Source organism: Desulfovibrio desulfopostgatei (assembly GCF_053570645.1).
This window is the reverse complement of sequence record NZ_JBRBQS010000002.1, coordinates 83731-197097: the sequence shown is the minus strand read 5'-3', so window position 1 is coordinate 197097 and position 113367 is coordinate 83731. Positions and strand designations below refer to the sequence as shown.

Sequence of the window (113367 nt, the reverse complement as noted above, 5' to 3'; positions counted from 1 at the left end):
AAAGGGCTTATGGCGGTTAGCCATAAGCCCTTGAAATATATGGTGGGTCGTGCGGGGATCGAACCTGCGACTCTCTGCTTAAAAGGCAGATACTCTACCTACTGAGTTAACGACCCGTAGAGACGCGGAATATAGCGACAGCCTTAGCAACTGTCAAGCGCGTCTTGCAACAAAATGCCGATCAAACCCATATTTGCTCAAAAAGCCGCTATGCGCCCTTCTTTTCCAGCTTGGCCCATGTGTCGCGCAGCGTGGTTGTGCGGTTGAACACGGGCTTGGCATCAGTGCTGTCCTTGTCCTTGCAGTAGTAGCCAAGGCGCTCGAACTGCATCTTGTCCCCTGCCTTGAAAGTAGCCAGGGCCGGTTCCAGCAGGGCCTCCACCTTTGTGAGCGATTCGGGATTAAGGTTATCCAGAAACGTCTTGCCCTCGGGCGCGGCATTGGGGTTTTCCACCGCGAAAAGCTGGTCGTACAGGCGTACTTCTGCGGGGATGGCGTGTGCCGCCGACACCCAATGGATGGTTCCCTTCACCTTGCGGCCATCGGGGCTTTGCCCGCCCTTGCTTTCCGGGTCGTACACGCAGCGCAGTTCAACCACATTGCCCGCATCGTCCAGCACGGCCTCGCGGCAGGTGATAAAGTAGGCATAGCGCAGGCGCACTTCCGCACCTGGGGCCAGCCGGTGGAACTTCTTGGGCGGCTCAAGGCGGAAGTCGTCCCGCTCAATATACAGCTCGCGCGAGAACGGCACCTTGCGGCTGCCATAGGAGGCATCTTCCGGGTGGTAGGGCATGTCAAACTCTTCCACCTGACCTACGGGATAGTTCTCAATAACCACTTTCACCGGGTCGAGCACAGCCATAACGCGCGGGGTATGCTCGTTGAGATATTCGCGCACGCAGAACTCGAGCATGGAATATTCCACGGTGGAATCGGCGCGGGCCAGACCAATACGGGAGCAGAATTCGCGCAGGGCCTCGGGCGGAATGCCCCGGCGACGCATACCGCTCAGGGTGGGCATGCGGGGATCGTCCCAGCCAGTAACGTGGCCTTCCTTTACAAGCTGGATGAGCTTGCGCTTGGAGAGCACCGTATAGGTGACATTGAGCCGCGCAAATTCGATCTGCTGCGGGCGGTACGCGCCAAGGGTTTCGAGCACCCAGTCGTACAGTTCGCGGTTATTGATGAATTCCAGCGTGCAGAGCGAGTGGGTAATGCCCTCGATGGAGTCGGACAGGCAGTGGGTGTAGTCGTACATGGGGTAGATGCACCACTTGTTGCCCGTGCGATGGTGTTCCGCATGGCGGATGCGGTACAGCGTGGGATCGCGCATGACCACGTTGGGCGAGGTCATGTCGATCTTGGCGCGCAGCACTTTTTGACCATCGCCAAATTCGCCCGCGCGCATACGGCGGAACAGATCAAGGTTTTCATCGACGCTGCGGTTGCGCCAGGGGCTTTCGCGTCCGGGTTCGGTCAGCGTGCCGCGGTATTCGCGGATTTCCTCCGCCGAAAGGTCGTCCACATAGGCCTTGCCCATCTTGATGAGCTGCTCGGCGTAGTCATAGAGCTTCTCGAAGTAGTCGGAAGCGTAAAATTCGCGGTCGTCCCACACGCCGCCAAGCCAGCGCACATCCTCACGGATGGAATCAACGTATTCCGTTTCTTCCTTGGTGGGGTTGGTGTCGTCAAAGCGCAGGTTGCACAGCCCGCCAAACTCCCTGGCAACGCCAAAGTTAAGGCAGATGGACTTGGCATGCCCCAGATGCAGATACCCGTTCGGCTCGGGAGGAAAACGCGTGTGCACGCGATTGCCGAACCGGCCCGAAGCGTTGTCTTCAGTTATACGGGTGCGGATGAAATCCAGGCCGACTTTTGCGGTATCGCCAGCGGCGGTGCCTTCAGCAACAGTGGCGGGTGTCGTATCATTTTCGGGGGCCATAATGCGCTCCAATAGTTCCATTTAATGGGAAGTCCATAAAATTACGCCAAGCTGCGCCCCCGGTCAATGCGTGGCTGTGCTGTCCGTGCACCCTCATGTTATGCGCTTTTATTCATAGATGGCAGAACATTCTTGACAGGTGCCGCCGTCTAGGCTAGCTTGCTTTTCTGCATTCTGGTTCGCTTAATTGTTGGCCTGATGCATGCGGAGAGGTGTCCGAGCCGGCCGAAGGAGCTCGCCTGCTAAGCGAGTATACGGGCTTAAACCTGTATCGAGAGTTCAAATCTCTCCCTCTCCGCCACATAAGCAAGTAAAACGGCGAGTTACTGTCAAAGGTAACTCGCCGTTTTTGCGTTCTTGCGGGGTAGGAATTGGGGTGGTGCGGGGTGGCGTACATACCGCCGTACATACTTTTGGGGGATCTGCGGAGAAATCGCTGCTTGCAAGAGGTGCTTTTATGAACAATTCTAGGTGATTTTGAAGTGCCTTGCATGTAGTGAGATGTATTATACGTTTTTTGTGGGATGCCACTGAGCGTTTTAGCAACACACTAAAACTTGATCCCCTTGAACACTCCGGCGGCGCGCCCCCCCAAGCCTTGATAGATTGCTCAATATTGTCTAAATTTTGAATGGGCATCCTCGAAAGTGGAGGTGCGTGGTTGAAAATGCACAATCCCAAAAAAGATAGCTATCATGATATGGGAATCATATTATTGGAAACGTGACTTGCTTAATACGGTCTTTTGGTTAAAGCGTACTAAGGAGAAATTTACAACTATTGAAGGTGAGATAGATGAAAAATTATCTGTAAAACTAGAACAAAAAATATTTATAGGATTTTATTCTATACGGAAATTGCTTGAAACCAAAAAATTCTCTAAACAAATACACTCATGCAAAATTCCTATTCAATATTTCAGTAATGTAAAAAATGTTAATCATCTCAACTGGCATAAAATTGAAGAGCTTTTTGATCTTGACTCGCTTCATAATGAGAAAATTAAATTAGTAGTATTGGCCAACTACTTTATTCACAGCTATATTTTTCTTCCTTCTTTTGAAAATGACCAGCTTTCAGGTATTTTTATAAGTTCAGACAAAATAAGAAATAAAAAAGTCTACTTTCTAAATTTGGAACAATTGTATTTTGTGTTCAATATGGTTGGCAATGACAATCCAACGAAAATAGAAGTGTGGAGAGATAGTGATAATGATTTTGATATAAAACTGGAGTAATCTCTTTTATGATTACATACTACAAGAAAAAAATATTTTCATTGAAAGATTCACTCAATGCTATGCCTGATAATTTAAAGTTTAGAGGGAATAGTCTGATTGATTCTATCCGCATATATGACTACCAAATTGATGTGCTCAATAGCATAAAATCTGCAGAAAAGAAGTTATCTAAAGAAAAAAGCTTTATTGGAAAATTAAGACAAACATTGCGAAGCAGTGGATTAGCTAAGGATGAATCAAGTAAAATAAAATCTAAAATTGACCATTCTTTATATAAAATAGATGGTTATAGTAATATAATTTATATTTTTAAATGCTTTTGTGACGCCTTAGTATTTAAGTACACACCCAAGTGGAATATTCACCATTTTCAAATCAATCAACACAGGTTTGCACTTAAAGAAACTCCTGGTTTTATTACAGAAAAATCGGGGTTTTGGAAAGAGCGGAAAAGAGCCATAGAGCTAGCCCGAAAAGGCTTTGTTCCCTTGCTTAACGATTTAACAAACGTGATGCGACACGGTGATATTAGCCTCCTTGGGAATGAAATTCCTTTGCCCATTGAGGTAAAATCAAGCAAAAATCGCAATCGTAGAACAGAGAGGCAGTTTCAATCACTGAAAATAATTAAAAATTTCTACCGTAATGACGGTGGCGACATAAGTGGTTTTCAAGGAATTAAGAGAGTTTTTCTGCGCGGCACAGAGAAAAACTATACAGAGTTGATGAATAGTACAGTCCAAGAAGCACTCAAGACCGGGTCCTGCATTTCTACTCCCGAAGCAGGAGTTCGGTATCTTGCTGCCACTGGTGATGCTAGTCGCATAATTAATGAGAGTTGTGACGAGATGCAGGAGCCAGTGGCATGCTATGTCAATTCATTTAAAAGCATAGAAAAATGGCGAGATTACACTCCGTTTACTCTTTCTTTTCAAAAACCAGATACATTGTATGCGTTCCTTTCTGGAAATCTCATTCTTATTGTTTTTGTGGATTTGAGTGTATTAAGAGAAAAGGCAGAAGCCATTGGCGTTAATGTCACTAGATCAGAGGATAATGACTATATTTTTAAATTGAATATAAAAAACAAAACCGTTGAAAATTTCGATTATATATATGTATCACGTCACTTTTTTGGCAGGGTTTTTCTGGAATTTATGCCTATTGATATAATACTCGACAATATACATTCCACCTAGAACATATTTACAACACACAATAATTCTTTGAATATCACTAACAACAGTATTTTTGTTGTGAGTCGAGTTTAAGTAAATGTTACTACACAACATACTAATGGTTATGAACGAACACCGCACACCTAACCATTTTTCCATTTTAAACCGTCTTTCTATCTGTACAATTTACCACAAGCAAACCATACAGATGTTGCAACGGCGAGCCACCGCAAAGCAACCCGCTCTTTCTACTGGTACAGCCAAGCCTACCCTTCTGCCTCAGCCTCATCCCCATGAACAGCTATCGATTGAACCGCTCCTTCAATGACCCCGGCCAGACGGTCAAGGTTAGGGGCAACGCTCCTCAGGTAAATATCCGTTGTGGTGGGCCTCTGGTGGCCCAAAAGCTGCTGAATGCCGCCAACTCCGCCTACTGCGATTTGACCAGACTAACGGCAAAATAGTGGCGTATGGCGTGGAACCCGAATGGGGTTACCCCTGCCTTCTCGCAAAGCCGCTTCAGCATCAGCTTCATTGATGGCTGCCGCATGGAGTATGGGCCTGAGTAACCGGGTTAATGAACACAAACCCCATATTGCCCGTTACTGGCCTCTGTTCAGCCACTAAGACATGCGGCCCGACGAAAAGGAACATCTAGCGCCATTACATAGCTGCCTATTTTTCGGCGGAATAGGGAGGCGTACATAGCGTTGGAATATCTGCACGGGATTTTTCTTAAACCTACGGCGGGCCTTACCGACAAATATTTGAGCTACCACGCAGCAACAGTTCTGGGGGGCGCAACCGGCAAACGTACTCGGGCGGGAGCATGAAAACTCCATGGCATCCATTTCAACCGTTGAACGTGTTTTAGTGCAGCTTCAGACATAGTTCTGCCCCACCCAAACCACGCAAGGGAGACATCCGGTCGAAATAAAGGCAACGCCATACAGCTCCGTTGACATCTTGGTTCTTGGCATATAGTGAATTTCGCCAATATACCAGGAGGCAACCTTGAACTTTCGCGCAATTAAAGAATGGATTCCATTCTTTTTCCTGGTATCTCTCACGGCAGCCATAAGTACTTTTTGCCAAATCTGGAGCATCCATCCATCTGCCCCGATCATAGGCATCAACTTTCTGGCAAGCCTTGCTGTCCTCTCTTTTGCAAATAAAAAAACTTGTGTGATTATTTTTTTATTGCAATGCATATCGAGCATCATACTAACGTCTGCTTCTTCTGCCCTAAAAGAGCCGCTTACCCTAACGGCAATTCTGAATGGGATGGATTATGCCCTTGATTTTGGGCTGTCTATTTACATCTATATTCAAGTATATATGGCATTATTTTTTGTAATATGCCTAATCCTTCAATTAATTTGTGTTTACAAGATCAACCTGAATGTTAAAAGAACAAAAATTGGCATCATTTCTCTAATTGCACTGCTTTTAGTTTATGCTATCAGCTTTACTTCTCTGCCATTGTCTGCATTCTGGCCAAATGATAAAATTCAGCCTGGCGAAATTGTAAACTGGAACCCGCCGGAAAGGCGTTCTTTACACAAACGTGGTTATCTAGCCACATATCTTATAGAACTTTTCACAGGATACAGCTCAAGGGTCAAGCAACTTCAGCCAATTATGGATACACCCAGCGGCATTGAAGAAATACCTGCTTTAAAAGCAACAGGGAAAATTATCTTTATCCAGGTTGAAAGTCTTGACTACGACCTGCTCAACGCTGCCGTAGGGGATGAATATGTGATGCCTTTTTTGCACGACCTGCAAAAAGCCGCGATAATCATCCCCATTGACGGAGCAAAAAAACTTGGATCTGCAAACTCTGACTTCGAAATTTTTACAGGAAATATTGCATCATCAAATTATATACACTATACATTCACCAAAACATTCCCAAACTCCCTTTTGTCAGAGATATCAAAGAAAATTTCGCCTTCATTTGCTTTTCATGGAATGCCCTATTTTTATATGAATCAGGGGCCAGCATATACAGCTCAGGGCGTTGAGCACGTCTTATGCCTTGAAGAAATGCAACGGGAGGGAATTACACCGCGCCACATGTGGGGAGACGGAGTAATTGCCGATCAGGATATGTTTCCGCTCGCTTTAAGCAAAATTCCTCAAAGCGGAAACTTCTTTCAATTTATAATTACCATGAATATGCACACCTTTGAGAATCCACGCGATGTGTGCCCACAAATGTATTTTACTACCGGAGATGATCACGCTTTTTATTCGTGCAGCAGATCGACGGATGATGCCATACGAAACTATATCACGCAGGTCCCTGATGGCACGTTAGTGGTAATATGGGGGGATCATCGCTCGTACTCCAGAGATAACTCTGGAAAAATTCCGTTCATTGCCTTCGTCAAAGGTGAAGAGCACCCCTTTGATGGCTCTCATCTTCAGGGCCTGACTCGCAGCAAAATGCATTTCTATCTTGAAAAAATCATTCGACCTCTTCTATAGTCAACAACAAGACGTATTAAATACAGGTTTTAATCCTATGAAAAACTTTATTGAATTAGTACGCCGGCGGCTTGTCTCCGCTACAAAATATTCCATCGACGGATTTGCTGACGCCTTTCGCCATGAGGAAGCCTTTCGACTAGAACTTCTTATATTACTTGTTTTAATAATTGTTCTTTTTTTTGTTCCATGGCCATTATGGAAAAAAATATTACTGCCAACAGGCTTTACACTCGTGCTTTTGGCTGAACTGCTAAATTCTGCAATTGAAAACATTTGCGACATAATTCATCCGCAGGAGTCAAAACTTGTAAAAGCCGCAAAAGACAAAGGTTCCATGGCGGTATTGATTGCTTTAATTGCCAATCTTTTTCTTCTTCTTGCTTTAATAATTGCTTAGTTGCACTCCATTATTGATGAACATGATTGCAAACCAAATGGCTGGCCAATTTAATCATCAATGGCCTTTGACAGATGAAAAATAATGAGAGAACGGATCAATCCTCTCTCACCGCCACATGCGCTAATAAAACGGCGAGTTACTATTAAAGGTAACTCGCCGTTTTTTGCGCCTGAAAGGGATGGAATGCGGCGCGGCATATATACTGTCATATTGCCCCAGCTGAACAAAAATCAGGCAGCTTATTCCCCCGCACCAGCCCTGCCCTCTTGGAAGGACAGCCGCAGAGGCGCTGTGTAGCAAGCATGCCCGCCTCCCAGAGTTATCGATGCTGCGCACGTTACTTAGCTGTAGTCCCAATCCCATTTAGAAAAGCGAAGTATTTGCCGTCTTCCTTAACCATGTGGTTCAACACGAGGTCGTGTATTATGCATTGCAGCATTTGCACTGGGGACACAGAAGTTTCCGCATCCTGTTTGAGCAGACCCGCGCACTTTTGCAGCAATTCCTTGTGCCGGGCCGCATGTTCGTCAACCTCCGGGTATCCACTGCTGCGCAGCACTGCTTCTTCGTCATTAAAATGCTTTTCTACAACATGGTACACATCGTTAAACCGGGAATTAAGGTCAAGAGCATCTCCCTCTGCGAGCACACGTTCAAGCAGACTGTTCACAATGGAAACCAGCTCCATGTGCTGCCCGTCCAGATCCGCGTTGCCGGAAGCATACTCGCTGTTCCATAGCACTTTCAGTCCCCAGATGTTCCCGTTGTGCATCTGGGCATACATCCCGTCATCATCTGACCGGGATTTAACGCAGTTACGTCCCTCATGCTTTGCCAGATAGAGCTGTTCATCCGCGCGCTGCACAATCAGCTCTGGAGTAATGGATTCCTGGCAGATGCACGACACTACCCCAACACTGACCGTCACCACGCTGGCTACCTGTGATGCCGCATGGGGAATCCCGCACTGCATGACAGCCTTGCGTATGCGTTCGGCCAGGCTCACTGCGCCAAGGATACCGGTATCGGGCAACAGGCAGACAAATTCCTCTCCGCCGTACCGCGCGGCCATATCTGTGGGGCGGTTAAGGCATTGCGCCACGGTCTGGGCAACAGCCTGAAGACATTCATCGCCCTTCACATGGCCGTACGTGTCATTGTAATTTTTGAAAAAGTCTATGTCCAACATGATGAGCGAAAGCGTTGCCCCAGAGCGGATGTGGCGGTTGCGCTCATAGGCGAGCATGGCGTCAAAATGCCGCCTGTTGGAAATTTTTGTCAGGCCGTCCTCGTTGGTCATCAGCTCGAGTTTGTGGTTGGATTCAGCGAGGGCGATCTCTGCAAGCTTTCGTTCCGTAATGTCTTCGTGCGCTACAACAACCATGCGCGGGCCATCTCCGCAAAAAGGATTGACCCTGCCCAAAAACCAGCGCTTTTGCTCTGGCGAATGGCAGCCATATTCCATGGAGAACGTCTCAAGCTTGTCGTCAAGAACATCCCTTATGCCCTGAGCAAATGAATTGGCTTCCAGGGCATTATCAGCGCACACGCCTTCGCAGACACGCAGATAATTTACCCCTTCGGAAACAAAATCCTGCGACATGCCATTTGCAGCAGCAAAGTTGCGCCAGGCCTGATTGACCAGCACAATCTCACCTTCGGCGTTGATGAGGGCGATATTGGCGGAAAGGCCGTTGAGCGTGGACTCCAGAAACTGCTTGGAAGAACGCAACTGGTCGGACAACTTCTGGCTCACCAGCATGATGAGCCCTATGGTCCAAAAGGTGCTGGTGGTCATAAGGAGAAAATACGTTGCCGCCAAAGGGGAAGGGCTTGTAAACAGGGCTATCCCCGGCCCACCCCACCATGGAAGAACCGCGAAAGCAAAAAGCCATAGCGTATTAAAAATAAATACGTATTTTAAAAATTTGGCAGGCAGCGTATGCTTACAGTTGCCGCCAGCGACTGTTACGGCTGAAAACAGCGAAAGTATGGAACAGGAGAAAGAAAGGAGTGTTCGCCGTAAAAATATACTGCCTTCAATAAACGCCAAATAGCTCAACACAACCAGCGACACGCCCACTATAATCAGCACAGGTCGCAACAGTTTTTTATTTTCCACAAATTCCGCAAGCCCAATGTATATGCACAAAAAACAAAGCAAAAACGAAGCCGTATAAATAAATATTGCAATACTGGCTAGTAACTCGACATCTCTGAACGAGTTCATAAAAAATCCAAAAACCATCAGCACGCTGCCCACTATCCACCACTGAATCCCCTGCCCGCCCTTGTTGATCCGATACTGGAGTATAAAGGCAACAAGCTGGGTACAGCAGCACAAACCATAGCAAACAACTAATGTTTTTATATCAATAAAATCAGTCATCTTGCTGACGCTCGCAGTTGAGGGATCTCCCATTTCGACGTGCTTACATCAACACAGGGCTGGCTGATTGTAAACAGCATTGTGTGACACGCGGCTGTAACATCAACGCCAAGGAACTTCACTAACCGCGTGCGGCTGGCGGTATTGGGGCAAGGGTTTGCCGTGGGGTAATCCTCACGACTGCCAGCCTCTTGTGCGCCTCAACACACTTCATATAGTGACTTTCAGGCTTCTTCGTGTTTCTGTGAAAGGAGAATCACCGTTACAATCAGCAGTTGGCCGCCCTCCTGTACCGCTTGTTTTTCAGACAGTATTGGCGGGTTTTGATGATAATCAATGAACAGCTATGGCAAAATATGATAAAAGCTGTCGCGTTCTATCTGCCGCAGTTTCATGTCATTCCAGAAAATGACATCTACGGCAAAAATTTTACAGAGTGGTGCAACGTCCGGAGGGCCGTTCCTCTGTATGATGGGCATGCCCAGCCGCATATTCCTCACGGCATTCTGGGCTACTATGATCTTACTGACGAAAAAATCCTGACAATACAGCATCACATCGCCTGTGATAACAACATTACGGCATTCTGCTATTATTACTACAATATGGCCGGCCGTACGCTTTTGGATGCGCCGCTGCACATCATCAACAAAAGCCGCCTGATACGGAACGAATTTTGCCTCTGCTGGGCGCACGAATGCTGGTACGACAATACCCAGCCCCAAAGGATAAAACCGTTCATCGCGCAGGAATATTCGCCGGAAAACGCCAGAAAGATTATCCGTGATCTCGCGCAGTATTTTGATAATCCGCGCCATATCAGAATAGACGGCAAACCCCTGTTGCTGGTCTTTGCACCGGAGCGCAATCCCCTGATGTCCGTGTACAGCCAGATATGGCGCGAAGAAGCGTGGGCCATGGGGCACACAGAACTTTGTCTGGCTGGCGTGGAATGTCACGTGGGGCAGCATCCCGCCAATCTCGGGTTTGACGTGATGGTGGAATTTGCCCCGAACCTGAACCCCATGAACATGCTCTCCATCGAAGGGGAAGAACCCCGCCGTTTTGATTATGTTGCCACCGTGCAAGACATGCTGCTGAAAGAAACCCCCGACTACACGCGGCTGCGTTGCGCCTTTCCCGGTTGGGACAACACACCCCGGCGCGGCAGACACGGATTATCTTTTGAGCGCACTTCAGTGGATGTGTTCAGCGCCGCCCTGCGCGCCATGGCGCAGCATACCCGCGCGCATCTGCCAGAAAACTTGCAATATGTTTTTATCAACGCCTGGAACGAATGGGGCGAGGGCTGCCATCTGGAGCCGGATCAAAAAGACGGCTTTGCGTATCTGCACGCGGTGCGCAACGTCATGAACGAATTCAACACCTAGGCTGCATCCCCATTGAGGAGGCGTTCTTACGACAGCAAGGGGGATATTGGACAGCCAAAAGGGAGGATTGCCACGTCGCTCCGCCCTTTCTATTGCAACACAAGCCTCACTTTCACCCCTTGGTTCATCCCTGTGCAATGAATACGCCAAATAGTGTATAGATCGCCTTGCTTTCTAATAAAGCGCCCACCTGCGAGCCGACACGGAACCATCTTTTATCAGAGCCATACTTTACAAATATTCGCACTCTGGGCAAATTAAAGCCTGTTGAGACGCCTAACTATTCTTTATATATGGGACACATCATGGACACTTACACGCCGCTACGTTATGCCGCGACTATTTCAGTTTTACTTGCTGTTCTCGCGTTACAAGGCTGCGGCGTCAGGTCCATTTCTGATTCCGGGTATCAGGCGGAAGCTGGCAGATTGCAGCACGCAAACCATTCCCTTTATAAAGGCGAGTTGACTGAATTCGAGGTCTTGGGGATCAATCCTACAGCTTCAGTTTCGCAGGAAGAAATCCAGCGCGCGCTGGAAAACAGGCAGCAGTTTTCCCTGCCCAAAGGCTCCTCTGTCATGCTTATCCAATCAGGGGCCATCATGCCGGATGACAGCATGATCCAGGCATTGGAAGCGCATTATCGGGTTGCGGCCTTTTCCGGCATTCCTGCGGGCCAGGGCGATACCAGCCATGCAGCAGCTTTACGGTTGGCTGCGGCAAGAGGCAATTGCGCAAAAATACTGGTCTATTGGGGAATTCTGGAAACAGCGCAAAAAGATATGAGCACGAAAGCGGTTTCCTGGGTTCCCATAGTTGGCAGCATTATTCCAGATGAATCGCAGGAAATGCGAATCCGCCTGAAAATGGCTCTCATCGATGTTGCGACGGGTCAGTGGGATGCTTTTTCACCCAAGCCGATTCAGGATACATCTGCCAGTGCGCGCTACACACGCGCATCTTCAGACCAGCAACAAGTGGCTGCCCTTAAAGCCCAGGCATATGCGGAGCTGGCTCGCGACATCGTAAAAAAATACGCTGAATAGCCTGAAAGCAATGCAGAGCCGAGCGGCCCGGCGCAGTATACTGGCACAATGCCAGCTAACTGACCGTCTCTGGTCTGTATTGTTTTCTGATGTTCTGCTGACACTGCAACACAATAGTATTTATTTCATCCTTGTGTCCTTCTATGGCGTCAAACATTTGATCAGAAATCTTTGCAGAGATACTTTTTCTGATTATCTCAAAGGCCGTATCAATAGGCAGGCTCTTGCGATATGGGCGGTCTTCCATCAAGGCTGCAATCACATCTGAAAACGCCAGTATTTTTGAACCCGCATCCAGATTTTCATCTTGCAGGGAATACGGATACCCGGACCCATCGGCCTTCTCGTGATGGTTCTTGGCCCAGAGCACAATTTCATAAAACCACTCAGAAATGCTGAGGCTGCTCAGTATCTGCCCCGTATAGTACGTATGCAGCTTGACCTGATCGAACTCATCATCAGTGAGCGGGCCTCCCTTTTCAATAAGGCCGGGGTCGATTCCGATTTTACCTATATCGTGCAGATAGCCGCTGATCTTCAGTTTCAGGCAGCGCTCGCGGGAAAAACCAAATATTTTGCCTAGTTCGCAGGCAAGATTGGCTACCGTGTAGGAATGTGAGGCAGTAAAATGGCTTCTGAAATCAATGATGCGCGAAATGGTCAAGGCAAAATCGAGAACATTTTCAAGTGTAAGATCAAAATTCATCGACGAATCGACCAGCCTGAAAAGCTGATCAAGCTCGAGATTATTGATTTCAATCCAGAAGATATCCGGGGCTGATGCCTGCACGAAGGCAGCGAAAACATCCGGATGAAACGTGGTGGAAACGTTGGCCCTGATTTTTTCTGTAACCGAGGCTTTTTGCTTGAGCACAAAAACATCTGGATTGATCAGCACGTCAACCCGGTCCGCGAGGTGAAGTATGTGACTGTCCAGCAGCACCTCGCCTTCTTCCATATCCAGCGATGCATCATAGTGGATATGATGATGTCTGATGATCCTGGCAACGTCCTTGAACGGGCCGAATGACGACAGCATTCTGTATCCCATTTCACAGTGCGGCCTGGGATTATGCACATCAGCCTGAATGAGCGCATCGCGCTCCTGAACAGACAAGGCTCCAACATCATGAACCGCAGCTGCAATGATCAGCCTGAAGAGCTGATCACAGTCAAGATTCATTTTCTTGCCAATATGGTAGGCAATGACGGCTGTACGCCTATGGTGCGACTTTAAAAGATAATTGCAGCTATCGATGGATTTGATGATAGGGACAGCCAATTCTTTCAGAGAGATAGCTTCCATGACAGGCACCCTTGTGCTAGAGTAAAGCAAAGATAGCTTTTTTTACTAAACCATGCAGGCTATAGCAAGAGTTTTGACATTAAATGCAAAAACAATTCAATCATTATAACGTATCAACAAATAATATTTATAGAATATCATACTGTCACAAACAGGAAACGCTCTTGGCAACACAAAAAACATATACTTCATAATATCAATGACACGGCATTTACAGATACTGACAATCAATAGCCATGTGCCAGACCGCGACAGCATGCCTTTTACATCCCCCGGTTTCTGAAGCCTCAAGTCTGAAAAATCTGAAGTGACAGCAGTACGGCATTGATAGTGCCGAACGCATGGCATACATATCGGATACCTCCCCAAGAATTCACGAGCCGCGGCCTTGCACCGCAGCTAGTGCTGGCATGCCTTTTTGGCCTTTCCACTCTCCATATACCGCTTCAGGAGACGCCATGTTCCGCTATGTGCACACAAATATCATTGCAAAGGATGCAGCCAGACTCATTGCCTTTTACAAGCAGGCGCTGCATTGCAAGAGCATAGGACAAACGCGTGATCTGCGAGGGCCGTGGCTTGACCGGCTCACCGGCTTGCCCAAGGCCCACATTACTGGCGAACATCTGCTGCTGCCCGGCTATGACGACAGCCATCCAACGCTTGAAATTTTTTCTTACGACAGCCTGCGCGACGCTCTGCCGCCGGAGGTCAACCGCCCCGGCTTTGCGCACATTGCTTTTGAAGTGGATGACGTGGAAACAACCCTGGCAGAGATCGTTGCCGCTGGCGGCGGGCAGGTTGGCGAGATTGTCACAGCAGCTTACCCCAACGCCATGGAAGCGGTTTTTGTGTACGCGCGCGACCCAGAGGGCAACATCATTGAGCTGCAAAGCTGGCGCAAGATGCAGACAAATTCATAATCAGCTTTTCCACTGCTCGCCCAGACAGACAACAGCCCCTGCTGCCCGGTTATTTCGGGCAGCAGGGGCTGTTGCAAAAACACGATAGCAGGTGCTAACTGGAGCGCAAGGCCGCTATAAGCTGTTCAAGCTTTTGGGTCTGAGCCACAAGGGCTTCGACCGCCTCGGTTGACTGAGCCATGGCATCATCCGTTTCAGTTGCGATAACGCTGATGGAACTGACGGCACGGTTAATCTCTTCAGATGTGGCGGACTGCTGCTCGGCGGCAGTGGCAATGGAACGCACCTGATCCCCCGCAGATTCAACCATTTTCACAATTTCAGCCAAAGCCTCGCCAGAGCGCTGGGCCAGCCCTGTGGCCTGGGTTACGCGCTCCACGGCGGCATCCATCTGTGCGGCAGCGGTATTGGTGCCGCTTTGTATGCCGCCAATGGCCGTGCGCACCTCGGTGGTAGCGTGGGCGGTTTTTTCCGCCAGCTTGCGCACTTCGTCCGCCACAACGGCAAAACCACGCCCGGCCTCGCCAGCACGCGCCGCTTCAATGGCTGCATTGAGCGCCAGAAGGTTGGTCTGATCGGCGATATCTGAAATAACGCCCATGATGGCTCCGATGCCTTGCGCCTGCTCGCCCAGGCTGCGCATGCTGTCGGTCATCTGCCCTGCTTCATTGCGGATGCTCTGCACAGCGGCGCTGACTTCCTCCACCAGCCGGGCGCCATCCTGCGCCTTCAGCTTGGCCTTTTCGGCATTTTCCGATGTGGCAGAGGCGCTTCTGGCTACCTCAAGAATTGTGGCGTTCATCTCTTCCACGGCATTGGCGGTGTCGCTCACGCGGCCACTCTGCTCGCGCGCGCCCTCGCTTGAATGCGCGATCTGCTGCGAAAGCTGTTGCGAGGCAGTGGCGATGGTTTCCGCCACTTGCGAAACCTCAACGGCAGTCTGGGCAATGGCCGCATTCTGCGCTTCAATGCGCGTTTTCTGGCCGTAAATCTCCGTCAGATCCGTCCAGAATGTAATGGAACCCAGCATGCCGCCGTCCAGATCAAAAAATGGCGTTGTCTGCACGGAAACGCGCAATTGCTTTCCAGACTGCGCCGTATAGTCAAATTCACGGTTCAGAGCCTTGCGTTCCTTGATGGCCCGGTCAGACAGCGTCTCATGGTTGGCATCCCCCCTCGAGAAAAGCCCCGAGCGCTGCCCCAGATATGTATCCTTGGGATCAGGCTTGCCCAGCAAACTGCACACCTGCTCATTCAGCCAGGTCACCTTGAAATCGCTGTCCACGATGTAGCATGGAGTGGGAATGCCGTTGAGCACGCCCTGGGCAAAACCAAGGCGTTTTTTCAGCTCGTCCACCATGGTGCAGAGGTGCCCGGCAAAGCGTTTCATCTCTGCACGGTATTTACCTGCAAGCACGGCCTTGAAATCGCCCCGCGCCACGGCTTCTGTAAAGTCTGTGAGCTGTTGCAGGGGAGCGAACACAAGCTTGCGGTTCACAACGCGTATCACCAGCGTCAGCAGAACAACCGCGCCCAAGCCCACCATGTACAGCACAGACCGCTGATCCGCCGCTGGCGCTGTAAGTTCGGAATCATAGGCGCTCATGCACACAAGCCAGCCTGTAGCCGGAATTTTGGCCACAGACATGAACTTGTCCTCGCCTTTCCATTCATAGCTGAAGGTTCCACTGCCCTTTGCGAGCGCGTCCTGAATGAATTTTTCCTTGGAATAATCCTGAAGCAGCAGCTTTTTGTCCATGCTGTGGGAAATAAAACGGCCGCTCTGGTCGATGGTAAAGCCGTATCCGCGCCGCCCCAACCGGATGGGATCAATGGTCTTTTCCGTAAAGTCCGTCCAGCGGGGGCACACGGCCACAGCGCCGAGCACCGCGCCGTCCTTGCCGCGCACAGCTTTGGCCGCCACATAGATCAGCACATCGCCCGATGCGGCTTTCATGACGCTTTCGCTCAGGGCTACATCCTTGCCGCTGAATATCTGGCGGGCATAATCCCGATCAGCCCTGTTGCCCCCGGTCAGGTCGCCCATATCAGAATTGACCCCGGCAACTATACGCCCCTTGAGGTCAAAAAGCAGAAATGACCAATACCCCGGCAATGATTTGACATAGCTTGTCAACAATTCCTGCGCTTCCTGGGGCTGACCGGCAAATGCTTTCAGCACTGGCTCCTGCCGGGAAAGGATGGTGGCCACATCCACAGACTGCTGGATGTATATTTCAGCCGAACGCGCCACGGTTTTGCTGGCTTCGTTAAGGGCTTCGGTCTGCACGCCGGCAACCATGCGGTAGGACGAGGTGGACACGTAGATGACAAGCACGGTAATCACGGCAACAATCGCTGCCGTTACAGACAATGTGCAGATAGTATTGATGCTGATCTGGCGCATGGTAAACTCCGAAAAGCAGAGGTGGCCGTGGTTCCTTACAGGGGGTTCGGGGCTGTACGCTGACAGACATTTTCACATTAATTTCTATCAGTATTGCTTCTTAACGACAATACCTGCTAAAACATTAGAACAACACCCGGCTCCCGGTATCAGCAGAACACCTCCTTGGTGCTGCAGATAAACACATTGACACCGAAAGATATTTACTAATAGATACCAGCTACAGAAACGCATCTCGGGCTTTCAGCCCTTTTCCCTGACAGCATGGGCCAGGACTTTTACGAAATGCAACACACAGAATTAAATTCCGCCGCACAGGCGGCTCAAAAATCCACACACTTACGTCGCAATCGCCTTATTTTCACAGGCCTGCTTATTATAACCATCATGTCATGGTTCTGCGCCATGACGCCGTGGGTCAGCGATGATCATGCCTTTTCGAGCATTTATCCTGGCTGCACCGGCCTGTGGGACATGCAGGTGCTCGAATACCACGAATGGAGCGGAAAATTTATCGGGCATTTCATGTCTCGCGTGCTGCTGCGCGGGCCTGCCTGGCTGCACCCCCTGCTCACTCCCGCCATGTTTCTGCTGCTTGTTGCCAGCGGCTCGCTGCTGGCCTTGGGCGCACAGTGGCGTGAACGCCTGAGCGCCTGGCACCTCGCTGTCATGGCCGGGCTTGTATGGATTGCACTGCCCGCCTTTGGAACCGTTTTTTTCTGGCGCACCGGCACGGGTGATTACGGCTACAGCCTCGTGTGGGGCGTTCTTTTTTTGGTGCCGTACCGCATCTGGGCCGACAAAGCAGACTTCCGCATACAGGGCGGCCTGCTTTATGCGCTTGTGGGTGTTCTTGCAGGCTGGAGCAACGAGAATGTCGGCATGCTGGTTCTGCTTGCAGCCCTGGGCGTGACGCTGTTTCGCTGGCGCACATCTCGCAGCGTACCTGCATGGGCACTATCGGGCATTGCGGGGGCAGCCTTTGGCTGGGGCATGATGATGGCCGCGCCGGGCAATGCCGTGCGCCTGGCAGCCGTTGGCGGCGCGGAAAAAATCCCGCTGCTGTCCGTGCCTGCCTTTTTGCGCTTTATGGAATTCTGGGGCACGCAACAAATCGAGATGCTGCCTTATTTTCTTGCAGCCCTGGCCCTTGCATGGCTGTTGCGCCGCCGGGGTCTTTTGAAGCCTGCCGCCTGGATCCCTCCGGTGATTTTCTTTCTCATGGCCCAGGCCAGCCTTGCTGCCTTTATTGCCAGCCCCTCAACACCCTACCGGGCCATGAGCGCCACATTCTTTTTCACTGCGCTCTGCCCTTTTTCTCTGCTTGCAGCCCTGAACCCCTCAAGCATCAAGGCCAAGGCTCTTTTTATCATATTCTGCACCCTGCTGCTCTCAAGCGTGCTGATTGAGGCGCGCGTTTTCCTTATGGCACAGCCGGTCATTGCCACGCACCACCAAAACACCCTGTGCAGCCTGGACTACCCGGAAACAGACAAGTATTTCTTTCCCGGCTACGACATCCGCGAAGTAAACCTTTTCTCCACCAGTTGGCGCGATCTTGTGCCGTGGAATGAGTCGCTGGAGTTGAACCTTTTTGAAGCGCCCGGTGCCCGGGCGCTGGTTGCGTGCAACATCGCGTTTTTCGACAACCTGCCTCAGGGCAAGATTCATGTGGCCGCCAGGGTGCGCACCGCCACCACTGCAAGCCTGCTGCAACAGGCAGCAAGGGCCTTGTTTGAAAGGCCTGATGAAGGGATCATTTCAGCCCAAACAGCTGCTTTGCGGTATTTTCCCGCATCCGCCATGGTTACGGACGATGGCAAGGCCGCGGTGTTTGTTCCCGGCATCAAATCTGTGGACGACATCGCCTATATCGCTGTAGAACAGCCTGGCGCGCCCCTTGTATGGCGCAGAGCAAGTGCGTCCCATTCGCAAGACTGACCGCACCCAACGTACTCTCCGCATGGAGGAATAAGCCTTGTTCCGCACCGCCCCATTGTTGGCACTGGTTGTACCCTGCTATAATGAAGAGGAAACCCTGCCCCGCACCCTTGATGCCCTGGCCGGTCTGTTGACCGACCTCAAAAAACAGGGCCGTGTGCATGCGGAGAGTTTTGCCCTCTATGTGAACGATGGCAGCCGTGACCGCACATGGGAACTGCTTGAAGAACGGCACGCGATCGACCCCTTTTGCCGGGGTGCAAGCTTTGCCGCCAATGCAGGCCACCAGAACGCCGTATGGGCGGGCATGGTCACAGCGCGCGATATGGGCGTGGACTGCATCATCAGCCTGGATGCAGACTTGCAGGACGACATTGCCGCCATCCCCGAAATGATCGACCGCTATATGGAAGGCAACGAGATCGTCTACGGCGTGCGCAACGACCGCAGCACAGATACGCCTTTTAAACGGCGCACTGCGCACATGTTTTACGGATTCATGCGCTGGCTCAAGGTGCCGTTGATCCCCGACCATGCCGACTACCGCCTTGTGGCCCGCCCAGTGCTGGAAGCGCTGGACGAAATTCACGAGCATTCACTTTTTCTGCGCGGAATTTTTCCGGCTCTTGGCTTTAAAAGCGCGCAGGTCTTCTACATGCGCCAGTGCCGCATGGCCGGAGAAAGCAAATATCCTTTCTGGAAGATGGTGTCTTTTGCCTGGAAGGGCATTACAGCATGCAGCGTTGCGCCCCTGCGCATCGCGGGCCTCATGAGCATGCTCTGCATGCTGGCGGCGCTGGCCTTCAGCGGCGTTTCCCTGCTCAAATACGCCATGGGCGAGACTATTCAGGGCTGGACATCACTGATTATTGTGGTCTTGCTGCTGGGTTCTGTGCAGCTGTTCTGCCTAGCGCTGGTTGGTGAATACCTTGCAAAAATCTTTACCGAAGTGCGCCACAGGCCCCGCTACATCATCGCCAAAAAGCTGTAGGCGAAGCGGTAAGGGAGTACGTGCCCCCTCGGCCAAAAGCTTTGAGAAAGAGGCCTAGCCTTCACCGCGAAACTGCGTTGCCGAACTGCCATGAGCACTCTGGCAACATCTGTGATAAGATCACATCTACTAAAAAAACAGCCTAATGCTGGTGCATTGGGCTGTTTTTATTTCCGCATAGACGATGGCCGCGTCAGGAATAATACTTGCCAGTGATTTCCTGAATCTTAATCTCAATCACTGCCGTCATTTTAAGCATATTTTCAGGGTAAGCCGCACCTGCGTGCTGGGGCGTGTGCTTGGCCACAATGGCGTCCAGGGCGGCGATTTTTACGGCCCGGTCATTCACCACAGCGGCGTTGCCTGTAATGATGACGCTTTGATAGGCGGTATTGGTGTCGCAGGGGACATCTGCCTGAATAAATGAATGCTGCCCTTCAACTTCAAAACAGACTCTGGAGTCGGCACGCAAATTTTTCAGCTTTTGCCCCGCTGCCAACCCGTGAAAGTAGACATGCCCGTTCATAAACACAAAATGTACTGGTGTTACGTAGGGGAAACCATTTTCGCCCAAAGTGGCCAGATGCCCAACCGGGACAGAACCCAACAGGGAATCTATCTGTTCCGTGGTCAAGGGGTGTTCTTTCATACGTGCCTGCATGGTTCCTCCAAGGTAAACAGATACAGAAAGCGCAGTGTGAGAGATCTTGCCTGCATCGTGCTGCGCGTGCTGGAAAGATACACTTGCTCAGTGTTGGATCAAAAAAAAATTTGCTCCCTCGCTCTCTCCAAAAAATCATCATATTTCAGTTCTGTTTCCTTTCAAAGTAAAATTACTGCGCACCAGGCAAGTATCTTTATTCACGCACAGGATTATCACAGGCAAAATCATGAAGGTGCGCTGCTTGCACGATACGCATCGGTCTGTCGCGCGGCCTCAGACCTATACGCCGTACTCCCTGAGTTTGCGCCACAGGGATGACCGGCTGATGCCCAGCATGTCGGCGGCCAAAGTACGGTTGTCGCCCGCCAGTTCAAGGGCGTGCAGGATATGCTGCTTTTCCATTTCCGCCAGCGGAACAAGCGGTGTTGATGCGTCCGGTGCTGGCGCGGCTGGCACCGATGCACATGGCGCGGCGGCCTGCGGGCAAACCGGGGTTGCAGAGGTAGCATCATCCTGCCGGGCGGCAACAGCAGAAGAAGAACCGGGATCGCTAACGGACAGGTGAACGGCAGACTCGGAGACTTCCGGGGGCAAATGCGCCAGCCCTATGCTGCCTCCCGGCGGACAAAACACCGCCGCCCGCTCGAGAATATTGGCAAGTTCGCGCACGTTGCCGGGGAAGGGATACTGCCACAGCGCATCAAGGGCGTCATCTTCAATATCCAGCGGTACGGCCCCGCCCTGCTCCGCCAGCCGCGCAAGAAAATATCGGGCCAGAAGGGGAATGTCCTCAGCTCTGCTGCGCAGGGGCGGCAGTTCCTGCGTTACCACGGCCACGCGGTAATACAGGTCGCGCCGGAAGCGCCCGGCCTCCACCTCTTCCTTGAGGTTGCGGTTGGTGGCGGCGATAATGCGCACGTCCACGGGTATGTCTACAGTGCCCCCCACACGGCGCAGATTCTGCTCCTGCAAGACGCGCAGCAGCTTGACCTGCATGCCCGGCGGCATTTCACCTATTTCGTCCAGAAACAGCGTGCCGCCGCTGGCAGCTTCAAACAGGCCTTCCTTGCGCCGCACCGCGCCTGAAAACGCCCCCTGCTCATGCCCGAAAAGCTCGCTTTCGAGCAATTCCGGCGAGAGAGCGCCGCAGTTGATAGCCAAAAAACGCCGACGCGCCCGCTGGCTCTGGGCATGCATGGTGCGGGCAGCCAACTCCTTGCCGGTGCCTGTTTCACCTTGCAGCAGCACCGCCACATCTGTGGGGGCCAGACGCATGAGCGCCTGCCGCAGGCCGCACATGGCTGGCGACATGCCAACCATTTCCGGCACAGAGCCGCTTGCCTCAAGCTGGGCGCGCATCTGGGCGACCTGCTGCCGCAGACGGCGCTTTTCCAGCGCCCGCGCAACCAGCATACGCGCTTCTTCCAGCGAGTAGGGCTTTGCCAGATAATGAAAAGCCCCCAGCCGCATGGCCTCCACGGCGCTTTCAATCATGGGGTAGCCAGTGACCATGATGACTTCCACATCCGGCTTGCTGGAGCGTACCGCCTTGAGCACTTCCATGCCGTTCATGCCCGCCATGGCTATATCGGTAATGACCACGTCAAAATCCTGCTCGGCCAGCAGTTTCAGGCCTTCTTCGCCACTGCCCGCCTGAGCCGATTCATGCCCGCCGCGCTCCAGGGCGCGCGCGAGGTTGGCGCGGGCCATGCGCTCATCGTCAATGATCAGCAAACGGCCACCGCCGCCAGCCCGCTGCGCGGCGTCAAGCCCGTGACCGCTGTGCCGACGTTCGCCGGGGGTAGCCGGTGCGGGTGATTGTTCCGAAAGCCGGAACCGTTCCGTAGTCATGCCTCTGCTCCTGAACCGTCTGCGTCATGCCGTTCCGCAAGGGGCAGCCGTACGGTAAAACAGGCCCCTTGCCCCGGTTGGCTCTGCACTTCGAGCGTTCCATTGTGCTTGCCCACAATGCCAAAAGCTATGGACAAACCAAGGCCCGTCCCTTCGCCCACGGGCTTGAGGCTGAAAAAGGGATCAAACACCCGGCCAAGGTTCTCGGGTTCAATGCCCTTGCCAGAATCGCGCACGCGCAGCTCCGCCATCCCCGCCGGTTCATCCGCACAGGCGGTGATGTGCACTTCGCCCTTGCCGTTCATGGCCTGTGCCGCATTGAGCAGCAGGTTGATAAGCACTTCCTGCATGCGCTGGGCGTCCACGGGCAGTTGCAGCCCTTCTGGCACGTCCACCGTTATGTGCACTGCAGCGCCCATGTCGTGCCGCACAAGGCCAACGGCCCTGCGTACAATGCCGGATAGATCATGCAGGGCAACGGTAAAGGGCCGGTCACGCGCAAAATCCAGCAGTCCGCGCACAATATCGCGGGCGCGAACAACTTCGGCCTGAATTTCATCCAGCTGTGCCGTCACGTCTTCTGCTGTGGGCATGGGGCGCAGACCCTGCCGGGCATCGTTGACATCCTCGCCGAGAAGCTGACAGCCAACGGAAATATTGTTGAGGGGATTATTCAGCTGGTGGGCCACGCCGGAGGTCAGCACACCAAGAGAAGCCAGCTTCTTTTCCTGCAACAGCAGGGCGTGGCGGTTTTCCAGCTCCGCCGCCATGCCGTCAAGCGTCTGGAGGACATGGCGCGCTTCTTCCTCAAGCTGCGGCGGGGGCGGCGGCAGGGGCATGCCCGCGCCAACACTGCGCGCGGCGCTTTCGATGGCCCCAAGGGCGCGCATGATGTGTCTGCCAATAAGCCATGCAAAAGCCACCCCGCAGGCCAGCAGGGCCGCAATGGCCCCCAGCAGCTGGGTGCGCAGATCCCCCACGGCAGTAAAAATTCCCTGACGCATGCGGCGCACCGCCGAATCCGCCAGCTCGCTCAGGCGCTGCCCCTGATCGGTGAGAGCGGCGCCGTCTGTGGGCTGATCCTCGAGCAGGGCCTCATAGGTGCCGATGCCTTCCAGCAGCAGGTCGAGATTATGGTGCGCGCCGTCGCCCACCCGGCGGCCCATGGCGGCGTTATAATCCTGCCCCACGGATGTGGCCCGCTCCCGCGCCAGTTCCACAAAACTGCGCAGGGCAAGCAGGTCACCCTTTCTGCCGGGAAAAAGTTGCAGATTTTTTTCGTACCTGCGCATTTCGAGCACGTCGCTGCGCAGGTCGTCCACCATGTCGATCAGACGGGCCGCCCTGTCGATGCGCCCCAGATCATAACAGGCAATGCCGCCCAAAAGCAGCAGCATGACCAGAAACAGGCCCGTGCCCACGGCAATCTTGCCGCGAATGGTATGCCAGACAGAAAAATGCGGAAGCATCCCTCACCCCCGCAGGCGCAAGAGTTTACACCTGCGCCCGACGCCGTTTCAATTTGCAACAGCGTATAAAAATAAAACAAAGCTGACAAGCCTTAGCCTGCAACAAATTGCGGCCCTTGCTCACTTGAGCATGTCACAATGAAACAGTAACGGCGCAGCGCACCACACAGCCAAAAACAAATAACTCCATACAAATTCAGCATGTTACAGATTGAACTTTTTGGCACAATAGTTGTAATTGCCAGCGCAGGAGGCCGACATGAACACCCTGCAAAAAACGATGGAAAACTGGTTTACCGCTGTGGCATATGCCGATGCCGGGCAATCCGGCTGGACAGACGATTTGTGGACTCTGAACGGCAAGCGCGAAAGCACGGCGCTGAAGCAGACCCTGCTTTACGGCGCGGGCAGCATTGTCATTTACGTGCTGGCTTTTGCCAATGCCGATGCCTTTGCCGCCCTGTGCGCCAAGGGTGGTCTTTGGACAGCCCTGCCCATCGCCTCGGTGCTGCTGCTCTCTTACGTGCACGGTCACTTTGCCGGAGCCCTCTGGGAACTGTGCGGCATTACCGGTGTGCAAAAGAAGAGCGCGCAAACCACCGCAAAGGCTGTGGCCCGTCAGAGCGCCACACCTGCCCCCCGGCTGGACACCACGGCCGTGGTTCACGGCTAACCGAGCTTTTTTCACAGGTCCGGGCCGCGCCGCCCGGCTCAAATTTTTTGTTCAGCTGCGGCATGTCTGGCATTGCGCCAGCGCACAACAGTACGCCCAGGCAGCCTGCCAGTCGGAGGTAACATGGATCTGCTCAGTCTTGACCCGTCCCAGTTTATCGTGCTCACGCCCGTTTCCGTGGCCTTTCTGCTGGCCGTGGGATTTGTGGGCGGGCTTGTGAGCGGCTTTATCGGTTCCGGCGGGGCCTTTATTCTTACGCCGGGCATGATGGGCCTGGGTGTGCCCGGCGCTGTGGCTGTTGCCAGCAATATGTGCCACAAATTTCCCAAGGCCATGGTGGGCGCCATCAAACGCTACCGCTTCGGTCAGGTGGATGTAAAACTGGGCATGGTTATCGCTGCCACAGCGGGCATAGGCGTGCAGATTGGCATCCGTATTCAGCGTTTTATTCTGGAAAAGTGGGGGCAGGCCGGGTCTGATCTCTACGTCAGCGTTTCCTTTGTGGTGGTGCTCGTTGTGGTGGGCAGCTATATCCTCAAGGATGCCCTGCACTCCAGCCACTCCGGCACGGAAGATGACGAAAGCACGCCGCCTCTTGCCAAAAAGTTGCAGGCCATCAACCTGCCGCCCATGATGTCCTTTCCCAAATCCGGCTTGCGCATTTCGCTGTGGTTTACCCTGCCCGTGGGCATCGCCACCGGCATGCTGGCCGCAACCATTGCCGTGGGCGGATTCGTGGGCGTGCCGGGGCTTATCTATGTGATCGGCGTACCCGGACTCATTGCATCCGGCACGGAACTGGTCACGGCCTTTGTCATGGGCCTGTGCGGCTCGGTCAACTGGGCCATGCACGGCATGATAGACATCCGCCTGGTCTTTATCATTCTGGCGGGTTCGCTGCTTGGCGTGCAGCTTGGGGCCATCGGCACCACCTACGTCAAACCAATCATGATCAAGTACGTCATGGCCGCCATCATGCTTATTGTTGCCGCAAGCCGCATTGTAGCCCTTCCGGGCTACCTCAGCGCGCTGGGGCTTATCCAGATGGGGCCGGGGATTCTCTATCTGCTCAAGGTCGTGAGCTTCATAACCATGTGCGCCGGATTGCTCGTTGGCGCGGGCATGATCCTTGGCGGCATGTGGCGCGGGCAAAAGCGCAACCGCAAAGAAGCGGCGCTGAGCAGCGCGGCCTGAAGCATCTCTCATAAACAAACCCCAATAACATCTTCTCCTCAAACCCTATAGCAAAAGGGGGGTGCATTGCGTCTGCACCCCCCTTTTATTTTCCTGTCAAAGGCAGAGCGCGGACAATTGGGCCATTGCCTATTTCCTGATTTTCTGTATGCTTTCATAATCACCAGCATACCTTGTCAGCTTTTCTGCCATCCCTTCGCAGGAGGAGCCATGCGCATATTCACGCGCAGCCTCAAGACGCAGTTTATTGAGGCATTCACGCTGCTTATCCTGCTTTCATCGTGCTTTCTTGCGGCCATAACCGGGCGCGAAGCCAGCAGCGAGGCCCGCTACGAACGCGGCCTGCTGCTGACCAACCGCGTGCAATCCCTTGCCAAGGCCCTTGATCAGTCCATGTGGTTCTGGATCAAGGAGGTGGACACCCTGCGCCATACTGTGGGGCTGATCGGCGGAGATATGAAAAAACTATCCATCGCCGTGAACCGATTACAGGACACCATGCCCGCCTTTGCCTGGATCGGGCTCATGAATCCCCAGGGCAAGGTTTTTGTCGCCACTGATGGCGTCCTGGAAGGAACAGACCTTTCCATCTGCGCCATCTTCCGCCAGGGCAAAAACGGCCTCTTTGTGGGCGATGTACGCAAGGCATCCCTGCTTGCCCAACTGTTGCCCCAGCCGGAAAACGGCCCGCTGAAATTTGTGGACATCAGCATGCCCATTGGCGAGGGCGAACTGAAAGACTGGGTTCTGGTAGCCCATCTGAGCTGGGCATGGGCCAGAGAGGTGGAGGAATTCATCCTTTCGGGCGAAGGCTCGGATACCAACACCAAGATCATGGTTCTCAGTGCAGACGGCAGTGTCATCCTGGGCGGCGACAACAATGAAAAACCGCTGGCCTTGCCACTGCTGCAAGAACTTGAACACTCCACTTCGGCCTGGGCCGTGGAAACATGGCCCGATGGCATTGCCTACCTCACTGCGGCAGTAAGCTGCACGGGATTTAAAGACTACGATGGCTTGCAGTGGAGCGTGGTGGCGCGGCAATCGCTGGATGCCGCATACGAACCCGTGCGTCGTCTTGTGGCGCGCATTCTTGTGGCTGGCCTCTTGCTTGCGGTGCTGTTTGCGCTGGTTGCCGGATACATCGCCCAGCGCACCATTGCCCCCCTCAAGGCGCTTACCGCAGCGGCCGACAGACTCAGCCGGGGCGAGCGCGTCACCATTCCGCGCAACCGGGGCATACGCGAAATTGAAGTGCTTTCAGCCTCTTTGTCCACTCTGGTCGAAAACCTCACCCGCACAGAAAAAGACCGGAACCGCATCCAGCATGCCGCAGAACGCGATGCCCTCACAGGCCTGCTGAACAGGCACGGTCTGGCTGCGCGCATTGACGAGGCCATGCCCAGCCTGACGCAAAACCAGGGGTTGGTCGAGCTGTTGTATATGGATCTGGACGGCTTCAAACCAATCAACGACGCGCACGGGCACCATGTGGGCGATGCCGTGTTGACCATTCTGGGGCAGCGCCTTACGCGCTGCCTGCGCAAGGATGATGTGCTGGTGCGGCTGGGGGGCGATGAATTTCTGGCCCTGCTTGGCCATACCAGGGGCACGCCAGACATACTGCGCACCATAAACCGCATCCGTGAGGATGTGGGAGCGCCCATTTCCGTTGACGGCCTCATGCTGCGCATCGGCATCAGCATAGGGCACGCCACATGGCACTGCGCAAATGAATCTGTTGAAGATGCCCTGAAACGGGCAGACAGCGAACTCTACATGGCCAAACGGACGTCAAAAGCCTCGCAGGAAGTGTTGTAGCTCTTTGCTGTCAGCAGGTTCCAGCCTGCGGCAGAGCCTCCCGCTGAAATCCCGGCACCCCGCTTTTCCCTCAGTCCATATCCTTGCACAGACGCCACAGCGTACTGCGGCTGATGCCCAGCTGGGCCGCTGCCCGAACCTTTGAATTGCCGCACCTGTGCAGGGCCTCGCGCACACTCTCGGGGGTGAGGGATTTGCGCTGCATGGCGACGGCTTTTGAGGCCTGCGGGAAACCGGGATGGCGCAGTTCTTCAAGCAGGCGTTCTCCAACAGCGGCATCATAGCCATGCGGTGAAACAACCGTCAGCCTTTCAGCCACTGTGCGCAGCTGGCGCACATTGCCCGGCCAGGGCAGGGCCTGCAAGGCCTGAACAAAGGTTTCGGGCAGTTGCAGGCGCGGCCTTTGCTCCGCTTCGTTCTGCGCGTAAAATTCCTGCAAAAAAGCCTCTGCAAGCAGGGGAATATCTTCCTTCCGCTCCCGTAGCGGGGGAATGTGCAACGGCAGCACATGCAGCCGGTAGTACAGATCTTCTCGCAGCCTTCCTTCGGCAACATCCAGCCACAGATCGCTGTTGGCGGCGGCAATGATACGCACATCCGCCGGAACAACCACGTTGCTGCCAAGGCGCATGATTTCTTTTTCCTGCAGCACGCGCAGCAGGCGTGTCTGAAACGAAAGCGAAATGGTTCCCACCTCGTCCAGAAACAGGGTGCCACCCTGCGCCAGCTCAAAAATACCGATCTTTCCGCCTCTGCGCCCGCCGGTAAACGTGCCTTCGGCGTAGCCAAAAAGTTCGCTTTCCAGCAGGGATTCCGGCATGGCCGCGCAGTTCAGCGACACAAAGGGGCCGAGCCTGCGGGGGGATGCATTGTGTATACCCTGCGCCAGAATTTCCTTGCCCGTGCCGCTTTCGCCGGTAATGCACACGCCTGCTTCCGAGGCGGCATACAGCCGGGCCTGCTCCAGAAGCGACTCCACGGCGCTGCTGGTGTGCAAAAAATCCTCAAGTGTATAACGCGCCCTGAATCCCCGATTGTAGGCCTGTCGGACCCTCTCCTCCGCCTGAAGGATGCGCGAAGCAGGCTGCATGCTGAAGACCGCACCGGCAGGTTTTTTACCCACGCGGATGGGGATGGTGTTGACGATAAACTGCTCGCGATGCTTGCTGGCCGCCGTCACATTATGCAGGGGTTCGTGCCGTTCATGGGCGCTGGCAAGGGGCAAAGCGGGGAATACGCTGCTGACGGGCGTGCCAATGACGTTGAGTTCATTGACCTGGAGCATGCTGCAGGCCTGGGGATTGATTTCCTCAATGGCGCCGCGCTCGTCCACGGCCAGAATGCCTTCAGAAATCCCGTCAAGAATGCTGCGGTAGCGCTCTTTTTCCTTAAGGGTCTTGCGCCTTGTCTGCACCACGTTAACGATGCTGTCAAAAAAACTGGCAGGTATTTCGGGCTGCTCATGCAGATCAACAAAGGGCAGACCGCATTTTTGGGCCGCCCTGCGGGTAATATCGCCGCCAATAATAACTTCAAGCCCCCGTTGCTGGGCTTGCAGCACGCCTTTTTCAAGACTGGGCTTGTCGCTGTACAGGATTATCTCCGGCTGAAACCCCAGTAATTCCTCGCACAGAGCCAGGTTGCACTCTCCGGTGCGTATCTGGGTAATGCCAATACGCCGCCCCATGGTTGAAGCTTTTTTGAGCGCCCGCAGCTGATTGGCCGTGGTATCCGGCAAGGCCACCACGGGCACGGAAAGCTGACGCAGAATATAGGCCGTCCCCCTGCGGGACAGGATGACTTCAACCCCCTGCTCCTCAATGATCTGCCGCACTGGTTCAACGGCATCCTCAAGATCGAAGACCGCCTCCACAAGCCGACAGGGCTTGTCCTCCAGCACCTTGCGAACAGTGTTCACATTGCGTTGCGATGAAAAAACCAGACCGATCACTGGGGGAGTGTTCATGCGTGCTCCTTGCTGCTCCGAAGCATAGGCTGCAAGCTGGGCGGACGCAAGTTTCAGTGCGTTTTAAAAAAACACATGAAACGTTTCTGAAACGTTTTTACTACTCCGCAGGGGCTGGAGAAGCGGCATAGCGCACACCGGCGAAAAAATATTCATACTAATCTGTTTTTATTGATAAAATATAAAAGTCCCAACTCATTGTTTGCACAGTCTGTACGAGCTTGCGCTTTTTGGCACAAAACTTGTTAAAGGCGGGCACTTGTAAATTCCCGCTTTGTTTACTGCATCTGGAGGAAACAATGTCAGACAAAAAACTGTTCATGAACCGACGCACCTTCATCAAGGCCTCGGTGGTCACGGCAGGCGCCCTGACCTTCACCTTCGGCCTGGGTGGGCTTGGTTCCTCCCTTTGGGCCGCCAACAACAAACCTATGCTGGATTTTGACATCATTGTCGTTGGCTCCGGCGGCGCTGGCCTGCGCGCTGCGGTTTCCGCCATGGAGGCCAACCCCAAGGCCCGGGTTTGCGTGGTCGCCAAAACCATGCCCACCCGCTGCGCTACAGCCATGGCCGAGGGCGGCATCAACGGCGTCATTGATTTCAGCAAGGGCGATTCTTACGACCTGCACGCCTTTGATACCGTCAAAGGCGGCGACTACCTTGTGGATCAGGACGCGGTGCTGGATTTCTGCGAAGAGGCCAGCCGCACCATCCACGCTCTTGATTACCTTGGCATGCCTTTTTCGCGCGACGATGCCGGCGCGCCCAAGGCGCGCTATGCTGGCGGCGCGTCCAAAGTCCGGTGTATCTACTCCGCCGACAAAACAGGCCACATTGTCATCCAGACCCTGTTTGCCGAGGCCCTTACGCGCGGAGTCAAGTTCCTCATGGATTACCAGTTGCTCGACATTGGCAAGGGCAATGGCGCACTGGAGGGCGTTGTGCTGCGCAACATCCGCACTGGCGAGATCATGCCCGTGCGGGCCAAGGCTGTTATTATGGCAAGCGGCGGCTATAGCCGGGTATACTGGAACCGTTCGTCAACGCCCTACGTGGCGACAGGCGACGGGCCTGCGGCAGCCTTGCGCGCGGGGGTTCCCATGAAAGACCCCGAAATGACGCAGTTTCACCCCACAGGCGTTGTGCACGGCGGCGTGCTCATTACAGAAGCAGCCCGAGGCGAAGGCGGTTATCTGGTCAACCGCCTGGGCGAACGTTTTATGTCCCGCTACGCCAAGGATCGCATGGAGCTGGCCCCCCGCGACATCGTATCCCGCTCCATCGAATCGGAAATTCTCGCTGGCCGGGCCTTTGGCGAGGGCATGGAGGCCTATGTCTACCTTGATCTGCGCCACCTGGGCGAAGCCAAGATCGACAAGGATCTGCCGCTGATCCGCCACATCGGCAAGCTTTTTGAAGGCATCGATCTCGCCAAGGAACCCATGATCATCAGGCCCACGGCCCACTACTGCATGGGCGGCATTGACGTGCTGAACTATCGCCAGATGAACACGCTCCTGCCGGGGCTTTACGCCGCCGGAGAGGCGTCCAATGTGTCCATTCACGGGGCCAACCGCCTTGGCGGCAATTCACTGGCCGAGGCTTCCGCCACCGGCAACTGGGCCGGGCAGGGGGCCGCCGCCTACGCCAAGGGGGCATCGCCCGCAGCCGAGGGCAAAAATCTGCTCGAACTCTGCAGCAAGTGGACGGACCATTACGCCAAGGTTACGGCCCGCACTGCCAAGACAGACATTTTTGCCATCCGCGAACGCCTTGGCGAAGTCATGTGGGACAACATGGGCATCTTCCGTACCGAAGACAATATGCGCCAGGCCGCCAACGAGCTGGATTCCCTGTCCAGAGCCTATGAAGACGCCAGCGTACCTTGCACCAATCCTGGCTACAACACGCTTTACACGCAGTACGTGGAGCTGGGCAATCTGCTCACCTGCGCCAAGGCGGCCACCTTTGCCGCAAGGGCCAGACAGGAATCACGCGGGGCGCACTGCCGTACAGATTTTCCCAAGCGCGATGACGAGCGCTTTCTCAAGCACTCGCTCGTTACCCTGGCGGATGGCGGCATGAAGCTGGACTGGCGGGATGTGAGCATTACCAAATTCAAGCCTCAGGAGCGTAAGTACTGATGAGCGACGCAGTATTCATAGTTATTGAGCGTTTTGATGGAAAAAAACGGTACTCGCAGGAGTACACGCTGGCCCGCGCGGACGTTCACAATAAAACAGTGCTCAGCACCCTGATTTTTATCAAGGAGCATCTGGACCCGACGCTGAACTTTACCGCGGCCTGCCGCATGGCCATTTGCGGCGCTTGCGGCGTCAGGCTTAACGGGCAGCCCATCATCGCCTGCGACACCAGCATGGAAGATCAATTGGCCCTGTATGCCACCAACAGGGTTACCATTGCGCCGCTTGCCAATTTCAAGGTTATTTCAGACCTGGTGGTGGATTGGGAACCCGCGCTTGAAAACCTGCGCAAGGTTCACCCTTCGCTTATGGCCCGCAAAGAGTTTTCCAAGGAAAAAGGCTGCCGGCAAAGCGCTGGCGACATGGAAAAAATTGCAGACATGTGGGACTGCATTCTTTGTGGATGCTGCGCATCGTCCTGCAACAAACTTTCCGTCAACCGGGCAGACTATCTGGAGCCCTTTGTCTTCAACATCGCCGCCCGCATGTCGGTGGATTCGCGCAGCAAAGACCCCATGATTCATGCCAAGCCAGCTTTTGACAACGGCCTGTGGAAATGCGTGCACTGTCAGGAATGCGCCAACGTATGCCCCAAACATATCAAGCCGGTGGAAGGCATAAGCATGATGCGCAATATCACCGTGAACCGGGGGCTCAATCAGGGCAAAGGGCCGGAGCATGCCGAAGCCTTCTTGACCGACATGCGCGACACGGGCCGCCTTAACGAAATGAAAATGGCCCTGCGTACAGAAGGCGTAACCGCCATGACCAGAGTTGGCCTTGCCGTCAACCTGCTGCGTCGCGGCAAGGTTCACCCCACAGAACTTTTGGGCAATGACCCCATCAAGGGGCAGGCCGATTTTGTCCGCATTCTTGATCTGGCAAAAGCTGATGCCAAGGGTAAGGAGTAAAACATGCTGAAGCGTTATGCTTTTTTTCCCGGCTGTGTGCTGAATGCTGCTGCCAGCGAAGCACGTACAGCCCTGGAGGCCAGCGCCAAGCTGCTGGACGTGGAGCTGGTGGAAATACCAGGCTGGAGCTGTTGCGGCGCGTCACATGTGCAGGACATAGCTCCTAATGAAGCTCTGGCGGCCAATGCCCGCAATCTGGCGCTGGGTGAACAGATCGGCGCACCGGTGATCACCGCGTGCAGCACCTGCGCCCTCATGCTGCGCACTGCCAAGGCCGAGCTTGACCATGGCAAAAAAGATCAGGCAAACCACTGGCTTTCGGCTGCCAATCTTGAATACAAAGGCACAGTTGAGGTCACGACCCTTCTGTGGGAGCTCGCCAAAGACCTGCCAGCCCTCAAGGCAAAGGTCAAAAAGCCCCTCACGGGACTGAACGTGGCCTGCTTTTATGGCTGCCACAGCGTGCGGCCCGAACCAATCATGAGCTTTGAAAGCTCGCGCACGCCGCACAGCCTGGAAGATATCGTTACCGCTCTTGGCGCTACGCCGGTGCCCTATGCCCACCGCCTCGACTGCTGCGGCTTCCATGCGGTGTACCCGGCAGAACATGATGCCATGGTGATGGTCTCGTCACTGGTTACAGACGCCGCCAAAGCCAGGGCCCACTGCGTTGTATCGCCCTGCCCCCTGTGCCAGATGCAACTGGACATGTATCAGGGCAATGCCGCTGACGTGACAGGCAGCAATGCCTCGGTGCCCGCGCTGCACCTGCCGCAATTGCTGGCTATTGCACTGGGAGCCGCGCCTGATTCTCTGGGCCTGGACAGGCTCATTGTGGCCCCCGATGGGCTGAAAAAAGTTCTTTCGCTGTAGCAGACAGCGCCATCAATCATAATCGTACCAAGGGGAAGCATGATGAAAATGATACTCAGGTCTGTATGTCTGACTGTATGCGGCACGGTTTTACTGGCCCTTGCGAGCCTTGCCAGCGCTGCTGAAATCAGCGTTGTCAGCTCCGGCGGCTTTGCAGCCGCCTACAAGGCGCTTTGCCCGGAGTTTGAAAAAGCCACGGGCGATACCCTCAAATCCGCGTGGGGACCGTCCATGGGCGATACCCACAACGCCATACCCCAGCGTCTGGAACGCGGGGAATCCATTGACGTGGTCATCATGGTGGGCAATTCGCTCGACAAGCTGGTCAAGGAAGGCAAGGTCGATCCGTCAAGTACGGTACTGCTGGCGCGCTCCAAAGTTGCGTTGGCTGTAAAGGCCGGAGCCCCCACCCCTGATATCTCGACCGTAGAAGCCCTGAAGCAGACCATGCTCAACGCCAAAAGCATTGCCTATTCCGACAGCGCCAGCGGCAAGTACATCTCCAACGTTTTGATTCCCAAGCTGGGCCTTGCGGATGCCCTCAAGGACAAGGCCCGCATGATCCCTGCGGAGCCTGTGGGCAAGGTGGTGGCCCGTGGCGAAGCCGAGATCGGTTTTCAGCAACTCAGCGAACTCAAGCCCATTGAAGGTATCCATATTGTGGGCCTGATCCCCGAAGCCGTTCAGGAAGTAACGCTGTTCTCCGCCGGCATGGTCAAGGGGGCCAAAAATCCGGAAGGCGCAAAGGCCCTGCTGAAGTACCTCGCTTCACCCCAATCTTCCAAGATTATTGACGACACAGGTCTGGAAGCGGCCAATCGCTAAACATTGGTCCATAATGCAAAAGGCCCCTGTCCGTCATGCGAGCAGGGGCCTTTTGCATAGGGCACATGTTTTTTTTGCATGCTGTTCAGGCCCCCTCCTGCTCCTGCAAATGCCGCAGACACTTGCCCGCTGTGGCAAAATTCTTGCGCAGATCGGCATAATCCGGCACCGTGCGCGCGCCGCCCCGGTCATAGAGCACAAGCCCGCCCGCAAAAGTATCCACATCGTCCGGGTCATGACTGATGATCACGGCGGGAATGGTCAGATCGGCCATCAGTTCGAGCAGTTCTTCGCGCAGGCGCTCGCGCAGCAAAGGATCAAGCGCGGAAAAAGGTTCGTCAAGCAGCAGAAGCAAGGGGTCGGCATTGAGCGCCCGCGCCAGAGCCGCGCGCTGCCGCTGCCCGCCGGATATCTGCGAGGGCAGGTGGGCAGCCAGATGCCCGATGCCCAAACGTTCCAGCATGGCCTGCGCCTTGTCGCGCTCCTCGCCGCGCACCTTCCAGGGCCAGCAGCCAGTGCGCGGATAGGCCACGTTCTGCAACAGGCTCAGGTGTGGAAACAGGGCGTAATCCTGAAACATGTAGCCGATACGCCGCTTCTGCACAGAAACAAACACGCCCTGTGCATCATCGTACAAGGTGCAGTCGCCAATGCGGATATGGCCTGCGTCAGGCCTTGTCAGCCCCGCCAGACACTGCATGGTCAGCGACTTGCCGGAACCGGAAGGGCCAAAAAGCACCGCGCACTTGTGCTCGTCGCCGATATCGTAGCGCACGTCCAGATTGAAGGGCGTAACCCCGTTCCTGAAACTTTTTACCAGCCGCAACGAGATCATCAGCGCCGCCTCTTGAGTTTCACAAGCAGTTCCGCCGCCATCAGCAGGGTCACGCACACGGCGGAGGTAACAAACACAAGCCAGGAGGCCTGGAGGTCATTGCCCGCCTGAAAGGCATCGTAGATGGCGAGGGCCAGGGTCTGGGTCTTGCCGGGAATATTACCCGCAATCATCAGGGTTGCGCCAAATTCTCCCATGCCGCGCGCAAAGGCCAGCATGATGCCCGCAAAAATGCCCTTCCAGGCCAATGGCAGCGATACGCTGATAAACACCCGCCATTCCGAGGCCCCAAGGGTGCGGGCCGCGTCTTCCAGATGTTTGTCCACCTGCTCCAGCGCCGCGCGGGCTGACTTGTAGATAAGCGGAAAAACCACAACAGTGGCTGCAACCACAGCCCCCTGCCAGGAAAAAATCAGGTTGATGCCCAGTTCCGCCAGTCCATGTCCAAAAACGCCGCGCCGCCCCACCAGCAAGATGAGGTAATAGCCCAGCACCGTTGGGGGCAGCACCAGCGGCAGCGAACACAGGGCGTCCAGCAGGGCGGGCATGGGGCCTTTTTTGCGGGCCAGCCGCCAGGCCGCCAGCGTTGCCATAACAAAGGAAACAGCCGTAGCCGCTCCCGCCACGCGCAACGAAAGCTCCAGCGGGCTCCAGATAAACCCCAGGTCAAAATCCATTTCCAACTCTGCCCCCTGCCGCCGACCATATCCGTCGTAAAAAATAATAAAGGCGGCTGCCGATTCTGCCAAAACGGCAACCGCCAGTAAGCACAATCCATCATTGCAGGCCGGCGCGCAAGGGCACGGGCCGCGCCTTCATGTGCTATGGTTTGGAAAAGCCATATTTGGCAAGCACTGCCTGGCCTTCAGGCGAAAGCACAAAATTCAGAAATTCCTGGCCCATCTTGGCATCCTTGCCGGTGGTGGCAACGGCAATGGGGTAGCTCACGGGGTCGTGGCCTTCCACAATCATGACCACTTCAACCTTGTCCGCCAGCTGCTTGGCATCGGTGCGGTAAACAAAACCGGCATCAACCTCGCCGCGGGCCACATAGTCCAGCACCTGACGCACGCTGTTGCCCATGATAAGCTGGGGCTGCACGGCTTCCCACAATTTGGCGGTGTTCAGCGCGTCCTTGGTGTAGCGCCCGGCAGGCACGGAATCGGGATTGCCAATGGCAACGCGCTTGAAGGCCTTGATATCTTCAAGCTTGGCGGGCTTTTTGGAGCCAGCAGGCACGATAAGCACCAGGTCGTTGAGCGCAAAATTCTTGCGCGTAGCGGGGTCGACAACCTTGGCGGCCACGGCCTTGTCCATGGTGCCCTGATCGGCAGAGGCAAAAACATCTACAGGCGCGCCTTCCTGAATCTGTTTGAGCAGCGGATTGGAGGCGGCGTAATTGGTGTGCACCTGCAAGCCGGTGTGCTTCTTTTCAAACACGCCCTTGATTTCGTTAAAGGCATTGGTAAGGCTGGCAGCGGCAGAAACGGTCATTTCCGCAGCCTGAACGGGAAGGCTGAGCAGGGCCACGCAACCCAGCGCCAAAGCTATGCGGCAAAAGGCCCCACGAGCGTATGCAGTCTTTTTCATGAAATTCCTCCGTGCGCCAGAAGCGCGGTTTATACGCCAACAGTACAGAACCCTTGAAGGCGAGCAATACAGTCACGTTTTTTGATTAAAGCGTGAACACTGTACAACAAAAGGGTTTTACTTGTATAAGGCAGGAAAACTGACGGGAATCAGCATGGAAAAAAACAAAAACCGTGAGGAAATGGCCGCGCTTTTGCGCTCCCTCTCTTCCGCAGACAGGGCATGGCTGCGCCAACGCCTTATGCGGCGGGACTCTGCCGCTCTGCTGCAGGATACAGGACGCATCAGCCCGCGCGAGCTGCTGGCCGTGGAAACATGGCTGTGGGAACGGGCCAGCGCCGCCCGTGGCCCGCGCGAAAAACGCCCCCGCCTGCGCATGTGGCTGATTTTCATGCTGCTGCGCTACGCGGCCCTGCGGCTTGTGGAAATTTTTGAGATCATGCCTGCGCACCTTGATTTTCAGGACGGCGTTATCCATGTGCCGGGCAGCAATGAGGCCCCAGGGCGCGAGGTTCCCCTGCCGCTTACCATCAGCCGCCGCCTCAAGCGCGTGCTGGAAGACCCGGCGCTGTTTCCTGAAACCCGCGAGCTCATGCGCTGCGACGCCAGTTATGTGCGCCGCTGCCTGCAACAGTGCGGTGCGGCCTGCGGCCTGCCCAAGGGCCTTTTGAGCGCCCGCGCCCTGCGCCATACCCGCGCCCTTGAGCTGGGCAGGCAAGGCCTGCCCCTGCCCGTGGTGGATATTTTTCTTGGCCGGCGATCCGCGCCCGGCCAGAGCGGCATTGTCCGCTGCGACCCGCAGGAGGCCAAACGTCTGCTGCGCGAACAACTGCAAAGGGAGCGACCCATGAAAACCAGTGCGCGCAACGTCTTTCAGGGGCGCATAACCTCATTGCGCCAGAGCGGGCTGCTGGTAGAAGTGGTGCTGCGCACCGCAGGCGGTCTGCGCGTGGCCTCGCTCATTACGGACGAAAGCGCCAAGACCCTGGCCCTCAATGAGGGCAAGCTGGTCAATGCCAGCATCAAGGCCCCCTGGGTGCTGGTGCAGGGTGGAGAACTCTCGCCCAAAAGCTCCCCTCCGGCGGAGAACTGCTTTACAGGCGTGGTGGAACGGGTACGGGAAGATGAAATGGTGGCCGAAATTCTGGTGGCGCTTGGCGAAGGCAGTCAGGTCTGCGCCCTGCGCAACTGTGGGCCGGAAAACCCCATCAATCTTGTGGCCGGGCAGACTGTAACGGTATTTTTCAAGGCTTTTTCCGTCATTCTCACCGTAGATTAGCCAGCAAACTCGCAAACAAAGCCGCGCCGACAGTCGTTATGACCATCGGCGCGGCTTTGTTGTTTATTTCAGCGGCAGTTTACTGGCAGGTCTTACTTCCACAGGGCGCGGTTTTCTTCCATAAAGCGCTCAAAGGCCTCAATGGCTCGCGCCATATCCTGACGCCCCACGCCACTGTAGGTTGTCAGCCGCAGGTGATCCTTGCCCATGCCCTTTGCCAGCAGCCCCAGAGGCGCAAGCTGTTGCTCGAACCATTCTGAAGACCTGCCGGAAGCGCTTATATCCAGCATCACAATATTGCTCTGCACAGGCGTGAGCACAAACTCGTCATAGGCCGCCAGCGCCGCGCCGAGATGGCGGGCGTTTTCGTGGTCTTCCGCAAGGCGCTCAATACCCGTGCGCAGGGCCACCAGCCCGGCAGCCGCCATAATGCCCGCCTGCCGCATGCCGCCGCCAAGCAGCTTGCGCGTCTGACGCGCCTTGGCGATAAACTCGCGCGTTCCGCACAGCACAGAACCGAAGGGCGCGCCCAGCCCCTTGGAAAGACAGAACATCACGCTGTCCGCGCAGGCGGCCAGATGAGCGGCATCCACCCCGAGGGCCACGGCAGCGTTGAACAGCCTCGCGCCGTCCATATGCACGGGAATCCCCGCCTTACGGGCCGTAACGGCGAGCGCCTGCTGCCGTGCCAGCGACACGCAGATGCCGCCGCCGAAGTTGTGGCTGTTTTCCACACAGGCCAGCTTGACGTCCGGCGTCGCGCAGGCGGATGCAAAGGACGCGACTTCGGGCATGCCCTCCGCATCCCGCGTGTAAAACACTGGCTGAACGCCCAGGAACTTTTCCATGAAGGGCGACTTTTCGGTGCGGAACACATGCAGGTCCGGCTCCAGAGCCGCAGCATCCCCACGCTCGCACCACGTAGCCAGCGCAACAAGATTGGCCATGGTTCCCGACGGGCAAAAAAGCGCGGCTTCCTTGCCCAGCAGTTCGGCGGCATGATCTTCCAGCCGATTAACTGTGGGGTCGCCGCCGCGCCCTTCCGCGTCAACACGGCCGTCATCGCCCACTTCGGCCTCGCGCATGGCGGAGCGCATGGCCTCGGTGGGAACGGTCAGGGTATCACTGCGCAGATCGACTACAGGCATGAATGTCACCTTTTAGACTTCAGCGGTTTCTTCCACCGGTTCGTAGGCAATGCCCGCCCAGCGCATGACAAGCTTCACCGCGACGGTGTTGCTGACCACGTTGACGGCTGTACGGCCCATGTCCAGAAAAGCGTCCACACCCGCGATGATGGCCAGGGCTTCCACAGGAATGCCGATGGTGGTCAGCACCATGGCAATGGCCACAAGACCGCCGGAGGGCACGTTGGCGCTGCCCTTGCTGGCAAGCGTGGTCACCACGATGATGGAAAGCAGGGTGCTGGGGTCCAGGGGAATGTTATAGGCATCCGCCAGAAAACCCACGGCCAGCGCAAAATACATGATGGAGCCGTCGCGGTTGAAGGCGTAGCCCAGGGGCAGCACCACCGAGGCCACGGCCTTGGGAACGCCCATTTCCACCAGCTTTTCCATATGCAGGGGCAGTGTCGCCTCTGACGAACGTGTGGCAAAAGCCAGAATAACTGGTTCGCTCACGGCCTTGGCGGTCTTGAGGGGCTGCTCGCCAATGCAGAGCATCAAAATGGCAAACAGCACCAGCAGTACGCCAAGCCCCAGATACATGACCAATACCAGTTTGAGCAGGGCCAAAATGGTGTGCATGCCCTGCGTGGAAAACAGCCAGGCAATGATGGCAAAAATGGCGATGGGGGACAGGGCGATGATCCAGCCCGTGAGTTTGAAAACAGCTCCCATCAGGGCATCCAGCACATCAACCAGAGGCTTTGCCCTGCTGCCGGTGGAGGCCAGCGCAAGGCCCAGCAGCACTGCAAACACCAGCACTGGCAGAAGGTTGGTGCCGGACATGGCCGCGAACACGTTGGAGGGGATCATGTCGAGGAAAAACTTTGTCCAGTTGACCGTGGTATTGATGTTCTTGGGCAGTTCTGCGGTGTGCGACAAGTTGACGCCCACACCGGGGTGGAACATGCCGTTGAGGGCAAGGCCAATGATGATCGCAACCACCGTGGCAATGAAAAAATAGAGCAGGCTGATAACGGAAACCTTACCCAACTGCTTGGCGCTGTTGCCCATCTGGTAGATGCCAAGGGTGATGGCCGTGAACACCAGCGGCACCACGATCATCTTGATGGCCTGCACAAAGGCCGTACCCACCGGGGCCAGGGCCTGGGAAAAGTGCGGCGCGAGAAAGCCGAACACAATGCCCAGAACAAGGCCGAGCACCATCTGAATTGGCAGCGGAATGGGCCGCTTTTTGCTGGTTTTTGTCATTTCCATCGCCTCTCTTCCCCCTCTGTTCCTTGCACGTAAAACGTCTTGTGATGCTCAGCGGTCAGGATTAGCCGAGAACTGCAAGCAGTGAGCGCAGTTTCGTTTCCATGGCCTTTTGCAGATGATCCCAGACAAGCTGGTGAGCCAGTGTTTGATTGCGATCCAGAATGGCATTACCAATGGCGATATGTTCCTTGATCACCACGCGTGTCCGTTCTGCATCGTAATTTTTGACGCGCTGCATGGCCAAGGAGTTCTGTACGCGCACGTCTGCATAGAGTTTTGCCAGCCGCGTGTTGCCAGCGGCCTGAAATATGGCTTTGTGGAAGTCCCAGCCGATACGCTGCGCTTCAAAGGTATCAAGCTCCGGCCCATCGGGCAGGGCCTGAAGCTCGGCAAGGCAGGCGCGCAGCTCAGGGCTGCCGCCTTTTTCTGCGGCCAGCTTGGCGGCCATGCCTTCGAGCGCCAGGCGCACCTCGTGGATTTCTTTCAGGTCTTCCACAGACAGGCGCTGCACAAAGGTGCCCCGCAGAGGAACGCTCATGAGAACGCCCTCCCTGCACAGATCCTTGATGGCCTCGCGTACTGGCGTGCGCCCAAGTTGCAGGCTTTCAGCCAGGCTGCGTTCCGACAGTTCTTCGCCGGGGCTGAGCTGCCCCTGCGCGATCATGGAACGGATGGCCTCATACGCTGTGGAAGATGCCTTGGTGTTTGTCTGCTTCATAACTGGTATACCAGCATAAAGCCAAATAAATGTCCATACGCCGCAGGACGGCTCCAGCATGTTAACCCTATAATATTACAAAGGGGTGGAGTTTTTTTGACCAGAAAAAAACGAGTAGATTTGCGGCAACACCAAGTGAAACCAACAGGAGGTCCTGTGGAACCAGCTAAGCAAAGCCGTTAATGACGCAACAAGCCCCCCAGAGGCAACTTATGGTGTCCGGCGAAGATTTTTAGGCGCTGGCAAGGAAGTAGTTATTTTTGCGAGGGGAGTGTACTCGCTTTAGCCGTTGCGACAAAGGAAGCTACGGATAAAGACAGCAGCGCTGACCGTACTCGACCCGGGCAAAATCACTCCTGAAGCAGAAGACACACCAACCCAAGATACCAATGTGTCCAGCGAGGATTTTTGGGCACTGGCAAGGAAGTGTGGCTTTTTGTGAGGGGAGTATACTCCAATGGTACTCGACCCGATCAAAAATCCACACTGACGCCGCCAACGCTCAAAAAGACCGCCGGACACACCTCGGGGGAGTCGCAGAACTTCCCTTGCCACAACTCCCTCGTCCCCAGCGCCCGCCGCAAATCTCCCAGAAGGCCGCGTTTGTCCGTGGCCCAGGCCGGGGCCAGCAGTTCACCGGGGGCCGGGTCGCTCTGGAGGCGATGAATGACGATGTGCGAAGGGATGCGCGGCAGGGCGGCGCAGAGAAGATCGACATATTCATCGCGCCAGAGGGGGTGGTACTGGCCTGCGGTGTACTGGCGGGCAAGTTCCGTCCCCTTGGGCACGTAAACGTTGTGCAGTTTGAGACCGCTTATCGGCAGGGAGAGCGCCCATTCCAGACTTTGCAGAAAATGTCCTTCATCTTCGCCGGGCAGACCGGCCATGAGGTGAGCGCATACGGCAATACCGCGCGCAGCGGCCATGCGCACGGCATTTTCAGCGCTGGCTGCGGAATGGCCCCGGTTAATGCGGGCAAGGGTCTGGTCATGGGCCGTTTGCAGGCCCAATTCCAGCCAGAGGTCGCAATCAAGGGCTGCGAGCAGGTCGAGCTTTTCGTCATCAAGACAGTCGGGGCGGGTTCCCACGGCTATTCCAAAACAGCCGGGCAGTTGCCGAACGGTTTGGAGCAGTTGTTGCAGGCGTTCTGATGGCCCATACGTGTTGGAGAAGGATTGCAGATATGCAATAAAGCGCGTATTGGGGTCGTCCCGCAGATATATGGAGCGCCAGTAATTCCACTGTTGCAGTAGGGAATCGCCCTGTTTTGCACGGCCAGAGCCGGATCCATTGGCATTGCAAAACATGCAGCCGGAAAACGAAAGCGTACCGTCGCGGTTGGGGCAGGAGGCCCCGGCGTCAAGTGGAATTTTTTGCACCCGGCTGCCGTAGCGTTGATTATAATAAGCGGCCAGAGTATGCCAGCGCTGCATGTTTGCGTCCCTTGAAGGCTTATTTCCGCGCCTTCCGGCGGGACAAATATTTTAACCCTGCGTCCACCGTCTTGACTTCATGCCAGTTTTAGCAGAACAGTTTTCAGCCTGACGTTACCAATTCCAACAGCGCCCCCACTCCAGGCCTCTTCGCCTCGCCGGGTGCGGGAGTTGTTTCAACATGACGGTAAGGTAGCACACCAGCACAGCGAGGCAAGTTAGAGTAATGTCCAAAATTCTGGATTTCGCACTAGGATTGTTTTCCAATGACCTGGCCATTGACCTTGGCACAGCCAACACCTGCGTTTATGTCAAGGGGCAGGGAATTGTGTTGCGCGAGCCCTCTGTGGTTGCGGTCAAAAAAGACCCGCGCGGCAACAATGTAGTTCTTGCCGTTGGGCACGATGCCAAGCGCATGCTGGGCAGAACCCCTGGCAACATCTGGGCTATCCGCCCCATGAAGGACGGCGTTATCGCCGACTTTGAAGTTACCGAGGCCATGCTGCGCCACTTTATCGCCAAGGTTCACAATTCGCGGCGTCTTGTGCGCCCGCGCATCATGATTTGCGTACCTACGGGCATCACCCAGGTGGAAAAGCGCGCCGTGAAAGAGTCGGCCCAGTCCGCTGGCGCACGTGAAGTGTACCTCATCGAAGAACCCATGGCAGCGGCCATCGGCGCGGATCTGCCCATTCAGGAACCCACCTCCAACATGGTGGTGGATATCGGCGGCGGCACCACTGAAGTGGCGGTCATCTCCCTTTCGGGCATTGTGTACTCGCGCTCTGTGCGCGTGGGCGGCGACAAGATGGACGAAGCCATCATGACCCACGTCAAGCGCAAGTATAACATGCTCATCGGCGAATCTTCCGCTGAAGAAATCAAGATCAAGATCGCATCCGCCTATCCGCTCGATCCGGAACAGCAGATCGAAGTCAAGGGACGCGACCTTGTGACGGGTATTCCGCAGAATATTATCATCACCTCTGAAGAAGTGCGCAAAGCCATTTCTGAACAGGTGGACAGTATTGTTCAGGCTGTGCGCATCGCCCTGGAACAGACCCCGCCTGAACTGGCGGCGGATATTGTGGACAGAGGCATTGTGCTCACGGGCGGCGGCGCGCTGCTCAAGGGCCTTGACCAACTGCTGCGCGAAGAAACCTCGTTGCCCATTACTGTTGTGGACGATCCCTTGTCCACGGTTGTGGTGGGTACCGGCAAAGCGCTGGACAACCTGCACATTCTTAAAGAAGTGTGCATCGACTAGAACCGACCTTGTCCTCGCGCCCCTGTGCGGCTGACGCAATGCCGGAACACGAGCTTCCGGTTCTGCGTCTCCGGTACAGGGGCGCGATTTATTCCGCACCGGCTTTCAGGAGCTTCCGCCTGTGACACTGCGGCGTCTTCTCCTCCTCGCGGGCATTTTGCTCATCCTGTTTCTGGGCATGTATTCCTGGAATCAGCGCACGCGCGTTCTGGACGACCTGGCCGCGAAACTGGGGCTTGAAATCACCGGCGCGGTGCTCACGCCCGTTCGTTCGGCGCAGGACGCTGCGGAAAACATGTGGGATCGCTATTTTGACCTTGTGGGCGTGCGCGAAGAAAACGAAGCCCTCAAGCAAAAGGTGGACGAACTCGAAGCGCGCCTGCTTGCCAATGGCGAAGATCTGGCCGAGCTCAAACGCCTGCGCGCGCTGGTGCAACTGCCGGTAGACCAGACATGGCGTCCCCTTGGAGCCCGCGTTCTTTCCGGCCGCATGGGCCCCAACGCCGTTCTGGACAGCATCACCATCAGCCGGGGTTACAGCACGGGCGGGCGTCCGGGCACGCCGCTGGTCACGCACCTTGGCCTGGTTGGCCGCGTTCTCAAGGCCAGCGCCCACAGTTCCATTGTGTTGCTGCTCACTGATCCCAGCAGCCGCATAGCCGTTTTTTCGCAGGAAAGCCGGGCTCCCGGCATCCTCATGGGCATGGGCACGGGCCAAAAGCTTGAAGTCAACTTTGTGCAGCGCGATGCCAAGGTCAAGCCCGGCGAAATAATCATCACCTCCGGTCTGGACGGCAAGTACCCCAAGGGCATACCTGTGGCGCGCGTACTGCGCGTGGCTCCTTCGGACTACACCCAGTTCATGGCCATCAAGGCAGAACCGCTGGTTGACCTGCAACACCTTGAAGAAGTGCTGCTGCTCGAATCCACCGGCGCGCCCCGCCCGCTGGAACCCAGCGAAGCTCCCAAAGAATTCGTGGGCCCGCCCGCGCCCAAAAGCGCCACGCCATGAGGACGCTCCGCAGCATTGCATGGTGGGCCTTTTTCATGGCCTGCGCCATTGTTTTGCAGGCGGCGGTACCGGGGCTTGATGTGCTCACGGTTGGCCTGATCATCCTGTTGCAGGAACGGGATTATAAAAATATGCTCTGGCTGCTGCCCGTGTTCATCCTGTTGCAGGAAGGCATGGGCACGCGCCCCTTCGGGGCCGTCATTGTCTGGTATGCCGCAGTCATCTTGCTGTTCAAGATGGGCCGCTGGCTGTTTGAAGTGGAAAATTTCATTTTTGTCTTTTTGCTGTCAGCCTGCCTGGGCGCCGCATACTACGCCATTGCGTGGCTCATGGCCCCTTTGCAGAACCTGCCTTTCGATGTGCAGGGAACCCTGGACACAAGCCTGATTCAGGCCATCTTTGTGCCCTTCGCCTGGCGGCTGTTGGTGGCCACCCGCCACTGGAACCCCGATGATCAGGAAAACTGACAATACCTCGCTGCTGGCGCACAAAGACAAGGCGCAGCATAAGGGCATTCGCTCCTGGCTCAAGATTCAGGTCGAGAGCGAGGGCTATCAGCCGCCGCGCGCGGGCGCAATCCTGCTTCAGGTTCTGGTGGGTCTGATGTTTTTTGTGCTTGTGGTGCGCTTCTGGTATTTGCAGGTGCACAGGGGTGAAGAGTTTGCGCGTCAGGCGCAGGACAACCGCCTGCGCATTGAGCGCATCTTTGCCCCGCGCGGGCGCATCATGGACGACAAGGGCAAGGTGCTGGCCGACAACCGCACCGCCTACGGCCTTTCCATCGTACGCGAAGACTGCCACGACATCCCGGCCACCCTGGCCCAGATAAGCGAATGGTCGGGCATTCCCCTCCAGCAGGTCTGGGACAAGTTCCGTCAGGACCGCTTCAAGGTCAAACCCTTTGAGCCTCTGCTGCTCATCACCGATATCGACTTTGACCTTGTGGCCCGCATTGAATCCGAGATTCACGAATGGCCGGGGCTTGAAATTGTGGTGCGCACCAAGCGCAGCTACCCCGAGAAAGAACTTTTCGCCCATATTCTTGGCTACGTTGCAGAAGCCAACGAGCAGGAAATGGCCGCGGACAGCGCCCTTGCCATGGGCGATCTGGTGGGCAAGCAAGGGCTGGAACTGGAGCTGGAAAAGCAGTTGCGGGGCCGCAAGGGATTGTACGATGTCGAGGTTGACGCCCACGCCCGGGTGCTTGGCAAGACCCTGCGCGATGAACCGCGCGGCGGGCACGAAATACATCTTTCGCTCGATGCGGGCCTGCAAAAGGCCGCCTGGGACGCCCTCGGCGGCGAGGCTGGCTGCATCGTGGTCATGGAGCCGGACAGCGGCAAACTGCGCGCGCTGGTGACATCCCCGGCCTACGACAACAATCTTTTTGCTGCGGGCATTTCGCAACGCGACTGGGACGCCCTGCGCACCAACAACCGCTTTCCCTTGCAGAACCGCGTTATCCAGAGCGTGTACCCCCCAGGTTCCGTATGGAAGCTGGTTATGGCCACCATGCTGCTTGAAAAGGGCGTTAACCCGCGCGAAAGCGTGTTCTGCCCCGGTCAGGTCAAGCTGGGCAACCAGATTTTCCGCTGCTGGAAGCGTGGCGGGCACGGCTCGGAAGACCTCGTGCACGCGCTCATCGACTCCTGCGACGTCTATTTCTACCAGATGGGCGACCGCCTGGGCATTGACAAGTTGGAAGAATTCGCCAAGGCTTGTGGATTCGGGCGGCCTACAGGCATTGATCTGCCGCACGAAAAATCGGGTCTTGTGCCTTCGCGCGACTGGAAACGGCGGCGTTTTGGTCGCCCGTGGACACGCGGTGAAACCTACAACGTGTCCATCGGCCAGGGCTACACCCTGGTGACACCGGTGCAGGTAGCAGTATTTGTTTCGGCCCTGCTCAACGGCGGCGATCTGCTCAAGCCCCAGCTTGTGGATGACGCCACCCGCGAAGTGCGCGGGCGCGTACCCGCCAAGCCTGAAACGCTCAAGTTTGTGGTGGAGGCCATGCGCCGCACTGCCAACGGCGGCACAGCCAAGGTTGTGGGCCGCAAGGATGCCGACATGGGCGGTAAAACAGGCACGGCGCAGGTGGTCAAACTCAAGATGGCCGCGGGCGACCGCCGCCTGAAAATGTCAGAAATGGAATACGCCCAGCGTGACCACGCCTGGATTGCCACCTGGGGTGTTAAAGACGGCAAAACCTACGTGGTTATTGTCATGGTAGAACACGGCGGCGGCGGTTCAAGTGTGGCTGGCCCTGTGGCCCGCAAGGTTTACGACTATCTTTTCGGGCCTGACCCCAACGCGCCCATGATCGTGTTGCCCGCCCCAACCGCAGCCGTAGACCCCACGGACTAGGCAACATGCGCAAAGAGCCGGCACCGCGCACAGGCGCAAACAATGTTTGCTCCAATGGCAAGAGCGCAGCCAACAATCGCAGCAAGGCCCGCCACGGGCAAGGAGTGTTGCGGTGCGCGGCACATGGACAAGCCTTTTCAGACCACCCTGCAACCACGCATTCCTGACAAGCGGACAAGCGGCATGGATAATCGCCTTTTCAGCTATATCAACTGGGGCCTTCTGGCCTGTATGCTGCTGCTCTATCTTGTGGGCGTGGGCAACCTGTATTCCGCCAGCGGTACGCGCGTGGAATCTGGCCTGGCATTCAATTCCTTTTATCAGCGCCAGCTGATCTGGGGCCTGTGCGGCGTGGTATGCATGCTGCTGGCAATGGTTTTTGACTACCGCCAGTTGCGCAACCTTGCCTGGCCTTTCTTTCTCATAACCGTCTTTCTTCTGCTGCTGGTGCCCATTGCGGGCAAAACAGTCTACGGTGCCAAGCGCTGGATTTCGCTGGGTTTCATGAGCTTGCAGCCTTCAGAAATGGCCAAGCTTTCCGTGCTGGTTCTGGTGGCGCGCCTGCTGGCGCGCGACAGCCGCCCCCTGGGCTGGAAAAATTTTTGCAGCGTGCTTTGCGTGGGCCTTATTCCTTGCGGGCTTATCATCGTTCAGCCCGATCTGGGCACTACCCTGCTCATATTGCTGATCATGGGCGGCATGATCCTGTTCCACGGGCTTAAGGGCTACGTGCTCAAAACATGCCTGCTGGTAGCGCCAGCCGCTGTGGCCTTCATGTGGTTTGTGGGTATGCACGATTACCAGCGCCAGCGCATCCTGACGTTTCTGGACCCCGGCAACGACCCGCGCGGCACAGGGTATCACATCATCCAGTCGCGCATTGCCATTGGATCGGGCGAATTGTGGGGCAAGGGTTTTCGCGAAGGCACGCAGAGCCAGTTGCGCTTTCTGCCCGAACGCCACTCCGACTTTGCCGTGGCTGTTTTTGGCGAGGAATGGGGTTTTGTGGGCTGCGTGGCTCTGGTCACGCTGTTCTGCCTGTTTTTGCTTTCCATCTTCTCAACCGCAGTTCAGGCCAAGGATCGCTTTGGCAGTACCCTGGTGGTTGGGGTGTTTTTTTACTTTTTCTGGCAGATTTTTATCAACATGGGCATGGTCATAGGCCTCATGCCGGTGGTGGGCATTCCCTTGCCCTTCATCAGCTACGGCGGCAGCGCCACGGTGGTCAACTTCACACTGCTTGGCATTGTACTCAACGTGTCCATGCGACGTTTCATGTTTAAAAGCTAACTGTAAAGCCAAAGGGGATAAACGTGGCAAAGGACGAAATAGCGTACCTCGGCTCCGATACCGTCTATGAAGGCAAGCTCAACTTCAAGGGCACTGTGCGCATTGAAGGCCGCTATACTGGCGAAATTGTCAGTGACGGTACGCTCAACGTGGGCAAGGATGCTCAGGTGCAGGGCACCCTTGATGTGGGTGAACTGCTGCTTTCCGGCCACTTCACCGGCGATGTGACGGCCAAACGCCGCATCGTGGTTTACAGCTCCGGGGTGCTCGAAGGTCAGGTTGTCACGCCCAATCTGCTTACGGAAGAAGGCGGCATTATTGAAGGCCAGATCAGCATGAAGGCCCCGGTCAAGCCCAAGGCTTAAGGGCCCAAGGCTTAGGGGGCAAAGCAAGAACGCCTGAGGGTGCGCCAAGCCGCGTTTTCTCAACGTTCGGCTTCCCTGCGCGGACAGATCGATAAGAGCCTGCGGCAATTTTGCTGCGCTGCCCAGAAAGGATCCTGCCAATGCAAGTATCCCGGCCAGCAGCCTCCTGAAATAGCGCTGCATTGGTGCACTCTTGCCTGTTTATGGCATATTCGCCGGGCCATGCCACACCACATTTGCCTGATGCAGAAAAATAGCGCATAGTTGGAACTGGAAAACGTGTTACAAACCAGATCAACAATTCATGCGCGGCAGGCTTTAATGCCTGTCGAAACGCTTTCCTCAGGAGGCACCTATGGCACACGATTATTTCCGTGCGCTCAGGGATGTGGCGCTGGTTATCAACTCCAGCCTTGAGCCCCGCGAAGTTCTGCACAAAATCACCGAGCAAACCGCCGTTACCATGGGCTGCAAAGCAAGCACCATCCGTCTGCTGGACAGCACCGGACGCTTCTTGCTGCCCAGCGCCGCCCACGGTCTTTCCTCCACCTACATGCGTAAAGGCCCGGTGGAAGTGAAACGCAGCGGCCTTGACGGCGAAGTGCTTTCCGGCAAGACCATTCACCTTAAGGACGCCACCGCCGACGGGCGTTTTCAGTACCCGGAATCGGCCAAGGCCGAAGGCCTTGTTTCCGTGCTGTCCTCCCCCCTCATGGCTGACGGCAAAGCCATTGGCCTCATCCGCGTGTACTCCGACGTGGAGCGCGAATTCAGCGCCGACGAGGAAACCTTCATGGAAGCCGTGGCTGCCATTTCGGCGCTGGCCATTGAAAACTCCCGCCTGCATGAAGCCCTGCGCAACAATTACGAGCTGATGGCCAAACACGCCTACTCTCTCTACGAAGACTAGGCCGCGCACAGGCGATTTTGTCCCGGCTGCCTGGCAGGTTTTCAACAGCCCGTGCAGCAAAGGCATTGCCTAAAAGTGGCAGGGCTTTCGTCCGGGGCCAGAACAGTCGGGCGCAGGGCATGCGCTTTGCAAATTTGAGCCGTTGAATTCCGGCGGCAGCGCACGACAACGATTTTTCCCTCTACGCTATGAGGAACTTGCATATGAGCAGAATCAAAGTAGGCATCAACGGCTTTGGCCGTATTGGGCGGCAGGTTTTCCGCGCCCTGCACCAGAGCTACCGCGACAAAGTGGAAGTGGTCGCCATCAACGACCTGTTTGACGCGGAATCCAATTTCCACCTGCTGGAATACGATTCCGTCTATGGACGTGCCAACCTTGACGCCAAGGTCAACGGTCAGGACGCCACAGTAGGCGACTGGAACATCCACTGCTTTGCAGAGCGCGACCCCAAGCAGCTTACCTGGGGCGCGCATGATGTTGACATCGTGGTGGAAAGCACGGGCATCTTCCGCTCTGCCACCCAGGCGGCCGTGCATATTGAAAACGGCGCAAAAAAGGTCATCATCACCGCCCCCGCCAAGGACGAAGACATCACCATCGTCATGGGCGTGAACCACGAGCAGTACGACCCGGCCAAGCACCACGTCGTGTCCAACGCCTCGTGCACCACCAACTGCCTTGCCCCGGTGGCTCTTGTGTTGCAGCGCAAATTCGGCATCCAGATGGGCAACATGACCACCATCCATGCCTATACCAACGACCAGCGAATTCTCGACATGGCCCACAAGGACCCGCGTCGCGCCCGCGCCGCCGCCTGCAACATCATCCCCACCTCCACCGGCGCGGCTCAGGCAGTAGCCAAGGTTATTCCCGAACTCAAGGGCAAGTTCACGGGCTATTCGCTGCGTGTGCCCACGCCCACGGTTTCGGTTGTGGACTTTTCGGGCATTCTGGAAAAATCCACCGACACCGAAAGCCTGCTCGGCGAACTCAAGGAAGCTTCGGAAACCTACCTCAAGGGCATTCTGGCTTACAACGAAAAACCCCTGGTCTCCATGGACTTCAAGGGCGACCCGCATTCTTCCATTCTTGAAGCCCCCTACACCACCGTGCAGGAAGGCCGCCTTGTCAAGATTGTGGCCTGGTACGACAACGAATGGGGCTATTCCAACCGCGTGTGCGACCTCGCCTGCCTCATGGGGGCCAAGGGCTTCTAGCACAGCACCGTATAACGGCACAGAACGGCCCCCGGTCAGCCGCTTCGCAAGGAGCGGGCCGGGGGCCGTTGTTCGTGCAGGGAGGAGCGCGCCGTGAGCAGTACAGCACAAAAGGAACCCTCTGTTCTTGATCTTCCTGTGGGCATAGACGCCGCTGGAGAACGCGAAGAGTTTGACAGCATGGGCCAGGTCATGGTGCCTGCCAACCGTTACTGGGGTGCGCAGACGCAGCGCTCGCTCGAACATTTTTCCATTGGCGACGACAAGATGCCGCTGGAAATCTGCCGCGCCCTCTGCCTGATCAAAAAGGCCAGCGCACAGGTCAACGCCCGCATGGGGCGGCTGCCCGGCTGGAAGACACAGGCCATTGACCGCGCCGCGCAGGAAGGCATGGACGGCCTGCTGGACGAACATTTTCCGCTCTACGTGTGGCAGACTGGTTCCGGCACCCAGACCAACATGAATGTGAACGAGGTGCTGTCCAACCGCGCCATCCAGTTGCTCGGCGGCGTCATGGGCAGTCAGAAACCCGTTGGCCCCAATGATGATGTGAACATGAGCCAGTCGTCCAACGACGCCTTTCCTACGGCCATGCATCTGGCTGCTGTGCAGAGCTGCGATGCGCGTCTGCTGCCGGAGGTGGAAGCCCTGGCCGATGCAGTGGAACGCAAGGCCGTGCAGTGGATGGACGTGGTCAAGATTGGCCGCACCCACTTGCAGGATGCAGTGCCCCTCAGCGTGGGGCAGGAATGGTCTGGCTATGCCGCCCAACTGCGGGCCTGCGTTGCGGACATCCAGACCGCCCGCGAGGGACTCTACCCCCTGGCTCTGGGCGGCACCGCCGTGGGCACCGGGCTGAACGCGCCAAAGGGCTTCAGCATGGCAGTTGCGGAAGAACTGGCGAGCATCACGGGCAAGCCCTTTGTCACAGCGCCCAACAAGTTCATGGCCCTTGCCTCCCAGGACGCCATTGTGCGCTTCAGCGCCGCCCTGCGGGGGCTGGCCGTGGCTCTGGTCAAAATAGCCAACGACATGCGCTGGCTGGCGGCTGGCCCGCGCTGCGGGCTGGGCGAACTGCAATTGCCGGAAAACGAACCCGGCTCGTCCATCATGCCCGGCAAGATCAACCCCACCCAGTGCGAGGCCCTGATCATGATCGCCATACAGGTCATGGGCAACGACAGCGCCGTGGCCATTGCGGGCAGCCAGGGCAATTTTGAACTCAATGTCATGCGCCCCGTAGCCATCAAAAACGTGCTGCAATCCATAAATATTCTGGGCGACGGCTGCCGCAAGTTCAGGGAACATTCCGTTGAAGGCACAAGGCTCAACAGGGAGAAAATTGATTCGTTCGTCAATAATTCCCTGATGCTGGTCACGGCGCTTTCGCCCGTCATTGGCTACCAGCAGGCGGCAAAAATTGCAGAAAAGGCCTCGGCGGAGGGGCTCACCCTCAGGCAGGCGGCGCTGGAGCTGGGAAGCGTGACCGCGGAACAGTTTGACAACATCGTGCGGCCCGAAACCATGATCGGCAATGGGCTGGCTGGGGCGTAGGCTCTGCGGCCTGCACGCGCCCTGAAATCAAACATCCGGCAGGGAAACCCCTGCCGGATGTTGTTTTTATTCTGCAAAAGCGTCCCGCACGGGCGGGCCGCATGCTATGCGAAGTTGTAGCCCTGCTCCAGCGCCTTGGCGTTGGCGGAGATCAATTTGGCGTAGTGCGCGCTGACCACGCGGTTCAGCGCTTCCTGCATCACATTGAGGGGCAGTGCGCCCGTTGCCTTGAGCCATGCGCCCAGGGCCACCATGTTGGCCATTTTCACATTGCCCAGTTCGTGGGCCATGTCGTTCACGGGAATGTACACCGTGCGCTTTGCGGCATCGAGCAGGTTCTCCGCCACCAGCGAGGCATTGACGATCTGCACGCCGTCCGCGCTCAGCCGGGGCTGGAACTTGGAAAGCGAAGGCTCGTTGAGAATGATGGTGGACATGGGTTCACGCACCAGAGGCGAACCGATGGGGTGCTCATCAAGCACCACCGTGCAGTTGGCCGTGCCGCCGCGCATTTCTGCCCCGTAAACGGGGATAAAGCTCACCTCAAGCCCGTGCTCCATGCCAGCCTGCGCCAGCAGGTTGCCGATGAGCATGACGCCCTGACCGCCAAAACCGGCAATAATCACATCCTGATATGCGTTAGACATGATCCGCCTCCACGCTGGCCGTCACATCCTTGTACACCCCAAGGGGGAATACGGGCATCATGGCCTCGGCAATCCGCTTGTTGGCAGCAATGGGATCCAGATGCCAGTTGGTGGGGCAGCCGGAAAGCAGCTCGATAAAGCCAAAGCCAAGGCCCTGCAACTGCACTTCAAAGGCTTTGCGCATGGCCTTTTTGGATTCGCGCACATGCTTGACCGAATCCAGCGAGCAGCGGGCGGAATAGGCCACGCCGTCCAGCTGGGCCATGATTTCGGCCATACGGATGGGGCCGCCCTCGTTGCTGATGGAGCGTCCCTGCCGCGATGTGGTGGTCTTTTGTCCCACCAGGGTGGTGGGGGCCATCTGCCCGCCGGTCATGCCGTACACCGTGTTGTTGATGAAGATGCCGGTGATCTTTTCGCCACGGTTGGCGGCGTGCATGGATTCGGCCATGCCGATGGCTGCCATGTCGCCGTCGCCCTGATAGGTGAACACCACGGCGTCCGGGCGCGCGCGGCGCACACCGGTGGCCACGGCGCAGGCCCGGCCATGCGGGGCCTCAAGGCCGTCCACGTTAAAGTAATCGTAGGTAAAGGTGGCGCAGCCCACCGAGGCCACCAGAATGGTGCGTTCGGCCACGCCCAGCTCGTGCAGCACCTCGCTCACCAGCCTGTGGGCAATGCCGTGGTGGCATCCGGGGCAATAGTGGGTGGGGCGCTCGTTGAGCACGGGATTGGTATCAAAAACCAGGCTTTCGCCCTCGGCGGGACGCAATGCGTCCAGTTCCTGAGCTTGCATGATTAGTTCTCCTTGAGGGCCTGAAGCATGGGTTCGCGCAGGGCATCGGCACCAATGAACAGCCCCGGCATGACGCCGTGCCACAGCACGGATGCGGGCGCAACACCCGGCTGGCCAAAGAGGGCCAGACGGACATCTTCCACCATCTGCCCCGTGTTCTGCTCCATAACCAGAAAACGCCGGCCGGGCGCAAGCGCGCGCAGGGCTTCATCCGGGAAGGGGAACAGGGTAATGGGCCGGAACAGGCCGATTTTATGCCCCTGGGCGCGCAACTGGCGGATGGCGCTGCGCGCAATGCGGGCAATGGAGCCAAAGGCCACCACGATCAGTTCCACATCGTCAGTATCAACGCATTCAAAGGCGCAATCGGCCTTCATGGATTCGTACTTGCGCATGAGCATGCGGTTGCGCTCGGCCAATGCCCCTTCGGCCAGATAGACCGACTTGAGCAGGCGCGGCTGCGCGCCGGGGCCACGGCGGCCATAACCTTCCATGCGCCAGGGCGCGGCAAGGGCGGCCAGTTCCTCGGCGGGCACGGCGTCCTTGGGCGGCACGCGGCGCACGGGTTCCTTGATCTGGCCCACGATGGCGTCGCCCAGCACCATGACCGGGTTGGCGTATTTGAATGCCAGGGCAAAGGCCCTGAACATGAAATCATAGCATTCCTGAGCGGTGGAGGGGGCCAGCACCAGATTGCGGTGGTCGCCGTGCCCGCCGCCCTTGACGGCCTGAAAATAATCGCCCTGCGAGGGGCCGATATCGCCTAGGCCGGGGCCGCCGCGCTGCATGTTGACGATCACGCCGGGGATCTGGCTGCCCGCCATGTAGGAAATGCCTTCCTGCATGAGCGAAATGCCGCAACTGGAGGATGACGTAAGCGCAGGAATGCCGCTGGCTGCCGCACCCAGCACCATGTTGATGGCGCCGACTTCGCTTTCGGCCTGCACAAACTGGCCGCCGACTTCGGGCAAGAGGCTGGAGAGGGATTCCGGCACTTCATTCTGCGGGGTGATGGGGTAGCCGAAATAGCAGCGGCAGCCCGCATCTATGGCGCCAAAGGCCACGGCTTCGTTGCCCTTGATGAGCACACGTTCGGTTGCTGCGCTCATGCCTTGCCCCCCTTGGTTTTCGCGCTTTTGAACACGCGTATGGCCACATCGGGACACATGACCGCGCACGAGGCACAGCCCGTGCATTGGCCTTCCATTTCCATCACTTCATAACCGTGGCGGTTAAAACGGCCCGAAGGCCGGAGGATGTGCACCGGGCAGACTTCCACACACAGGCGGCAGCCCTTGCAGCGCTCTTCCATGAATACAACTCTTGACATTTCAGCTCCTTGGGATTCCACACCCGCTTCATGAAACAATCAGCGAATAAGCATGGCATCGCCATATGAGAAGAACCGATACCCCCTGCTCACGGCCTCGGCATAAGCGGCAAGCACACGCTCGCGCCCTGCCAGGGCAGAAACCAGCATAATCAGGGAGGACTCAGGCAGATGAAAGTTTGTCAGCAGGCCGTCAACCACGCGGAAGGGTCTGCCGGGGTACAAAAAGATGTCCGTCCATCCGGTAAAGGGCTGCACCCTGCCGCACAATTCGGCCACGCCCTCCATAGAGCGCAGGCTGGTGGTGCCAACGGCAATCACAGGCCGCCCTTCACGCTTGGCCTCGGCAATGGCAAGAGCCGTTGCCTCGGGTATTTCCACATATTCCCTGTGCATGCGGTGCCCGCGGATGTCGGCGCTGCGCACAGGGCTGAAGGTGCCGTACCCCACATACAGGGTTACGTCCGCCCACTGAAAGCCTCTGGCCTTCAGGGTTTCTCGCATCTCGGGGGTAAAGTGCAGGCCCGCCGTGGGCGCGGCCACAGAACCCGTCTTGTCCTCGCGGGAATAGATGGTCTGGTAGCGGCTCAGATCTTCTTCCGCATCTGTCCGCTTGATGTAGGGCGGCAGAGGAATGTGCCCGGTGGCGGCAAAGGCCTTGGAGAGGTCGCCGTCCCAGGCCAGACGCACACGCCGATGCCCGAATTCACCCGATTCCAGCACGGTCACGCTGATGCCCGCGCCAAATTCAAGCTTTTCACCGTCACGAATACTGCCTCCAGAGCGTATGAGCCCTTCAACCTCGGCGCTGGAGCCGCCAAGCTTGTCGGGCCGCGCCCTTTCAAGCACCAGCGGCAGGGGCGTGAGCAGCAGAAACTCCACCTTGCCGCCGGTGGAGCGTGTTCCTAGCAGGCGCGCCTGCAATACGCGGGAGTTGTTGGCTACCAGCAACGCGCCCTCGGGCAGGCAGTCCGGCAGATCGCTGAACTGGTGGTGCTCAAGTTCAAGCGCGCCCTGGCGCGGCATGACCAGCAGACGCGAGTTCCCGCGCTCTTCAGGCGGGAACTGGGCTATCTGCGCTTCAGGCAATGCAAAATTATAACTTTCGAGAAAAAAATCCGCTTCCTCAGTGGGCATGATACGTGGGCCTCGTTAATGAACCTCTCGCGCCGCGGGCTTGTCAGCATGCGGCTGAGGGGCTAGTGTACTTGGGTTGCTTCCGGAGCATTTCACGCCGGGAGGAGGAGATTATAGCCATGCGACGCCCGCTTGTCATCCTTGCAGTCACCCTGCTTGCCGCTCTGATGGCGGGCTGCTCGACGATGGAAATCAGCAATCCCTTTACCAATGACCCCCTTACGGGCGGTGTTGATACTGGCACAAGCCAACTTTTGGGGGTTCCCACACCTGCCGGAATGCAGCGTTTCCCCACCCACGGGTACCAGACCGCTGGGGCTGGCGGCGCGCAAGGGCTTGAAATATTTCGCGGTGATGCCGACATGGGGTTTGTAGCCCAGATCATGTTCACCGGTTTGCAGGGTCAGGGCTGGCATTTGCGCATGGCCCAGCGCAAGGGCATACGCAGCGTATACGTTTACGAACGCGGCTCAACAATGGCTACGCTGACTATTGAACGGGAAACCATGGGCACCGTACTCGCCATATGGGTTGCCGACCGCATGCCCGATGGCGCAACCCTGCCCATGCAGGAAAATACTGGCGCCAGCGGCTACGGCGGGGGCAACAGCGGCAGCGGCAGCTCGTCCGGTTACAGCGAAAGCTCTGGCGGTGGCGGCGGCATGAATTCCTCCCCCAAGCCCGGCTTCACAGAAAGCTGGGGCGGCAACAAGGGCGGTCTACAGGAGCGAAACCTATGAGCGAAAGCAAAAGTGGTCTGAACACTCCCTTTGACCAGAGCACCCGTTACGAACGCAAACGTCTGCACCTTGGCGTGTGCGGCTCCGTGGCCTGCTACAAGGCCGCCGATCTTTTGCGCGCATGGACAGGCATGGGCATGCATGTTTCGGCCACGCTCACTCCGGGCGCGCGCCGCTTTGTGGCTCCCCTGCTCTTTGAGTCGCTGGGCGCTGCCCCGGTGTACGAAGACATGTTTTCGCAGGGGCAGGATGTTTTTTCGCACCTTGAACCGGGGCAACACGCGCAGGCGCTGGTAGTGGCTCCGGCATCGGCTGACGCCCTGTTCCGTCTGGCGCACGGTGCGGCGGGCGACATGCTGGCGGCGCAGGCACTGGCCTTTGACGGGCCAATGGTGATCGCCCCGGCCATGAACCCGCGCATGTGGGCCAATCCTGCCACGCAGGCCAACATTGATATTTTGCGGCAACGCGGGGTGCGCATTGTAATCCCTGCCTGCGGCGGCACAGCCTGCGGCGAACAGGGCGAGGGACGTCTTGCCCCCCTGCACGATATTTTTCTGGCTGCCCTGCGCGCGCTTTCACCTCAGGACATGGCGGGCAAGCGCGTTATGGTCACTCTTGGCCCCACCCGCGAGGCATGGGACGGCGTGCGCTTCTGGTCAAATCCTTCCAGCGGCCTTATGGGCGCGGCGCTGGCAGTGGCGGCATGGCTGCGCGGCGCAGAGGTTACTGCCATCTGCGGCCCCGGCGTGCGCGCACGTTTGCCGCGTGAAATCGCCCGGCACGACGTTGTGAGCGCCCGCGACATGTTTCAGGCCGCCGCCGATCTCTGGCCCGGCATGGACATGGGCATGTTCACTGCTGCTGTGGCGGATTTTTCGCCCCAGCCCTTTGGCCCCCGCAAATTCAAGAAAGCGGACGCTCCGGACGGCCTCACCGTGGCCTTTACGCCCAACCCTGATATTCTGCGCACCCTTTCCGAGGGCCGCAAGCCAGGCCAAAAGGTGCTGGGCTTTGCCGCGGAAACCGCCGCTGACATGCAGGCCCTGCTGCCGCTGGCCCATGCCAAGCTCCAAGGCAAAAAGGCTGATGTGCTGGCCGCCAACCGCGTCAACGCCACAGACAGCGGCTTTGGCGCTGTCACCAATTCCATGGCTGTTGTAGACGCAACCGGGCATGAAGAAATCTGGCCCAACCAAAGCAAGGCTGATGTGGCCTGGGAACTGTGTTCATGGCTTTTGCGCTCGTAAACCCCGTCAGCGCGCTCTGGCAGCGCCGGGGGCTTACCACCCTGCTCATGCCCGAAGGCTACGATGCCTTTGCCGCCCCGCAACAGGAGGCGTCTCGTGCTGCGTCCGCCAACGCCCACGGTCAGGCGCGCACAGGCCAGCACGCGCGGGAGCGCCAGCCATGGCAACAAAGTGGTCAGCAGCAAAGTCCTCGACCAGCAAGCCCCGCGCCAAGCCGTGAAGTGCCCCCCCAACGGCGACCCCACATGCCCGCAGGGCCGGATACCGCCAATGCCGCCAGCAGAACAGCCCCCCAAGCCGAAGCCGCTCCTGCCGCAGAGCAGAGCAAGGCCGCCGCTTGGCTGCCCCTGCCTCCCCATGTGTGGCCCGGCCCCTGGCAGGCACGGCTGAAGCAGACCCGCCCCGGCCCTGTGCTCTGGACATACTGGAATCTTGGCCCCGACCTCTGCGATCCGCAAACCCCGGGCCGGATGGAACGCCGCCAGTTTTTGCAACGCCTGCTGAACGATCTGGGGCATCCCGCTGGTACGCACACCTTTTGGCCCTCGTGCCTGCCGCCTGATCCCGAAGCATTGCCGCCAACCGTACCGCCCATATCGGACAATGGCTTTGCGGCCAATGCGGACGTATTCTGGTCTGGCGCTGCCCAACTTCGCGCCAGAGGCGTGGTGGTCATGGGTTCGGCGGCAGCCAATGCCGTTGCGCTCCCCGGCGGGCTGCGACCTCCGCAGCAGATACGCCACAGGGGCAAGCTGGTATGGGTTCTCTGGGACGTGGACAACCTGCTCCAGTTCGACCAGCGCTATGCATCCATGCTGGCCCTGCTGCGCGAAGCCCTGCGCCACATTTTGCGGTAAGCCCCGCCAACAGGACGCGTGGGGGTCGCCGCGCACTTCGGACGGCCCTTCATTGTCGCTCATGGGCGACCGAGAGGAGATTTTCTTTCCATGTTTATTGCGCTTGGACTCACCTTTCTTGGCATGGCCCTTGGCTTTCTGCTGCGCGGCCAGCCCTGGATTACCTCGCTGACACGCTGCGTCACACCCGCCATCATGCTGCTGCTTTTTGCGCTGGGCATATCAGTGGGCAGCAACGAGCTGCTCATACAGTCCCTGCCCCGGCTTGGCGGCGCAGCTCTGGCCCTCACGGTAGCGGGCATTCTGGGTTCCTTAGCCTGCGCGGCGCTGATTCGCCGATTTTTCACCAAAACGCCCACGCCTGCGGGGATTTCACCCCAGCAAAAGGCAACAGATGCAGAGGCGCGCAGTCATGAAGGGTAGCCTCATCATCCTGTTTTTTTTCTGTTCCGGCGTACTGCTTGCGCGCATGGGGCTGATACCCACCTATCTGGTGGAACACGACTTCACGATATACGCCCTGTGGCTGCTCATGCTACTGGTGGGCATTTCCATCGGTTCAGACCGCAGGCTTGGCGAAATTTTGCGCACTCTGCGCCCTCGCGTACTGCTGCTGCCGCTGGCAACCACGGTGGGCACATTTGCGGGCACGGCGCTCATGGGCCTGTTTCTTGCGTACAGCGTGAGCGAGTGCATGGCTGTGGGCGCGGGCTTTGCCTATTATTCGCTGTCGTCCATCTTCATTTCGCAGTACAAGGGGCCGGAGCTGGGCACCATTGCGCTCATCAGCAACATTGCCCGCGAGCTCATCACCCTGCTGCTCACGCCACTGCTTGCGCGATATCTTGGGCCGCTGGCGCCGATCTGTTGCGGCGGCGCATCTACCATGGATACAACGCTGCCTGGTATTACCCGGTATTGCGGCAAGGACTGGCTCTTTGTTTCCATCGTACATGGCATGGTACTGGATTTTAGCGTACCATTCTGGGTGATTTTATTTTGTACATTGTAGGAAATTGAAGAGGAATTACCTCGCATGCTTGAGGGCGGGTGAACCGGCCAAGCTATCCGCGGTATTTGGATGAAACGAATATTGAACGAAGCGAAAGCGGCCTCTGGCATTTACGCGTCGCGGAGGGAGATCACCTGAGCGAGCGCAGCGAGGGAAGGAAGCTCCCGCAGCAGCAGACGCGTGCCCTCGCAAGCCCACGGTAATTGAAACCCCAAGGGGGGTAGCAGAGGGGGCCGAGGAGGGGGCGCAGCACCATACGGAGTATTGGCTTAGCCAATACGACCGGAAATCAGGAGCAGGTCGCGGCTTTGCCGCGCCGTCAGCGACTGATAGCCGTGCCTTACCGCTCGGCGGCAACGCCGCCGAAAGCGGCCCAAAAACCGCAGAGCGGGGTTTGGCATCAGAATGGCGGGGCGCAGCCCCATAGCCGGTCCCCTTTGCCCCGCGCCGGGCAGGCGTCCCAAACTTCGCCGGATGGCGAAACTTCCGCGCCCGAAGGGCGCAATCCCGCCGCACGGCGAAACACGTACCCAGATTCCTGCCTTGCCAGATCGCTCAAAAGCGCTCACTATGGATGCAAGCCTGAAAACAGACCGCGGAGGAACTGCTCATGGCCCGCATGCGATCTACAAAACAAAAGCTTAAAGAGTGCCTTGTCAGCCCGCAGTGGCGTGAACACCTAGACGAAATCGCCCAAGGCGGCCTTGAAAATATTGGGCCGCTCTTTTCCTTTCTTCTGCTCGGCCCCCAAACCATGCACCGAGCCGCTGTTGCGCTGGGGCAGGTAACAGCGCGCCTGATGCAGGAACAGCCGGAATCGGCCAAGAATATTGTCCGCCGCCTCATGTGGCACCTCAACGAAGAATCCGGCAACATCGGCTGGGGCATCCCCGAGGCCTTTGCAGAAATCCTCGCCGCCAGCGAATCCCTGGGCAAGGATTTTCACCGCATTCTTATCAGCTACATCATTGATCTTGGCCGCGACGACAACTATTGCGACAACGACACCCTGCGCCGCTCCTGCTACTGGGCCATCGGGCGTCTTGCCCAGACTCGCCCGCAATTGTGCCTGACCGCCCGCCCCTGGCTGCTGAAAGGGCTGGAAGACGTTGATCCTGTGTGCCAGGGCATGGCCGCATGGGCGCTCAGCCAACTGCCGCCTGACCTCATGGACGCCCCAGCTCTGCGCCGCCTGGCCGAAGCGGGCAACACAGCCCCGTGCGAGCTCTTTGACGGCGAAGATGTTTACGAAAAAACCGCAAGCCAGATTGCTGCCGATGCCCTTGAGGGCAAGCTGAAGTAACGTTCTTCTTGGCGCATCCCGCAAGCCATAGTTGACCTTTGCCATAAATAGAAAGCTCCCCCGGAACCGCGAGATTCCGGGGGAGCTTTGTTATGCCAGCCGCCAGCAGCGGCTTTCAGTTATTCTTCCGCTATTCTTCGGCCAGGGCGCGCACGGGTTCGCCGTAAGCGTCGTTAACCGTGCCAGTGGTGTTCATGAGTTCAATCCAGCGGCGGATGGTGCCCACAAGCACAAAGACCATCAGCACCATGACCAGGCAGGCCAGGAAAGCAAGCAGATACTTGCCGCCGGGGATGTAGGTCGTGGTGACCTGCAAATAGCCAGCCCAGAAGGTCACGGCGGTCAGGAAGATACCGGGGATGGCCGTAACAAGGCTGAGCTTGCCGCGGTTCATGCGCAGCAACATGGAGGTGCACACGATCAGGGCGCAGCCAGCAAGCAGCTGGTTGCTCAGACCGAACAGGGGCCAGATGTTGCTGATGTTGCCGGTGTACATCAGATAGCCCCACATGGACGTGAAGATGAAGCTGGTGATGTAGACGCCGGGCATCCAGTTCTTGTCGCCAAAGGGCGCGTACACCTTGCCCAGCATTTCCTGCAGGAAGAAGCGGCCCACGCGGGTACCGGCGTCAATGGCGGTCAGGATGAAGACCGCTTCAAACATGACGGCAAAGTTGTACCAGTAGGCCATCAGGTGATCCATGTAGGGGATCTTGTGGAAAATGTGGGCCATGCCCACGGCCAGAGAAACTGCGCCGCCGGGGCGGGCATGCAGGTTCAGGCCGATCTTTTCTTCAAAGAAGCCCAGATCGACAGTGTTCAGCGCGGGGTGCGCCGCAACCAGCGAGCTGAACTTGTCGGGGGTAGCGTTGATGGCAAAGTAGTCGCCGGGCATCAGGGTGCAGGCGGCGATCAAGGCCATGATGGCGACAAAGCCTTCGGTCAGCATGGCGCCGTAGCCTACAAAGAGGATGTCGCGCTCGTTGCCGATCATTTTGGGCGTTGTGCCGGTGCCGATGATGGCGTGGAAGCCGGACATGGCGCCGCAAGCGATGGTGATAAAGATAAAGGGCAATGCAGGCCCGCCGATCACGGGGCCACCGCCGTTAATAAAGGGGGTAACGGTGGGCATGAGCAGGATGGGCTGCACAAAGATGATGCCCACGGCCAGCATAAGGATGGTGCCTATCTTGAGATAGGTGGAAAGATAGTCGCGCGGCACCAGCAGGAACCACACGGGCAGAACGGAAGCGAGGAAGCCGTAACCGGCGATGGCCAGAGCCACGGTGTCGCGGTTCCAGTCAAATGCCCAGCCCAGCACGTCCTTCTGCATGAGGTCATGGCCGCTCAGAATACCCACAACCAGCAGCACCAGACCCACAAGGCTGGCAAGCAGAACGCTGTTCTGCTTGAAGCGCATGATCAGGCCCATGAGCATGGCGATAGGCATGGTGATGACAACGATAAACAGCGACCAGGGCGCGTTGTGCATGGCACTGATGCAGGCCAGCGAAAGACCGGCCAGGGTCAGAATAAGAATACACAGCACGGCGATGCCCGCCACGGTGCCTGTAACGGGGCCGACCTCGCGCTGGGCGATGGCCGAAAGGCTCTGGCCCTTGTGCCGGACGGAGGCGAACAGCACCACCATATCGTGCACCGCGCCGCCAAGTACGCAGCCAATCAGAATCCACAGCGCGCCGGGCAAATAGCCGAACTGCGCGGCGAGCACAGGGCCAACCAGCGGCCCTGCAGCCGCGATGGCGGCAAAATGGTGGCCGTAGAGAACAAATTCGTTGGTTTTGACGTAGTCGTGACCATCAGCAAAACGAACCGCTGGCGTAATGCGGCCCGCATCCAGTTTCAGAACCTTGTTTGCCAGAAAAATGCCATACACCCGGTAGGCAATGGCAAATATGCACAATGCCGCAAACACTAGCGTGATGGCATTAATGTGCTCCAAGCTTTCCATCGTGTCTCTCCCTGTTTTGTTCTTCTGGTCGCAGCCAGCAAATCATTCCAAAGCACACAGCCGCTACCCCAGAAACACGCTACTGAATCCCGCGGAACAATGCACAGTCTGCTTCCTCCTTGCCAATGCGTCGGGCATCAAAACCGCGACAAACCAGAACCCCCAGTTAACTGGTCAACATTGCTAATCATAAACTTTCCTGCTTTTCGCGTACCCCCATTAAATTGCGCTGTCCATACAAATTGTTTACGCAAGGCCAGTGCCGCACTTTCGGCCAAACGCCAATCACCATATATCTTGCGCAGTTTAATGGAAAAGGCTTCTGGCGCACACTGTTTATACAGTATTTTGCTCGGTTACCGAAGACAGATTGCCTGCATTCACAAAGGCCCCGCAGCGATGTGAAAATTTTCACTCTTTTCGTGAATCCATGCAAGCACTTTGTTGGCGGGCTTGCATGCCCCGCGCTAAACCCTCCCAATGTGGCAATAGAAATGTAGCAACGCCGGGTTGCTGCCTATCGTTGGCCGTTTTGCTTGCATTCCTCCGCGCCTGGGCCTAAACTTGAAAAACCGGCTGGGGGAGCCTCAAAGGCTGAGAAAGGGTGGTAGCGCCCTGACCCCTAGAATCGCGCAAAACAACGCGGTTCTGCACCTGACGCGGATAGTGCCGACGAAGGGAAGCTGGCCAACCTGCATGTATTTGCAGGATTGTGCTCGCCCGCAGCCGTAATGGTTTTTGCGGGCATTTCTGTTTTATGCCGTCCGGCATCAACTGCCCCGCAGAACCATTACAACCTCAACCTCGGAAGCAGCCCAGCGGCTGTTTTCCTCTGGAGGCGCGTATGGATGTCACAGTCAACGGGGAAACCGAAGCCATTGCCGAACCATGCAGCGTTGCCGGACTTCTGGCAGCACGCGGGCATGATACGGCACGGGTTGTCGTTGAACGCAACGGAGAAATCCTGCCCCGCGAACGTTTTGCCCAAACCCTGCTCTGCGGGGGCGACAGTCTGGAGATCGTGCACTTTGTGGGCGGCGGATAACAGGCCAGACCTGTTTCCGGCCCGGCACACCATCCTTTTACCAGCACATTCCAGACGGAGAGCACAATGAACGATCCCTTCATCATCGGCGGCGTCACCCTTACAAGCCGTCTTTTCATCGGTACCGGCAAATATGGAGCCGACAGCCTCATCCCTTCAGTGGCCGAAGCCAGCGGCGCGCAAGTCATCACCGTGGCCATGCGCCGTGTGGACAAACAGGGCGAAAACCAGGCTTCCAGCCAGGGCATCATGGGGCATATCCCCGCCCACATGCGCCTTTTGCCCAACACCTCGGGCGCGCGAACCGCAGAGGAAGCCGTGCGTCTGGCCCGGCTGGCCCGCGCTGCTGGTTGCGGCGACTGGATAAAAATCGAGGTCATTTCCGACACCCGCCATCTGCTGCCCGACGGCTACGAAACCGCCAAGGCAACGGAAATTCTCGCTAAAGATGGCTTTACCGTTCTGCCCTACATCAATCCAGACCTCTACGTGGCGCGGGCCTGCGCCAATGCCGGCGCGGCAGCCGTCATGCCTCTGGGTGCGCCCATCGGCACCAACCGGGGCCTGCGCACCAAGGAAATGGTGGGCATCCTGATTGAAGAAATCGACCTGCCCATTGTGGTGGACGCGGGCATTGGCCGCCCCTCTCAGGCTTGCGAGGCCATGGAAATGGGCGCGGCTGCCTGTTTGGTAAACACAGCCATTGCCTCATCCAGCGATCCAGTCAGCATGGCCCGCGCATTCGGCGCGGCAGTTCGGGCCGGGCGCGATGCATGGCTGGCTGGCCCCGGTGCCGTCAAGGCGCAGGGCCAGGGCGCGGAAGCGTCTTCACCGCTGACGGGATTTCTCCGCTAACGCTTGCAATACACACCATGTTGACCGCCAGCCAAACCGCTGGCAGCCGACCGCTTATAAGGATCACACATGGAAACTTTTCAGGAATATTTGCAGGCGTGGCCTTCAGCCCGCCGGGCAGAGGGAGCCGCACGCGCCACAGAAGCGGATGTGCTGGCCGTGCTGCAAAAGGAAATTTTGCAGCCAGCCGATCTCCTTACCCTGCTTTCGCCTGCGGCTGCTCCGCACCTTGAGGCCATGGCCCGCCGCGCACGCGAGCTGACCCTGCGTTTCTTTGGCAAGGCCGTGAACATCTTCACTCCACTCTACATCTCCGATGTCTGCACCAACCAGTGCCGCTACTGCGGATTCAATGCCAAAAACAAGCAACCACGCCGCCATTTGAGCATTGATGAGGCCGCTGCGGAGGCGGACGTTATCGCCGACAAGGGCTTTCAGCACATCCTGCTGCTGACGGGCGATGCGCGGCATTTATCCTCGCCGCAGTATATCGCGGATGCGGCCCGGCGCATCAAACCCCGCTTTGCCTCGGTGGGCGTGGAGGTCTATTCGCTCACCACCGAGGAATATGAACTGCTGGTGAACGCAGGCGTGGACAGCATGACCATGTTTCAGGAGACGTATAATCCGGAACTTTACGCATGGCTGCACCCCGTTGGCCCCAAGCATGATTACGGCTTCAGGCTCAATGCGCCGCAGCGCGCGGCAGAGGGCGGCATCCGCTCCATCGGCGTGGGCGCCTTGCTGGGGCTGGAATCTTTTGAGCAGGATGCCTTTGCCACAGGCCTGCACGCATGGTGGCTGCAAAGGCGCTATCCCGGCGTGGATGTGAGCGTTTCCATCCCGCGCATCTGCCCGCATGAGGGCAACTTTGACGTGCAGCACGCCGTGGACGACCGCCATCTTGTACAATATGTTACTGCCATGCGCTGCTTCCTGCCGCGTGCGGGCATCACCTGCTCCAGCCGCGAAAGCGCCTTTATGCGCGACCATCTGGTGCCTATCGGCGTAACCAGAGTTTCCGCCGGTGTTTCCACCGCCGTGGGCGGCCGCGCAACCGAGGACTTGCACAATCCCGGCCAGTTTGAGATCACCGACCGCCGCAGCCTTGAAGAAATGGCGGCCTCCCTGGCTGGCATAGGCTATCAGGCTGTGCTTAAAGACTGGGAAGACCCGGTGGCAGTGTAACAACACTGTTTGCAGTGATGGAGCGGCGGTCTGGTGCACACCGGGCCGCCGCGTGATACAAGCTGACACCTCCAGGCCAAATACCAACTCACGGATCTACGCCATGCACAATGCACTTCACAACGGCCTTGCCCGCTACCTCAGCCCCGACCAACTGGAGGCCCTGCGCGCCGCCCGCGTGGGCATTGCCGGGGCGGGGGGGCTTGGCTCCAACGCGGCCCTGATGCTGGCCCGTAGCGGCGTGGGCAATTTGGTGCTGGTGGATGATGACGTGGTGGACGCCTCCAATCTCAACCGCCAGCAATACTGGCCCCGGCATGTGGGCCGCCCCAAGGTCGAAGCCCTGGCAGAGCTGCTGCTGGAACTGAATCCCGAAATGGGCGTGGAAGCCCGGCGTATGCGCCTTGACCAGAGCAACATGGCTGAGGTGCTGCCCACCTGCCCCATCTGGGTGGAGGCCTTTGACGGGCCGGACGACAAAACGCTGCTGGTGGAAACTGCCCTGCTCGGCGGCTACCGCATAGCCAGCGCATCGGGCATGGGCGGCTGGGGCGGCAAAGCCATGGGCAAACGCTACCTTGGCAATCTGATGCTCGTGGGCGACTTCAGCACAGATATCCTGCTGGCCCCGCCCCTTGCCCCCCGTGTGACAGAAGCCGCCGCCCTGCTGGCTGACGCCGTGCTTGAGATGGTGCTGGGCGTGAACGAGCAAGCATAAGAACTGCCAGATATTTTTGACCACAAAAAAAGACCCGTTACAGACAGATATTGCGCGCTTATCGCTCTATCCGGCTGCAACGGGTCTTGTACTGCCTTGAGGCAAAAAACTGAGCTACACTTTCAATTGCGCGGTCAGGTCTTCCAGCTTGTCGGTCAGTTCCTGAAGCTTGTCGGTTTCCATGCTGGCCTGGCCCATGGATTGGGACGTGTCGGCCACCATATGGTTCACCTGATCAATGGTGTGGGTGATCTGCTCGCTGGCGGCTGACTGCTCTTCGCTGGCAGCGGCAATAGCCTTGACCTGCCCCACGGTGTTTTCCACCGTACCCACGATGGCGTCCAGCGCCTCGCCAGACTGCTTGGCGTAGTCTGTGGCCTGCTCCACCTGCTGCACGGCATTGTCCATGGACGACATGCTCTTGGCGGCGCTTTGCTGAATGGCCTCAATGGCACGGCCCACATCCGTGGTGGAAGCCATGGTTTTTTCTGCCAGTTTGCGCACCTCATCGGCCACCACGGCAAAACCGCGCCCGGCTTCGCCGGCACGGGCCGCTTCAATGGCTGCGTTGAGGGCCAGCAGGTTGGTCTGGTCGGCAATATCTGAAATAACGTTCATAATTTCGGTAATGGCTCTGGCATGTGATTCCAGCGTGGCCATATCCGTGCGCAGATCAAGCGTAACACGGTGCACGTTTTCAATGCCGTGCAGGGCGTTCTGCACAACTTCCGCCCCTGTGGTGGCCTTGGACATGGTGTGGCCAGAAGCTTCGGCGGCCTTATCCGCATTGCCGGCAACTTCCTGCACTCTGGCGTTCATGTGGCCCATGGAGGAGGCGGCCTCTTTAAGCTGGCCCGCGGCAATGGCGGCATTTTTGTCCGACTGCCGGATGCTGCCGGTAAGGGCCACCACGATCTCGGCCAGCTCATCCATGGTTTCTTCCAGCGCCTGCGCCACTTCGGCCATACGCTGGTTCTTTTCCGTTATCTGCCGCTGCGCCTCGTTAAGCGCGGTCATGTCCACATACACGCACATGCCGCCAATACAGGCCCCTTCGGCATTGTAGATGGGGAACACGTTGGCGAGCACGTTGACCTTGCCGCCCTTGTGCCCGCCGATGGTCACTTCAAGATTCTTGAAGCACTCGCCCGTGGCCATGCTCTTGCCCACGGCGGTTTTGCGCGTGGGATCGTTATAAAACAGATGGGCCAGGGTTTTGCCAAGGCAGGATTCAATGCTGTCGTCGATTTCCAGCATGTTCAGACATGCCCTGTTGGTGCTGAGCGCGCGCTCGTTGGTGTCCACCAGCAGGTACGGCATGGGCAGGCCACGCAGGATGCCGTCTTTGTATTCCCTGTCGTTTTTAAATGCCAGCCGCAGGTCTTCAAGGCTTGTAAACAGCGGAGCAAGAGAGGGATCAGTATTGCTCAGGCTTCGGCTTGGATTGGCCGCCACGGCGCAGACAGCTTCACCAGCCTGACGCAAAGCCCCGCCAGCAAGCGCACGCCCGGCAGCAAACGCGCCAAAAGCCGCCACAAGAGCGCTCACTATGACAGCTAAAACGGGCAGACCCGCCAGCTGAGTTACGCCAAAGCCAATACCCGCTGCCAGCAGCGCTGATGCGCAACTGTACAAAAGGAATTTACCGTTCACTGAGCCACCTCTCTTTAAAACGCAAAACTTTTTATACGTGGCAAAAACTTGCCGTCTGCATGCCATCGTTTACAAAAAGGTACAGCAGCCCCCTAATGCCGCTGTCCCGGACTATTCTCTTCTCATTCTGCATTTCGGCAGTTTTTTGAAAAAAATTAGTTTTCAGAAAAAAAAGGGGCATTTTTACCATTTGGTGGTATCCATACTTCATCAATCAAGGTACGACAACTCACCATAGTATATCTTGCCCGCATTGCACAAACATCTTGACATTTTTTTTTCACCAAGATAATGAAACTCATTCAAAGCGGCTGGCGTTCGCGCCACTGCTACATCCTGATGCGGAACGCAGTTCCTGCGGGGTGGCCTGAATGGGCCCCCTTTTTTTTGTCCTTGTGACAGGGCAAACCCGCCAGGCAAGCGCATTTTCAGCGCAAAGGAATGCTCTAAGAAACGAATGACCGACGACGTACTCAAAGAAACCATCACCAGTTTGGCCGAGCCCCTCGCAACATCGCTGGGCCTGGTTATCTGGGGAGTGGAAATCGTCCGCGCCGGGCGCACAGTGGTTCGGCTCTTTGTAGACGTGCCGTTTTCTGAAGAATCCGGCACCCAGCCCGCCCCCGCCGACACCGACGACATTGATGCGCCAGCCCTGGTCGCACTTTCTGCCACCCTTGAGCAGTGCGAGCACATCTCGCGCCACATTGGCCTCGCCCTTGAGGTGGAAGATACCATTCCCGAGGCGTACGTGCTGGAGGTTTCCACCCCCGGCCTGACGCGACTTTTCTTCAGCCTTGACCAGATGCGCCATTATATTGGCGATGTGGTGGAAGCCCGTCTGCTCAGGGCCGTTGCCATCAACGAGGATGCGCCCGAAGGGCCCAACCCCTCCCACGGCGGCCCCCGCCGCCTGTGGCGCGGCACCCTGCTTTCCGTTGAAGAGAATGCGTTCACCCTGGCGCCAGCCACCATCTCGCCCGAGGGCGAGGTGACACCCGAAAACCTGCCGCCGGTCAGCATCCCCTGGGATGCCGTGCGCAGGGCAAGCCGCATGTATATTTTCAGGCAGCCGCAAAAGCCTGGCAAGGGCCGCGCCAAAGCGCCCGCCGCCAAGACTGCGACCAAGCCCCGCAAGGAAAAGAAAACAAAATCCAGTGGTTCTGAAGAGAACCAGTAAAACTTGACGCAACTGCACACTCGCTTGGCATGGCCAGAAGCACTGGCCGCCGTGAACAGGGCAGGAACCAGAGATATTTTCGCCGCAGCGCCAGCAGCCGGAGGCACCCATGAATCTTGAACTTAAAAAGGCCATTGACCAGATCAGCAAGGACAAAGGCCTTGACCGCAACATGCTCATCGACACGCTTGAAGACGCGGTGCGCACTTCGGTGCTGCGCCGCTTCAGCGAAGATATGGACGTGGAAGTTACCTACAATGACGAAACAGGCGACATTGAGGTCTACCAGTTCAAAATCGTCATGGCCGACGACGACTTTGCCAATCCTGACACGCAGATTGAGTACTCCGAAGCGATCAAGCATGATCCTTCCGTGCAGGTGGACGATGAAATGGGCTTCCGCGTCAAGGTTGAAGACCTTGGCCGCATTGCCGCCCAGTCTGCCAAGCAGGTCATCATCCAGCGCATGCGTGATGCGGAGCAGGAAATCATCTACACCGAATACAAGGATCGCGTGGGCGAAATTGTATCCGGCATCGTGCAGCGCCGCGACAAGGGCGGCTGGGTTGTGAACCTTGGCCGCACCGAGGCCATACTGCCCCGCGAGGAACAGATCCCCCGCGAACATTACAAGCGCGGCGACCGCGTACAGGCCCTCATCATTGAGGTACGCCAGGAAGGGCGCGGCCCGCAGGTTGTTGTTTCGCGTTCGCACCGCGACTACATGGCCGCCCTGTTCCGCCGCGAAGTGCCCGAAGTTGACGATGGCGTGGTGCAGATCATGGGCGTTGCCCGCGATCCCGGCTCCCGCGCCAAGGTTGCCGTGCTTTCGCGTGAGCGCGATGTGGATCCCGTGGGCGCATGCGTTGGCGTGCGCGGTTCGCGTATCCAGAACATCGTGCAGGAACTGCACGGCGAACGCATCGACATCGTCGTCTGGAGCGCAGACATTGCCACCTATGCCCGCAACGCCCTGGCCCCGGCCCTGGTTTCGCGCATTGTGGTGGACGAAGAAGAAAATCTTCTGGAAGTCATCGTGCCTGACGATCAGCTCACCAACGCCATCGGGCGCAAGGGGCAAAACGTCAAGCTTGCCGCGCGCCTGCTGGGCTGGAAGGTCGATATATTTACCGAAACCCGCTACAACGAGGCCAATGCCATTGGGCACGGCCTTGAACAGGTTGCCAGCGTGGCGGAAGTTTCCATTGAAGCGCTTCTTGCCGCGGGCTACAGCTCGCTGGACAACCTGCGCGAGGCCACGGATCAGGAACTGTCTGACAAGCTCACTATCAGCGCGGCGCGCATTGCCGACCTGCGCTCGGCCATCAACTTCCTGGCCCCGATTGTGGAAAGCACTCCCGAATCCTCGGCAGTGGAGCTGAAAATGCCCGCCGCCACGGAAAGCGGAGATGCAAAAGAATAACGCTGCGCCCGTTGAAGTCGGGGAGCAGGCCTGTGACGGGCCGGAGCGCATGTGCGTCATCTGCCGCCGCCGCTTTCCCAAGGCCGATCTCGACCGCCACGTACTGGCGGAGCAGGGAATTTTGACTTTAGACGCAGAAAAAACCAGACCGGGCAGAGGCTGGTATGTATGTTCCGATCCTGTCTGCGCGGCCAAGTTCGCGAAATTCAGACCCGGAACACGGCGCAAGGGGGGAAAACATGTCCGATGATAAAATAAAAATTAAGGATCTCGGCGGGGATATCTCGCAAGATCCCAAGGATATACTGCGTGTCGCGCGTGAGCTCGGCCTGCCGGTAAAATCCGCTACTGGTTCCGTCACCTCAGAGGAGGCCACTCGCTTGCGCGACTACTTTGCCGAACAGAAACAGGTTGATGCGGAGCGCGCCGGTTCGCAGCGCGACGTCATCGTGCGCCGCCGCCGCAAGGACTCCCCGCAGGAAGCCGAAACCGCAGCGCAGGAAGCCCCCGTTGCCGCACCGGTTGAAACCGAAGCGCCCAAGGAAGCTGCCCCTGTGGTAGAAGCCGTGGCCGAAGCGGCCCCTGCGGCTCCCGCTGCCGAATCCGTTGCGCCCAAGGCTTCCAAGCCCGCGCAGGAATCGGCCCCCGCTGCCGAACACAAGGCCCGCGTCGTCAAGCCTGCCAAGGTTGTCTCGCCCGCCCGCGTCATCAGCCGCCCCAGCGACCAGAAAGAACCCGAGGTTGTGGAAGCTCCGGCTCCCGCCGCTGCGGAGTCTGCACCTGCACCTGAAGCAGCGCCCGCCGCGCCTGTGGTGGAAGCCGTTGCTGCAAAGGTTCAGGCTGAAAAGCCCCACGCCGACAAGACTGAAGCCCAGGACAAGGCCGCCAAGGCTCGTGTGGCGCGCCCCGATGCCTCGGCCATGCCCGAAGGCTCGTCTGCGCCTACCCTGCCCCAGCGTTCTGCCGAAGCCCGCGCCAGTGAAGATGGCGAGGAAGGCGCCGCGCCCCGTCGCGCACCCCGTGCAGAAGCTCCGGCAACACCGCAGGTTCGCATTATTTCCCGTCCTGTTCCCGGCGCGACTCCCTCGCAGGATGCCCGCCCCGCCCGCACTGGCGACAGCCGCCCCGGCGGTTATCCGCCCAGAGACGGCGCTGGCAGGCCTCCCCGTCCCGGGGGTCCCCGTCCTGGTGGCCCCGGTGGCCCCGGCGGCGCGCCGCGTTCTGCTGGCGGTCCCCGCCCCGGCGGTCCCGCAGGCGGCTTTGGACAGCAGACAGCGCCTGCCTCCCCTTCCGACACCCGCGATGGGCAGAGCAAGAAAAAGCGTCTCAAGGGTCGCCGCACTGTTGATTTTCAGCAGGGTGATTTTGGTCGCCGCAGCGATGACGACGACAGCGGTCGCCTGAACAGAGGCAAGGGCCGCCGCAAGTCGGGCCGTTCTTCTGTGGCGCCGCAGTCCACCCAGCCGCTCAAGGCCGCAAAGCGCAAGATCCGTATTACCGAAGCCATCCGCGTTGCCGATATGGCCCACCAGATGGGCCTCAAGGCCAACGAGATCATCAAGGTGCTCTTTGGTCTTGGCATCATGGCGACCATCAACCAGACGCTGGATATCGACACCGCCACCCTGGTGGCAGCCGAATTCGGCTACGAAGTTGAAAAAGTCGGCTTTTCTGAAGACGATTATCTGGTTCCCAAGGAAGTGGACGCGCCTGAAACACTCAAGCCGCGGCCCCCTGTTGTTACCATCATGGGTCACGTTGACCACGGTAAAACCTCGCTGCTCGACGCCATACGCAAGTCCAACGTCACCAGCGGCGAAGCCGGCGGCATCACCCAGCACATCGGCGCATACCATGTGAAGACCAAGCGCGGCGAAATCGTGTTCCTCGACACGCCCGGCCACGAAGCCTTCACCGCAATGCGCGCCCGTGGCGCTCAGGTCACCGACCTTGTTATTCTTGTGGTCGCCGCCGATGACGGCGTCATGGAGCAGACCCGCGAAGCCATCAACCACTCCCGCGCCGCCAATGTTCCCATTATGGTGGCCGTGAACAAGATGGACAAGCCCGGCGCCGAGCCTGACCGCGTGTTGCGTGAACTGGCCGAGCTTGGTTTGCAGGCCGAAGAATGGGGCGGCGACACCATCGTTGCCAAGGTTTCGGCCAAGAGCCGCATGGGTCTGGACGAACTGCTCGAAATGGTGGCCCTCCAGTCTGAAATCATGGAGCTCAAGGCCAACCCCGACAAGCCCGCTCGCGGTCATATCGTGGAAGCCAAGCTCGACAAGGGCCGTGGCCCCATCGCCACCGTGCTCATTCAGGAAGGCACTCTGCGCCAGGGCGACAGCTTTGTGTGCGGCACCTTCTCGGGCCGTGTGCGCGCTCTCATGAGCGACCAGGGCAAGAAGGTCAAGGACGCCGGCCCCTCGCTGCCTGTGGAAGTGCAGGGCTTTGAAGGCGTGCCGGAAGCCGGTGAAGAATTCTTTGTGGTGTCCGACGAAAAGGTCGCCCGCCGCATCGCCGATTCCCGCGCGGTCAAGCAGCGTGAACGCGATCTGGCCTCCGAATCGCGCGTCACCCTTGAAACCTTCCTGTCGCAGCGCAAGTCCGATCAGGAAACCCTGACCCTCAACCTTGTGGTCAAGGCGGACGTGCAGGGCAGCCTGGAAGCCATCACCGAAGCTCTGAACAAGCAGAGCACGGAAAAGGTGCGCATCAACGTGGTGCACGGCGGCACAGGCGCAATCACGGAATCCGACATTCTGCTGGCTTCTGCCTCGCAGGCCATCATTATCGGCTTCAACGTGCGTCCCACTTCCAAGATCAAGGATGTGGCCGACCACGAAAACGTGGATATCCGCTTCTACGAGATCATTTACAAGCTCGTGGACGATATCAAGAGCGCCATGGCTGGCATGCTCGCCCCTGTGCAGCGTGAAGTGTACCTCGGCCAGGCCGAAGTGCGCGACACCTTCAGCGTGCCCAAGGTCGGCGTCATCGCCGGTTCCTACGTGGCTGACGGCAAGATCGCCCGTAATGCCGGTGTGCGTCTGCTGCGCGACGGCGTGGTGGTCTACACGGGCAAGATCTCTTCCCTCAAGCGCTTCAAGGACGACTCCAAGGAAGTGGTTAAGGGCAACGAGTGCGGCGTGGGCCTTGAAAACTTCAACGACGTAAAGATCGGCGACATCATTGAAGCCTTTGAAACCGTCGAAGAAGCCGCCACTCTTTAAACATTGATTAATGGGAAGGGAGGCCGCAAACAGGCCTCCCTTCTTTTTTGCATACATGCCTTTGACAGCCAGCCTTTCAGGCCATATCTGTAGTTCTCGGCTGTGCCGGAAAGTGCCCGTGGGGCCAAAAGCACACCACCTACCCCTTGCCGCCACAAGGCGACAAGCCTGCAAAAAGCCTTTCGCCCGGCAGGAATCCAGCCTATGGCCATGTTTATGGCGGTTCTTACCGTAGAATTCAGCCTGGAAGGCAACGATAATCTCAAGGCCAAGCGCCGCGTTGCCAACAGCCTGAAGCAGAAGACCAGAAACAAATTCAATGTAGCCATAGCCGAAGCGGGAACAGAAGACAGCCTCTCCCGTCTGCGGCTTGCAGTGGTATCCATTTCCAACAGCGAGAGCCATCTGCGCAGCCGCATGGACAAATGCGCGCTCATGATGGAAGCGGTCTGCCCCGAGGAAATGACGGATAGCCAGGTGGAGATATATGCAGCGGACTGAACTCATTCCCCCGCAATTCCGCGAAGGTGCGGAACGCATGGCCGAAGCTTTTCGCCATGTGGATCAGGTTATTGTGGCCGCCCATGTGAACCCAGACGGCGATGCAGCAGGCGCGGTGGCGGCTGCTGGGCATATTTTGCGCTCCATGGGCAAGGAATTCATGCTCTACGCCCAGCCAGGCCTGCCGGGATATCTGGATTTTTTTTCCACGCCGGGCTTTGTGCACACAACGCTGGAGCATCCGCCCTTCAAGCCGCGCTGCGCGGTGCTGCTTGACTGCGGCGAACCCGAGCGCCTTGGCCGCGAGCTGGCGGGGCGCCTGCCGGATCTGCAAACCCTGAATATTGACCACCACCTCGGCGGCAACGGCATGGGGAACGTGGCAAACTGGGTTGAACCCCAGGCAGCGGCCACTGCCCAGCTCATGGCCTATGTGGCCCTGGCCGCAGGCCTGCCCCTTACTGGCGAGCTGGCAAACGGTCTGGCCCTTGGCATCATTACCGACACCGGCGGTTTCTGCCACGGCAATACCAGCGCCGAGGTGCTCTACCTCACGGCCCATCTGGTTGAGCATGGCTGCAATATTGCCCAGTTGCGCGAACATCTTGAAAACAGCTGGAGCCGTGGCCGCCTGACCCTCTGGGGCCAGCTTTTGCAGCGGGCGCAACTTGAGCGCAACGGCAGCGTCTGTTTTTGCCCCGTGTATCTTGAAGACCTGCGCAAATGCGGGGCGCTGAAGGAAGACCTTGAGGGCTTTGTGGAGCAACTGCGCCGTTTGCGCGGCGTTCAGGTGGCCGCAGTACTGCGGGAGGATTCCCCGGCCTGCTGCAAGTTCAGCCTGCGCTCCTACGGGGCGGTAGACGTGCGCGCGGCGGCGGCCAGACTTGGCGGCGGCGGGCACCGCAATGCCGCGGGCGGCACTGTGCGGGCAGATATGGATGCGGCAAGCGCCCAGTTGCTGGCGGCCATAGCTGAAGAACTGGATGCCGAAGAGCAGGATTCTTCCGGCGAGTAACAGTTTTCTGCTTTTTTCTCGGCTTTAGGGCCCGCCAGGGGCCTTTGCCGTCGATATTTTTTTGACTTATGCCCGCTCTGCGGCTATGGTAGCAACTTGCGTATGAGTATGACCAAAGCGGCTGCTGCCGCACCCAGCACCCCAGACCGGCAGCCGGAAAAAAGCTCCGGGGCGGCCCAGTTGCCCCAGCAGCACGGCATTCTGGTGCTGCGCAAGCCCTCCGGCCCCACCTCGGCCCGTTGTCTCACGGCTATCAAACGCCTTGGGCAAAAAAAGATCGGGCATGCGGGCACTCTTGATCCTTTGGCATCAGGGGTTCTGCTTGTTTTGCTGGGGCAGGCCACCAAACTTTCAGGGCATCTGCTGGCTGGCGGCGGCAAGGTTTACAGCGGCACGCTGCGGCTGGGCCAGACCACCGACACCTGGGATATTGAAGGCAAGGTAGTGGCCGAAGCGCCGTGGGAGCATGTGAGCGAAGCTGACGTGCGCCGCGAAGTTGCCGCGTGGCTTGAGCTTGCCGAGCAGGCCGTGCCGCCCTATTCAGCGGCCAAGCACGAAGGCCAGCCGCTCTACAAACTGGCGCGCAAGGGCGTAGAAGCCCCTGCCAAGGTCAAACGCATGAAAATTTCACAGGCGGAAACACTCACGGTGAGTCTTCCGTTTGTGAGCTTTCGGGTCGCTTGCAGTTCTGGCACCTATATACGCTCCCTGGCCCACAGCTTGGGGACGCGCTTAGGGTGTGGAGCCGTGCTCACAGAACTGACCCGGGAGTATAGTCACCCCTTCGGCCTCGATGTGGCCCACGATCCTGCGGATTTCACGGCTGATCCCACCCTGTTGCCCGGTTGCGTGCGTCCCATTGCGGAAGCGCTGCCCCACTGGCGCAAGGTGGAACTCACGCCGGATGAAGCCGCACGTGTGCGCAACGGCATAGCCGTGCCTTGCCGCCCGGAAGCACCCGCGCAAGCGGATGCCCCCGAGCAGGGCGCGACAGGTGCCGAGCCTGCGGAAGGCTTTGCGCTGCTGCTTGAACAGGGCACTGCCCTGGCTCTGGCGCAGCTCGAAACCACGCCCGCTGGCCCATGCTGGACCGTGTTGCGGGGACTTTGGAACTAACCCCGACTATCAAGGAGTACTGCTGTGGTAATGGATGCCAGCGACAAGAAAACGGTTATTGATGCTCACGCCAAACACGAAGGCGACACCGGTTCCCCGGAAGTTCAGGTGGCTCTGCTCACCGCCCGTATTGAAGACCTCACCGGTCACTTCAAAGAACACAAGAAGGACTTCCACTCCCGCACCGGTCTGCTCAAGCTGGTTGGCCGTCGTCGCAACATTCTGAACTATCTGAAGAAGAAAGACGTTCAGCGTTACCGCGCTCTTATCGAAAAGCTCGGTCTGCGCAAGTAAGACTTCTGTCGCGCAAGGGGGAGCCAGCGCTCCCCCTTGTTGCTTGAATCAACCCCCACGAGGGTACAAAACGCGAAGAAGGGGGGTCCGGGAAAATCAGGCAGAGGCCAAAGGCCGATGATCTGCCCGCTTTTGCCGGAATCCCCTTCGCACTACGCAAAGGAATTTTTATGTATCAAGATATTTTTGAACCCATCAGGGTTACAGCCATGGTCGGCGGCAAGGAAGTTATCCTTGAAACAGGCCGTATGGCCAATCAGGCCCACGGCTCTGTGTGGATTCAGTGCGGCGGTACCGTGGTGCTTGTCACCGTGTGCTCGCAGACGCTTGAATTCGACAAGGGCTTCTTCCCCCTTACCGTTGAATACTCCGAAAAAATGTACGCCGCTGGCCGCATCCCCGGCAGCTTCTTCCGCCGCGAAATCGGCCGTCCTTCCGAGCGCGAAACCCTGGTTTCCCGCCTGATCGACCGCCCGCTGCGTCCGCTCTTCCCCAAGAAGGGCCTGAACGAAGACGTGCAGGTTCTGGCCAGCGTTATCTCTGCCGATCAGGTGAACGACTCCGACGTGCTGGCCCTTACGGGCGCTTCCGCCGCTGTCATGCTTTCGCCCCTGCCCTTTGACGGCCCGGTGGCCGGTGGCCGCATTGGCCGCATCAATGGCCAGTTTGTGCTGAACCCCACCTTTGAGCAGCAGGAACAGAGCGACCTCAACATCGTGTTTGCCGCCTCTGCCGATGCGCTCACCATGGTGGAAGGCGAAGCCCGCTTTGTGCCCGAAGAAGTCATCATCGACGCTCTTGAATGGGGCCGCCAGCAGATTCAGCCTCTGGTCGAAGCCCAGCTCAAGCTGCGCGAACTGGCCGGCAAGCCCAAGATGGCCTTTACCCCCCACGCCGACGACCCGGTTCTGGTTGCCCGCGTGAAGGAACTGGCCCTTGCCGCAGGCCTGGAAGAAGCCCTGCGCGTGCCTGAAAAGATGGCCCGCAAGGACGCCCGCAAGGCCGTGAAAGAAAAGGTCATGGAAAACCTCAAGAACGATCCGGCCTGGGCCGAAAACGACGCCGCGCTCAAGAGCGTGGGCGACATGCTCTCCGACCTGGAAAAGAAGCTGGTGCGCGCCCGCATTGTTAACGAAGGCACGCGCATTGACGGCCGCGACACCAAGACCGTGCGCCCCATCCAGATCCAGACCGGCCTGCTGCCCCGCGCCCACGGCTCCGCCCTGTTCCGCCGCGGCGAAACCAAGTCCATGGTTGTGACCACCCTTGGTTCCTCCACCGATGAACAGCGTATGGATTCGCTCACCGGCGACGTGACCAAGCGCTTTATGCTGCACTACAACTTCCCGCCCTTCTCTGTGGGCGAAGTCAAGCCCGTGCGCGTTTCGCGTCGCGAAATCGGCCACGGCGCGCTGGCGGAAAAATCCCTGCGCCCCGTGCTGCCCGCTGACGCTGATTTCCCGTTTACCCTGCGCGTTGTGTCCGAGACTCTCGAATCCAACGGCTCCTCCTCCATGGCTGCCGTGTGCGGCGGTTCGCTTTCACTCATGGATGCGGGCGTGCCCATCAGCGCCCCTGTGGCCGGTGTGGCAATGGGCCTCATCAAGGAAGGCGACAAGTTCATCGTGCTCACCGATATTCTTGGTGATGAAGACGCCCTCGGCGACATGGACTTCAAGATCGCTGGCACCGCAGAAGGCGTGACCGGCGTGCAGATGGACATCAAGATCACCGGCCTCACCACCGAAATCATGCGCGCCGCCATGAAGCAGGCCCACGAAGGTCGTCATCACATTCTGGAAGAAATGGCCAAGGCCATTGGCGAACCGCGCAAGGAACTTTCGCGCTTTGCCCCCCAGCATGCCGAAGTGTTCGTGAACCCGGACATCATCCGCCTCATCATTGGCCCCGGCGGCAAGAACATCAAGGCCATCACCGCGGCTACGGGCGCGTCTGTGGATATTGAAGACTCGGGCCGCGTGTCCATCTTCGCCCCCACGGCCGAAGCCCTGGAAAAAGCCCGCGAAATGGTTTCTTACTATGACCAGCGCCCCGATCTCGGCAAGAACTATCTTGCCAAGGTGCGAAAAATCATGGAAATCGGCGCCATCGTGGAAGTGCTGCCCAATGTGGAAGCCCTTGTGCACGTGTCGCAGCTTGACGTTAACCGCGTGGAACAACCCGGCGACGTGGCTCGCCTTGGCGAAGACATGATGGTCAAGGTCATTGAAATCAACGGCGACCGCATCCGCGCCAGCCGCAAGGCCGTGCTGCTTGAAGAGCAGGGCCATCCCTGGAATCCCGAAGAAACCGCCCGTCCTCCCCGTTCCGACAGGGGCGACCGCGGCGACAGAAATGGCCGTGGTGACCGTGGCGGGCGTGACCGCCGCGACCGTGGCGACAGACGTTAAAATGTATTGCGCGCAGGCCGGATACTCTCCGGCCTGCGCCCTGACCGCGCGATGAAAGGAATATTTCATGGCCAAAAAAGCTGAAAACAAAATTCAGGCTGCCGAAACCGAAGCCGAAGAATGGGTTCGCGTTGACAGTGAAGGCAATCCTCTTGCCGATCAGGCTCCTACTGCCGAAGAGCTGGAAGCCAAGCTGGCTGCCGCCAACCGTGGGCATACAGAAACCCTGGGCGATGCCTGGGCGGTGCTGACAGGGCAAAACCCCGCCGCCATCATGGGCCAGATTGCCACCACCGTCATGCACGACGGCGGCACCCGCCCCTCCTGGCAGTGGAAGCGCGACGGCAAGGATCACATCCTGCTGGCATGGCCGCAGGATCAGCCCGTCAGGGCTGCCGTGCTTGTGGCTGGCGAGGAAGGGGAAAAGCTTGCCCCTGTTACCGCCACCCCCCTGCTTGAAGGGCTGCCCAACGACCTCACGGTTGACGACGTGCACCCCTGGCAGACCGGCGTTGAGGCCAATGTGGCCGTGACCATGCTTGAGGGCAAAAACCCCATGTGGTTTTATGACCCGCTGTATGGACGCGACAAGGACGACCTCACCCCCGGCGTCATGCACACATTTTTGCTGGCTGGCCTCGCTCTTGGCCTGCGCAAGGCCCTGCTGGACGAAATCACCATCACCCAGGGCGTGCGTTACGAGGCCTATGCCGAGGCATGGCTTGCCGAAAACCCCGGCAAAACCCGCCTGGACGTGCCGCCTCTCAAGGTGAGCGTCAGCAATCGTCACCTCATCATGCCAGGCCGCAACTTCTGCGAATACCAGATGCGCGCCACCATTGAAGAAGTGAAAGACTGCCAGCTTGAAAAAATGCCCGTAAAGCTGCTCTACCTCAGCTTTCCCTTTGAGGACAGACAGCCTATGCGTCTGGCTGTTTACGCCTCCAAGATGGTTCTGGGCGAGTACGAACCTGAAGCGGGACACGAAATCGATGCCTATGTATGGCTGCAAGGCCGTATCATTGACATTGACCAGGGACCGCAGCAATAATCTGTTGAAGGGCCGCGCCATCGGCGCGGCCCTTCAACACTCTGAGTCTGTGGCGGAGCCGCCCTGCCGCCAGCTATGAAGCGGCCCGTTTCAGAGCAATCAGCCCCACAGGGGGCACAACGACCTGGGATTGCACCATCTGCAAGCCGACAACAGGTCAGACAAGATCCCGCATCTTCCCCCCTCAGTCTGCATCAGCGCGCACCATGTGCCGCGATGCCTGATGTGCCGTTCCGTATTGCAGCAATTTTGGTTGAGATTGCTCAGGTTACTGCGTGAGCAGATGCCCGCCACCAAGGCGTAACGCAGCTATGGACAATGTTCGGCAACTTAGGAAAACAGCGCCGTACTCACGCCGCATTGAGCAGGGGACATATGCAAGAAGCCCATTTCGCCGCGCCCTTCATGGGCACAGGGCAGTGCCTCGACACCCTTAACCGGGTGTTGGCCGCCCTATCGCCGGGCCATTCCTTTCACGATTCTCTGCGGGAGCTGCTGGCGGCTCTTGCAGAAGACATGCACTTCGACAGGCCCCACATTGTGGTTCAGGACCCTGAAAGCGGCGAGCTCAAGCTCTCGCTTTCCTACGGCCCTGCGGACGCGCCCGAGGCCGCCTATGAGCCGGGATCAGGCATCACTGGTCAGGTTTTTGCCGAGGGCAGGCCCATTATTGTTTCATGCATGCAGGGTCGGCCAGACTTTCAGAACCGCCTTTTTGGCCGCAGCCAGGAAGAAATGGCGCGGCTGGCATTCATCAGCGTGCCGGTGCGCGTTGAAAATGCCGACCAGACGGAAGTTATCGGCACCCTGAGCGCCGATACCCCCACCGCCCCGGAATCAGAACTGGATCTGCGCTGCCGCTTTCTCGAAACCGTAGCCACGCTTGTGGGCCGACAGGTGGCACGTTTGCAGGAAGAAATGGCGCGCCAGCATTTCTGCATGCTGCCCGATGAACCGCTTGTCAGCGGCACGCCAGCCTCGGTCATTGCCACCTCCAAGAGCTTGCGGCACGTGCTGCGCCGCCTTACCCAGGCCGGGGCCAGCCGCGCAACCGTGCTGTTGCGCGGGGAGTCGGGCGTGGGCAAAGAACTGATGGCCCAGGCCCTGCACACAGCAAGCCCTCGGCGCACGCAGCCGCTGGTCATGCTCAACTGCGCCGCCCTGCCCTCGGAACTTATTGAAGGCGAGCTTTTTGGCTGGCGCAAGGGCGCGTTCACAGGCGCGGTGCAAAACCGTGCCGGCCTTTTCCGCCAGGCAGACAAGGGCACGCTGTTTCTGGACGAAATCGGCGACCTCTCCACCACCGCACAGGCAAAGGTGCTACGCGCGCTTCAGGAAGGCGAAATCCAGCCTCTTGGCGATGAACGCCGCTACAAGGTGGACGTGCGCCTTGTCTGCGCAACCAACCGCCCGCTGGAAGAACTGGTGGAGCAGGGGCTATTCCGCGAGGATCTGTACTACCGCATCAATGTCTTTCCCGTGTTCATTCCGCCGCTGCGCGAAAGGCCGGAGGACATTTTGCCCCTCACGGAGCATTTTTTGCGCATGTTCAGCAAGGAATACGACCGCCCGGTACGGCGCATTTCCACGCCTGCCATCGACCTTTTGCTGCAATACCACTGGCCCGGCAACGTGCGTGAACTGAAAAACGTCATGGAACGCGCCGTGCTCATCTGCGAAGATGCCGTGCTGCGCGCCCATCACCTGCCCAGCACCCTGCAAAGCGCGGAGAGCAGCAGCACCGGCCCCACGGGCGGCGGCCTCGGCTTTAACGAAACTATCGCCCGGGTGGAGCAGGAATTTATTGTGGATGCCCTCAAAAATGCCCGTGGCAATATCCATCAGGCCGCGCGCGATCTGGGCATCACCTACCGCATCATCTATTACAAGATGAAAAAGTACGGCATAGATCACCGCCGTTTTGCTCCTTCCACCCCAGCATAACGCCTCAAACCGATGCACGGCATACAGCACTTCACACCCGGCCCGGCAGACTTGTAATCTGCCGGGCCGGGTGTGTTTTTTTGCGCTGGCGCTCAGAACTGTGGCAGGGCATACAGCACCACTCTGAATGCATACAAAATTGTTTTAAAATCCCATAATTTTACAAAAATGTTTTAATTTTAGAGCACTACATAAAAATTTATCAAACAAATACAAATTATTACAAAAAATATCGTCTTGGAACGCCTCTTGCTTACCTATGTGCTGTAGCAAGCAGCGCGGCAACCATGGGGGTGCGCCGCGTCACGTACAGACATACAGACAGTTCCAAGGAGGCTCCACATGTTCAAGAAAACGTTGGCGGCGTTGGCTCTCATGCTCGTCACCCTGTGCGGTTCGCTGAACGCAAAGGCCGAGGAAGACACCATCAAGGTGGGCATTCTGCATTCGCTCTCCGGCACCATGGCCATCAGCGAAACAACGCTGAAAGACGTTATGCTCATGCTCATTGAAGAGCAGAACAAAAAAGGCGGCCTGCTGGGCAAAAAACTGGAACCAGTGGTGGTGGACCCTGCCTCCAACTGGCCCCTCTTTGCAGAAAAGGCCCGCGAGCTGCTGAGCAAGGACAAGGTCGCCGCTGTTTTCGGCTGTTGGACCTCGGTTTCGCGCAAGTCCGTGTTGCCAGTGTTTGAAGAACTCAACGGTCTCCTCTTCTACCCCGTGCAGTACGAAGGCGAAGAATCTTCGCGCAACGTCATCTACACCGGCGCGGCCCCGAACCAGCAGGCCATTCCCGCCGTGGACTACCTGATGAACGACCTCGGCGTGAAGCGCTGGGTGCTGGCCGGTACGGACTACGTGTTCCCCCGCACCGCCAACAAGATCATCGAAGCCTACCTGATCTCCAAGGGCGTGAAAAAGGAAGATATCCTCATCAACTATACGCCGTTCGGCCATTCCGACTGGCAGTCCATCGTTGCTGAAATCAAAAAGTTCGGCAATGCGGGCAAAAAGACCGCCGTGGTTTCCACCCTCAACGGCGACGCCAACGTGCCTTTCTACAAGGAACTTGCCAACCAGGGCATCACTGCCGCCGACATTCCCGTCATGGCTTTCTCCGTGGGCGAAGAAGAACTCTCCGGCATAGACACCAAGCCTCTGGTAGGCCATCTGGCCGCCTGGAACTACTTCATGAGCGTGGACAATCCCGCCAACAAGGCCTTCATCAAAAAGTGGCACGACTTTACCAAGAATCCCAAGCGCGTGACCAACGACCCCATGGAAGCCCACTACATCGGCTTCAACCTGTGGGTGAAGGCTGTTGAAAAGGCCCAGAGCACCGATGTGAACAAGGTTCTGAAGGCCATTGTGGGCCTTGAAACCCTCAACCTTACCGGCGGCGTGGCCAAGGTCCTGCCCAACCACCACATCACCAAGCCCGTGCTGATCGGCGAAATCCAGGCTGACGGCCAGTTCCAGGTGGTCTGGGAAACTCCCTCCGTGGTTCCCGGCGAAGCGTGGTCGCACTACCTGCCCGAATCCAAGGATCTGATCGGCGACTGGACCGACCCCATCAACTGCGGCAACTACAACACCAAGACCAAGAAATGCGGCGGCGCTTCCAAGTAGCCCGCGCAACCGTATGAATCTGCGGCGGGGGCCCCAGCGGCCCCCGCAATCCCCCCACGGCACGTCGGCCAGGGCCAGCACCAGCGCAGACCCGGCAGACCAGACTAAAGGATATTCCCATGCGCACGGCGCTCTTGCTCTGCTGCCTCATAATTTTCAGCCTGCCTCCCGCAGTGCTGGCGTCCGGACCGGAACCGGACGGGAATGCCGGGGGCGCGGTTTCGACTCCTTCCGCGTCCCCGGTGCAAACTTCGCCATCCATTATTCCAGCCGATCTGCTCAAGGCTCTGGTGAGCCCCAAGGTAGCGGACAGGGATGCGGCCATTGCCGCGCTGGAAAAGGATGACAGTAGCCTTGCCGCGCCACTGCGCGAAAAACTGCTGGAAGCCCTGCTGCGCAATACCCTGCTGGCCGATGCCGCCGCAGGAGCGCTCTTTGTGAGCGATGATGCAGGTCAGGCGCGGTCCCTTGACGCCAAGGGAGAACTTGGCGCGGCGCAGAGCGCCGATGCCCTGCGCAAGGTGGGCACAAGCAACCGCCAGCGCCAGCGCATTACGGATATCCTCAACGCTCAGGCCCTTACCTCCACAGACACGGCCAAGCGCCGTCAGGCTTCGGCGGCCCTTATGGACAGCGCCACTCCGCCCCTCAAGGCAGAGGCCCTGAACAAACTGCTGACAGGGGAAAAGGACGAAGCCGTGCGCGGCAACCTCAGCGCGGCCCTTGCCCTGTACGTGGCGGCTGATCCTGCCGCCGTGCGCTCAGACCAGCTTGCCGCCGTCAAGGCTCTGAACAGCAACGGCAGCCCGGCAGCCCTCAACGCCCTGCGCACGCTTGCCGCCTCATCCGACACGGCGGTGGCAAAAGCGGCGGACGATGCCCTCTATTCCCAGCGCGTTTCCGCCCAGTGGGCGCAGTTTTTTGAAATGCTCTTTTTTGGAACGAGTCTGGGATCCATTCTTGTACTAGCCGCCATTGGCCTTGCCATCACCTTTGGCGTCATGGGCGTCATCAACATGGCTCACGGCGAACTGATCATGCTTGGGGCCTATACGGCCTGGGGCATGCAGCAGCTCTTGCCGGGCCAGCCTGGTCTTGCGCTCATTCTGGCCGTGCCCGCCGCCTTTCTGGTGAGCGGCGGCACAGGCGTGCTGCTTGAAAAGACTGTTATCCGCTTTCTCTATGGTCGGCCGCTGGAAACATTGCTGGCGACATTCGGCATCAGCCTTGTGCTGCAACAGGCCGTGCGTACCATGTTTTCGCCCCTCAACCGCGCCGTGCAGAACCCGGAATTCATGAGCGGCGTGTGGCAGATAACCCAGCATTTCAGCCTGACCTGCAACCGTGTGTACATCATCCTGTTCTGCCTTGGCGTATTCGCCCTCATCCATGTGGCCATGCACCGCACCCGGCTGGGGCTTGAAGTGCGCGCCGTATCGCAAAACAGGGCCATTGCCCGCTGCATGGGCGTACGCGCCTCGCGCGTGGACGCACTGACATTCGGCCTTGGCTCCGGCGTGGCTGGCATGGCTGGCGTGGCCTTGAGCCAGGTTTCCAACGTTGGCCCCAATCTGGGCCAGACCTACATTGTGGATTCCTTCATGGTCGTGGTGTTTGGCGGCGTGGGCAACCTCTGGGGCACGCTGACGGGCGGGCTGGCCCTGGGCATTGCCAACAAGTTTCTGGAGCCTGCCAGCGGCGCCATGCTCTCCAAGATCATCATTCTGGTCTGCCTTATCCTGTTCATCCAGAAGCGCCCGCGCGGCTTGTTTCCGCAAAAGGGCCGCGCGGTGGAGGCATAAATGGCGACCGATATCTTTGAACGGGAAAGGCTGCTCAACGCGCCTACCCGCAACTTTCTGGCTGTTACCGCCCTGCTGTCGCTGGCTGTGGTTGCAGGCAGCCTGCTGCCTGCAGGCAGCGCCCTGCATGTGCCGGGCTACATGGTCACCCTGCTGGGCAAATACCTGACATATTCATTGCTGGCACTTTCCGTTGATCTGGTCTGGGGTTTCATGGGCGTGCTCAGCCTTGGGCACGGCGCGTTTTTCGCCCTTGGGGGCTACGGCTTTGGCATGTACCTCATGCGGCAGATAGGCGCGCGCGGCGTATACGGCAATGCCAACCTGCCGGACTTCATGGTTTTTCTGAACTGGAAAGAACTGCCCTGGTTCTGGCAGGGCAGCGAATACTTTGTGGTGGCACTGCTGCTGGTGGTGCTGCTGCCCGGCCTGCTGGCCTATGTGTTTGGCAGGCTGGCCTTTGGTTCGCGGGTTTCGGGCGTGTATTTCTCCATTATGAGTCAGGCCATGACCTACGCCCTCCTGCTGGCCTTTTTCCGCAACGAGATGGGCTTTGGCGGCAACAACGGTCTCACGGACTTCAAGACCCTGCTGGGCTTTGAATTGCAGACAGACGGCATGCGTACAACCCTGTTTGCCTGCTCCGCCGTGGCGCTCATGGCTGGCTACCTCCTGTGCCGGGCCGTGACGGCGTCGCGCCTTGGGCGCGTGTGCGTTGCCGTGCGCGATGCGGAAAGCCGCGTGCGCTTTATCGGCTACAGGGTGGAGCGGTATCAGGTGGCGGTGTTCACGCTTTCCGCCATTCTGGCGGGTATCGGCGGCGCGCTGTATGTGCCGCAGGTGGGCATCATCAACCCTGGTGAATTTTCGCCCCTCAACTCCATTGAAATTGTGGTCTGGGTGGCGCTGGGCGGCCGTGGGCGGCTTTACGGCGCTGTGCTTGGCGCGTTTGCCGTTAATGCCTTCAAAACGTGGTTTACGGCGGTCATGCCCGAGGCATGGCTGTTTGCCCTTGGTGGCATGTTTGTGCTGGTGACCATCTTTCTGCCGCAGGGCCTCGCGGGCTTGCCCGAGCAGTGGCGCAACCGCGCAATACGCGGCGCGGCGTCAGATGCCCCTGCCGATTCCGCCAATGAAGGAGGCGCAGCATGAAGACCCAGCAGGATATCTTGCATGGGCGCAGCCTTGAGGACGTGGCAGAAGCCGCCCGCGCCTACGAAGAAACGCACGCCCCCTTTGACAAGCGCCCCATGAAGATGCGTGCCCGGCCCCCGCGCCGCATGATGTCCAAGCCAGACATCGCGCTGTATATGGAAAAAATCAGCGTGAGCTTTGACGGCTTCAAGGCGCTCAACGACCTGACCTTCTATGTGGACAAGGGCGAACTGCGCTGCGTCATCGGCCCCAACGGCGCGGGCAAGACCACCATGATGGACGTGATCACCGGCAAAACCCGGCCCGACGCTGGTTCCGCATGGTTTGGGCGCACCTGCAATCTGCTGCAAATGGATGAAGTCGCCATCGCCCAGGCTGGCATTGGCCGCAAATTCCAGAAGCCCTCGGTGTTCGAGGCCCTGAGCGTACTGCAAAATCTGGAACTGGCGCTGGCTGGCGACAAGCGGGTATGGCCCACATTCCGCGCGCGGCTCTCTGCCGACAACAGGGTCTTTATCGAAGAAGTGCTGCACCGCATCCGCCTGACGGAACTGGCCCGCTTGCAGGCGGGCAAGCTTTCGCACGGGCAGAAGCAGTGGCTTGAAATCGGCATGCTGCTCATGCAGAAGCCCCAGCTTCTGCTTCTGGACGAGCCCGTGGCGGGCATGACGCCTGAGGAAATGGATCGCACCATCGAACTGCTGCACGACCTTGAGGGCGAGCAGAGCATCATGGTGGTGGAACACGACATGGAATTTGTGCGGGCCATTGCCCACAAGGTAACGGTACTGCATCAAGGCAGCGTGCTGGCCGAGGGCACCATGGACGAAATGCAGAACCACCCTGCCGTGGTGGAGGCCTATCTGGGCGAACCGCTGGGCGCGGCCTAGCGCCTGCACGGCCTTGGCCTGCCGCTGGCTGATTTCGGGCTGGCCTTGAGCTGGATGACCGCTGCAAACTGCCAATTTTCGAGCCTCATGCTCCGGAGGAGCGTAATGCTGCATATAACAGGTCTCAATCAGTATTATGGCGAAAGCCACATCCTGCGCGACGTCAACCTTGAGGTAAAGGCCGGTTCGTGCGCCTGCCTCATGGGACGAAACGGCGTGGGCAAAACCACCTTGCTTCAGTGCATCATGGGCGTGCTACCGGCGCGCTCCGGTCATATTCTCCTTGAAGGAACGGACTTGCTTCCTCTGCCTGTGGAGCGCCGCGCGGCCCTGGGCATCGGTTATGTGCCGCAGGGCCGCCAAATCTTCCCCCTGCTGACCGTACGTGAAAACATGGAACTTTCCCTGCCCATGCGCAAGGACAAGGCCGGGGCCATTCCTCAGTTCATCTTTGACTTTTTCCCCGTGCTGGGCGAAATGATGCATCGGAGGGGCGGCGATCTTTCCGGCGGGCAGCAGCAACAGCTTGCCATTGCCCGGGCGCTCACACTGGAGCCGCGCCTGCTCATTCTGGACGAACCAACCGAGGGCATTCAGCCCAACATTGTGCGCGACATCGCCACAACCATTCGCAGACTCAACGAAGAAATGGGCCTCACAGTGCTGCTGGTGGAGCAGAAAGTGCCTTTTGCCCGCCGCATGGCAGATACCTATATGATTATGGATCGAGGGCACATCGTTTCACAGGGCGGCATGCACGGCCTGGATGATGCCACCGTCAAAGCCTTTCTGAGCGTCTGATTCCCGCCACGGAATCCAAGAGGATCTGCATGTCTGCCAACACCGCAAACCCTGCCGGCAATCTCCACGGTCACTGCTTTACGCCTGACCGGCGCTGGAGCGCGCGCATGGAGCTGGATTTTGCGGTGCGGCAGGGGCGCACCACGCTGGCAAAAATGCAGTTCAGCGGGCCTTTGCGCGTGCAGCGACCCTTCTATCCCGAAGCTTCGCCAGCCAATGCGCCGGGCCGGGCGCAGGTGTCCCAGCCCTGCCACTGCTGTCTGCTGCACCCGCCGGGCGGCCTTGTAAGCGGCGACGATCTGAGCCTTGCCGTGCGGCTTGCGCAAGGCGCGCACGCCCTGCTCACCGCGCCTTCTGCTTCCAAATTCTACGCTGCGGATGCGCATAACGTCGCCCAGCGTCAGACCACAGACCTGAACGTTGCGGGCGGCATGCTGGAATGGCTGCCGCGTGAAACCATCATCTATGACGGCGCGCGGGCCGAAATGCGCACATCGGTGGAGCTGGACAATGCCAGCGCCTGCATCGGCTGGGAAATGATCTGCCTTGGCCGCCCTGCCGCCAGCGAGAGCTTTACCCACGGCAGCGTACGCCAAAGCCTCATACTCACTCGCGAGGGGCTACCCCTGCTGCATGAGGTGCTGCGCTTTGAAGGCGGCGATGCCCTGCAAAAATGCGCCTGTGGTCTGGGTGATCAGGCGGTCTCCGCCACCCTCTTTGCCGTGGGACGCGGAGCGGATGACGGGCAAGACCTTGCCGCGCTGGAAGCATGCTGCACCACGCTGCAAAACATGCTCTCGCCCAACTGCGATTTTGATGATGCGCCAGATGGCCCTCCTGATGATGCATCAGGAGGGCCAAGCCCCGCTGCATGCGATAGTTCCGTCCAGGCCAGGCCCGTTCCCCTGTCTGCCCACATGGGGGAACGGGCCGGAGCCACCGTGCGCGGAGGGGTGCTTGTGGTGCGCTATCTGGGGCCGGATATGGAAGAAGCTCGCAACCTGCTGCTGACAGCCTGGAACCTGCTGCGGCCAAAGCTGACAGGCTGCCCGCCGCATATGCCGCGCATCTGGTACGGAGCTTTTTAAGGTTTTTTCACAGCCGGACTGCGGCCTGAGCTGCAAGTCGGGCTGTGATCATATAATTTTCAAGGAACTCTTGCGGCATGCCGCACATACAGGAGGCATCATGGAACTTCTGCCCAGAGAAAAAGACAAGCTGCTGCTTTTCACCGCCGGGCTGCTGGCAGAGAGGCGCAAGGCGCGCGGCCTCAAGCTCAATTACCCCGAGGCTGTGGCCTACATCAGCCTGGCAGTGCTTGAAGGCGCGCGCGACGGACAAAGCGTGGCCGAGCTTATGGGTTCGTGCCGCAACCTGCTCACGCGCGAGGACGTCATGGACGGCGTCCCCGAGATGGTCCACGAAGTGCAGGTGGAGGCCACCTTTCCTGATGGCACCAAGCTTGTGACCGTGCACGATCCCATTCTGTAATCAGGGCACCAAGGGCAAGCCGTGCACGACAACGAACGCAGCAACGTATACGAACACGCAAGGGGGACGCATGATTCCCGGTGAATTTCATATCGCAGAGGGCGAAATAACCCTTAACGCACTCTCGGAAGGGCAGGAAGTTGTGCTGGAAGTTTCCAATACCGGCGACAGGCCCATTCAGGTTGGTTCGCACTACCATTTTTTTGAGGTAAACCCGGCCCTGACCTTTGCCCGCGAATCCGCGCGCGGCATGCGGCTCGACATACCCGCTGGAACCGCCGTGCGCTTTGAGCCGGGGCAGAAACGCGAGGTGCGCCTTGTGTCCTACGCCGGGGCACGGCGCGTGTTTGGCTTTCGCGCCCAGATCATGGGGGCGCTTGATGCCGAAGCCCCCAGGGAGGAAAAAGCATGATCCGCATCCCCAGAAGCCAGTATGCCGAACTCTACGGCCCCACCACGGGCGACCGCATCCGCCTTGCGGACACGGAACTGTGGATAGAAATTGAGCGCGACCACACCGTCTATGGCGATGAAGTCTGCTTTGGCGGCGGCAAGGTCATTCGCGACGGCATGGGCCAGAGCCAGATCAGCAATGCTGACGGCGCTATGGACACAGTCATCACCAATGCAGTCATCATGGATGCGGCGCTGGGCATCATCAAGGCCGATCTTGGCATACGCGACGGGCGCATTGCCGCCATCGGCAAGGCGGGCAACCCCGATGTACAGCCCGATGTGGACGTGATCATCGGCCCCGGCACGGAGATTATTGCGGGCGAAGGCTGCCTGCTCACCGCTGGCGGCATGGACTCGCACATCCATTTTATCTGCCCGCAACAGGTGGAAGAAGCCCTTGCCAGCGGCATTACCACCATGCTTGGCGGCGGCACCGGCCCTGCCACGGGCACCAACGCCACCACCTGCACCCCCGGCCCCTGGCATCTGGAACGCATGCTGGCCGCCACAGACGCGCTGCCCATGAACTTTGGTTTTTTGGGCAAGGGCAATGCCGCCATGCCCGAGGCCCTGCGCGAGCAGCTCGAGGCGGGCGCTTGCGGCCTGAAACTGCACGAAGACTGGGGCACAACCCCGGCTGCCATCGACACCTGCCTTACCGTGGCTGACGAATACGATGTGCAGGTCGCCATCCATACCGACACGCTCAATGAGGCGGGCTTTGTGGAAGACACGCTGGCCGCGTTCCGTGGCCGCACCATCCACACCTACCACACGGAAGGCGCAGGCGGCGGCCACGCTCCCGACATTTTGCGCGCCTGTTCCCTGCCCAACGTGCTGCCCTCGTCCACCAATCCCACCCGGCCCTATACCGTGAACACCGTGGACGAGCATCTGGACATGCTCATGGTCTGCCACCACCTCAACCCCTCCCTGCCAGAGGACGCGGCCTTTGCCGATTCGCGCATCCGGCGCGAAACCATTGCCGCGGAGGATATCTTGCAGGATATGGGCGTAATCTCCATGATTTCCTCAGACTCGCAGGCCATGGGCCGCGTGGGCGAGGTCATCACCCGCGCGTGGCAGACCGCCCACAAGATGAAGGTGCAGCGCGGCCCCCTGCCCGAAGACCGGGGGCGCGGCAACGACAACTTCCGGGTGCGCCGGTATCTGGCCAAGTACACCTGCAACCCTGCCGTGACCCACGGCCTTTCCCACGCCATTGGCGCAGTGGCCCCCGGCCTTCTGGCCGACCTCGTGTTGTGGAAGCCCGCCTTCTTTGGGGTCAAACCCTCGCTGGTCATCAAGGGCGGGCAGATAGCCGCCGCGCCCATGGGCGATGCCAACGCCTCCATCCCCACGCCGCAACCCATGCACTATCGGCCCATGTTTGGCGCGCTGGGGCAGGCTGCGGCTGCCGCCAGCCTGAGCTTTGTTTCGCGCGCCTTCATGGAAAACGGCGGCGAGGGACGGTTGCGGGAGCTGGGCCTGCTGCGCGGGCTTTCCTCCTGCCGGGGTACGCGCACCCTGTGCAAGAGCGACCTCTTGCTCAACAGCGCCACCCCGGCCATTGCCGTGAACCCGCAAACCTATGAAGTCCGCGCTGACGGCGAAATACTCACCTGCGCTCCGGCGGAAGTGCTGCCGCTGGCGCAACGGTATTTTTTGTTCTAGGCAAACCACCCAAGGAGCGACCATGCTGGAATTTACCGAAAACATGGGGCAGCGCACCAATCTGGAGCCTACGGCCACCCTCACCCTGACCTGGGAGCAGCGCGGCAAATGCCGTCAGCGGCTGCGGCTGGACAGCGGCGAAGAAGCTGGCCTGTTTCTCACGCGCGGGCAGGTTCTGCGCGAGGGCGATATTTTGCGCGCCGGGGACGTACTGGCAATTGTGCGCAACGGCGCGGAACCCGTGGTGACGGGCATTGCCCCCAACTGGGAAACCCTGGCCCGCGCCTGCTATCACCTTGGCAACCGCCACGCCGCCTTGCAGCTTGGGCACAAGTGGCTGCGCTTCATGCCCGACCACGTGCTTGAAGAACTGGCGGAAAATCTGGGTCTGCGGCTGCGGCGTGAAAACCTGCCCTTTGTGCCCGAGGGCGGAGCCTACGGCGGTCACGGTCACAGTCATGGCTGAATTGGCTGCCGGACTGGCGACTGACCCGGCATCCGAGCAAACGCCCCCCACAAGGGCGCTGGCAGGTGGAACCTGCCTTGCTCAAAAAGTACAACAGTGCGCGCCGCATGAGCAGGCGAAGGACGCCGCAGGACAAACCGGGCCGCATGCTGGCCGTGGCTGTAGCCGCACGACATGGAATGGGCCGCAGTTTGGCCTGACAGCCTTGCTCTATCTGGCGGGGCAATCCCTGCCCGTGGGCGGCTTTGCCTGGTCGCAGGGCCTGGCCGCCGCAGTGGAGCGGGGGCATGCAGGCACGGCGGAAGGCGTGCGCCGCTGGCTTTGGGGCGTGCTGCGCCTCGGCCTTGCCCGCAACGACCTGCCGCTGCTGCTGCGCATGCACACGGCGGCAAGCAGTGCGGATGCCGATGCACTGGCCCGCTGGAATGCCCTTATGCTTGCCGGGCGCGAAAGCCGCGAACTGTGGCAGGAAGAAATCCAGATGGGGCGGGCCTTGCGCCGCATTTTGCACGATCAGGACATGCTGCCGCACTGGCCTCTGCCAGACAACGCAGGGTACACGGCCTGTTTTGCTGTTGCCGCCGTCATGCTCGACCAGCACGCCCGCAGCATGGAGCCTTTTAGCGACCCTGCCGCGCAACAGCGCGCCGGGGTGGACGCGGCCTGCGCCTATGTGTGGAGCTGGCTGCAAAATCAGGTGGCCGTGGCCTGCAAAACGGTACCTCTGGGCCAGACCGCCGCACAAAAACTGTTGCTGGAGTTCATGCCTGCCGTGCCGCAACTGGTGGCGCAGGCAGCGGCCCTGCCCGATGAGGACATCGGCTCCAGCCTCCCCGGCCTTGCCCTGTGCAGCGCCGGACACGAACGGCAATACACCCGACTTTTCAGGAGTTGAACGTCATGACCAATAGACCCTGCCTGCGAGTGGGCGTTGGCGGCCCAGTGGGTTCCGGCAAAACGGCCCTCTTGCGCCACCTGTGCATGCGCCTTCGCAAGCACTACAACATGGCTGTCGTCACCAACGACATTTATACCCGCGAAGATGCGGAATTTCTGCTGCGTCACAACGCCCTTGAGGCCGACCGCATCATCGGCGTTGAAACGGGCGGCTGCCCGCATACCGCCATCCGCGAAGACGCCTCCATGAACATTCAGGCAATTGAAGAGCTTCAGGCCCGCCATCCTGGCCTTGAGCTGGTGCTGGTGGAAAGCGGCGGAGACAACCTCTCCGCCACGTTCAGCCCGGAACTGGCAGACCTCACCATCTATGTCATCGATGTGAGCGGCGGGGACAAAATCCCGCGCAAGGGCGGCCCCGGCATCACCAAGTCCGACCTGCTCATCATCAACAAGGTTGACCTCGCGCCCATGGTGCATGCCTCGCTGGACGTGATGGAGCGCGACACCCGGCGCATGCGCGGCGAACGCCCCTATGTGCTCACAGAGATGCTTTCCGGCGCAGGCATTGAAGCCGTGATCGCCTTTATCATCCGCGAGGGCATGCTGCGGCTGCCCGACCAGTCAGTATAAGTGCATTGCCTGCCGCGTGGATGCCCGCCACGCAGACGCAAAAAACGCCCGCGATTGCGGGCGTTTTTAGTATCCATATTACAGGCAGGCGATTAATCAGAAGCCTGCGCCTTGAGCGCATCGGCCTGCGCCACAGTGCTCAGGGCTTCAATCAGAGGATCGATTTCGCCTTCCATGATGCGGTCCAGAGAATACAGGGTCAGGTTGATGCGGTGATCCGTGCAACGCCCCTGCGGGAAATTGTAGGTGCGGATGCGTTCGGAACGGTCGCCGGAACCCACCTGCGACTTGCGGTCGGCGGAAATTTCCGAATTATAGCGTTCACGCTCGGCGGCCAGGATGCGCGAGGCAAGCACCTTCATGGCGCGGGCCTTGTTTTTGTGCTGCGAACGTTCATCCTGACAGGTCACAACGGTATTGGTGGGCAAGTGCGTGATGCGCACAGCCGATTCCGTTTTGTTGACGTGCTGGCCGCCAGCGCCGGAGGCCCGGTAAATGTCGATGCGCAGGTCTTCCGGGCGGATTTCCACGTCCACTTCTTCCGCTTCGGGCATAACGGCCACGGTGGCGGCAGAGGTGTGGATGCGGCCCTGGGCTTCCGTGGCGGGCACACGCTGCACGCGGTGGGTGCCCGCCTCGAACTTGAGGCGGCTGTACACCTTGTTGCCGCTGATAAGGCAGATAACTTCCTTGAGGCCGCCCGATTCAGAGGGCGATTCGCTCATGAGTTCCACCTTCCAGCCCTTTACTTCGGCATAGCGCGAATACATGCGGAACAGGTCAGCGGCAAACAGGGCCGCTTCTTCGCCGCCAGTACCGGCGCGGATTTCAAGAATGGTGTTCTTTTCGTCCAGCGGATCCTTGGGCAGCAGCATGAGCTTGAGCTCCTGCTCCACCTCGGGCAGTTCCGTTTCAATGCGGCGCAGGTCTTCCTGGGCAAGCTCGCGCATTTCCGGGTCTTCATCGCGCAGCAGCAGCTTGTTTTCGGCCTGTTCCTGCAACAGCGCCTTGTGACGGCGGTACATCCCCACAATGTCGCGCAGATCGGCATGGGCCTTGGTGAGCTTGCGGTAGTGTTCCTGATCGTTGAACACGTCCGGCTCAGCCAGGGAATGCTCCAGCTCCATGAATTTCTTTTCCAGACCTTCCAATTTGGCGAACATAGGTGTCTCCAACACGCTGTGGGCGGAAAAAACGAAAATCGGGCGCGCAGCCATGCCGCAAGCAGCATGTCAGGCAACAGGCCCATGTACAGCATCTGCCGCAAAGGCGGCAGAAAAAGACGGCAATAAGCGCTATTCCGTGGTGTAGGCTACGGTGCGCACCCTCGCGCCGTCATCCGGGCCAAGGGCTTCACGCAGGGCCACCACGGCCACTTCAAGCTGGCTTTCGTCAGGCTCGTAGGTGGTGAGCCGCTGGAGGGCCAGCCCCGGGGCGCGCAGCACAGTTGCCGACAGCCCTTCGGGCAGCTTGGCGGCGTAGCGTATAAGCTCATAGGCCAGCGCGCTTATAGGCACCATCAACAGCAGCTTGACTCCAATGGTGAGTGCGTGCTTGGCCACTTCGCCCTGCGGCGTGTAAATGCTCAACATCAGGGGAACCAGCACCGCATGCAGCAATATGGAAATGCTGATGACAAACAGCAAAAACGTGGTTCCGCAGCGCGGATGCAGACGGCTTTTACCCATGGCAGCGGCTGCGTCCACATCGCCCCCCGCCTCATAGGCGTGGATGGTTTTGTGTTCTGCCCCGTGATACTGAAAAACACGGCGGATATCAGGCACATATGAAATTGCCTTGATATACCCCATGAAGATGCAGCACTTGAAAAAGCCGTCCCAGAGGTGGAACGAAAGCCCTTCCACATCGCCGCCAAGGCGCGCCCAAAGCATCACCAGCGAGAGCAGGTGCGGCACAACCACAAAAAGGCCTACTGCCATCAGCAGGGCCAGAATCAGCGTAAGCACCAGATGCCAGCCGGAGATTTCCTCCTGCTCGCTCTGGGCCACAGCTTCAACCGAGCGGTTGAGCGCCTTGATGCCGTTGACCAGGGTCTCCAGCAGCACAGGAAAGCCCCGTACAAAGGGCTTTTTGAGCCAGGGGCTGCGGGTAAGCGAAAACCACGGGCAGCGCATGGCACGAATGACGCCGTCGGTCTGGCGAACAGCCAGTCCGTAGACATCACCGTGACGCATCATCACGCCTTCCATGACGGCCTGCCCGCCTACCGGGGCGCATTCCGCATTCAAAAGAGCGAGGGCAAGCTGCAACACACCGCTCGCGCGCTTTGCGCGCGGGGCGATTTGCTGCGAGCCTGCCCGCCGCGAACTTTCGGGCGTCATGCCAGTGCTGGAGTCCCGGTAAAGGCCCGACCCAAGCTTACTGCTGATCAAACTTGGCGTACTTCTTGCGGAAGCGGTCAATACGACCAGCGGTATCAAGAAAACGCTGCTTGCCGGTGAAGAAAGGATGGCAAGCGGAGCAAACTTCCACGTTAACCTGTTCGCCCTTGGTGGAGAGCACGTGCTCTTCATTGCCGCAGGCGCAGGTGATGGTGGCGTTGAACACTTTGGGATGGATATCATTTTTCATGGCAGCTACCTCGTGAACGCGGCATAATCCAGCTTTTACAGCAATTCGGACGCCCGCGCGTTTTACCCTTGGCGCGGCGCAGTACCGCACAAGGGCAAGCTATATAGCCCTCTTTTGCGGCTTTGGCAAGTGCACCGGGCTGGGTTAAGCATAAAATGGCTTTACGGCCCCGGTCATACGCTCGCCGCAAGCCACTTGGCGGCCCCACGCGGGCAACTTAGAGGCAGTCTTGTGGTTGCCGCGGCAAGCAGCTATAAGACCTCCATGCCTAAATCACCCAGACAACGCGCCGACCAGCTTGTATTTGAACAGGGCCTTGCGGAAAGCCGCGAACAGGCCCGCCGCCTTATCATGGCGGGCAAAATCATCCTTGAGCAGACGGTTCCTGGCGCGCCGCCGCAGGTAGTGCCCAAACCGGGGCATCCTTTTGCTGCGGACACGGTTTTTGCCCTGCTGGAACCGGAACGCTACGTGAGCCGTGGCGCTTACAAACTTTTGACCATCCTTGAGCATTTCAAGCTGGATGTGACCGACTTTGTGTGCCTGGACGCGGGCGCTTCCACCGGAGGTTTTACGGACTGCCTTCTGCAACGGGGGGCCAAGCGCGTTTATGCTGTGGATGTGGGCAAAAACCAGTTACACGAACGCCTGCGGGCCGATGAAAGGGTGATAAATCTAGAAGGCGTCAACCTGCGCCATGCGGAGCAGAGCCTTATCCCCGAGATGGTTGATCTGGTAGTCGCGGACGTTTCCTTTATTTCGCTCACCCTCGTGCTGCCCTCGTGCATGCCCTGGCTCAAACCCGGCGGCATGCTCGCCACGCTCATCAAACCCCAGTTTGAGCTTGGCCCCGGCGAAACCGTCAAGGGCGTGGTGCGCGATGATGCCGCCCGCCAGCGCGCGGTGGACAAGATTCTGCTCTTCACCCAGGCCAATCTGGGTCTTGCCTGTCAGGGCGTGCTGCCCGCCGCCATCAAGGGCCCCAAGGGCAATCAGGAATACATGGCCCTGTTTGCGCGGCAGGGTCAGGCAAGCGCATAAAGCCGCCTAATCCTCACGGCCAGATTCTTTTGCATCCGACGTGTCCACATCCCCGGCGCTATCCGGGGTAAGCGCGGCAGCGGTCTTTTTTTCCGCAGGCGTAAACAGTCGCCCGCGCTGCACGGCCTTGTTGCCAAAGCGGCTGCGCAGATCGTCCAGCGCTGCATCCAGCTTTTGTCTCCTGGCCTCAACCTGCGGGTCCAGCCCCTGCGTTGCGGGCTTGACCGCGCCCGGCAAGACCAGTTGCGCCACAGGCGCGTCAAAACCTGAAACCCCAAGGCCGATAAGCCGCACAGGCTGGGGCAGGGGCAGCTCGCGCAGCAGGGCGCAGCCCACTTCAAAAATGGTTTCCGTGGAGTTTATGCCCTCCGGCAGGGTGCGCGATCGGGTAATCTGGCGAAAATCCGTATACTTGACCTTGAGCGTCACCGTGCGGCCCCTGTAGCCGTGCCGCCGCAGCGAAGCGCCCACGCGCTCTGCATGGGCCAGCAGCATGCGCTGCAAAAAATCCCGGTCGCGCGTGTCCTCGGTAAAGGTGCATTCCGCGCTTTCACTCTTGGCGGCGCGTTCGGTCTCGATGCCGCGCGGGTCGCGCCCGTGCACGCGCTCATACAGCACACCGCCCCACTTGCCGTATTTGCGCAGCATGAAATCCAGACTGTAGCGGCGCAACTGCCCCACAGTTCTCACGCCCAGACCTTGCAGACTCTCAACCATGCGCTTGCCCACGCCGGGAATCTTGCCCACAGGCAGGGTCGCCAGAAAGTCGTCCACTTCTTCGGGCCGCAGGATGAACATGCCATCGGGCTTGTTGATGTCTGAACAAATCTTGGCAAGAAACTTCACCGGCGCGGCCCCGGCGGAACAGGTAAGCCCGCCCGTGGCCTCGCGCACACGCTCCTTGATGCGCAGGAGCAGTTCTTCCAGCGAGCCGAACAGACGCTCAAGGCCTGTGGCGTCCACATAGGCCTCATCCACGCTGGCCTGCTCCACAAGGGGTGAAAACTCGGCAAGGGCCGCCATGACCGCCCGCGAAAGCTCGGCATAGCGCGCGTATCGCCCACGCACCACAATGGCCTGCGGGCAGAGCCTGCGGGCCGTTGCCATGGGCATGGCGGAATGCACCCCAAAAACGCGCGCCTCGTAAGAACAGGTGGAAACCACGCCCCGCTGCTCGCCGCCCACGATGACGGGCTTGCCGCGCAGGGAGGGGTCGTCCATCTGCTCTACCGATGCAAAAAAGGCATCCATGTCTATGTGGATGATCATGACAACATTCCGGGCGCCGGTTTCAATATTGCGTATGGGGTTAATTTGATTCGGTGCTTATGATTTTTCTTTGCTGTTCACGTTAACGGGCAACAAGTTTCGCGTAATTCATACTTCTCAATAAGCTACGTTTAAAAAGATGGATTTTGTCCTCTGGCAAGGAAAAGGCCCGTTTCAGGACAGCAACCGACAGAGACGTTAGTCGTAGCTCGCACAGATGCTGTTTTGTTCTCCGGCAAGGAAGAATGGCCTTTTGCGCAAGGAGTGTACTCTTATGGTACTCGACTGTAGCAAAAAGCCATTCTGACGCCGCCGGTGGGCAAAAAAGCCCTGTGCGAGCTACGACTAGTCGAGCTTCTCGCGCACGCGTTCAAGTTCCGTCTGCACATACGCCTCCGGCGCACCCGCCGAGCGCAACAGATATTCCGCCATGGCCAGCGCAACTTCGCGTTCGCCGCTGAAAACGGCGTCCGCGCCTTTATCGCGCAGGGAGCGGGCTTCGCTCACAAAGGCCGTGTGCGCCAGAATGCGCGCATGAGGATTCACCGCGCGTGCTATGGGCGTCACTTCGCCTGCGGGGATACTGGGGGATGTCAACAGCAGGGCCTCGGCCTTTTCCAGGCCAGCTTCGCGCAGTACTTCGGCCTGCATGGCATCGCCGTGCACCACGGGCACCCCTTCGCTGCGCAAAAGCCGCACCGTGTCGATATTCATTTCCACAACCACCGGCAGCATGCTGCTGTCCTGCAAAATGCGGCAGCAACTGCGCCCTACGGGGCCGTAGCCCACCACAACCACCCGCGCGCGGTTGCCTTCGTCCGGCACGATCAGGCAGGCCGATGGTTCGGCAGCGTTGCCGCGCTTGCGCTTCTCCCACCACAGGGCCACATCCTTGGCCTTGCGGTACAGCATGGGGTTGAACGTGATGGAAATGATGGCCGCAGGAATAAGCGCATTGTTGACCCTCTGGTCAAAAACCCCAAGGCTGATGCCGAGGCCCGCAAGAATAAAAGTAAATTCACCCACCTGCGACAGGGAGGCGGCCACGGGCAGTCCCAGCTTGAGAGGCTTGCGGAACAGGCTTGTCATCAGCAGCGCCCCAAGAGGCTTCACAATCATGATGACAAAGAGGGTCGCCAGCATGAGGGGCCAGTCCTGCGCCAGCGAGGCAGGGTCAAAGAGCATGCCCACAGACACAAAGAACAGCACGGCAAAGGCATCACGCAGGGGCAGGGCTTCGGCGGCGGCACGGGCGCTGAACTCGGACTGCCCCACAACCATGCCAGCCAAGAATGCGCCAAGCGCCATGGACGCCCCAAAAAACTCCGCAGCAGCAACGGCAATGCCAAGGGCCAGAGCCAGCACCGCAAGGGTAAACAGATCGCGGGTGCCCGTGCGGGCCACGTAGCCCAAAAACAACGGAATAAGCTTTTGCCCAACCACAAGCGTAAACACGGAGAGCGCCGCCAGTTTGAGCAGGGTCATGCCCAGGGCGCTCCAGAATTCGCCGCCCGGAGAAAGAACCGAAGGCAGCAGCACAAGCAGCAGAATGGTAAAGATGTCTTCCACCACCAGCCAGCCCAGAGCCACATGCCCGGTGGGATTGTGCAGGTCATGGTTATCTGCAAGCACTCGGGTAAGCACCACGGTGCTGGCTACAGAAATAGCCATGCCGTAGACCGCGCCAGAGAGCAGATCAAAGCCGAAAAGATGCAGCAGCCCCATGCTTGCCAGCGTTGCCAGCGAGATTTGCGCCGCTGCGCCACCAGTGGCAATGGCCCCCACGGCCAGCAGATCCTTGAGATGAAAATGCAGGCCCACGCCAAACATCAGCAGGATAACGCCAATCTCGGCGCACTGGGCCGCCGTGGACGAATCGGCCACAAAGCCGGGGGAGTGCGGTCCTACGATGATGCCTGCCAGCAGATAGCCTACAAGGGGAGAAAGGCGCAGTTTCTGCGTGATAAAACCAAGAACCAGGGCGGCGGAAAGCCCCCCGGCAAGCGTAAGAATAAGATTTACGTCATGGGGCATGGATGGTGCTCCTTTAAGGCCATGAAAAGGCAGGCCGCAAGCAGCTGAATGCCCGCTCTAGAGCTGTTGACGAATGGAATGGATCAACTGCTCCGCAGGGATTTTCCGGAAAAAATCCTTGCCACGAAAAGCTCTAGTCGTCGGACTTCAGCCATTGCAGCCACAGGTTGCGGCGGCGGGGGCCATCGCCCTCGCACAGATAAACAGATTGCCAGGTGCCAAGGCGCAGTTCGCCCTTCTCCACAATCAGCAGGAGGGATGGCCCGTGCAGGGTGGTTTTTATGTGGGCATCACTGTTGCCCTCAGCGTGGCGGTAATCGCCATGCTCCGGGGCAAGGCGGCTGAAAAAGGCCAGCATGTCGCGCCGCACGTCAGGGTCTGCGCCTTCGTTGACCGTGAGGCCGCAGGTGGTGTGCGGGCAAAACAGGGCCAGAGCGCCGCTCTGCCAGCGGCCATCTGCGGCCTTGCGACGCACCCGCGAGCGTAGCTCCGCCGTGATGTCGACCATCTCGCAACGGCTGCGGGTGCTTATTTCAAGAGTTTCCACGGCTGCCTCAACTTGTGAATTCCAGCAGGTCGGAGCGTGCTATGCGGTCCAGCTCGTCACGCTGGTTTTCCGGCGTTTCGGTAAAGAGAAAACCAAAAAGCCCGTAGCGCGTGAAATCGCTTTTGCGCACATGCAGCACACGGGCAAAGCCCCGGCTCAAGGCCTCATAGTCAAAGTTGCGTACGGGCGGGCAGTTTTCCGGCTTGTTCAGCACAATGAGGGTGTAGAGCTTGCCTTCGCGCCCTGCCAGAGCCTTGTCCCAATCGGGCCGCCGCCCTTCCAGAAAGCAGCCGTAGGTGTGGAAGCCCCAGGAAAACAGGGTGACGTCCGTGCAGCACCAGCCCGCAAAACGCAGGGCATTGAATTCTATGGGCCGTATACGTCCCTGGGCATCACGCCGCAGCTCCACATGGGTGGGAAAATTCCGCAGACCCAGCAAGGAGTTAACCTTGTTGAACCATGCCTCGAACTCCGCAAGGTGTGAGCGTACCACAGAAGCGCCCGTGTAGTACAGGCGGTCGCTCACGTCCGAAGCGGAAGCAAATTCGTGCCGCAGGATATTGCAGATCACGGCCTGCCCCTGCGCGTCAAAGTATACATCCACGGCGTATTCATCGCCGTCAATGTATTCCTCTATGAGCCAGTCTTCGCTGTCCACCACGCTGTCTGGATACTGCTCGCGCCAGTGCGTTGCTTCCTGCTCAATGGCGGCAAGGGCGGCCTGCCAGTCTTCGCGGGTGCGCACAATGCGCACGCCCAGGCTGAAAAAGCCCACAGAAGGCTTGACCACGCAGGGCAGGCGCAGTTCTTCAAAAGGCAGGCGGCGCAGGGCATCAAGGCTGAGTCTGCGATAGAAATAATCATCGTAGAGGGGGCGCAGCAACTCGCGGGTTCTGGCCTTGTTTTTGAGCTTTTCAATGCCGCTGACAAGTTCGGCATTGTCCACATGGTCGCAGACCCAGGCCAGGGAATTTTCCGAGCAGGTATAGATGCGCGGGGGCGCGCAGTCCGTGCAGGACTTCCGGCACTGGGCCGCAAATTCCGCTTCCGGTACGAGGTTCAGGGGCGCTGCGCCAGAAAGCGCACGGGCGCGGGACAAGTCCCGCGCCACAGCATTGTCGAGCACCGGTTCCCGCCGGGCTGCCGCGTAGTCGAGCAGCTCTGGCGAGACGTATGGTTCATCAAAAATTATCATGCTCCTCCCAACACGCGGAAGTAGACCGCGGGTTCCTTGAGCAAACCTGCGTCCATGGTGCGCTGGAGAGCGTCGCTCATGGCGCGGGCCGTGGTTTCGTGGGTCATGAAGACCAGCGGTACGCCATTGCCTTCATCACTCTTCTGGATGACCTGGGCCATGCTGATGCCCTCGGCGGCCATGCAGCCCGAAAGATCGCGCAGCACGCCGGGGGCGTCCTGCACCATGACGCGCACGTAGTAGCACGAACGCCATTCTTCCGGCGGCACGATGGAGGCCTTGGGCAGTTCCTTGCTCACAAAGCCGGTGTTGTTGGGGCGTTCATCGCGGGCAACGGCCAGCAGATCGCCCAACACGGCTCCGGCTGTAGGCAGATCGCCCGCGCCGCGTCCGTGGAAAAACAGCGGGCCGGAGGCGTTGGCGTCCACCCGCACGGCATTGTACACGCCGCCCACGCGGGCCAGCAAAAACTTGTGGTACACAAGGGCGGGGAACACCCCGGCTTCAAGCCGGATGTTGCCTTCACTCTCAGCGCCCTCGGCGCCGGGAACCTCGCGCACCTGACCAATAAGCTTGATGCGGTAGCCAAATTCGCGCGCAAGACGGATATCCATGCCGGAAAGCCCGCGAATGCCGCGCACCGAAAGGGCCGTGTAAGGATAGTGCACCCCGTAGGCCAGACGGATAAGCAAGATAAGCTTGTGGGCGGCATCGTGGCCGTCAATGTCCAGCGTGGGGTCGGCCTCGGCATAGCCCAGCTGCTGGGCCTGCTTGAGCGCAACGTCAAAATCCATACCGTTGCTGGTCATTTCAGACAAAATATAGTTGCTGGTGCCGTTAAGAATGCCCATGAGCGATTCAATACGGTTGCCCGTGAGGCTTTCCTTCAGCGTTTCCACAATGGGGATGGCCCCGGCCACGCTGGCTTCGTAGCGCAGGATGCGCTTTTTGCGGTCAGCCTTCTGGAACAGGGCCAGACCTTCCTCGGCCAGCAGGGCTTTGTTGGCGGTGACGATGTGCTTGCCCTGATCAAGGGCGCGGTCGATGATGGTGCGGGCATTGTCGATGCCGCCGATGAGCTCCACCAGCACGTCGATTTCAGGATCATCGGTAAGCGCGCGGTAATCGGTGGTAAGTTCCGTTCCGGCGGGCAACTGGGCGCTGCGGGCCTTGGTGGCGTTGCGCACAAGCACCTTTTTGAGCACGATGTCGCGCCCGCAACGGCGGCGGATAAGGTCGGCGTTTTCGTCAAGCAGGCGCACAAGGCCGCCGCCCACGGTGCCGAATCCGGCAAGGCCCACTACCAGGGGTTTATCGCTGTTCTTTGTCATGTCGCCTCCGAATCTGCTGCCTAACCCCGGTCTGTCCGCCGCGGGCCTGCGCGGTTGTTGGCCGTATACGGCCTTATGGTTGCTGCGGCGGGGCCGGAAAACCTCCCGACCCCGCCGATTTCAGTTGTTCTGGCTTTGCTTTTTCCGACGATCCAAGCGGATTGAACCCAAACCGCTCGGAAAAACGTTTTTTGAAAGCGAGATTTTGTTCCCTGGCAAGAAAACGGCCCGTTGAGGCAGTCCAGTGAACAAAAACTGCTTTCAAAACCTGTTTGCCATCCTGCGGATTTTTGCCTTCCGGCAAGGAAGGCGGGCTTTTTACGCAGGGAGTGTACTCTGATGGTACTCGACCGGAATAAAAAGACCGCCTGACGCCGCCGGAAGCAAAAAAACGCGGAGGGCGAAACAGGTTTAGTCGGAGACGCCCGACAACAACCGCCGCATGCTACTGATAGCCTGCCGCGTGCGGTGTTCGTTTTCAATCAGGGCGAAACGCACGTATTCGTCGCCGTAGGAGCCGAAGCCCAGACCCGGCGAAACGGCCACGTGAGCCTCCTGCAACAGCAGCTTGGAAAATTCCACGGAGCCCATCTTGCGGAAGGGCTCGGGAATATGCGCCCACACAAACATGGTCGCCTTGGGCGAAGGAGTTTCCCAGCCGATGCGGTTCAGGCCTTCGATGAGGCGGTCGCGCCGTTCCTGATACACGTCGCGGATCTGGTGCACGCAGTCTTCGGGGCCGTTGAGGGCCACGGTGGAGGCAATCTGGATGGGCTGGAACATGCCGTAATCCAGATAGCTCTTGATGCGTGCCAGGGCATGGATAAGATCCTTGTTGCCCACGGCAAAACCCACGCGCCAGCCGGGCATGGAATAGCTCTTGGACAGGGAGTAAAATTCCACCCCCACATCCTTGGCGCCCTTGGCCTGCAAAAAGCTGGGGGCCTTATAGCCGTCAAAAACCAGATCGGCGTATGCCAGATCATGCACAACCCAGATGTGGTTTTCCTTGGCGAAATCCACAATCTTCTGGAAGAATTCCAGATCCGTCACTTCGGTGGTGGGGTTGTGCGGATAGCAGATGAAAAGCACCTTGGGCTTGGGCCAGGCCTGACGCATGGCGGCCTCAAGGTCTTCAAAAAAGTTGCGCCCAGGGCCGATGGGCACGCTGCGCACGTCCGCGCCTGCAATGATGGGCGCGTACTTGTGGATGGGGTAGGTCGGGTCGGGTGCGAGCACCACGTCGCCAGGCTCAAGAATAGCCAGCGAAAGGTGGGCCAGACCTTCCTTGGAACCCAGGGTCACGATGGCTTCGCTGTCAGGGTCGAGCTGCACGCCGTAGTGGCGCGCGTAGCGATCACAGATGGCTTTGCGCAGGTTCGGAATACCGCGCGAAAGCGAGTAGCGGTGGTTCACCGGCTTCTGTGCTGCCTCAACAAGCTTGTCGACGATGGGTGCGGGCGTTGCGATGTCCGGATTGCCCATGCTGAAGTCCACGATGTCGATATTCTGCCGACGCAGCCGCATTTTGAGGTCTCCCACCACCGCAAAAACATAGGGGGGGAGGCGGCGAATCCGCGAAAACTCTTCCATGTCTGATAGCTCCTAAGTTGATCGACATGCAGTCTGTCCCATGCGCTCGCAACAGGTCACGCCCGCACCATGCAGGCATGGACTCCACCCTGCCGCGCAGCCCCACAGGAAGCCAGTGCGTTTACCGGGCGCTCACAACGCGCCGGAAACGATTTTGTCATGCCGCAGCATAGCCAGCCGCGCGCCTGTTTGTAAAGCATTGCGGGCCGCCGAACCCCTTGATGGGGCATGTTTTTTATATGGTTTCCGGCGGAATGCCGCCAACTGCGCTTTGCCTTCCGCGCATAGTTGTGTATCCTTGATAAATATCTTGATTCCTGCGGAGGCAAACCATGGAAGATCATATTCGCTTTGACAGGCAAAATCTTGCGCTGCACCTGCTTGACCAGCGCTTGCTGCCAGAGCAGGAAACCGAAGTGATCTGCCGCAATACAGACGACATTGTATCGGCTTTACAAACCATGGTTGTGCGCGGGGCTCCGGCCATTGGCGTCACTGCGGCCTGGGGCTGCGCCCTTGCGCTGAACGAAACCAGCGGCCCCGGCTGGGCCACCCAGCTTGAAGAACTGCTTGACCGCATCGCCAATGCCCGGCCCACAGCCGTAAACCTGCGCTGGGCCGTTGAACGCATGCGTAAATGCTGGTGGAAGGTCATCAACAGCGGAAGCGGCGACCGCGAACCCCTGCTCGCGGCCTTTCTTGACGAGGCCGCCAGAATGCAGGCCGAAGATGTGGAAGCATGCAAGACTCTGGGGCGCTTTGGCGCGGATTGCCTGAAAGACGGCGACACCGTGCTCACCCACTGCAATGCCGGGGCTCTGGCCACTGCGGGCTATGGCACGGCGCTTGGGGTTATTCGCGGCGCTGTGGAGCAGGGCAAACGCATCAAGGTTATTGCCGATGAAACGCGGCCCTTCCTCCAGGGCGCACGCCTCACGGCCTGGGAGCTGCACAAGGACAATATCCCCGTTACCGTTGCCTGCGACAATGCCTGCGCGCTCCTCATGAGCAAGGGGCTTGTGCAGTCTGTGGTGGTGGGGGCAGACCGCATTGCCGCCAACGGCGATGCGGCCAACAAGATCGGCACCTATGGCGTTGCCCTGCTGGCAAAGCACTTCAATATTCCCTTCTACGTGGCTGCCCCGCTCTCCACCATTGACCCCACAACGTCCGACGGCAGCGGCATACCCATTGAGCAGCGCCCGGAACGTGAGGTCACCCACGTGGGCGATACGCGCCTTACGCCCGCAGATGTGCCCGTGTACAATTTTGCTTTTGACGTAACCCCGGCAGAACTCATCACCGGCATCATCACCGAAAAAGGCGTGTTGCAGCCGCCCTACGGGCTTGCCATCTGGGCAGCCCTCAACGAGGCCAGCGCCGCGCCCGAAGCCGATGACGCCGGGATTATTGAGCGTTAGGGGTTCAGTATGAAAGAGCTTGTTCTTGTCATTGGCCCGGCACTGCCGGATGCGGCACGCGCGCTGTGCACGGCCCCGGGCTACAGCCCCAGCGGCAAGGCCGAAACAGAGTCGGGTCAGGCCCTGCCCGAACGGCTTGTTGCCCACTGGGACGGGTGGGAAGCGCCCAATGGCGAAATTTCGCTGTCTGCGCGCCTGCGCGATGAGCTGACGGCCATCCGCGCCGAGCATATGGCCTGGGCGCACGATTTGGGACGCATGCGCGTTGGCGGGCGCGAGATGCAGCAGCATCTGCGTTGCGGCGAAAAGCTCTCCATGTGGTGGTGTTCGCTGCTGTACGAGCGCCATCCCAAAATGACGCCCGGCCTCTACACTGTTTACAAATTACGCTCCCTTGAGCGCCTCATGGACGAGGGCGGCTTTGCCTCCCTGCGCGTTTTTGGCGGGGATGAAGATCTGCGCGGCGCGCTTGCGCGCATGTGCAAGTCAGGCCACAGGCTGTTTGCGGAATGCAGCGAAGCTCCGGTTCCGCTTGAGCCAGCCCGCAGTCTGCTGCGCAAGGTTTATGACGCAACGCCTCCCCCTTTGCGCGCGCTGGCCCGCTACGCCCACTGGTGGTGGACTGTACGCCGCCACATGCCTCCAGTTTCGGCCAAAAGCCCGCTGCCGCCCGCTCAGGGGCAGGCTGCCACCATCGCCACCTACTTTCCCAATGTGGACATGAAGGCAGCGGAAAATGGCCGCTATCGTTCCCGCTATTGGGAGAGCCTGCACGATGCGCTGAACGCCACCGCTGAGGTGGAAGCGCAAGAACAGGGAAACGCCGGGAAGCATGCCCAGACCGCCGGGCACTTTGTGCGCTGGCTTTTCATCCGCTTTCCCGCGCCCCAGCTCAGTCTGGCCCAGTGCATTGCCCTGCGGGACCGCTTTCGCCGTGAAGGCAGGGACGGCGCGAGCTTTCATTATCTTGAAGAATTTCTGACCACAGGCGACCTCATAGCCGCCCTGTTCCGCTACGCGCGCCTGTGCCTTGCCAGCCTGCGGCTGGAAAAAGAAGCCCGCGCGGCCTTTCGTTTTGCAGGCTCAAAGCTTGATTTCTGGACCTACCTTGGCCCCTACTGGGCGGAATCGTTCCGGGGCTGGCGTTGCCTTGAACGCTGCCTGCAACACCGGGCATTCAAGCGATATGCCGCTATGGCCGGCCCGCAGCGCTGGACGCTCTTTCCGCTGGAGAACTGCCCGTGGGAGCGCATGCTCACCCAGACCATGCACGAGGCGAATAACGGCCCGGTCATCGGCGCGCAGCACTCCACCATCCGGCCCACAGACTTTCGCTATTTTGACGACCCGCGCACCTTTACGGGCGATCTGGCAGAATTCCAGCCCGATATGGTGCGGGGCAACGGGCAGTCCGCCTGTTCCCAGTGGCGCGAGGCAGGCGTGCCCACCGAGCGCCTGGGCGAAGTGGAAGCTCTGCGTTACCTCTATCTGGCGAACAATGACGCGCAAAATGCCAGTGCTGCTGCGAGCCATGATTCCACGCCTGCTCCCCGGCGGTTGCTGGCCGTAACCAGTTTTTTTGCGGACGAAACCGAGGCCCATCTGGCCCTGCTCGCCCGTTCGCTGCATGCAGGTCTGCTTGACGGCTGGGAAATCCGCGTAAAGCCGCACCCCTACCTGCCGGTTCAGGAAAGGTTGAAGGCCTTGCTGGGCCGCCGTGCGCAGGATGTGCAGGTGGTAGACGGCCCCATTGCCGACCAGCTTGCCCCCGGCGTGGTGGTCTGGGCCTCCAATTCCACCACCGTGGCGCTTGAAGCCGCCATCAAGGGACTGCCCGTGGTGGCCATGCTGCCCACAGACGACTTTGACCTCTGCCCCTTGCAAGATGTAGCCAGCCTGCCGCGCACCGGCAGCGTGGACGATGTGGCCCGCGCGCTGCAAACAGCAGCGCCTCTGCACCTTCCACCTGAATATCTTGACCTGAACGTCGATCTTCCCAAATGGAAAAAACTGCTGCACCTGAGAGGAAAATCATGAGTACGCACGACAGAGTGGCCGCCCTGGTGCGCCACTACTATTGGGACAGAGATCTCAACTGCGCCCGCACAACCCTGCGTTGTCTGGAAACTGTTCTCAAAGAACCGCTGCACCCGCAGATTTACACTGCCACAGTGGGTTGCCACGGCGCTGGCGGCACTGGCGGGCAGTGCGGCCTTGTGGAGGGCGGCTTGCTACTCATCGGCCTGCGCGGCGCAGAGCTGGGCAAGGAAGAATCAGAAATTGTTGATCTGTGCGCCAGATTTGCAACCCAGTTCACTGAACGCTTTGGCAGCCTCTCCTGCAAGGATTTGAGGCCCGGTGGCATCCATCCCAATGATCCACCGCATCTTTGCGAATCCGTTTCGGTAGACGCCATATGTTTTTTGCATGACTTTCTTGACGAAATGGCACAATCCGCCGAGCCAAACCGCAGAAAACCCGGCTTTGAAGACGATACGGCAGAATAGGGCTTAAATTTCACCCTTTGACAATAATGCCCGGAGCGAATAGGTTCCGCGCAGATGGCCTTTTGCGGCCATGCACTTTTTATGCATCTGCCTTCTGGCAGGCGGTCACCCTCAACCCTTGGAAGGAGCATCCTACATGTCGTCCGACAGTTGCCACAGTTCCCCTTCGGAACCTGACAGTTTACGTCGCACCACTCTTTCCACGCCATTCCGTTCCCGTAGCTGAAAATCTTCCTGCGGGTAACGCGTTGCGCGTGCTCTCAGGAGGATTTTATGGTTCTGCGCTCTTTTCTGCCGCACGGCCTTGTTGTGCCGTTTGCCCGTTTTTTTGGCCGCAAAGGCCACGCCGCCTCACATACCGTCAGTACTGAACTGGTTCGCCAGGCTGCAACCCGCCTGCTTGACGCCGCCCGCGTTGAGCCGGACGAAGCCCTGCAGACGTTCAACTCCTCGCCCGATGGTCTTACCCGCCATCAGGTGCATGCGATGCGCCAGCAGTACGGGGCCAATATCCTTGCCGCCAAGGGCAGGGACAGCCTGCCCAAACGCCTGTTCACCTCGTTTATCAATCCTTTCAGCGTTGTACTCCTGCTGCTGGCCTGCATTTCGTTCTTTACCGACTATCTGCTGGCAGATGCCGGAGAAAGAGACCTCACCGCCGTTATCATCGTGACGGTCATGGTCTGCATCAGCGGCGTACTGCATTTCGTGCAGGAGGCCCGTTCCGGCAATGCAGTGGCCCGCCTTGAATCGCTGGTCAAAACCACCATTGAAGTGGTGCGTGAGGGCGAGGGCAAGGAGCTGCCCATCAATTCGCTGGTAGTAGGCGATGTGGTGCGCCTGGCCGCAGGCGATATGATCCCCGCCGACATGCGGATTTTACGGGCCAAGGATCTTTTTGTCAGCCAGTCTTCCCTCACGGGCGAAAGTGAGCCTGTGGAAAAATTCCCCCATGCCCTGCCCGCCGACCTGGCCGCCGCCTCGCCCCTTGATTGCGACAATCTGGCCTTCATGGGCAGCAACATTGTCAGCGGCGCGGCCTACGGTCTTGTGCTGGCTGTGGGCGGAGCAACGCTTTTTGGCTCTCTGGCGCGCCAGATTGCGGCCACAACAACGCCCACCAGCTTTGACAAAGGCGTGAATTCCGTTTCCTGGCTGCTTTTGCGGTTCATGTTCTGCATGGCCCCGGTGGTGCTTTTTATCAACGGTTTCACCAAGGGCGACTGGGTGGAAGCCGCCTTGTTTGCCCTTTCCGTTGCCGTGGGCCTTACGCCCGAGATGCTGCCCACCGTGGTATCCGCCAATCTGGTGCGCGGAGCCGTGTTTATGGCCCGCAAAAAGGTTATTGCCCGCCGCCTCAACGCCATCCAGAATCTTGGGGCCATGGATGTGCTGTGTACCGACAAGACGGGCACCCTCACGCAAGACAGGATTGTGCTTGAGTATTCGCTCGATATTCACGGTACGGAAGACGCCCGTGTGCTGCGCCATGCCTTTTTGAACAGCTGGTTTCAGACCGGCCTCAAAAACCTGCTGGACGCCGCCATCGTCAACCACGCCGATGAACTGAGCATGCAGCCCTTGCGCAAGGAATACAGCCTTGTGGACGAAATGCCCTTTGATTTCAGCCGCCGCCGTATGAGCGTTGTGGTGGCCGACACCACGGGCAAAACCCAGATCATCACCAAGGGTGCGCTGGAAGAAATGCTCACCGTGTGCTCCTATGCCGAATACCACGGGCAGGTAGAACCGCTCACGCCCGAACTCCAGGCCGAAATACTGGAGCGCGTGCGGCGTTACAACAACGACGGCATGCGTGTGGTGGGCGTGGCGCACAAAACCATGTCAGCGCCGGGCGGAGTTTTTTCTGTGGCGGACGAAAAAGACATGGTGCTGCTGGGCTATCTGGCCTTTCTTGATCCGCCCAAGGATTCCGCATCAAAGGCGCTGGCCGCGCTCAACGAGCATGGCGTGCGCGTAAAGGTGCTGACAGGCGACAACGATGCCGTTACCCGCAGCGTATGCCGTCAGGTGGGGCTGCCGGGCAAAAACATTCTGCTGGGCGCAGAAATAGAAGGGATGGACGATGCGGCCCTGAAAACCGCCGTTGAAGAAACCGACATTTTCGCCAAGCTCAGCCCGCGCCAAAAAGCCCGCATTGTGACCTGCCTGCGCGGCAACGGCCATGTGGTGGGTTTTATGGGCGACGGCATCAACGATGCCCCGGCCATGAAGAACGCCGATGTGGGTATTTCCGTTGATTCCGCTGTGGATGTGGCGCGGGAATCCGCGGGCGTCATCCTGCTTGAGAAAGACCTCACCGTGCTTGAAGCCGGGGTGATGGAAGGACGCCGCACCTATGCAAATATAATCAAATATATAAAAATTACGGTAAGTTCCAACTTCGGCAACATGTTTTCCGTGCTGGCGGCCAGTGTATTTTTACCTTTCTTGCCCATGACGCCCCTGCAGATACTGGTGCTCAACCTGCTCTACGACGTCTCCTGCACGGCAATGCCATGGGACAATGTGGATGAGGAGTTTCTGCGCAAGCCCCGCAACTGGAACACGGACAGCATCCGGCGATTCATGTTCTGGCTCGGGCCTACCAGCTCGGTCTTTGACCTCACAACCTACGCCTTGCTGTTCTGGGTAATCTGCCCTGCCGTGGTGCCCATGCCAGCAGGCGGCTGGCAGGCCATGAGCAGCGCCGATCAGGCAAGCTTTGCCGCCCTGTTTCAGGCGGGCTGGTTTGTGGAATCGCTGTGGACGCAGACCATGGTCATCCACATGCTGCGCACCCCGGGCGTTCCCCTGCTGCACAGCCGCGCCGCATGGCAGGTGACCCTGCTCACGAGCCTTGGCGTAGAGGTGCTCCCCAAAAATCGGACAGGTGTGATAGCTACTCAACCAGACGAGGAGAACACA

The 113367-nt window shown here is 58.4% G+C and carries 98 protein-coding genes, 2 tRNA genes and 1 pseudogene; 67 read left to right on the top strand and 34 right to left on the bottom strand.

The annotated features are described in order from the left end of the window. Nucleotides 1-40 precede the first annotated feature (40 nt). Together ACUZ9Q_RS00835 and ACUZ9Q_RS00830 are read right to left on the bottom strand one after the other, a co-directional pair. Nucleotides 41-116 (bottom strand) — tRNA-Lys (locus tag ACUZ9Q_RS00835). A 92-nt stretch (nucleotides 117-208) separates the two neighbouring features. Continuing rightward, nucleotides 209-1942 carry a glutamine--tRNA ligase/YqeY domain fusion protein gene (locus ACUZ9Q_RS00830; RefSeq protein ID WP_215646784.1) on the bottom strand — a complete coding sequence of 578 codons (1734 nt, stop codon included), beginning with the start codon at nucleotides 1940-1942 and terminating at the stop codon, nucleotides 209-211. Nucleotides 1943-2148: 206 nt separating this feature from the next. On the opposite strand from ACUZ9Q_RS00830, the gene ACUZ9Q_RS00825 reads away from it, so the two are divergent. The 6 genes from ACUZ9Q_RS00825 (at nucleotide 2149) to ACUZ9Q_RS00800 (ending at nucleotide 7254) form a co-directional block, all read left to right on the top strand. Next, a tRNA-Ser gene (locus ACUZ9Q_RS00825) sits at nucleotides 2149-2243 on the top strand. A 394-nt stretch (nucleotides 2244-2637) separates the two neighbouring features. Continuing rightward, the gene (locus tag ACUZ9Q_RS00820) at nucleotides 2638-3180 is read left to right on the top strand and encodes a hypothetical protein (protein ID WP_449247162.1); all 543 of its coding nucleotides are present in this window, start codon (nucleotides 2638-2640) and stop codon (nucleotides 3178-3180) included. An 8-nt stretch (nucleotides 3181-3188) separates the two neighbouring features. After that, the gene (locus tag ACUZ9Q_RS00815) at nucleotides 3189-4382 is read left to right on the top strand and encodes a hypothetical protein (protein WP_449247161.1); all 1194 of its coding nucleotides are present in this window, start codon (nucleotides 3189-3191) and stop codon (nucleotides 4380-4382) included. A gap of 272 nt (nucleotides 4383-4654) precedes the next feature. Next, the gene (locus tag ACUZ9Q_RS00810) at nucleotides 4655-4825 is read left to right on the top strand and encodes a hypothetical protein (RefSeq protein WP_449247160.1); all 171 of its coding nucleotides are present in this window, start codon (nucleotides 4655-4657) and stop codon (nucleotides 4823-4825) included. A gap of 550 nt (nucleotides 4826-5375) precedes the next feature. Continuing rightward, nucleotides 5376-6854, top strand: coding sequence for a sulfatase-like hydrolase/transferase (locus ACUZ9Q_RS00805; RefSeq protein ID WP_449247159.1), 1479 nt, complete (start codon nucleotides 5376-5378; stop codon nucleotides 6852-6854). Between the two features lie 37 nt (nucleotides 6855-6891). Further along, the gene (locus ACUZ9Q_RS00800; protein ID WP_215646792.1) at nucleotides 6892-7254 is read left to right on the top strand and encodes a diacylglycerol kinase; all 363 of its coding nucleotides are present in this window, start codon (nucleotides 6892-6894) and stop codon (nucleotides 7252-7254) included. A 340-nt stretch (nucleotides 7255-7594) separates the two neighbouring features. Here ACUZ9Q_RS00800 and ACUZ9Q_RS00795 read toward each other — a convergent pair whose 3' ends face one another. Next, the gene (locus ACUZ9Q_RS00795; protein WP_449247158.1) at nucleotides 7595-9019 is read right to left on the bottom strand and encodes a diguanylate cyclase; all 1425 of its coding nucleotides are present in this window, start codon (nucleotides 9017-9019) and stop codon (nucleotides 7595-7597) included. 10 nt (nucleotides 9020-9029) lie between these two features. Between ACUZ9Q_RS00795 and ACUZ9Q_RS00790 the strand changes: the two genes are divergently transcribed. The 3 genes from ACUZ9Q_RS00790 (at nucleotide 9030) to ACUZ9Q_RS00780 (ending at nucleotide 12083) form a co-directional block, all read left to right on the top strand. Then, a complete protein-coding gene (locus tag ACUZ9Q_RS00790; protein WP_227119063.1) occupies nucleotides 9030-9314 on the top strand; it encodes a hypothetical protein in 285 nt (94 codons plus the stop codon). 688 nt (nucleotides 9315-10002) lie between these two features. Next, nucleotides 10003-11037: a glycosyltransferase WbsX family protein gene (locus ACUZ9Q_RS00785; RefSeq protein WP_449247157.1), complete on the top strand. Its 1035-nt coding sequence runs from the start codon at nucleotides 10003-10005 to the stop codon at nucleotides 11035-11037. A 305-nt stretch (nucleotides 11038-11342) separates the two neighbouring features. Further along, nucleotides 11343-12083 (top strand): hypothetical protein, encoded by a 741-nt coding sequence (locus ACUZ9Q_RS00780; RefSeq protein WP_449247156.1) that lies wholly within the window; start codon nucleotides 11343-11345, stop codon nucleotides 12081-12083. A gap of 55 nt (nucleotides 12084-12138) precedes the next feature. On the opposite strand, the gene ACUZ9Q_RS00775 is transcribed toward ACUZ9Q_RS00780, so the two are convergent. Further along, complete coding sequence (locus ACUZ9Q_RS00775; RefSeq protein WP_192113573.1) at nucleotides 12139-13389, bottom strand: HD-GYP domain-containing protein; 1251 nt, start codon at nucleotides 13387-13389, stop codon at nucleotides 12139-12141. Nucleotides 13390-13847: 458 nt separating this feature from the next. Here ACUZ9Q_RS00775 and ACUZ9Q_RS00770 point away from each other — a divergent pair, with 458 nt between their 5' ends. Further along, nucleotides 13848-14312, top strand: coding sequence for a VOC family protein (locus tag ACUZ9Q_RS00770; RefSeq protein ID WP_449247155.1), 465 nt, complete (start codon nucleotides 13848-13850; stop codon nucleotides 14310-14312). A gap of 94 nt (nucleotides 14313-14406) precedes the next feature. Here ACUZ9Q_RS00770 and ACUZ9Q_RS00765 read toward each other — a convergent pair whose 3' ends face one another. Continuing rightward, nucleotides 14407-16719, bottom strand: coding sequence for a methyl-accepting chemotaxis protein (locus tag ACUZ9Q_RS00765; protein ID WP_215646804.1), 2313 nt, complete (start codon nucleotides 16717-16719; stop codon nucleotides 14407-14409). 264 nt (nucleotides 16720-16983) lie between these two features. Here ACUZ9Q_RS00765 and ACUZ9Q_RS00760 point away from each other — a divergent pair, with 264 nt between their 5' ends. Then, complete coding sequence (locus ACUZ9Q_RS00760) at nucleotides 16984-18660, top strand: DUF6056 family protein (RefSeq protein WP_449247154.1); 1677 nt, start codon at nucleotides 16984-16986, stop codon at nucleotides 18658-18660. 37 nt (nucleotides 18661-18697) lie between these two features. After that, a complete protein-coding gene (locus ACUZ9Q_RS00755; protein WP_449247153.1) occupies nucleotides 18698-19651 on the top strand; it encodes a glycosyltransferase family 2 protein in 954 nt (317 codons plus the stop codon). Nucleotides 19652-19844: 193 nt separating this feature from the next. Here the strand turns inward: ACUZ9Q_RS00755 and ACUZ9Q_RS00750 are convergent, their stop codons facing one another. The 3 genes from ACUZ9Q_RS00750 to ACUZ9Q_RS00740 all read right to left on the bottom strand — a co-directional run bounded on the left by ACUZ9Q_RS00750 (nucleotide 19845) and on the right by ACUZ9Q_RS00740 (nucleotide 23635). Next, entirely contained in the window at nucleotides 19845-20312 is a 468-nt protein-coding gene (locus tag ACUZ9Q_RS00750) for a pyridoxamine 5'-phosphate oxidase family protein (RefSeq protein ID WP_297146398.1), read from the bottom strand. Between the two features lie 282 nt (nucleotides 20313-20594). Then, the gene (locus ACUZ9Q_RS00745) at nucleotides 20595-22166 is read right to left on the bottom strand and encodes a sigma-54-dependent transcriptional regulator (RefSeq protein WP_449247152.1); all 1572 of its coding nucleotides are present in this window, start codon (nucleotides 22164-22166) and stop codon (nucleotides 20595-20597) included. After that, nucleotides 22163-23635 (bottom strand): sensor histidine kinase, encoded by a 1473-nt coding sequence (locus tag ACUZ9Q_RS00740; RefSeq protein WP_449247151.1) that lies wholly within the window; start codon nucleotides 23633-23635, stop codon nucleotides 22163-22165. The genes ACUZ9Q_RS00745 and ACUZ9Q_RS00740 overlap by 4 nt, the downstream gene beginning before the upstream one ends. 259 nt (nucleotides 23636-23894) lie before the next feature. Here ACUZ9Q_RS00740 and ACUZ9Q_RS00735 point away from each other — a divergent pair, with 259 nt between their 5' ends. From ACUZ9Q_RS00735 to ACUZ9Q_RS00725, 3 genes are all read left to right on the top strand, one after another. After that, entirely contained in the window at nucleotides 23895-24308 is a 414-nt protein-coding gene (locus ACUZ9Q_RS00735) for a hypothetical protein (protein ID WP_192113557.1), read from the top strand. Nucleotides 24309-24431: 123 nt separating this feature from the next. Next, nucleotides 24432-25502, top strand: coding sequence for a sulfite exporter TauE/SafE family protein (locus tag ACUZ9Q_RS00730; protein WP_449247150.1), 1071 nt, complete (start codon nucleotides 24432-24434; stop codon nucleotides 25500-25502). Between the two features lie 210 nt (nucleotides 25503-25712). Further along, nucleotides 25713-27323, top strand: coding sequence for a GGDEF domain-containing protein (locus tag ACUZ9Q_RS00725; RefSeq protein WP_308585732.1), 1611 nt, complete (start codon nucleotides 25713-25715; stop codon nucleotides 27321-27323). A 70-nt stretch (nucleotides 27324-27393) separates the two neighbouring features. Here the strand turns inward: ACUZ9Q_RS00725 and ACUZ9Q_RS00720 are convergent, their stop codons facing one another. Continuing rightward, nucleotides 27394-29289: a sigma 54-interacting transcriptional regulator gene (locus ACUZ9Q_RS00720; protein WP_449247149.1), complete on the bottom strand. Its 1896-nt coding sequence runs from the start codon at nucleotides 29287-29289 to the stop codon at nucleotides 27394-27396. Nucleotides 29290-29588: 299 nt separating this feature from the next. On the opposite strand from ACUZ9Q_RS00720, the gene ACUZ9Q_RS00715 reads away from it, so the two are divergent. Genes ACUZ9Q_RS00715 through modA (ACUZ9Q_RS00700) form a run of 4 tightly spaced genes read left to right on the top strand, consistent with a single transcriptional unit; the run spans nucleotide 29589 to nucleotide 34102 of the window. Further along, the gene (locus ACUZ9Q_RS00715) at nucleotides 29589-31433 is read left to right on the top strand and encodes an FAD-binding protein (RefSeq protein WP_449247148.1); all 1845 of its coding nucleotides are present in this window, start codon (nucleotides 29589-29591) and stop codon (nucleotides 31431-31433) included. Then, entirely contained in the window at nucleotides 31433-32404 is a 972-nt protein-coding gene (locus ACUZ9Q_RS00710; protein ID WP_300552984.1) for a succinate dehydrogenase/fumarate reductase iron-sulfur subunit, read from the top strand. Before ACUZ9Q_RS00715 ends, ACUZ9Q_RS00710 begins: the two co-directional genes overlap by 1 nt. Nucleotides 32405-32407: 3 nt before the next feature. Further along, entirely contained in the window at nucleotides 32408-33277 is an 870-nt protein-coding gene (locus ACUZ9Q_RS00705) for a CoB--CoM heterodisulfide reductase iron-sulfur subunit B family protein (protein WP_449247147.1), read from the top strand. Between the two features lie 39 nt (nucleotides 33278-33316). Continuing rightward, nucleotides 33317-34102 (top strand): molybdate ABC transporter substrate-binding protein, encoded by a 786-nt coding sequence (gene modA / locus ACUZ9Q_RS00700; protein WP_449247146.1) that lies wholly within the window; start codon nucleotides 33317-33319, stop codon nucleotides 34100-34102. An 85-nt stretch (nucleotides 34103-34187) separates the two neighbouring features. Here the strand turns inward: modA (ACUZ9Q_RS00700) and ACUZ9Q_RS00695 are convergent, their stop codons facing one another. The 3 genes from ACUZ9Q_RS00695 to modA (ACUZ9Q_RS00685) form a co-directional block, all read right to left on the bottom strand. Beyond that, a complete protein-coding gene (locus ACUZ9Q_RS00695; protein WP_233483599.1) occupies nucleotides 34188-34937 on the bottom strand; it encodes an ATP-binding cassette domain-containing protein in 750 nt (249 codons plus the stop codon). Continuing rightward, nucleotides 34937-35614, bottom strand: a complete 678-nt coding sequence (gene modB, locus ACUZ9Q_RS00690) for a molybdate ABC transporter permease subunit (RefSeq protein ID WP_192113591.1) — start codon at nucleotides 35612-35614, stop codon at nucleotides 34937-34939. Before modB ends, ACUZ9Q_RS00695 begins: the two co-directional genes overlap by 1 nt. 145 nt (nucleotides 35615-35759) lie before the next feature. Further along, nucleotides 35760-36527 carry a molybdate ABC transporter substrate-binding protein gene (gene modA, locus ACUZ9Q_RS00685; RefSeq protein ID WP_192113548.1) on the bottom strand — a complete coding sequence of 256 codons (768 nt, stop codon included), beginning with the start codon at nucleotides 36525-36527 and terminating at the stop codon, nucleotides 35760-35762. Nucleotides 36528-36681: 154 nt separating this feature from the next. Between modA (ACUZ9Q_RS00685) and ACUZ9Q_RS00680 the strand changes: the two genes are divergently transcribed. Continuing rightward, complete coding sequence (locus tag ACUZ9Q_RS00680) at nucleotides 36682-37806, top strand: TOBE domain-containing protein (RefSeq protein ID WP_192113547.1); 1125 nt, start codon at nucleotides 36682-36684, stop codon at nucleotides 37804-37806. 92 nt (nucleotides 37807-37898) lie between these two features. Here the strand turns inward: ACUZ9Q_RS00680 and ACUZ9Q_RS00675 are convergent, their stop codons facing one another. The 4 genes from ACUZ9Q_RS00675 to ACUZ9Q_RS00660 all read right to left on the bottom strand — a co-directional run bounded on the left by ACUZ9Q_RS00675 (nucleotide 37899) and on the right by ACUZ9Q_RS00660 (nucleotide 42359). After that, nucleotides 37899-38954 (bottom strand): GntG family PLP-dependent aldolase, encoded by a 1056-nt coding sequence (locus ACUZ9Q_RS00675; protein WP_233483598.1) that lies wholly within the window; start codon nucleotides 38952-38954, stop codon nucleotides 37899-37901. Nucleotides 38955-38966: 12 nt separating this feature from the next. After that, nucleotides 38967-40202 carry a dicarboxylate/amino acid:cation symporter gene (locus ACUZ9Q_RS00670; RefSeq protein WP_227118454.1) on the bottom strand — a complete coding sequence of 412 codons (1236 nt, stop codon included), beginning with the start codon at nucleotides 40200-40202 and terminating at the stop codon, nucleotides 38967-38969. Nucleotides 40203-40269: 67 nt separating this feature from the next. Then, a complete protein-coding gene (locus tag ACUZ9Q_RS00665; RefSeq protein ID WP_209818513.1) occupies nucleotides 40270-40926 on the bottom strand; it encodes a GntR family transcriptional regulator in 657 nt (218 codons plus the stop codon). 473 nt (nucleotides 40927-41399) lie between these two features. Continuing rightward, nucleotides 41400-42359, bottom strand: coding sequence for a TIGR01212 family radical SAM protein (locus ACUZ9Q_RS00660; protein WP_449247145.1), 960 nt, complete (start codon nucleotides 42357-42359; stop codon nucleotides 41400-41402). Between the two features lie 226 nt (nucleotides 42360-42585). On the opposite strand from ACUZ9Q_RS00660, the gene ACUZ9Q_RS00655 reads away from it, so the two are divergent. From ACUZ9Q_RS00655 to fumC, 9 genes are all read left to right on the top strand, one after another. Beyond that, entirely contained in the window at nucleotides 42586-43626 is a 1041-nt protein-coding gene (locus tag ACUZ9Q_RS00655) for a rod shape-determining protein (protein ID WP_022659878.1), read from the top strand. A gap of 121 nt (nucleotides 43627-43747) precedes the next feature. Further along, nucleotides 43748-44638: a rod shape-determining protein MreC gene (gene mreC, locus ACUZ9Q_RS00650; RefSeq protein ID WP_192113541.1), complete on the top strand. Its 891-nt coding sequence runs from the start codon at nucleotides 43748-43750 to the stop codon at nucleotides 44636-44638. After that, complete coding sequence (locus ACUZ9Q_RS00645; protein WP_192113540.1) at nucleotides 44635-45105, top strand: hypothetical protein; 471 nt, start codon at nucleotides 44635-44637, stop codon at nucleotides 45103-45105. The genes mreC and ACUZ9Q_RS00645 overlap by 4 nt, the downstream gene beginning before the upstream one ends. Next, nucleotides 45089-47005, top strand: a complete 1917-nt coding sequence (gene mrdA, locus ACUZ9Q_RS00640) for a penicillin-binding protein 2 (protein WP_227118452.1) — start codon at nucleotides 45089-45091, stop codon at nucleotides 47003-47005. The genes ACUZ9Q_RS00645 and mrdA overlap by 17 nt, the downstream gene beginning before the upstream one ends. Before the next feature lie 183 nt (nucleotides 47006-47188). Next, on the top strand, nucleotides 47189-48295 hold the full coding sequence (gene rodA, locus ACUZ9Q_RS00635; RefSeq protein WP_192113590.1) for a rod shape-determining protein RodA: 1107 nt from the start codon (nucleotides 47189-47191) through the stop codon (nucleotides 48293-48295). Nucleotides 48296-48318: 23 nt separating this feature from the next. Beyond that, nucleotides 48319-48660, top strand: a complete 342-nt coding sequence (locus ACUZ9Q_RS00630; RefSeq protein ID WP_192113538.1) for a bactofilin family protein — start codon at nucleotides 48319-48321, stop codon at nucleotides 48658-48660. A 355-nt stretch (nucleotides 48661-49015) separates the two neighbouring features. Further along, nucleotides 49016-49570 (top strand): GAF domain-containing protein, encoded by a 555-nt coding sequence (locus tag ACUZ9Q_RS00625; protein WP_022659885.1) that lies wholly within the window; start codon nucleotides 49016-49018, stop codon nucleotides 49568-49570. A 203-nt stretch (nucleotides 49571-49773) separates the two neighbouring features. Further along, the gene (gene gap, locus ACUZ9Q_RS00620; protein ID WP_022659886.1) at nucleotides 49774-50790 is read left to right on the top strand and encodes a type I glyceraldehyde-3-phosphate dehydrogenase; all 1017 of its coding nucleotides are present in this window, start codon (nucleotides 49774-49776) and stop codon (nucleotides 50788-50790) included. 93 nt (nucleotides 50791-50883) lie between these two features. Continuing rightward, on the top strand, nucleotides 50884-52344 hold the full coding sequence (fumC, locus tag ACUZ9Q_RS00615) for a class II fumarate hydratase (RefSeq protein ID WP_428993644.1): 1461 nt from the start codon (nucleotides 50884-50886) through the stop codon (nucleotides 52342-52344). A 104-nt stretch (nucleotides 52345-52448) separates the two neighbouring features. On the opposite strand, the gene ACUZ9Q_RS00610 is transcribed toward fumC, so the two are convergent. The 5 genes from ACUZ9Q_RS00610 to queA are packed head-to-tail and all read right to left on the bottom strand — an operon-like array spanning nucleotide 52449 to nucleotide 56254. Further along, complete coding sequence (locus ACUZ9Q_RS00610) at nucleotides 52449-52991, bottom strand: 2-oxoacid:acceptor oxidoreductase family protein (protein ID WP_215646852.1); 543 nt, start codon at nucleotides 52989-52991, stop codon at nucleotides 52449-52451. Continuing rightward, complete coding sequence (locus ACUZ9Q_RS00605) at nucleotides 52984-53787, bottom strand: thiamine pyrophosphate-dependent enzyme (RefSeq protein ID WP_022659889.1); 804 nt, start codon at nucleotides 53785-53787, stop codon at nucleotides 52984-52986. The genes ACUZ9Q_RS00610 and ACUZ9Q_RS00605 overlap by 8 nt, the downstream gene beginning before the upstream one ends. Before the next feature lie 2 nt (nucleotides 53788-53789). After that, a complete protein-coding gene (gene vorB, locus ACUZ9Q_RS00600) occupies nucleotides 53790-54896 on the bottom strand; it encodes a 3-methyl-2-oxobutanoate dehydrogenase subunit VorB (RefSeq protein ID WP_449247144.1) in 1107 nt (368 codons plus the stop codon). Next, the gene (locus ACUZ9Q_RS00595) at nucleotides 54893-55117 is read right to left on the bottom strand and encodes an indolepyruvate ferredoxin oxidoreductase subunit alpha (RefSeq protein WP_192113534.1); all 225 of its coding nucleotides are present in this window, start codon (nucleotides 55115-55117) and stop codon (nucleotides 54893-54895) included. The genes vorB and ACUZ9Q_RS00595 overlap by 4 nt, the downstream gene beginning before the upstream one ends. 39 nt (nucleotides 55118-55156) lie before the next feature. Then, nucleotides 55157-56254, bottom strand: a complete 1098-nt coding sequence (queA, locus tag ACUZ9Q_RS00590; RefSeq protein ID WP_215646856.1) for a tRNA preQ1(34) S-adenosylmethionine ribosyltransferase-isomerase QueA — start codon at nucleotides 56252-56254, stop codon at nucleotides 55157-55159. Nucleotides 56255-56373: 119 nt separating this feature from the next. Between queA and ACUZ9Q_RS00585 the strand changes: the two genes are divergently transcribed. The 6 genes from ACUZ9Q_RS00585 to ACUZ9Q_RS00560 all read left to right on the top strand — a co-directional run bounded on the left by ACUZ9Q_RS00585 (nucleotide 56374) and on the right by ACUZ9Q_RS00560 (nucleotide 61416). Beyond that, nucleotides 56374-56994, top strand: a complete 621-nt coding sequence (locus ACUZ9Q_RS00585) for a hypothetical protein (RefSeq protein ID WP_192113532.1) — start codon at nucleotides 56374-56376, stop codon at nucleotides 56992-56994. Further along, nucleotides 56991-58244, top strand: coding sequence for a bifunctional phosphopantothenoylcysteine decarboxylase/phosphopantothenate--cysteine ligase CoaBC (gene coaBC / locus ACUZ9Q_RS00580; protein ID WP_192113531.1), 1254 nt, complete (start codon nucleotides 56991-56993; stop codon nucleotides 58242-58244). Before ACUZ9Q_RS00585 ends, coaBC begins: the two co-directional genes overlap by 4 nt. After that, a complete protein-coding gene (locus ACUZ9Q_RS00575; RefSeq protein ID WP_449247143.1) occupies nucleotides 58226-59101 on the top strand; it encodes a hypothetical protein in 876 nt (291 codons plus the stop codon). The genes coaBC and ACUZ9Q_RS00575 overlap by 19 nt, the downstream gene beginning before the upstream one ends. A gap of 90 nt (nucleotides 59102-59191) precedes the next feature. Beyond that, on the top strand, nucleotides 59192-59524 hold the full coding sequence (locus ACUZ9Q_RS00570; RefSeq protein WP_192113529.1) for a LysO family transporter: 333 nt from the start codon (nucleotides 59192-59194) through the stop codon (nucleotides 59522-59524). Then, nucleotides 59514-60113, top strand: coding sequence for a lysine exporter LysO family protein (locus ACUZ9Q_RS00565; RefSeq protein WP_449247142.1), 600 nt, complete (start codon nucleotides 59514-59516; stop codon nucleotides 60111-60113). The genes ACUZ9Q_RS00570 and ACUZ9Q_RS00565 overlap by 11 nt, the downstream gene beginning before the upstream one ends. A 610-nt stretch (nucleotides 60114-60723) precedes the next feature. Further along, the gene (locus tag ACUZ9Q_RS00560) at nucleotides 60724-61416 is read left to right on the top strand and encodes a DVU0298 family protein (RefSeq protein WP_449247141.1); all 693 of its coding nucleotides are present in this window, start codon (nucleotides 60724-60726) and stop codon (nucleotides 61414-61416) included. Nucleotides 61417-61546: 130 nt separating this feature from the next. Here ACUZ9Q_RS00560 and ACUZ9Q_RS00555 read toward each other — a convergent pair whose 3' ends face one another. Continuing rightward, nucleotides 61547-63388 (bottom strand): carbon starvation CstA family protein, encoded by a 1842-nt coding sequence (locus tag ACUZ9Q_RS00555; protein WP_192113526.1) that lies wholly within the window; start codon nucleotides 63386-63388, stop codon nucleotides 61547-61549. Between the two features lie 844 nt (nucleotides 63389-64232). On the opposite strand from ACUZ9Q_RS00555, the gene thiS reads away from it, so the two are divergent. From thiS to thiF, 4 genes are all read left to right on the top strand, one after another. Then, entirely contained in the window at nucleotides 64233-64433 is a 201-nt protein-coding gene (gene thiS, locus ACUZ9Q_RS00550) for a sulfur carrier protein ThiS (protein WP_215646862.1), read from the top strand. A gap of 66 nt (nucleotides 64434-64499) precedes the next feature. Beyond that, a complete protein-coding gene (locus ACUZ9Q_RS00545) occupies nucleotides 64500-65288 on the top strand; it encodes a thiazole synthase (RefSeq protein ID WP_192113524.1) in 789 nt (262 codons plus the stop codon). Nucleotides 65289-65357: 69 nt separating this feature from the next. Continuing rightward, nucleotides 65358-66476, top strand: a complete 1119-nt coding sequence (thiH, locus tag ACUZ9Q_RS00540; RefSeq protein ID WP_192113523.1) for a 2-iminoacetate synthase ThiH — start codon at nucleotides 65358-65360, stop codon at nucleotides 66474-66476. A gap of 103 nt (nucleotides 66477-66579) precedes the next feature. Further along, nucleotides 66580-67194 carry a sulfur carrier protein ThiS adenylyltransferase ThiF gene (gene thiF, locus ACUZ9Q_RS00535; protein ID WP_449247140.1) on the top strand — a complete coding sequence of 205 codons (615 nt, stop codon included), beginning with the start codon at nucleotides 66580-66582 and terminating at the stop codon, nucleotides 67192-67194. 114 nt (nucleotides 67195-67308) lie between these two features. Here the strand turns inward: thiF and ACUZ9Q_RS00530 are convergent, their stop codons facing one another. Together ACUZ9Q_RS00530 and ACUZ9Q_RS00525 are read right to left on the bottom strand one after the other, a co-directional pair. Beyond that, nucleotides 67309-68211 (bottom strand): methyl-accepting chemotaxis protein, encoded by a 903-nt coding sequence (locus ACUZ9Q_RS00530; RefSeq protein ID WP_438835838.1) that lies wholly within the window; start codon nucleotides 68209-68211, stop codon nucleotides 67309-67311. After that, a pseudogene (locus tag ACUZ9Q_RS00525) lies at nucleotides 68212-68913 on the bottom strand (PAS domain-containing protein); the annotation flags it as partial. It abuts the gene before it with no gap. A gap of 391 nt (nucleotides 68914-69304) precedes the next feature. On the opposite strand from ACUZ9Q_RS00525, the gene ACUZ9Q_RS00520 reads away from it, so the two are divergent. From ACUZ9Q_RS00520 to ureG, 23 genes are all read left to right on the top strand, one after another. After that, nucleotides 69305-70027, top strand: a complete 723-nt coding sequence (locus ACUZ9Q_RS00520; RefSeq protein ID WP_192113520.1) for a ribosome maturation factor RimP — start codon at nucleotides 69305-69307, stop codon at nucleotides 70025-70027. 109 nt (nucleotides 70028-70136) lie between these two features. Beyond that, nucleotides 70137-71450 carry a transcription termination factor NusA gene (nusA, locus tag ACUZ9Q_RS00515; RefSeq protein WP_192113519.1) on the top strand — a complete coding sequence of 438 codons (1314 nt, stop codon included), beginning with the start codon at nucleotides 70137-70139 and terminating at the stop codon, nucleotides 71448-71450. Then, a complete protein-coding gene (locus tag ACUZ9Q_RS00510) occupies nucleotides 71437-71700 on the top strand; it encodes a YlxR family protein (RefSeq protein ID WP_022659908.1) in 264 nt (87 codons plus the stop codon). The genes nusA and ACUZ9Q_RS00510 overlap by 14 nt, the downstream gene beginning before the upstream one ends. Continuing rightward, nucleotides 71690-74683, top strand: a complete 2994-nt coding sequence (infB, locus tag ACUZ9Q_RS00505; RefSeq protein ID WP_449247139.1) for a translation initiation factor IF-2 — start codon at nucleotides 71690-71692, stop codon at nucleotides 74681-74683. Before ACUZ9Q_RS00510 ends, infB begins: the two co-directional genes overlap by 11 nt. 210 nt (nucleotides 74684-74893) lie before the next feature. Then, a complete protein-coding gene (locus tag ACUZ9Q_RS00500; RefSeq protein WP_027181023.1) occupies nucleotides 74894-75184 on the top strand; it encodes a DUF503 domain-containing protein in 291 nt (96 codons plus the stop codon). Then, complete coding sequence (locus ACUZ9Q_RS00495) at nucleotides 75171-76199, top strand: DHH family phosphoesterase (protein ID WP_192113517.1); 1029 nt, start codon at nucleotides 75171-75173, stop codon at nucleotides 76197-76199. Before ACUZ9Q_RS00500 ends, ACUZ9Q_RS00495 begins: the two co-directional genes overlap by 14 nt. Nucleotides 76200-76301: 102 nt before the next feature. Then, nucleotides 76302-77315 (top strand): tRNA pseudouridine(55) synthase TruB, encoded by a 1014-nt coding sequence (gene truB / locus ACUZ9Q_RS00490; RefSeq protein ID WP_371740830.1) that lies wholly within the window; start codon nucleotides 76302-76304, stop codon nucleotides 77313-77315. 24 nt (nucleotides 77316-77339) lie between these two features. Further along, nucleotides 77340-77609 carry a 30S ribosomal protein S15 gene (gene rpsO, locus ACUZ9Q_RS00485; RefSeq protein WP_022659913.1) on the top strand — a complete coding sequence of 90 codons (270 nt, stop codon included), beginning with the start codon at nucleotides 77340-77342 and terminating at the stop codon, nucleotides 77607-77609. 170 nt (nucleotides 77610-77779) lie between these two features. Next, complete coding sequence (gene pnp, locus ACUZ9Q_RS00480; protein ID WP_215646870.1) at nucleotides 77780-80020, top strand: polyribonucleotide nucleotidyltransferase; 2241 nt, start codon at nucleotides 77780-77782, stop codon at nucleotides 80018-80020. 67 nt (nucleotides 80021-80087) lie between these two features. Then, nucleotides 80088-81071 (top strand): hypothetical protein, encoded by a 984-nt coding sequence (locus ACUZ9Q_RS00475; protein WP_192113515.1) that lies wholly within the window; start codon nucleotides 80088-80090, stop codon nucleotides 81069-81071. Between the two features lie 375 nt (nucleotides 81072-81446). Further along, nucleotides 81447-83015 carry a sigma-54-dependent Fis family transcriptional regulator gene (locus tag ACUZ9Q_RS00470; RefSeq protein ID WP_225530058.1) on the top strand — a complete coding sequence of 523 codons (1569 nt, stop codon included), beginning with the start codon at nucleotides 81447-81449 and terminating at the stop codon, nucleotides 83013-83015. A gap of 342 nt (nucleotides 83016-83357) precedes the next feature. Next, the gene (gene urtA / locus ACUZ9Q_RS00465) at nucleotides 83358-84644 is read left to right on the top strand and encodes an urea ABC transporter substrate-binding protein (protein ID WP_323390734.1); all 1287 of its coding nucleotides are present in this window, start codon (nucleotides 83358-83360) and stop codon (nucleotides 84642-84644) included. A gap of 119 nt (nucleotides 84645-84763) precedes the next feature. Next, complete coding sequence (urtB, locus tag ACUZ9Q_RS00460; RefSeq protein WP_323390735.1) at nucleotides 84764-86446, top strand: urea ABC transporter permease subunit UrtB; 1683 nt, start codon at nucleotides 84764-84766, stop codon at nucleotides 86444-86446. After that, the gene (gene urtC, locus ACUZ9Q_RS00455; protein ID WP_215646882.1) at nucleotides 86447-87598 is read left to right on the top strand and encodes an urea ABC transporter permease subunit UrtC; all 1152 of its coding nucleotides are present in this window, start codon (nucleotides 86447-86449) and stop codon (nucleotides 87596-87598) included. Continuing rightward, a complete protein-coding gene (gene urtD / locus ACUZ9Q_RS00450; RefSeq protein WP_225530057.1) occupies nucleotides 87595-88491 on the top strand; it encodes an urea ABC transporter ATP-binding protein UrtD in 897 nt (298 codons plus the stop codon). Before urtC ends, urtD begins: the two co-directional genes overlap by 4 nt. A 105-nt stretch (nucleotides 88492-88596) precedes the next feature. Beyond that, the gene (gene urtE / locus ACUZ9Q_RS00445; RefSeq protein WP_227118439.1) at nucleotides 88597-89292 is read left to right on the top strand and encodes an urea ABC transporter ATP-binding subunit UrtE; all 696 of its coding nucleotides are present in this window, start codon (nucleotides 88597-88599) and stop codon (nucleotides 89290-89292) included. Between the two features lie 29 nt (nucleotides 89293-89321). Continuing rightward, complete coding sequence (locus ACUZ9Q_RS00440; protein WP_323390737.1) at nucleotides 89322-90380, top strand: urease accessory protein UreD; 1059 nt, start codon at nucleotides 89322-89324, stop codon at nucleotides 90378-90380. Between the two features lie 100 nt (nucleotides 90381-90480). Next, complete coding sequence (gene ureA, locus ACUZ9Q_RS00435; RefSeq protein WP_192113509.1) at nucleotides 90481-90783, top strand: urease subunit gamma; 303 nt, start codon at nucleotides 90481-90483, stop codon at nucleotides 90781-90783. A gap of 70 nt (nucleotides 90784-90853) precedes the next feature. Then, nucleotides 90854-91195 carry an urease subunit beta gene (locus tag ACUZ9Q_RS00430; protein WP_323390738.1) on the top strand — a complete coding sequence of 114 codons (342 nt, stop codon included), beginning with the start codon at nucleotides 90854-90856 and terminating at the stop codon, nucleotides 91193-91195. Next, a complete protein-coding gene (gene ureC / locus ACUZ9Q_RS00425; protein ID WP_215646886.1) occupies nucleotides 91192-92913 on the top strand; it encodes an urease subunit alpha in 1722 nt (573 codons plus the stop codon). The genes ACUZ9Q_RS00430 and ureC overlap by 4 nt, the downstream gene beginning before the upstream one ends. A 22-nt stretch (nucleotides 92914-92935) precedes the next feature. Further along, nucleotides 92936-93379 (top strand): urease accessory protein UreE, encoded by a 444-nt coding sequence (gene ureE, locus ACUZ9Q_RS00420; RefSeq protein WP_192113507.1) that lies wholly within the window; start codon nucleotides 92936-92938, stop codon nucleotides 93377-93379. Continuing rightward, nucleotides 93372-94274 (top strand): urease accessory protein UreF, encoded by a 903-nt coding sequence (locus ACUZ9Q_RS00415; protein ID WP_323390739.1) that lies wholly within the window; start codon nucleotides 93372-93374, stop codon nucleotides 94272-94274. Before ureE ends, ACUZ9Q_RS00415 begins: the two co-directional genes overlap by 8 nt. A 5-nt stretch (nucleotides 94275-94279) precedes the next feature. Beyond that, complete coding sequence (gene ureG / locus ACUZ9Q_RS00410) at nucleotides 94280-94909, top strand: urease accessory protein UreG (protein ID WP_192113505.1); 630 nt, start codon at nucleotides 94280-94282, stop codon at nucleotides 94907-94909. A gap of 92 nt (nucleotides 94910-95001) precedes the next feature. On the opposite strand, the gene prfA is transcribed toward ureG, so the two are convergent. The 3 genes from prfA to rpmE all read right to left on the bottom strand — a co-directional run bounded on the left by prfA (nucleotide 95002) and on the right by rpmE (nucleotide 97501). Continuing rightward, nucleotides 95002-96072, bottom strand: a complete 1071-nt coding sequence (prfA, locus tag ACUZ9Q_RS00405) for a peptide chain release factor 1 (protein ID WP_192113504.1) — start codon at nucleotides 96070-96072, stop codon at nucleotides 95002-95004. 132 nt (nucleotides 96073-96204) lie between these two features. Next, entirely contained in the window at nucleotides 96205-97119 is a 915-nt protein-coding gene (locus ACUZ9Q_RS00400; protein ID WP_192113586.1) for a DUF1385 domain-containing protein, read from the bottom strand. Nucleotides 97120-97288: 169 nt separating this feature from the next. Further along, complete coding sequence (gene rpmE, locus ACUZ9Q_RS00395) at nucleotides 97289-97501, bottom strand: 50S ribosomal protein L31 (RefSeq protein ID WP_192113503.1); 213 nt, start codon at nucleotides 97499-97501, stop codon at nucleotides 97289-97291. 264 nt (nucleotides 97502-97765) lie between these two features. On the opposite strand from rpmE, the gene ACUZ9Q_RS00390 reads away from it, so the two are divergent. Then, entirely contained in the window at nucleotides 97766-98542 is a 777-nt protein-coding gene (locus tag ACUZ9Q_RS00390) for a TlyA family RNA methyltransferase (RefSeq protein WP_215646890.1), read from the top strand. Nucleotides 98543-98548: 6 nt separating this feature from the next. Here ACUZ9Q_RS00390 and ACUZ9Q_RS00385 read toward each other — a convergent pair whose 3' ends face one another. The 7 genes from ACUZ9Q_RS00385 to ACUZ9Q_RS00355 form a co-directional block, all read right to left on the bottom strand. Next, nucleotides 98549-99811 carry a DNA polymerase IV gene (locus ACUZ9Q_RS00385; protein WP_297895580.1) on the bottom strand — a complete coding sequence of 421 codons (1263 nt, stop codon included), beginning with the start codon at nucleotides 99809-99811 and terminating at the stop codon, nucleotides 98549-98551. 345 nt (nucleotides 99812-100156) lie between these two features. Then, nucleotides 100157-101845 (bottom strand): cation:proton antiporter, encoded by a 1689-nt coding sequence (locus ACUZ9Q_RS00380; protein ID WP_449247138.1) that lies wholly within the window; start codon nucleotides 101843-101845, stop codon nucleotides 100157-100159. 133 nt (nucleotides 101846-101978) lie between these two features. Continuing rightward, nucleotides 101979-102392 (bottom strand): secondary thiamine-phosphate synthase enzyme YjbQ, encoded by a 414-nt coding sequence (locus tag ACUZ9Q_RS00375; RefSeq protein ID WP_449247137.1) that lies wholly within the window; start codon nucleotides 102390-102392, stop codon nucleotides 101979-101981. Nucleotides 102393-102399: 7 nt separating this feature from the next. Beyond that, nucleotides 102400-103587, bottom strand: a complete 1188-nt coding sequence (locus ACUZ9Q_RS00370) for an ATP-grasp domain-containing protein (protein WP_449247136.1) — start codon at nucleotides 103585-103587, stop codon at nucleotides 102400-102402. Then, complete coding sequence (locus tag ACUZ9Q_RS00365; protein WP_215646898.1) at nucleotides 103584-104918, bottom strand: homoserine dehydrogenase; 1335 nt, start codon at nucleotides 104916-104918, stop codon at nucleotides 103584-103586. Before ACUZ9Q_RS00365 ends, ACUZ9Q_RS00370 begins: the two co-directional genes overlap by 4 nt. Nucleotides 104919-104991: 73 nt before the next feature. Next, entirely contained in the window at nucleotides 104992-105222 is a 231-nt protein-coding gene (locus ACUZ9Q_RS00360) for a hypothetical protein (protein ID WP_449247135.1), read from the bottom strand. A gap of 107 nt (nucleotides 105223-105329) precedes the next feature. Then, nucleotides 105330-106511, bottom strand: a complete 1182-nt coding sequence (locus ACUZ9Q_RS00355; RefSeq protein ID WP_192113495.1) for an aminotransferase class I/II-fold pyridoxal phosphate-dependent enzyme — start codon at nucleotides 106509-106511, stop codon at nucleotides 105330-105332. A gap of 332 nt (nucleotides 106512-106843) precedes the next feature. On the opposite strand from ACUZ9Q_RS00355, the gene mtnA reads away from it, so the two are divergent. The 4 genes from mtnA to mgtA all read left to right on the top strand — a co-directional run. Continuing rightward, on the top strand, nucleotides 106844-107932 hold the full coding sequence (gene mtnA, locus ACUZ9Q_RS00350; protein WP_227118432.1) for an S-methyl-5-thioribose-1-phosphate isomerase: 1089 nt from the start codon (nucleotides 106844-106846) through the stop codon (nucleotides 107930-107932). Nucleotides 107933-107941: 9 nt separating this feature from the next. After that, nucleotides 107942-109969 carry a TIGR04326 family surface carbohydrate biosynthesis protein gene (locus tag ACUZ9Q_RS00345; protein ID WP_449247134.1) on the top strand — a complete coding sequence of 676 codons (2028 nt, stop codon included), beginning with the start codon at nucleotides 107942-107944 and terminating at the stop codon, nucleotides 109967-109969. Next, nucleotides 109966-110439 carry a C-GCAxxG-C-C family (seleno)protein gene (locus ACUZ9Q_RS00340; protein ID WP_192113492.1) on the top strand — a complete coding sequence of 158 codons (474 nt, stop codon included), beginning with the start codon at nucleotides 109966-109968 and terminating at the stop codon, nucleotides 110437-110439. Before ACUZ9Q_RS00345 ends, ACUZ9Q_RS00340 begins: the two co-directional genes overlap by 4 nt. A gap of 273 nt (nucleotides 110440-110712) precedes the next feature. Continuing rightward, a partial coding sequence (mgtA, locus tag ACUZ9Q_RS00335; RefSeq protein ID WP_449247133.1) for a magnesium-translocating P-type ATPase occupies nucleotides 110713-113367 on the top strand: 2655 nt, incomplete at its 3' end.

What these genes read in the sequence shown, in the direction of transcription:
- ACUZ9Q_RS00400 (WP_192113586.1), bottom strand. Translation starts at nt 97,119, where the DNA reads ATGGAAGGCGTGATGATGCGTCACGGTGATGTCTACGGACTGGCTGTT.
- ACUZ9Q_RS00720 (WP_449247149.1), bottom strand. Translation starts at nt 29,289, where the DNA reads ATGAACACTCCCCCAGTGATCGGTCTGGTTTTTTCATCGCAACGCAAT.
- ACUZ9Q_RS00705 (WP_449247147.1), top strand. Translation starts at nt 32,408, where the DNA reads ATGCTGAAGCGTTATGCTTTTTTTCCCGGCTGTGTGCTGAATGCTGCT.
- urtB (WP_323390735.1), top strand. Translation starts at nt 84,764, where the DNA reads ATGCGCACGGCGCTCTTGCTCTGCTGCCTCATAATTTTCAGCCTGCCT.
- ACUZ9Q_RS00385 (WP_297895580.1), bottom strand. Translation starts at nt 99,811, where the DNA reads ATGATCATCCACATAGACATGGATGCCTTTTTTGCATCGGTAGAGCAG.
- ACUZ9Q_RS00780 (WP_449247156.1), top strand. Translation starts at nt 11,343, where the DNA reads ATGGACACTTACACGCCGCTACGTTATGCCGCGACTATTTCAGTTTTA.
- ACUZ9Q_RS00625 (WP_022659885.1), top strand. Translation starts at nt 49,016, where the DNA reads ATGGCACACGATTATTTCCGTGCGCTCAGGGATGTGGCGCTGGTTATC.
- nusA (WP_192113519.1), top strand. Translation starts at nt 70,137, where the DNA reads ATGAATCTTGAACTTAAAAAGGCCATTGACCAGATCAGCAAGGACAAA.
- ACUZ9Q_RS00790 (WP_227119063.1), top strand. Translation starts at nt 9,030, where the DNA reads ATGGTCCAAAAGGTGCTGGTGGTCATAAGGAGAAAATACGTTGCCGCC.
- prfA (WP_192113504.1), bottom strand. Translation starts at nt 96,072, where the DNA reads ATGTTCGCCAAATTGGAAGGTCTGGAAAAGAAATTCATGGAGCTGGAG.
- modA (WP_192113548.1), bottom strand. Translation starts at nt 36,527, where the DNA reads ATGAAAAAGACTGCATACGCTCGTGGGGCCTTTTGCCGCATAGCTTTG.
- ACUZ9Q_RS00520 (WP_192113520.1), top strand. Translation starts at nt 69,305, where the DNA reads ATGACCGACGACGTACTCAAAGAAACCATCACCAGTTTGGCCGAGCCC.
- ACUZ9Q_RS00670 (WP_227118454.1), bottom strand. Translation starts at nt 40,202, where the DNA reads ATGACAAAAACCAGCAAAAAGCGGCCCATTCCGCTGCCAATTCAGATG.
- urtA (WP_323390734.1), top strand. Translation starts at nt 83,358, where the DNA reads ATGTTCAAGAAAACGTTGGCGGCGTTGGCTCTCATGCTCGTCACCCTG.
- ACUZ9Q_RS00675 (WP_233483598.1), bottom strand. Translation starts at nt 38,954, where the DNA reads ATGCCTGTAGTCGATCTGCGCAGTGATACCCTGACCGTTCCCACCGAG.
- queA (WP_215646856.1), bottom strand. Translation starts at nt 56,254, where the DNA reads ATGCCCACTGAGGAAGCGGATTTTTTTCTCGAAAGTTATAATTTTGCA.
- ACUZ9Q_RS00740 (WP_449247151.1), bottom strand. Translation starts at nt 23,635, where the DNA reads ATGCTTCCGCATTTTTCTGTCTGGCATACCATTCGCGGCAAGATTGCC.
- vorB (WP_449247144.1), bottom strand. Translation starts at nt 54,896, where the DNA reads ATGAGCGCAGCAACCGAACGTGTGCTCATCAAGGGCAACGAAGCCGTG.
- urtC (WP_215646882.1), top strand. Translation starts at nt 86,447, where the DNA reads ATGGCGACCGATATCTTTGAACGGGAAAGGCTGCTCAACGCGCCTACC.
- ACUZ9Q_RS00645 (WP_192113540.1), top strand. Translation starts at nt 44,635, where the DNA reads ATGAGGACGCTCCGCAGCATTGCATGGTGGGCCTTTTTCATGGCCTGC.
- ACUZ9Q_RS00430 (WP_323390738.1), top strand. Translation starts at nt 90,854, where the DNA reads ATGATTCCCGGTGAATTTCATATCGCAGAGGGCGAAATAACCCTTAAC.
- ACUZ9Q_RS00680 (WP_192113547.1), top strand. Translation starts at nt 36,682, where the DNA reads ATGGAAAAAAACAAAAACCGTGAGGAAATGGCCGCGCTTTTGCGCTCC.
- ACUZ9Q_RS00820 (WP_449247162.1), top strand. Translation starts at nt 2,638, where the DNA reads ATGATATGGGAATCATATTATTGGAAACGTGACTTGCTTAATACGGTC.
- ACUZ9Q_RS00355 (WP_192113495.1), bottom strand. Translation starts at nt 106,511, where the DNA reads ATGGAAGAGTTTTCGCGGATTCGCCGCCTCCCCCCCTATGTTTTTGCG.
- ACUZ9Q_RS00765 (WP_215646804.1), bottom strand. Translation starts at nt 16,719, where the DNA reads ATGCGCCAGATCAGCATCAATACTATCTGCACATTGTCTGTAACGGCA.
- infB (WP_449247139.1), top strand. Translation starts at nt 71,690, where the DNA reads ATGTCCGATGATAAAATAAAAATTAAGGATCTCGGCGGGGATATCTCG.
- ACUZ9Q_RS00585 (WP_192113532.1), top strand. Translation starts at nt 56,374, where the DNA reads ATGCGACGCCCGCTTGTCATCCTTGCAGTCACCCTGCTTGCCGCTCTG.
- ACUZ9Q_RS00495 (WP_192113517.1), top strand. Translation starts at nt 75,171, where the DNA reads ATGCAGCGGACTGAACTCATTCCCCCGCAATTCCGCGAAGGTGCGGAA.
- ACUZ9Q_RS00795 (WP_449247158.1), bottom strand. Translation starts at nt 9,019, where the DNA reads ATGCTGGTGAGCCAGAAGTTGTCCGACCAGTTGCGTTCTTCCAAGCAG.
- mrdA (WP_227118452.1), top strand. Translation starts at nt 45,089, where the DNA reads ATGATCAGGAAAACTGACAATACCTCGCTGCTGGCGCACAAAGACAAG.
- ACUZ9Q_RS00605 (WP_022659889.1), bottom strand. Translation starts at nt 53,787, where the DNA reads ATGCAAGCTCAGGAACTGGACGCATTGCGTCCCGCCGAGGGCGAAAGC.
- ACUZ9Q_RS00800 (WP_215646792.1), top strand. Translation starts at nt 6,892, where the DNA reads ATGAAAAACTTTATTGAATTAGTACGCCGGCGGCTTGTCTCCGCTACA.
- ACUZ9Q_RS00810 (WP_449247160.1), top strand. Translation starts at nt 4,655, where the DNA reads ATGAACAGCTATCGATTGAACCGCTCCTTCAATGACCCCGGCCAGACG.
- ACUZ9Q_RS00815 (WP_449247161.1), top strand. Translation starts at nt 3,189, where the DNA reads ATGATTACATACTACAAGAAAAAAATATTTTCATTGAAAGATTCACTC.
- ACUZ9Q_RS00470 (WP_225530058.1), top strand. Translation starts at nt 81,447, where the DNA reads ATGCAAGAAGCCCATTTCGCCGCGCCCTTCATGGGCACAGGGCAGTGC.
- thiH (WP_192113523.1), top strand. Translation starts at nt 65,358, where the DNA reads ATGGAAACTTTTCAGGAATATTTGCAGGCGTGGCCTTCAGCCCGCCGG.
- ACUZ9Q_RS00750 (WP_297146398.1), bottom strand. Translation starts at nt 20,312, where the DNA reads ATGCAGGCACGTATGAAAGAACACCCCTTGACCACGGAACAGATAGAT.
- ACUZ9Q_RS00830 (WP_215646784.1), bottom strand. Translation starts at nt 1,942, where the DNA reads ATGGCCCCCGAAAATGATACGACACCCGCCACTGTTGCTGAAGGCACC.
- ACUZ9Q_RS00665 (WP_209818513.1), bottom strand. Translation starts at nt 40,926, where the DNA reads ATGAAGCAGACAAACACCAAGGCATCTTCCACAGCGTATGAGGCCATC.
- ACUZ9Q_RS00785 (WP_449247157.1), top strand. Translation starts at nt 10,003, where the DNA reads ATGATAAAAGCTGTCGCGTTCTATCTGCCGCAGTTTCATGTCATTCCA.
- coaBC (WP_192113531.1), top strand. Translation starts at nt 56,991, where the DNA reads ATGAGCGAAAGCAAAAGTGGTCTGAACACTCCCTTTGACCAGAGCACC.
- ACUZ9Q_RS00560 (WP_449247141.1), top strand. Translation starts at nt 60,724, where the DNA reads ATGGCCCGCATGCGATCTACAAAACAAAAGCTTAAAGAGTGCCTTGTC.
- ACUZ9Q_RS00570 (WP_192113529.1), top strand. Translation starts at nt 59,192, where the DNA reads ATGTTTATTGCGCTTGGACTCACCTTTCTTGGCATGGCCCTTGGCTTT.
- modA (WP_449247146.1), top strand. Translation starts at nt 33,317, where the DNA reads ATGATGAAAATGATACTCAGGTCTGTATGTCTGACTGTATGCGGCACG.
- mtnA (WP_227118432.1), top strand. Translation starts at nt 106,844, where the DNA reads ATGGAAGATCATATTCGCTTTGACAGGCAAAATCTTGCGCTGCACCTG.
- ACUZ9Q_RS00575 (WP_449247143.1), top strand. Translation starts at nt 58,226, where the DNA reads ATGGCTTTTGCGCTCGTAAACCCCGTCAGCGCGCTCTGGCAGCGCCGG.
- ACUZ9Q_RS00340 (WP_192113492.1), top strand. Translation starts at nt 109,966, where the DNA reads ATGAGTACGCACGACAGAGTGGCCGCCCTGGTGCGCCACTACTATTGG.
- ACUZ9Q_RS00475 (WP_192113515.1), top strand. Translation starts at nt 80,088, where the DNA reads ATGGCCAAAAAAGCTGAAAACAAAATTCAGGCTGCCGAAACCGAAGCC.
- ACUZ9Q_RS00725 (WP_308585732.1), top strand. Translation starts at nt 25,713, where the DNA reads ATGCGCATATTCACGCGCAGCCTCAAGACGCAGTTTATTGAGGCATTC.
- thiS (WP_215646862.1), top strand. Translation starts at nt 64,233, where the DNA reads ATGGATGTCACAGTCAACGGGGAAACCGAAGCCATTGCCGAACCATGC.
- ACUZ9Q_RS00775 (WP_192113573.1), bottom strand. Translation starts at nt 13,389, where the DNA reads ATGGAAGCTATCTCTCTGAAAGAATTGGCTGTCCCTATCATCAAATCC.
- ACUZ9Q_RS00595 (WP_192113534.1), bottom strand. Translation starts at nt 55,117, where the DNA reads ATGTCAAGAGTTGTATTCATGGAAGAGCGCTGCAAGGGCTGCCGCCTG.
- ACUZ9Q_RS00380 (WP_449247138.1), bottom strand. Translation starts at nt 101,845, where the DNA reads ATGCCCCATGACGTAAATCTTATTCTTACGCTTGCCGGGGGGCTTTCC.
- ACUZ9Q_RS00770 (WP_449247155.1), top strand. Translation starts at nt 13,848, where the DNA reads ATGTTCCGCTATGTGCACACAAATATCATTGCAAAGGATGCAGCCAGA.
- ACUZ9Q_RS00345 (WP_449247134.1), top strand. Translation starts at nt 107,942, where the DNA reads ATGAAAGAGCTTGTTCTTGTCATTGGCCCGGCACTGCCGGATGCGGCA.
- truB (WP_371740830.1), top strand. Translation starts at nt 76,302, where the DNA reads ATGAGTATGACCAAAGCGGCTGCTGCCGCACCCAGCACCCCAGACCGG.
- ureC (WP_215646886.1), top strand. Translation starts at nt 91,192, where the DNA reads ATGATCCGCATCCCCAGAAGCCAGTATGCCGAACTCTACGGCCCCACC.
- ACUZ9Q_RS00370 (WP_449247136.1), bottom strand. Translation starts at nt 103,587, where the DNA reads ATGATAATTTTTGATGAACCATACGTCTCGCCAGAGCTGCTCGACTAC.
- pnp (WP_215646870.1), top strand. Translation starts at nt 77,780, where the DNA reads ATGTATCAAGATATTTTTGAACCCATCAGGGTTACAGCCATGGTCGGC.
- ACUZ9Q_RS00440 (WP_323390737.1), top strand. Translation starts at nt 89,322, where the DNA reads ATGTCTGCCAACACCGCAAACCCTGCCGGCAATCTCCACGGTCACTGC.
- gap (WP_022659886.1), top strand. Translation starts at nt 49,774, where the DNA reads ATGAGCAGAATCAAAGTAGGCATCAACGGCTTTGGCCGTATTGGGCGG.
- ureA (WP_192113509.1), top strand. Translation starts at nt 90,481, where the DNA reads ATGGAACTTCTGCCCAGAGAAAAAGACAAGCTGCTGCTTTTCACCGCC.
- ACUZ9Q_RS00735 (WP_192113557.1), top strand. Translation starts at nt 23,895, where the DNA reads ATGAACACCCTGCAAAAAACGATGGAAAACTGGTTTACCGCTGTGGCA.
- ACUZ9Q_RS00760 (WP_449247154.1), top strand. Translation starts at nt 16,984, where the DNA reads ATGGGCCAGGACTTTTACGAAATGCAACACACAGAATTAAATTCCGCC.
- ACUZ9Q_RS00655 (WP_022659878.1), top strand. Translation starts at nt 42,586, where the DNA reads ATGTCCAAAATTCTGGATTTCGCACTAGGATTGTTTTCCAATGACCTG.
- ACUZ9Q_RS00500 (WP_027181023.1), top strand. Translation starts at nt 74,894, where the DNA reads ATGTTTATGGCGGTTCTTACCGTAGAATTCAGCCTGGAAGGCAACGAT.
- ACUZ9Q_RS00510 (WP_022659908.1), top strand. Translation starts at nt 71,437, where the DNA reads ATGCAAAAGAATAACGCTGCGCCCGTTGAAGTCGGGGAGCAGGCCTGT.
- ACUZ9Q_RS00390 (WP_215646890.1), top strand. Translation starts at nt 97,766, where the DNA reads ATGCCTAAATCACCCAGACAACGCGCCGACCAGCTTGTATTTGAACAG.
- ureG (WP_192113505.1), top strand. Translation starts at nt 94,280, where the DNA reads ATGACCAATAGACCCTGCCTGCGAGTGGGCGTTGGCGGCCCAGTGGGT.
- rpmE (WP_192113503.1), bottom strand. Translation starts at nt 97,501, where the DNA reads ATGAAAAATGATATCCATCCCAAAGTGTTCAACGCCACCATCACCTGC.
- urtE (WP_227118439.1), top strand. Translation starts at nt 88,597, where the DNA reads ATGCTGCATATAACAGGTCTCAATCAGTATTATGGCGAAAGCCACATC.
- thiF (WP_449247140.1), top strand. Translation starts at nt 66,580, where the DNA reads ATGCACAATGCACTTCACAACGGCCTTGCCCGCTACCTCAGCCCCGAC.
- ACUZ9Q_RS00555 (WP_192113526.1), bottom strand. Translation starts at nt 63,388, where the DNA reads ATGGAAAGCTTGGAGCACATTAATGCCATCACGCTAGTGTTTGCGGCA.
- ACUZ9Q_RS00530 (WP_438835838.1), bottom strand. Translation starts at nt 68,211, where the DNA reads ATGACCGCGCTTAACGAGGCGCAGCGGCAGATAACGGAAAAGAACCAG.
- ACUZ9Q_RS00610 (WP_215646852.1), bottom strand. Translation starts at nt 52,991, where the DNA reads ATGTCTAACGCATATCAGGATGTGATTATTGCCGGTTTTGGCGGTCAG.
- ACUZ9Q_RS00545 (WP_192113524.1), top strand. Translation starts at nt 64,500, where the DNA reads ATGAACGATCCCTTCATCATCGGCGGCGTCACCCTTACAAGCCGTCTT.
- ACUZ9Q_RS00565 (WP_449247142.1), top strand. Translation starts at nt 59,514, where the DNA reads ATGAAGGGTAGCCTCATCATCCTGTTTTTTTTCTGTTCCGGCGTACTG.
- ACUZ9Q_RS00745 (WP_449247152.1), bottom strand. Translation starts at nt 22,166, where the DNA reads ATGACTACGGAACGGTTCCGGCTTTCGGAACAATCACCCGCACCGGCT.
- ACUZ9Q_RS00695 (WP_233483599.1), bottom strand. Translation starts at nt 34,937, where the DNA reads ATGATCTCGTTGCGGCTGGTAAAAAGTTTCAGGAACGGGGTTACGCCC.
- ACUZ9Q_RS00730 (WP_449247150.1), top strand. Translation starts at nt 24,432, where the DNA reads ATGGATCTGCTCAGTCTTGACCCGTCCCAGTTTATCGTGCTCACGCCC.
- urtD (WP_225530057.1), top strand. Translation starts at nt 87,595, where the DNA reads ATGAAGACCCAGCAGGATATCTTGCATGGGCGCAGCCTTGAGGACGTG.
- modB (WP_192113591.1), bottom strand. Translation starts at nt 35,614, where the DNA reads ATGGATTTTGACCTGGGGTTTATCTGGAGCCCGCTGGAGCTTTCGTTG.
- ACUZ9Q_RS00715 (WP_449247148.1), top strand. Translation starts at nt 29,589, where the DNA reads ATGTCAGACAAAAAACTGTTCATGAACCGACGCACCTTCATCAAGGCC.
- ACUZ9Q_RS00415 (WP_323390739.1), top strand. Translation starts at nt 93,372, where the DNA reads ATGGCTGAATTGGCTGCCGGACTGGCGACTGACCCGGCATCCGAGCAA.
- ACUZ9Q_RS00365 (WP_215646898.1), bottom strand. Translation starts at nt 104,918, where the DNA reads ATGACAAAGAACAGCGATAAACCCCTGGTAGTGGGCCTTGCCGGATTC.
- rodA (WP_192113590.1), top strand. Translation starts at nt 47,189, where the DNA reads ATGGATAATCGCCTTTTCAGCTATATCAACTGGGGCCTTCTGGCCTGT.
- ureE (WP_192113507.1), top strand. Translation starts at nt 92,936, where the DNA reads ATGCTGGAATTTACCGAAAACATGGGGCAGCGCACCAATCTGGAGCCT.
- ACUZ9Q_RS00660 (WP_449247145.1), bottom strand. Translation starts at nt 42,359, where the DNA reads ATGCAGCGCTGGCATACTCTGGCCGCTTATTATAATCAACGCTACGGC.
- ACUZ9Q_RS00710 (WP_300552984.1), top strand. Translation starts at nt 31,433, where the DNA reads ATGAGCGACGCAGTATTCATAGTTATTGAGCGTTTTGATGGAAAAAAA.